This is a genomic window from Pseudomonas indica NBRC 103045 (assembly GCF_002091635.1).
In the GTDB taxonomy this organism is placed as follows: Bacteria; Pseudomonadota; Gammaproteobacteria; order Pseudomonadales; family Pseudomonadaceae; genus Pseudomonas_M; species Pseudomonas_M indica.
Genome location: NZ_BDAC01000001.1, coordinates 1 through 115343 on the forward strand (window position 1 = coordinate 1; position 115343 = coordinate 115343).

Here is a 115343-nt window from a genome sequence, read left to right on the forward strand (position 1 = left end):
GCCGCGAGAGCCGTGATTGGCCAGGGATAGTCCTTCGCGGGGGCAGCCGAGGTCGGGCCCCCGGAGCGGCGATGGAGCGAGGGAACCCCGGCGAAGCCGGGGCAAGCCCTCTTGGTTACCTTCTGGGGCGACTGCCAGAAGTAACTCGCCGGGGGGCGAAACAAGAAGTCTCTACTGAACTCAGTAATCGGTTTGGCTCAGGACCTTCCAGCAACACCTACTGCAGACAGACCAACTTATTCACCCAATTCGGCATCGTCGGGCGAATGAATTCGTCCCTACAGAACACAACACTGCTGACAGTAAGCTGTCAGCAGCCCCCCATTAAGGTGCTCCCCGTAACGGCGCTCGCCGAGCGCCGCCCCACCGAGATCAAGGAGAGCATCATGCACGCCATTCACTGGTTCGATCTGTACGTCAACGACTTCCAACGCGCCCGCCGCTTCTATGAAACCGCCCTCGATGTGTCCCTGGAGGTGATCGACGGCATGGGCGGACGCATGGGCCTGTTTCCCGCCGATCATGAGAACGGCGTCGGCGGCAGTATCGTAGAATCGCCGGACCATCAGGCCGGCGCCGGCGGTACGCGCGTCTACCTGAACGCCGAAGGCAAGCTGGACGCGGTCCTCGACCGGGTGCCCAGTGCCGGCGGCGAAGTCCTGCAACCCAGGACCTCCATCGCCCCGCACGGCTTCATCGCCGTGATCAAGGACAGCGAAGGCAACCCGGTCGGCCTGCACAGCATGAGCTGACCGCCAGGATTCCCGGCATAGAGGCCGGATCAGGAGAGACGATGAGGCGCGCCGACCGACTGTTCCAGATCGTGCAGTTCCTGCGCAGCCGCCGGCTGACCACCGCGCAGTGGCTGGCCGAGCGGCTGGAAGTGTCGGTGCGCACCATTTACCGCGACATCCAGGACTTGTCCCTGTCCGGCGTGCCCATCGAGGGCGAGGCCGGCGTGGGTTACGTGCTGCGCCACACCATGGACTTGCCGCCGCTGATGTTCGACCGCGACGAGATCGAAGCCATGGTGATCGGCGCGCGCATGGTCCAGGCCTGGGCCGATCCCGCCTTGCAGCGGGCGGCGCAGTCGGCGCTGGCGAAAATCCACGGCGTGCTGCCGGCCAGCCTGCGCGACGAACTCAACGGCAACCGCCTGTTCGCCCCCAGTGGGCGCCCCTTCGCCAACCACTGGATCGGCACCTTCCGCCAGGCCATCCGCGAACGACGCAAGCTCTGGCTGACCTACCGCAGCGAGAGCGAAGCCATCACCCAGCGCTGCATCTGGCCGCTCGGCCTGTTCTTCTGGGGACAGGTCTGGACCTTGTCCACCTGGTGCGAGCTACGCGGTGACTTCCGCAACTTCCGCATCGACCGGGTGATCGACCTCAACCCGCAGGACGAGCACTACCCGCTGGAACCGGGCAAGCGCCTGGAGGACTTCCTCGCCCAGTACGTCGACCCGGCGACCTTCGCGCCAGCATTCAAATCCTGAAAGGCCTAAGTTGAATGGTGCAACGGCGAAGCGCACAGTATGGCGCTTCGCGGCCCCCAGAAAGGATTTCGACATGCGCAGTCTCCGCTTCGGCCTGATCGGCGATCACGATCCCGATGTCACCGCCCACCGGGCGATTCCCCTGGCGTTCGATCTCGCGGCGACCACGCTGGACCTCCCCCTCGAAGCCGAATGGCTGCCCACCGAGCGCATCGACAGCACCGGATGCCTGGCCGATTTCGATGGTCTCTGGTGCGTCCCCGCCAGCCCCTATCGCAACACCGACGGCGCCCTCCTCGCCATTCGCCATGCCCGCGAAACCGGTGCGCCATTCCTCGGCACCTGCGGCGGCTTCCAACATGCTCTGCTGGAATATGCCCGGAGCGTGCTCGGCTGGAGCGACGCCGCTCATGCGGAACTCGACCCGGAAGGCACCCGGCTGGTGATCCAGCCACTGGCCTGCGCCCTGGTGGAAGCCGTCGGCCCGGTGCGTTTCGTCGCCGACAGCCGCCTGGCCCGCGCCTACGGCGCCCTGGAGGCGGAGGAAGGCTACCGCTGCCGTTTCGGCCTCAACCCGGCGTTCCGCGAGGCGCTGACTGATGGCCCGCTGCGTATCACAGCCACCGATGACCAGGGCGATGCCCGGGGCATCGAGCTGGAGGACCATCCGTTCTTCGTCGCCACCCTGTTCCAGCCGGAGCGCGCCGCCCTGGCCGGCCGACTGCCCCCGGTGGTGCGGGCGTTCGTCGAGGCGGCGGCCGAACGGCGAGGGTGACCGCTCTCACGCTCCGGATGTAAGCGGCTGGCAGGGTATCGAGCCGCGTGCTACATAGGCGGCATCTCCGCACGGATGCCATCCTTATGCCTCTACTCGCTCTGCTAGTCATCGCCTGCCAGGTCGCCTGCGGCCTGCACGTGGTCCGCACCGGCCAGGAACGCTACTGGCTGTTCCTGATCATCAGCCTTCCCGGCCTCGGCTGCCTCATCTACTTTCTCGGCATCATGCTGCCGGACATCCTCGGCAGCCGCACCGGCCGCCGCGCGGTGAACCGCCTGCACGACCACATCGACCCGGAACGCCACCTGCGGGCGCTGCGCGACGAGCTGAGCCTGCGTGATACCCACGAAAGCCGCGTGCAATTGGCCGACGAACTGGCCCGGCTGGAGCGCTTCGCCGAAGCCGGCGAACACTATCAGGCAGCGCTGCGTGGCATGCATGAACAGGACCCGTCGATTCTCCTCGGACTGGCCCGCGCCCAGTTCGGCCAGGGCGATGCCCTGGGTTGCCGGCTCAGCCTGGAGCGCCTGATCCAGCACAACCCGCAGTACCGGTCGGCGGACGGCCATTTGCTGTACGCCCGCGCCCTCGACCAGCTCGGCGAAACCGCCAAGGCTGAAGAGGAATACGGCGCCCTGGCCAGCTACTACGCCGGGCCGGAAGCACGTTATCACTATGCCCAGATGCTCATCCGCCTGGACCGTACCGGCGAAGCGCGCACCCTGCTGGAGCAGATCGAAGCCTACGCCCGCCGCGCCCCACGCCATTACCGCAACCTGCATCAGCACTGGCTGAACCTGACCCGCCAGACGCTGAAAGCGCTGGATACGCCGGAGCGGAAACAGGCCTGAGTCAGACGTTGCACTGTTTCTGTAAGAGCCAGCTCTGCTGGCGATTCGTGCGTTCGACGATACTCCGCTTCGCGAGCAGAGTTCGCTCCTACAAGGCAAGGCGCTGCTGCACATAACGCCGTAGCCCGAATAAGCGCCAGCGCAATCCGGGCTACAGGTGTAGGGGCGAATTCATCCGCCCGACGGGGCCTTATGAGCAGATAAATCCCCCACACCGCCCCGCTTCCGTAGGAGCCAGCTCTGCTGGCGAAGCGTTTAACCTGCCACTCGCCTAACCCCGCTAACGCTCCGCTTCGTCGACAGGCAACACTGTCACCCGCACCTCCGGGTCATGGCTGCCGCCGCCGAGGATCACCCCGCGCAGCGGTGAGACATCGGAGAAGTCGCGTCCCCAGGCCAGGGTGATGTGTTCCAGATTCGGCAGCACGGCATTGGTCGGGTCGAAGTCCACCCAACCGAAACGCGGGCAATACACCGACACCCAGGCATGCGAGGCGTCGGCGCCGATCAGGCGGGGCTGGCCAGGGGGTGGCTGGGTCAGCAGGTAGCCACTGACGTAGCGGGCCGCCAACCCACGGGAGCGCAGACAGGCGAGCATCAGATGGGCGAAGTCCTGACAGACGCCACGGCGCTTTTCCAACACTTCCAACAACGGCGTCGCCACCTGGGTGGCGGCCGGGTCGAAGGTGAAGTCGGTGAATATCTTACGCATCAACGCGTCTACCGCCTGCAACAACGGCCGGCCGGGCGTGAAGCAGTCGTCGGCGAACAGCACGAAGGCATGCTTTATCCGCACCGCCGGCGATTCGAAGCGGAAGCGGCTGGCTTCCAGGCGCTCGGTATTCAGGGGCTGGCCGCTGTAGCCGAGGCTGTCACGCGCGCTTTCCCAGGACGGCGAGGTGGCGAGATCAATGGCCGGCCGGGCCAGCACTTCCACCTCCAGACGCGCGCCGACTTCGAGTTCGCCGTGAGGACGCTCGAAGGCCAGGCGGGTCAGCGGATTGCCGAACACGTCCTGCTCGTCTCGCCGCCGAGTCGGTTCCGGACTGATCGTCAGTTGCCGACTCAGACAGTGCTGCCAGGAGCTTTCGCGTGGCCACAGGTGCGCCAGTTGCTGCGCCAGGGAGACCGGCGCGGCGTAGCGGTAGTGGGTATCGTGCATGACCCGATAGCGGGCGCTGGCCACAGCATCGGAGCGTTTATCGGAAGAAGTCATAGCGAAACCGTCTGCTGGCTGGCATCGACGTGGGCGAAATAGCGCAGGGTGAGACGATCGGAAAGCTGTCCGGCCGCCTCGGCGATTTCCCGCAGCAGGTCGCCCAGCCCGTCGAGCACGGCGCGCATTCCGGCTTCACCGAACAGCGGGCTGTCGAGGGTGCCCAGGTCCACGGCGCGCAGGCGTTCGCCGAGCAGATCGAGGCCCACTTCCGGCGGACCGCCGAAGTCGTCACTGAGCTGCTGCAGCGCGCGTTTCAGCTCGCTTAACTGGAACGACACGGCATGCGGGTTCTGCTCGTCGAGCAGCAGCAGGTCGAGCACCGGGATCAACTGCGGCGCGGCCTGGTAGCGCGAGCGGTAGGTGATGGTGCTGTTACCCAGCTCCAGCAGCCATTCGAGGCCGGCCTGGTCCTGCGCGGCGCGTCCGAGGAGGAACCCGGCGATGGCTTCGGCGAGGAACTGCAGGCGCTCGATGCGCCGGCCGATCATCAGGAAACGCCAGCCGTCGTCGCGGGTCATGTCATCCAGGGCGAAACCGGACAGCGCCGAGAGCGACATCAGCAAACGGTTGAGGAAATCCAGCAGCTCGCCGAGATCGCCTTCGTCGCGTTCGAGCAAGTGGGTCTCGCGCTGGATTTCCACCAGCGCATGCCAGTTCTCCCGCGACAACCGCCCACGTACCTGGGCTGCCGAGCCGTTCAGGCGCTGCAGGTTGGCGCGCAGGCTGAACGGCCAGTCCTCGCCGATCAAGGCCTGGAACAACCGCGTTTCCAGCTCGCCTTCGCCGGGCAAGAGGTCGAGCTGCGCCGCCAGATCAACGGCAGCCTCCAGCGCCAGCGGCTCGTCGTCGTCATCCACGTAGCGAACAAGGATCACTCGCAGCAGGCGGCTGATGTCATCGCAGCGCTCGGCGTAACGACCGAACCAGAACAGGTTTTCCACTACCCGCGACGGCAGGTAAGGGTCGCGCCGCACGATGTCCTGCACGCCCAGCGGGCGCGGACGCAGCGGCTCGCCGAGGGCTTCGCGGCCGGCCAGCACCCAGGTGTCCTTGCTGCCGCCGCCGCTCTGCATGGCCACCACGTCGGCACCGGCCTCGGCGGCGACGCGGGTTAGCCCGCCGGGAAGCACGCGGTAGCCATCGGCGCTGGCCACCGCATAGACGCGCATGCCGATGGCGCGCGATTGCAGGCAGTCGTCCTGCCAGACCGGCGCCTGGGACAGTTGCGCCACTTCCTGAGCCACATAGGCATAGGGCCGCGCCCGCAGGCGCGCAGCCAGCTTGGCCAGCCCGGCTTCGTCGAGGCTGTTGGCGAACACCGGGGCGAAACTCTGCGAGGGAAAGGCCGGCAGCACCAGCAGATCGGCGAGTTTGTCCAGCGCCTGCTCCAGCACCGGCGGCTCGCCGCACCACCAGGTCGCAATGGAGGGCAGCAACAGTTCATCGCCAAACAGGTGCTGCTGGATCTTCGGCAAAAAGCCGAGCAGACCCGGCGACTCCAGCACCCCGGAGCCCAGCGCGTTGGCCACCAGCACCCTCCCCTGGCGCACCGCTTCGAGCAGGCCGGGCACACCGAGGGCCGAGTCGCTGCGCAACTCCAGCGGATCGCAGAAATCGTCGTCCAGCCGGCGCAGCAGCGCATGCACGCGGCGCAGGCCGCCGAGGGTCTTCAGATAGAGGGTGGCGTCGCGCACCGTCAGGTCGTGGCCCTCCACCAGCGGGAAGCCCAGGTGGCGGGCCAAGTACAGGTGCTCGAAGTAGGTCTCGTTGAAGCGCCCCGGCGTCAGCAGGACGACCAGCGGCGTTTCCCCCGTATCGCAGGGCGCCTGGCTGACCAGGGTCTCGCGCAGGGTGCGGAAGTAGCTCGCCAGGTGCTGCACACGCAGTTCGCGGAACAACTCGGGGAAGGTACGCGAAATGATCTGCCGGTTTTCCAGGGCATAGCCGGCACCGGAAGGGGTCTGGGTGCGGTCGGCGATGACCCACCAGCGACCATCCGGTGCACGGCGCAGGTCCGCCGCATAGACATGCAGGAAGGTCCCGCCCGGTGGCTGGATGCCCTGGCAGGGCCAGAGGAAATTGTTGTGGCCGAACACCAGTTCGGTCGGCAGCAGCCCCTCGCGCAGCAGCCGCTGCGGGCCATAGAGGTCGGCCAGGACCGTATCCAGCAGGCGCGCCCGCTGCGCCACGCCAGTGGCGATGCCGCGCCACTCTTCGGCGTCGATCAGGTTCGGCAGCAGGTCCAACTCCCAAGGCCGGTCGGTGCCCTTGGGGTCGGCGTAGACGTTGTAGGTGATGCCGTTTTCCTGGATCTGCCGCGCCACCAGCGCCTGGCGCTGGCTCAGCTGCGCCGGGTTGCTGTGCATCAGGTGCTGGTGGAACCGACGCCAATGGGGACGGACTTGGCCGCTGGCGTCGAGCAGTTCGTGGTAGGCCCGCGTGTCGTGCGGGAGGGCGGCGAGCAGATCGGGCATCGGTGACTCGGAGGCAGTGTCTCGTGGGTGCGCAGGGCGCAAAGCGTCCGCCGGACTGGAATCAGTCGCCGCTGGGGAACGGCTCGAGACTATAGACCCTGGACGCCATCCAGGCAGCGCAAGAGTTATGCCATCGATCCAGCAGTGCCACGCCGTATTGGCACCGCGTGCGCGCCCCATGACGGAGCACAGCCCTACCATGGCGCACCGCCTCCGCACGAAAACAGGGCGACTACGAGCAGCCGCCCTCCAGGCTGGCGATCCAGCGCCGCACCAGCTCCACGCCTTCCGCGTGCGCGGTGGAACGGCCCAGCTCCGGCATCATCGCGCTGGGGTCGAGGCTTTCCAGGCGGTAGATAAGGATCGAGTCGCCCGGGGCGCCGGGCTGGATATCGACCAGGCGATTGCCGGAACCCTTGCCGGCCGCCACTGGCTGCTTGCAACGGCCGTAGCGGATGCCGAAGGGGGTCGCCGGGTCGAGCAGCAGCCCGGACGTGCGCGCTGGCCCCTGTGGGTTGTGGCAGTGCGAGCAGTTGGCGTCCAGGTAGCTGCGGGCCTGCTGTTCCAGACTCTCGCCGGCGCGCGGCTGGCCGAACAAGGCATTCTGCGGAACGCCGGCCAGCCCAGCCGGCAAACCCTCGAGCAGGCCGCGTTGTTGCCAGTGAACGAGCTGGTTATCCACACCGTCGGCATAGGCGAAGTCTTTGTTCAGGTGCCTCGCCTTCGGCCCCAGCGGCTGAATACCCAAGCCGTGACGTTCTTCGTGACAACCGGCGCACTGGTTGGCATCGGGTACCTGGTAGTCCACCGCCAGCGTCTGCCCCGCATCACTCACCAGCGTCATCGCCTCGCTGGCGCCGGCCCACTCCAGGCGGGCATCGCGCTGATCCGCATCCCAGACATAAGGCAGCGCCACCCAGCCATCCCGCTGATGCAGCAGGATACGCGTCTCCACCAGGCGCACCCGCTTCAGGTCGAGGCCACGTTGCGGGTCGTAGACCGACAGGTTGGTGCGCAACAGGCCGCCCTGCTCGTCCTTCGGGTAGTAGAAGGTCTTGGTCAGCACCGTGCCGACCGGGTAGTCGAAACGCGCCTCGGCATAGACCGCCGCCTCCCCCTTCGGCATCCAGACGGTGCGCATCTTGTGCGCGTAGTCGCTGAACAGCGGCGTGTTGAGGTCGTACGGCAACACCTCGGCATTCTGCTGCAGATGGCCGTCCACCCTGTGCAGCATGCCCCAGGCGGACAGGGTTTCCGGGTAATCCTCGCCCTGCGGCAGGTACAGCGGCGCCGGCGCTTCGCCACAGGCAGCGAGCAACAGGCCGGCGAGCAGCGACAGCAGGCCCTTCATACGCCGGGCTCGCCCAGCGCCAGATGCACCGCCGGCAGCTTGGCCAATTGGCAGCGATGGGGGGTGATGTCGGTGCTGATGTTCTTGAAGTCGTTCGGTGCGTCGACGTTGATCAACCCGGCCTCGCCGTTGTCGACACAGATGGCCAACTCTGGCGGCAGGCGGCCGTCGACCTGTTTCTTCGGATCGAAATAGCCATCCCAGAGGATGTCCGGCAGGCGGCCGTTGAGGCCGAACTGGGTGATCTTCAGCGCCTTCAGGTCGAGGTGGTCGGGGCTGTCTCCGCCCGGCCCGAAACGGTTGCCGTGGATGTAGATGCCTTCCGGGTAGGGATCGAAATCCTCGGTGGTGGAAAGCTCCGTGTAGCCGGTACTGAAGTAGCTGCTGATGATCACGTTGGCGGTCTTGTGCTCGCCGATGTCGTTATCGAAGATTTCCACCTGGTCGTTGGAGTTGATCACCACCCCCGATCCCGCCGGCACGCTGGCCACCGGCGTGCCCTTGTGGCCGAAGTTCTTGTGGTTGTTGCCCTCGACCCGGTTGCGGTAGACCCGCGTGGCATAGCCCGGCTGCGGCAGGTTGGGCATATTGAACACCAGAATGCCGCCGGTGTTGCCGGTGGCGACGTTGTCGTAGACGTCGGCACCGATGGTGTTCTCGATCTCGATGCCGGCGACGTTGCGCTCGGCGCGGCTGTTGCGCACCACCACGTTGCGCGACTGGCCGACATAGATGCCGGCATCCGACGCGCCGATGGCGACGCTGCCGTCGATCAGGGTGTTCTCGGTCTGCACCGGGTAGATGCCGTAGGCGCCATTCTCGGTGGCCGGGCCATTGGTCCATTCGGTACGCACCCGGCGGATGACAATGTTCTTGCCGCCGACCACCTTGAGCGCATCGCCCTTGGTGTCCTCGAGGGCCAGGTCCTCGATGGTGAAGTCCGAGGCATCCACCAGCAGCCCTTCGGCCCCGGATTTCTGCCCCTTGAAGTTAAGGATGGTCTTGTCCATGCCCGCGCCGCGCAGTGTCACGCCGCTGACCTTGAGACTCAGGCTGCGGTCGAGCTGGTAGGTACCGGCAGGAATCTCGATGACGCTACCCGGCTTTGCCTTGATCAGACGAGCCTGCAGGTCTTTCTGGAAATCCAGGTGGGTCTCCGGCGCCTGCTCGCCGCAGGCAACGAGCAGCACGGACAGGGCGACCACGGGCAAGGCGGCGCTACGCATGGCACGACTCCGGTTATGGTTATTTTGATTGGCACTATAGTACCAATTTCAAGGCAGACCAAGTGTGCTGACAAAAGCTGTGGTGTATCCGTCGTCTTCGCAGGGGCCAGCTCTGCTGACGAAGCTTTGCTGCGGGACCCGTTCGCGAGCAGAGCTCGCTCCTACGAGGCTAGGCGGCTTTGCGGCAAATTCATTCGCCAAACCCACCCTCGCCGGGCGAATGAATTCGCCCCTGCAACGAGCGGGCACGGCGGCTTTTCGTAGAAGCCAGCTCTGCTGGCGAAGCTTTGGTGCGGGGCCATTCGCGAGCAGATCTCGCTCATACAAGGACGAGGCGGCTTTGCGGCGAATTCATCCGCCCAAACCCACCCTCGTCGGGCGAATGAATTCGCCCCTACAGAGAGTGGGCCCGGATGGCGAGCGAATCAGCGCGGGGCTTGGGGACGTTTGCCGGGCTTCTTCTTGCCCTTGGCGAAAGCGGCAGCCTTACCCTGCTCGTTCTTGGTCCAGGGCTTGGAGCCGTCGCTGGCGCGGGGCGGCAGGCCAGTGTGCTGGGTCAGAAGGGGTGTGCTGCCCTTCTTGCTGCCCGCAGGGGTGGAGTTTTTCCGCCGGGCGCTCTGGTAACCACCGTCCACCGCCGGCTGGAACGCCGGGATGAGTTGGTGCTTGCCGTTGCCGATCAGGTCAGCGCGGCCCATGTCCTTCAATGCCTCGCGCAGCATCGGCCAGTTGTTCGGGTCGTGGTAACGCAGGAAGGCCTTGTGCAGGCGGCGCTGGCGGTCGCTCTTGACGATATTCACCCCGTCGCTCTTGTAGGTGACCTTGCGCAGCGGGTTCTTGCCCGAATGGTACATGGCAGTCGCGGTGGCCATGGGCGACGGGTAGAACGCCTGCACCTGGTCGGCACGGAAACCGTTGCGCTTGAGCCAGAGGGCGAGGTTCATCATGTCCTCGTCGGTGGTACCCGGGTGCGCGGCGATGAAGTACGGGATCAGATACTGCTCCTTGCCCGCCTCCTTCGAGAATTTCTCGAACATCTGCTTGAAGCGGTCATAGGTGCCGATGCCCGGCTTCATCATCTTGGTCAGCGGCCCTTCCTCGGTGTGCTCCGGGGCAATCTTCAGATAGCCGCCGACGTGGTGGGTCACCAGTTCCCTGACGTATTCCGGCGATTCCACGGCGAGGTCGTAGCGCAAGCCGGAAGCGATGAGAATCTTCTTCACCCCAGGCAGGGCGCGGGCCGAGCGATAGAGCTGGATCAGCGCCGAGTGGTCGGTGTCGAGGTTGTCGCAGATGCCCGGATAGACGCAGGACGGCTTGCGGCACGCCGACTCGATCTCGCGGCTCTTGCAGGCGATGCGGTACATGTTGGCGGTCGGGCCACCCAGGTCGGAAATCACCCCGGTGAAACCCGGCACCTTGTCGCGGATTTCCTCGATCTCGCGAATGATCGAGTCCTCCGAACGGCTCTGGATGATGCGCCCCTCGTGCTCGGTGATGGAGCAGAAGGTACAGCCGCCGAAGCAGCCGCGCATGATGTTCACCGAGAAGCGGATCATCTCGTAGGCCGGGACCTTCGCCTTGCCATAAGCCGGGTGCGGCACGCGGGCGTAGGGCAGGCCGAACACGTAGTCCATCTCTTCGGTGGTCATCGGGATCGGCGGCGGGTTCAGCCAGATGTCCATGTCGCCGTGCTTCTGCACCAGCGCACGGGCGTTGCCCGGGTTGGTCTCCAGGTGCAGCACGCGGTTGGCGTGGGCGTAGAGCACCGCATCGTTGCGCACCTTCTCGAAGGACGGCAGGCGGATCACCGTCTTGTCGCGCTCGAGCTTCGGGTGCGGCAGCAGTTGCACCACCTTGGCCTCGTTCGGGTCGTCCACCGGCCCCGTGCCTTTTTCCTGCTCGATGGCGCAGGCGGCGGTGTCCTGGGTGTTGACGTAGGGGTTGATGATCTTGTCGATCTTGCCTGGCCGGTCGATGCGCGTGGAGTCGATCTCGAACCAGTCCTCGGGTGTATCGCGGCGGATGAAGGCGGTGCCGCGGATATCGGTGATGGTGCCGATGGACTCGCCACGGGACAGCCGCTGGGCGATTTCCACCACAGCGCGCTCGGCGTTGCCATAGAGGAGGATGTCGGCAGTGGCGTCCATCAGGATGGAGCGGCGCACCTTGTCCTGCCAGTAGTCATAGTGGGCGATGCGGCGCAGCGAGGCCTCGATGCCGCCGAGCACCACCGGCACGTGGCTGTAGGCTTCCTTGCAGCGCTGGCTGTAGACCAGGCTGGCGCGGTCCGGGCGCTTGCCGGCTTCGCCGCCGGGGGTGTAGGCATCGTCCGAGCGGATTTTCTTGTCCGCGGTGTAGCGGTTGATCATCGAGTCCATGTTGCCCGCCGCCACGCCGAAGAACAGGTTCGGCTCGCCGAGCTTCATGAAATCGTCTTTCGAGCGCCAGTCCGGCTGGGCGATGATGCCGACGCGGAAGCCCTGGGCCTCCAGCAGGCGGCCGATGATAGCCATGCCGAACGAGGGATGATCGACGTAGGCATCGCCGGTCACGATGATGATGTCGCAGGAGTCCCAGCCCAACTGGTCCATCTCTTCCCGGCTCATCGGCAGGAAAGGTGCAGGCCCGAAGCATTCGGCCCAGTATTTCGGATAGTCGAACAACGGCTTGGCGGCTTGCATGGCGTGACCAGGGAGACTCGAAAAAACGCGGGCGCGGAATATAGCACAAAAATTGAACAAGTCCGACCCCGCCACTCAGGTTTACCGCCGCTCCGCTTGTGGTCTGAACCCCGTCACCAGGCGCTGAGCCACGCAAAAACCGACATCCTCGCTCGGATTTCCATCCGTCGCTTGCCTCCATTGGGACGCGATACTTTTGCGATTCACGTAATAGCCAAAGGCTATACTCGCCTCAAAAACGGCGCCTGACCTGTCAGGCACAAGGAGCCTGGGGTGCGGCGCACGATCACCTTGTTCTTCTGTTGGCTAGGCTTGCTGGCCACCTTCGGTACGGCCCATGCCGCTCCCATCGAACTGACCCGCGACAGCAGCGGTATGGGGTTGAACGACCGTATCGAGCTGCTCGAGGACGTCGATGGCTCCCTGACCATCGATGACATGACCGACCCCGCCGTGCAGGCGCGCTTCCGCCCCGCCGACGGCCGTGCCAGCGTCGGGCAGAGCAGCAACCCCTGGTGGGTGAAGGTGCAATTGCAGCGCGCCGGCGACACACCGCGGGAATGGTGGCTGGAAGTCGGGGCCGTCACCCTGCTGGATCTCCAGGTGTTCTTCCCCGGTGAACAAGGCGGCTGGCGAATGCGCCAGTCCGGCGAGCGCGTCGGCTTCGCCGAAGGGCGCGATCATCCCTATCGACGTGCCGTTTTCCGCCTTCCAGCACTGGCTGGGGAACCGTCGACCTTCTATCTGCGCACTTATGACCCGGCCGGCAATTCCTTCCCGCTGCGGGTCTGGCAACTGGCCGACCTCGACCTGACGGCCACCCGCGAGAACCTGGCGATCGGCCTGGTCTACGGCGTGATCTTCGCACTGCTGCTGTACAACCTGTTCATCCTCTTCAGCCTGCGGGACAGCGCCTATCTCTGGTACGTGCTGGCGACCGCCGGGGCCCTGCTCTTCATCCTCAGCATGACCGGCCACGGTTTCCAGTATCTCTGGCCTGGCTCGGCGGTACCTTTCTGGCTGGACCGCATCACCCTGCCGTCGGTGTGGGGCTTCTGCGCCTGCCGCTTCACCCAGAGTCTCCTGCAGACCCGTGTTCACGTTCGCTGGGCCCACCGCCTGCTGAGCCTGGCCTGCGTTGTCTATGTCGTCGCCATTGCGCTGGATGCTTTCGGCCTGCGCGGCCCGACAGCATGGCTCATCGCCCTGCTGTCGCTTTCCAGCATCCCTGCTGCGCTGGGCGCCGCCCTGATTCGCTGGCGACAGGGGTTCTTTCCGGCGCTGCTGTATCTCTGCGGCTACGGCCTGGTCCTGGGCAGCATCGGCATCCTGCTGCTACGCGCGACGGGTTTGCTGCAACCTTCACCGCTGAACGCGTTCGTCTTTCCGATTTCGGTGGCCGCCGAATCCATCTTGTTCTCCTTCGCCCTGGCCTATCGCATCCAGATTCTCAAACAAGAGAAAGCCGCCGCGCTGGAACAGGCCGACCGCGAGAAAACCGCCCGCCTCGCCCAGATGCAGGCCAGCGCGGACGAACTGCAGGCCGCGGTGGACCGGCGCACCGCCGAGCTGGCGGCAGCCAACCAGCGTCTGTCGGAGCGCGAGGCGGACCTGCGGCACGCCGCCTTCCACGACCCGCTGACCGAGCTGCCGAATCGCCGCTACCTGATCGAAAGGGTCGAAGGCACCTTGGCCGAAGCCAGGCGACGGCAGGAGTCCGTGGCGTTGATGCTGATCGATCTCGATCACTTCAAACCGATCAATGACCGTCACGGCCACGATGCGGGCGACCTGATGCTGCGCAGCATCGCCCAGCGGCTACGCCAGCAGGTTCGCAGCCATGACATGGTGGCGCGCCTGGGCGGGGACGAATTCGCCGTGCTGGTCGGAGGGACGAACGCCGAGGGTCATGCCTGTGAAGTAGCCGAACGCCTGCTCGCCGAGCTGTCGCAGCCAGTGCGCTATGGCGCCGAACGGCTGGCGGTGACCGTCAGCATCGGTGTGGCGCTGTTTCCGCAGCATGGCGGGCATTTTGCCGCGCTCTACAAGGCCGCCGACGAAGCACTCTACCGGGTGAAGACGCAGGGACGCTCGGGTTTCTACCTGTGCGGGGCGGATGGCGGCCTGAGCGACAGCGACTGCCTGCAACTGGATGTGCTGAAAGTGCCGAGCGGCCTGCTGTGAACGCGGTTATGCCGCGCTATAACGCCGCGGTACCCGCGCGGTGACCTTGGTCAGCAGCTCGTAACCGATGGTTCCACAGGCGTGGGCGATCTCGTCCACCGGCAGTTGGGCGCCCCACAGCTCGACACGGTCACCGACCGTGGCGTCCGGTACGTCGGTCAGCTCCACCGCCAGCATGTCCATGGAGACCCGTCCGACCAGAGGCACGCGCATTCCCCGGACAACGACCGGAGTACCGGACGGCGCATGCCGGGGGTAGCCATCACCGTAACCACAGCTGACCGTAGCGATACGGGACGGCCGTTGCGCTACCCAGGTAGCGCCGTAACCCACGCTCTCCCCCGGCGCGATATCGCGCAAGGCGATCACCTGCGCGGCCAGGGTCATCGCCGGCTTCAGCCCCAGCTCGGCAGCGGATAGTTCGGCGAATGGCGAAGCGCCGTAGAGCATGATGCCCGGTCGCAGCCAGTCCATATGCGCGGCCGGAATCGTCAGCACGGCGGCGGAGTTCGCCAGGCTGCGATGGGTGAAATCCAAGTCCAACTGAGCGAGGAAGCACTCCAGTTGCTGTTCGGTAAGAGGGTGGCCGCGCTCATCGGCACAGGCGAAATGGCTCAGCAGGTTCAGCTCGGCGACCTGCTGCGCTTCCTGCAGGCGCCCGTACCAATCGCGCAACGCTTCTGGAGCGAAGCCCAAGCGGTGCATGCCGCTGTCGAGCTTGAGCCAGACATTCAGCGGTCGAGGCACGCTTGCCGCCAACAGGGCGGTCGCCTGTTCGACGCCCTGCACGGCGACATCCAGGCCCAGCCGGGCCGCCATCTGGTATTCCGCCGGCTCGAAACAACCCTCCAGCAGCAGAATACGTGCTTCGCCGTGCATACCACGCACCTCGGCGGCCTCTTCCAGGCAGGCCACGGCGAAACCGTCGGCCTCATCGTGCAGTGCCGTAACCACCTCACGAATGCCATGCCCGTAGGCATTCGCCTTGACCACCGCAAACACCTGCCGTCCCGGCGCACAGCGCCTGGCAACGGCGTGGTTGTGGCGGATGGCGGCGAGATCGACGTGGGCGACAAGAGGGCGCATAGCGGAACTCCGGCGAAAGGAGTCCGAATTCTAATGCAAGCTGCAAGCTGCAAGCTGCAAGCTGCAAGCTGCAAGCTGCAAGCTGCAAGCTGCAAGCTGCAAGCTGCAAGCTGCAAGCTGCAAGCGAATCAGCGTGAGGGTCGAGCTGGCGCTATCGTCAAGCACCTACTGTTTTACTTGTGGCTTGTAGCTGAAGCTTGCCGCTGTCCCGTTATTCATCGTCGAACTGGTACGAACCGGGCGCCAGGTTCTCGAAGCGCGAATACTTGCCGAGGAAGGCCAGGCGAACCGTACCGATGGGGCCGTTACGCTGCTTGCCGATAATGATTTCGGCGACGCCCTTGTACTCGGTCTCCGGGTGGTACACCTCGTCCCGGTAGACGAACATGATGATGTCGGCGTCCTGCTCGATCGCACCGGATTCGCGCAAGTCGGAGTTCACCGGGCGCTTGTTCGGCCGCTGTTCCAGCGAGCGGTTCAGCTGCGACAGCGCGATCACCGGACAGTTGAACTCCTTGGCCAGGGCCTTCAACGAACGGGAGATTTCGGAAATCTCATTGACCCGGCTATCGCCGCTGGAACCGGGAATCTGCATCAGTTGAAGGTAGTCGACCATGATCAGGCCGATCTCGCCGTGCTCGCGGGCCAGCCGGCGCGTACGGGCGCGCATTTCCGAGGGCGAAATGCCGGCGGTATCGTCGATGAACAGCTTGCGGTCATTGAGCAGGTTGACCGCCGAGGTCAGGCGTGGCCAGTCGTCATCGTCGAGGCGACCGGCACGTACCTTGGTCTGGTCGATGCGCCCGAGCGAGGCGAGCATACGAATCACGATGGATTCGGAAGGCATCTCCAGGGAGTACACCAGGATCGCCTTGTCGCTGCGCATCAGCGCGTTTTCCACCAAGTTCATGGCGAAGGTGGTCTTACCCATCGACGGACGACCGGCGACGATTACCAGGTCGGCCGGCTGCAGGCCGCTGGTCTGGTTGTCCAGATCGGTGAAACCGGTGGAAAGACCGGTAATCGCGTCGCCGGCATTGAACAGCGTGTCGATGCGGTCGATGGCCTTGACCAGGATGTCGTTGATCCCGACCGGGCCGCCGGTCTTCGGCCGTGCCTCGGCGATCTGGAAGATCAGCCGCTCGGCTTCGTCGAGGATTTCTTCTCCGGTACGCCCCTGGGGCGCGTAGGCGGCATCTGCGATTTCATTGCTGATGCCGATCAACTGCCGCAGCGTGGCCCGCTCGCGGATGATCTGCGCATAGGCCTTGATGTTAGCCACGGACGGCGTGTTCTTGGCCAGCTCGCCAAGATAGGCGAGCCCGCCGACCTGACTGAGCTGCCCTTCCTTGTCCAGTTGCTCGGACAAGGTCACCACGTCGAACGGCATGTTGCGTTCGGCCAGTTTGAAGATGGCGCGGAAGATCAGGCGATGGTCATGGCGGTAGAAATCGCCATCCGAGACCTGATCGAGTACCCGCTCCCAAGCGTTGTTGTCCAGCATCAGGCCGCCCAGCACGGCCTGCTCGGCCTCGATGGAATGCGGCGGCACCTTGAGGGCAGCGGTTTCCAGATCGTATTGCTCAGGTGTGGTGATGTCGTTCATGACGCTCGATTTCGGGACTTCAGAAAAACAATGGGCACGTTCCGCCGAGACGGAAACGTGCCCGAATTGTTAGCAGGCCAGCACCGGAGTGCAAGCCCGCTGGGCGGCTGATCAGCCAGCGACCACGATCAGCTTGACGGTCGCTTCGACGTCGGTGTGCAGGTGCACGGCCACGTCGTATTCGCCTACCTGACGGATGGTACCGTTGGGCAGACGGACTTCGCTCTTGGCCACTTCCACGCCGGAGGCGGTCAGGGCGTCGGCGATGTCGGCAGTGCCGATGGAGCCGAACAGTTTGCCTTCATCGCCAGCGGTAGCGGTGATGGTGACTTCCAGTTCGGACAGTTGGGCAGCGCGAGCTTCGGCGGAAGCTTTCTTCTCGGCAGCCAGTTTCTCCAGCTCGGCGCGACGAGCTTCGAACGCAGCGACGTTCTCGGCGGTAGCGGCAGTGGCCTTGCCTTGCGGCAGGAGGAAGTTACGGGCGTAACCGCTTTTTACATTCACCTTGTCGCCCAGGTTGCCCAGGTTGGCGATTTTTTCCAGCAGGATGACTTCCATTTGAGTCTTACCTCTTAACTTTTAACCTTCACCGTTCGCAGGTCCGGCGCCGTTCTTGCGCGCTAGGCGACCGCGAAAATCAATCAGACTGTCGACAACGGCCAAAACCACCAGCAACGGATAGATCAGCTGCATGAACAGCAGCAGCGTCACGTACAGCCCTATCAGCCAGAACCTGGCGAGCCCCAACCCATGCAGCAGGGCCAGCCCGGCAAATGCCAGCGGCACGCTACAGATCGGCGTCAGCATGGCCAGTTGAGGTCCCAGGTTGGGACCGACCAGCATGCCCGCCAGCAGCAGGACCGCCAGTGCCAGCGGCAGTCGCAACACGCGGAATTCGCGGCCGAAACCACCTGGGTTGTACAACGCCGCCTGCCAGTAACGCCCCAACATCAGGCTAAGCAGACTGAGGATCTGCAACAGTGCCGCCAACAGACCGGTGAGTACCGGGGCCAACAAGGCCTCCAGGCGTGCCCGCTCGTCTACCGACAACTGTTGGTAGACCCCTTCGAGCGCTTGCGGCATGAGCTTCTGCAACTCCGCCGCCATCGCCGCGATGGGTTCGCCGAACACGGCCCCGAGCGCCAGTCCATAGACCAGACCCACGACGACGCTGCCGAGCAGCACACGCATCCAGGACATGCTGGCGCGCAGGATCAGCGCCAGCCCCAGCGATCCCAGCAACACCAACAGGGTGAGCGGTTCGCCGAAGTACCACCAGGCCAGAGCCGGCAGTATCGCCCAGACGAGAATGCCCAAGGCATCGTTCAGGCCCCGCCGCAGCAGCACCAGGCTGCCCGCGGCGGCACTCAACCAGAACAGCAGCGGCAAGGCTGCCGAACCGACCACCACCAGGGTGGCCTGCATGCGGCCGCGCATGATGAACTCAGCCAGGGCACGCATGCGATCTATCCCTTACTTCTTGTCGACCGTCCGGTCTCAACGGCCGTGGCTGTCGGTGTAGGGCAGCAGGGCCAGGAAGCGGGCGCGCTTGATAGCGGTAGCCAGCTGACGCTGATACTTGGCCTTGGTACCGGTGATACGGCTAGGAACGATCTTGCCGGTTTCAGAAATGTAGGCCTTCAGGGTGTTCAGATCTTTGTAATCGATCTCTTTCACGCCTTCAGCGGTGAAACGGCAGAACTTACGACGACGGAAAAAACGTGCCATGACAGTGGCTCCTCAATAGATCCGGGAATTACTCGTCAGCGTTGTCGCTGCTGTCACTGTCGTCGCCTTCGGCGCCGTCAGTAGCTTCAACGCGATCACGACGCTCGCGGCGCTCGCTGCGGTTTTCCTCGGCCTTGAGCATCTCGGACTGGCCGGTGACGGCTTCGTCGCGACGGATGACCAGGTTACGGATAACGGCGTCGTTGTAGCGGAAGTTGTCTTCCAGCTCGGACAGGGCTTTGCCGCTGCACTCGACGTTCATCATCACGTAGTGAGCCTTGTGCACGTTGTTGATGGCATAAGCCAGCTGACGACGGCCCCAGTCTTCCAGGCGGTGAATCTTGCCGCCGTCTTCTTCGATCAGCTTGGTGTAACGCTCGACCATGCCGCCGACTTGCTCGCTCTGGTCCGGGTGAACCAGAAAGATGATTTCGTAATGACGCATAAATGCTCCTTACGGGTTGCAGCCTGCCGACAAAGCGGTCAGGCAAGGAGTGAGTTCTCGTTTTGTCTTGCCGGATGACAGGCGCATGAGCACCGCCCGCCGGGCAAGGGGCGCAATTCTAGAGAAGGGGCGACGGGGAAGCAAGGCGAACTGGTGAAAAATTAAGCAACTCCAAGCTCCAAGCTCCAAGCTCCAAGCTCCAAGCTCCAAGCTCCAAGCTCCAAGCTCCAAGCTCGCCAGGATGGTAGGTGGCCCCTCCCCAGCGTCAAGCCGCCCTTGCTCTCACTTGCCGCTTAAAGCTTGTGGCTGCCCCTCTGCCGAACCGCCTCGAACAGGCAGACGCCCGTAGCGACCGACACATTGAGGCTGCTGACGCTACCGGCCATCGGCAGCTTCACCAGGTAATCGCAATGTTCGCGGGTCAGGCGGCGCATGCCCTTGCCTTCGGCCCCCATGATCAGCACCGTGGGGCCGGTGAGGTCCTGCTGGTACAGTTCCTGTTCGGCCTCGCCGGCCGTACCGACCGTCCACAGCCCGCGCTGCTGAAGCTTTTCCAGGGTCCGTGCGAGGTTGGTCACCGCCACCAGCGGCACCACTTCGGCCGCCCCGCAGGCGACCTTGCGCACCGTGGCGTTCAGGGTAGCCGACTTGTCCTTGGGGATGATTACCGCCAGCACACCCGCCGCATCGGCGGTACGCAGGCAGGCACCGAGGTTGTGCGGATCGGTCACGCCATCCAGTACCAACAACAGGGGCGGCCCCTCGGCACGATCGAGCAGTTCCTCGAGCATGGCCTCGCCCCAGACCTGGCTGGGGCTTACTTCGGCAACCACGCCCTGGTGGGCGCCGTCCTCGGCCCATTCGTCCAGCTCACGGCGATCGCGCTGACCGACAGTGACCCTGGCCTCCTGAGCAAGCTGGATCAGTGCCTGCACGCGCGGATCGTGCCGACCTTCCGCCAACCAGAGCTGCTTGACCCGCTTGGGATGATGACGCAGCAACGCTTCCACGGCATGCACGCCGTAGATTTTTTCCAACTGACTCATGACTTCGCCTTACGTTTACGCGGGGTCGCTCCCGGCTTGGCGGCCGAGGAGGACTTGGACGGCCCCTTGCGGTGTTTCCTGGGGCCGCCGCTCTTCTCCGAGTCGCTCTTCGCGGCGCTGCCCGACGACGCCTTGGGCGGGCTCTTCTTGCCCGGCTTGCCGCTCTTCGCCTCTGCGAGCAAGGCCTGCTTCACAGCCCGGCTTTTCTTCACGTCGGTGTTGCCGAGCATGGCGTCGGCCTGGGCCAACAGCTCCGGCGCAACCGGGGCCGTGGATTTTCCAGCCTTGCCCTTGCCGCGCGGCGCATCGCCCGCCTTTTCCTTCCGGCCTTTCTTGGCCGGGCGCCGATCGCTGGACGACTCAGGCTCCGGCGAACGCTTCTTCCGCCCAACCGGCCGTTCCAACTGCGCCTCAGCCAGTTCGAAATCGATCTTGCGCTCGTCCAGATCGACCCGCATGACCCGAACCGCGACGCTGTCGCCAAGGCGGAAGCTGCGGCCGCTGCGCTCGCCGGACAGGCGATGATGGACCGGATCGAAGTGGTAATAGTCCGCCGGCAGCGCGGTGACGTGCACCAGGCCCTCGACATAGATGTCCTTCAGCTCGACGAAGATGCCGAAACCGGTCACCGCCGTGATCACCCCGTCGAAGCTCTCACCGACGCGATCCTGCATGAACTCGCACTTGAGCCAATTGACCACGTCGCGGGTCGCCTCGTCGGCGCGCCGCTCGGTCATCGAGCACTGTTCGCCGAGCTGCTCCAAGGCCGGTTCGTCGTAGGGATAGATACGCGCCTTGGGCATGCTCGCCGCCCCGGCGCGGCGGACATGCGGCGTCTCGCGCTTGGAGCGGATCACACTGCGGATCGCCCGGTGTACCAGGAGGTCCGGGTAGCGGCGAATCGGCGAGGTGAAGTGGGTATAGGCCTCGTAGTTCAGGCCGAAGTGCCCATTGTTGTCGGCGCTGTAGACTGCCTGGCTCAGCGAACGCAGCATCACGGTCTGGATCAGGTGGAAATCCGGGCGCTCCTGAATCGACTCCAGCAGCTTCTGGTAATCCTTCGGAGTCGGACCATCCTTGCTGCGATGCAGGCTCAGCCCCAGCTCGCCGAGGAAGGCCTTGAGCTTTTCCAGACGCTCGGCCGGGGGGCCGTCGTGTACGCGATACAGGGCGGGGATTTCATGCTTCTGCAGGAAGGCAGCGGTGGCCACGTTGGCAGCCAGCATGCACTCTTCGATGAGCTTGTGCGCATCGTTGCGCTGGGTCGGCAGGATCTCAGCGATCTTGCGCCCGGAGCCGAAGACGATCCGCGTTTCCTGGGTTTCGAAATCGATCGCACCACGGGTGTGGCGCGCCTTGAGCAGTATCTTATAGAGCGAGTAGAGCTGCTTGAGGTGCGGCAGGAGCTCGGCGTACTCGCCGCACAGCCGCTTGCCCTCCGGGCTCTTCGGCCGTTCCAGCATGGCGCTGACCTTGTTGTAGGTCAGGCGCGCATGGGAGTGGATCACTGCTTCGTAGAATTGATAGTCGCTGAGTTTGCCGCTGCGGGAGATGGTCATCTCGCAGACCATTGCCAGCCGATCGACGTGCGGATTCAGCGAGCAAAGGCCATTGGACAGCTCTTCCGGCAGCATCGGTACCACCCGCTCGGGGAAATAAACCGAGTTGCCGCGGTTCTTCGCTTCCTCGTCCAGGGCCGAGCCGACCTTCACATAATGGGAGACATCGGCGATAGCGACGAACAATCGGTAGCTACCGGAAAACAGTCCGCCCTTCTCGCAATACACGGCATCGTCGAAATCGCGGGCATCTTCCCCGTCGATGGTGACGAAAGGCAAATGACGAAGATCGACACGCTTGGTCTTGTCCTTCTCTTCGACCTCCGGATTGAGCCTCGCCGCTTCCTTGAGCACCGCGTTCGGCCAGACATGGGGAATGTCGTAGCTGCGCAGGGCCACGTCGATTTCCATGCCCGGCGCCATGTAGTTGCCGATGACTTCGACGATGTCGCCCTGGGGCTGGAAGCGCGAGGTCGGCCAATGGGTGATCTTGATCTCGACGAACTGGCCAATCTTGGCGCCCGCGGTACGCCCGGGCGTCACCAGCACCTCTTGCTGGATCTTCGGATTGTCGGCCTCGACGAAGCCGATGCCACTTTCTTCGTAATAGCGGCCGACGATGGTTTCGTGAGCGCGGGAGATCACCTCGACGATCGAACCCTCGCGGCGGCCGCGCCGGTCGAAGCCCGAGACCCGGGCAAGGACCCGGTCGCCATCGAAGACCAGACGCATCTGTGCCGGGCTGAGAAAGAGATCGTCGCTGCCGTCGTCCGGGATCAGAAAGCCGAATCCGTCGCGATGTCCGCTGATGCGGCCGAGGATCAGATCGAGCTTATCCACCGGGGCATAGGCGCCGCGGCGCGTATAGATCAACTGGCCGTCGCGCTCCATGGCACGCAATCGGCGACGCAAGGCTTCCTGTTGATCGTCGGTATGCAGCCCGAACTCATCGATCAACTGCTCACGGCTCGCCGGGGAACCGCGTTCCGCCAGGTGCTTCAGGATCAGCTCACGGCTGGGGATGGGATTCTCGTATTTTTCCGCTTCGCGAGCGGCCTCGGGATCGAGGGAGTGCCAGTCGGCCATCAGGAGGGGTTCACCTTGTCTATTCTTCGATGTGCTTGCCATGTCCCTATTGAAGCGCGAAACGCTGTTCGGGTCAGCCCGACAAACGGAATAAAATTTTTTCAACAACAGGGGTTTACAACCCAAAAGCTCGTCCGTATAGTGCGCGCCACAACGACGGCAAACGTCGCTGTAGTTGAAAGTAGATGATCACTCATCGAAATCAACGCCCAGGTGGCGGAATTGGTAGACGCACTAGGTTCAGGTCCTAGCGGTGGCAACACCGTGGAAGTTCGAGTCTTCTCCTGGGCACCAAATTCCAGACAAAACCGAGCCAATGGCTCGGTTTTGTTTTTTCTACATCGGAAAAAAACCATCGAAAGGGGCTGACAGTGCGTCAGCCCCTTTTTCGTCAGGCGCGGAATTGCCCCAGGCTGGCTTTGAGCTGACCGGCCAAGTTATCCAATACACGTCCGCTGGCCGCGGTCGCCGCGACGGCTTCCGCCGCCCGCTGCGCCTCCCCGTGAATCACCTCGACCCTCCCCCTCACCGCCAGCGCCCCCTCGGCTTGGCGTGAGGCGGCCAGCGTCGCCGAGTCGATGGCACCATGCACATCCTCCACAGCCACCTGGATCGAACGCTGCAATTCGCTGCTCTCCCGCAACGCCGCCAACCCTTCACTCGCCTGCTGACCGGCTTGTCCAATGGCCGCTACCGCCTCCCGGGCCCCCTGCTGCAAGGCGTTGATGTGTGCCTGGATATCGCCGGTAGACTGCTGCGTCTTGCTGGCCAGCGCCCGGACCTCATCAGCCACCACGGCGAAACCACGCCCGCTCTCCCCGGCTCGGGCCGCTTCGATGGCAGCGTTGAGCGCCAACAGGTTGGTCTGCTCGGCAATACCATGGATCACGCTGAGCACCACTTCGATCTGCTCGCTCTGCCGCGCCAACCGCTCGATTACCGCCGAGCCGGTTTCCACGCGCGCCACCAACTCCTCGATGGAATGCCCGACCCGCCCGGCAATGGCAGCGTTCTCGCCAGCCGCCCTGCGAATTGACTCGACCCGCTGCAACGCTTCCTGCATCGCGCGGCTCTCCGCCTGGGCCTGCTCGGTCATTTCGGCCAGCGCCTGCAGGCTGCCGGAGACTTCATCGCGCTGGCGTCCCGCCGCTGCCTCGGCGGCCGCACTACGCGAACTCAACCCGGCGATTTCGACGCCGGTGCGCTGGGCGACCTCCCCCGCCTCGCGGACGATGGGTTGCAGCTTGGCGACAAAGCGATTGACGGCCGCGGCCATGTCACCCACCTCGTCGCGACTGTGCAATTCGACACGCCGCGTCAGGTCTCCCTCGCCGGCCGCCAGGTCGTTCAGCGCCGCAATCAGCAAACGCAGGCGGCTGACTACCGTGCGCCCAAGCACCAACGCCAGCACCACCAGGACGCCGATCCCGATAATCACCAAGCCGGTGCCAATCCGCCAACGCAACGTCCCGGCAGCCGTCTGGACCGACTCACGGGCCCCGGCCGAAATACCGGCCGCCGCGTCCTGGGCCGCCTGCAATCGCGCACTCAACGCCGCCGAGCTGTCGGCTGCCGCACCCGCCAAGCTGTCGGCCACCAGTTGCCCGCCGCTGGCGATGAGTGTGTTGAAGCGCGTGTCCAGGGCCGCCAGCTCGGTCTCGACGGCGGCCGTCGAGACCCCCATCAGGACTTTGCCGATTTCGACCCCGTTCGGACTGATGGATGCCTCGACGAAATACACCGACTCATCGTGCCGGGCCGCCTCGAGCACCTGATCCAATGCCCGCTCACCCTGACCTTTCGCCAGCAGGGCCTTGATCTCCGGCCTTTGCCGATTGAGATAGCGGGTCAGATGCTGGCCCTCGGCATCGTCGTAGATCACGAACAGCACATTGGGATTGCGTTGCGCCCGCCGGGCGAATTCCGACAGCGTCGGTATGTCGTTGTCCCACATCGCCCTGGGCGCCACAGCTGCCAGAAGCTGCGCCATGTCGTTGGCGGACTCCTTGAGACTTTTCTCCAGCGTCGCCCGCAATTGCTCCTGCTCACCCTGCAATCGCGAGGACAGTCCCGCCGACAACCGCTCGCGTGTACTGGCCGACAGGCTTTCCAGCCCTGCGGACAACTCGCCGCCCGCCTGCTTGAGTTCGACACCCAGTCGCTGCATGTCGCCTTCCAGACGGCTGCCCAGATCGGCCTCCAAGGCCTCGACCGTGCTTCGGGTCAGTGCAACCGCGACGAGGATTTGCACCAGCAAGGCGATTCCCAGCGCAAAAAAGACGGGACGCAGCAGACGACTGCGCAACAGGGACAGGATGGCGGACACGACAGGCTCTCCTCAACGACCGTTACCGGGTTAACGGCGACTTCCGGGATTTATTCAGTGCCAGCAAGCAAAATGCCATAAAAATTTTCACGGCAACGAAAAAGCCGCCCGAAGGCGGCTTTCTCGATGGAGCGAAGCGAGATCAGGCGAACGGATGGCGCAGGATGATGGTTTCGATGCGGTCCGGGCCGGTGGAAATGATATCGATCGGCGCCCCCACCAGCTCTTCCACGCGCTTGATGTAGGCACGCGCATTGGCCGGCAACTCTTCCAGGCTTTTCGCGCCCAGGGTCGATTCTTTCCAGCCGGGCACTTCCTCGTAGACCGGCTGCAGGCCGATGTAGCTGTCGGCATCGGTCGGGGCATCGGTCAGGAGCTGGCCGTGCTGGTCCTTGTAGCCGGTGCAGATGCGGATGGTCTCGAGGCCGTCCAGCACGTCGAGCTTGGTCAGGCAAAGACCGGAGATGCTGTTGATCTCGATGGCGCGACGCAGGATCACCGCATCGAACCAGCCACAGCGGCGCGCGCGACCGGTGGTCGCACCGAACTCGTGACCGCGCTTGGCCAGGAAGGCACCGACGTCGTCGAACAGCTCGGTCGGGAACGGACCGGAACCAACGCGGGTGGTATAGGCCTTGGTGATGCCCAGCACGTAGTCCAGGTACAGCGGGCCGAAGCCGGAACCGGTGGCGGTGCCGCCAGCGGTGGTGTTGGAGCTGGTCACGTAGGGGTAGGTGCCGTGATCGATGTCCAGCAGCGAGCCCTGGGCGCCTTCGAACATGATGTCGGCCCCTGCGCGGCGCAGCTCGTGCAGGCGTGCAGTGACGTCCAGCATCATCGGCTTGAGCTGGTCGGCATAGACCATGGCCTCGTCCAGAGTCTTCTGGAAGTCGATCGCCGGCTCCTTGTAGTAATGCTGGAGCGCAAAGTTGTGGTAATCGAGAATTTCACCCAGCTTGGCGGCGAAACGCTCGCGGTGGAACAAATCGCCGACACGCAGGCCGCGACGCGCCACCTTGTCTTCGTAGGCCGGACCGATGCCACGCCCGGTGGTGCCGATCTTGGCGTCGCCACGCGCCTTCTCACGGGCTAGGTCGAGGGCCACGTGGTAAGGCAGGATCAGCGGGCAGGCCGGGCTGATGCGCAGGCGCTCGCGCACCGGCACGCCTTTCTCTTCCAGCTTGGCGATTTCACGCAGCAGGGCGTCGGGCGCCAGCACCACACCGTTGCCGATCAGGCACTGCACGCCTTCGCGCAGGATGCCGGACGGAATCAGGTGCAGGACGGTCTTCTCGCCCTCGATGACCAGGGTATGGCCGGCATTGTGCCCGCCCTGGTAACGCACCACGGCGGCTGCCTGATCGGTCAGCAGATCGACGATCTTGCCTTTGCCCTCATCGCCCCACTGGGTGCCCAGGACTACGACATTCTTACCCATAACGCTTGTCCTCATTCGCGGAAGCTTGATGCCGGCCGCTGCCGGCGGAAATCTCAGGTCGCCAGCGGCACGACCTGCCATGAACCCTCGCGCAGCGACAGCTGGCGGTCGCAACCCAGCTCGGCGGCATCCGCCTCACCCTGGCCCGGCAAGGCCTGAACGACCCGCTCGCCGGCGCGACGCAGGCGCTGGATGGCCTGCCAGAGGTAAAGATCGTGGCTATCCGGCGCCCAGACACCGCCAGCCGTTTCGGCTAGCGGCATCCGACCCAGGGTGACCAAGGTCTTCAGATCGGTGGAAAAACCAGTGGCCGGACGCGCCCGACCGAAATCGGCGCCGATATCGTCATAGCGCCCACCCTGGGCGATCGACTGACCGACGCCCGGCACGAACGCCGCGAAGACCACCCCGGTGTGGTAGTGGTAGCCGCGCAACTCGCCGAGATCGAAGTACAGCGGCAATTCCGGATAGCGCAAGCCGAGGGCATCGGCGATGGCGATCAACTCATCCAGCGCCGCATGCACGTCGGATGGCGCCTCGACGAGGCACGCCTGCGCCAACTCGAGCACTTCCCGTCCGCCGCAGAGCTCGGCCAGCGAACGCAGCATGGAGGCCAGCGCCTGCGGCAGGCCTTCGGTCAGCTCGGCGACTTCGTCCATCGCCTTGCGCTGCAGGGCATCGAACAGCCGTTGCTCGACCTCGCCGGACAGATCGGCCGCACGAGCCAGGCCACGGTAAATACCGACATGCCCCAGGTCCATGTGCACATCGGGCACTTCAGCCAGTTCGAGCATGTCCAGCATCAGACTGATGACTTCGACGTCGCTGGCGGGGCTCGCATCGCCGTAGAGTTCGGCGCCCAACTGGATCGGGCTGCGCGAGGTGGACAGCGCGCGCGGCTGGGCATGCAGCACGCTGCCGGCGTAGCACAGGCGGCTCGGTCCTTCGCGGCGCAAGGTATGCGCATCGATCCGTGCCACTTGCGGCGTGATGTCGGCGCGGAAGCCCATCAGCCGACCGGAATAAGGGTCCGTCACCTTGAAGGTACGCAGATCCAGATCCTGGCCCGCGCCGGTGAGCAGCGACTCAAGGTATTCGATATGCGGCGTCACGACGAATTCGTAACCCCAGCGATGGAACAGGTCCAGCACCTGACGCCGTGCGGCTTCGATGCGCGCCGCTTCCGGCGGCAGTACTTCTTCGATGCCATCTGGCAGCAGCCAGCGGTCTACCGTTGCCATTTCGCCTTCCTCTCGATCGGGCGGCAAGCCTTCAGTGAAGCAGATACAGGAGGGTGGTCCCCAGCAGCATGCTGGCCAGCCCCATGAGGCGCAGTTGGCGATCAGGCAATTGCAACAACTGCGTGAGAGCCCCGCGCCAGCGTCGCGGATAGAGGAAGGGCAGGATGCCTTCCAGCACCAACATCAAGCAAAAGGCTATGCCGAGTTCCTGCCACATGATTCCCGCAGACGCAAAAAAGCCGGGGTTTTTCCCGGCTGGCTCATCATAACACGTTTTAACCGGCGGTCATCCCGGCGGGCGACTGGCGCCCGCCGGACGGCCTCAGCGCTTGGCCTGTTCCAGGTAATTGAAGAACTCGCTCTTCGGATCCAGCACCAGCACGTCGCCCTTGTTCGAGAAGCTTTCCCGATAGGCTTGCAGGCTGCGATAGAACGAGTAGAACTCCGGATCCTGGTTGTAGGCGCTGGCGTAGATCGCGGCTGCCTGGGCGTCCCCATCACCGCGAGTTTCTTCCGATTCGCGGTAGGCCTCGGCGAGAAGGACTCGGCGCTGACGATCGGCATCGGCGCGAATCCCCTCGGCCAGCTCACGGCCCTTGGCACGGTGCTCACGCGCCTCGCGCTCACGCTCGGTGCTCATCCGCTCGAATACGCTGCGGTTGACCTCTTTGGGCAGGTCGATGGCCTTGACGCGCACGTCGAGCACCTCGATCCCCAGCTCCTTGCGCGCCATCCGGTCCAGCGAACCGGTGATTTCCGCCATCAGTGCATCGCGCTCGCCGGATACCACCTCATGTAGGGTACGCTTACCGAACTGGTCGCGAAGCCCCGACTCCAGGCGGCGCGACAGACGCTCGTCGGCGATCTGTTTGAGGCCCGAGGTCGCGGTATAGAAGCGCTCGGCATCCGCTACACGCCACTTGGCGTAGGCATCCACCATGACCGCTTTCTTCTCCAACGTCAGGAAGCGCGAGGTAGCCGAGTCAAGCGTCAGCAGGCGTGCGTCGAATTTGCGCACCTGGTTCACAATCGGCATTTTCACGTGCAGGCCGGGCTGGACGTCCGCCTCGACCACCTTACCGAAACGCAACAGCACGGCACGCTCGGTCTGCGCCACGATGTAGAAGCTGTTCCAGGCGACCAGCGCCAGGACCACGCCGACAATCAGGGCGATCAGCGACTTGTTGCTCATCAGCGGCTCTCCCTCGAACGCAGGTTACGCTGCTGCAGATCGTCGACGATCCGCGTTCCCATATCGCTGCCCGTCGCCGATTGCCCGGAAGAGCCGGAACCGGAGACGCTGCCGCCACGGTTATCGATCATCTTGTCCAAAGGCAGGTAGAGCAGGTTGTTCTGGCCGCTTTCACCGGTCACCAGAACCTTGCTGGTGTTGCTGTACATCTGCTGCATGGTGTCCAGGTACAGGCGCTGGCGGGTTACCTCGGGCGCCTTGCGGTATTCGGCGAGCAACTTGGTAAAGCGGTCCGCCTCACCCTTGGCACGGGAAACCACTTCGTCGCGGTAGCCGTTGGCATCCTCGAGAATGCGCTGCGCCTGGCCGCGTGCCTCGGGCACCACGCCGTTGGCGTAGGCTTCGGCCTGGTTCTTCTCGCGCTGCTCGTCCTCGCGGGCACGGATCACGTCGTCGAATGCCTCCTGCACTTCACGGGGTGCCTGGGCGCTCTGGACGTTCACCTGGGTCACGGTGATGCCAGTGCGGTAGGTATCGAGGAACCGCTGCAGGCGCTCCTTGATCTCACTGGCCATGGCGACACGGCCCTCGGTCAGCACCTGGTCCATCTCGGTTGAACCGACCACATGGCGCAAGGCGCTTTCGGTAGCGTGCTGCAAGCTGACTTCCGGCTGATCCACGTTCAGCACGAAGTCCTGCAGGTTGCTGATCTTGTACTGAACGGTCAGCGGTACTTCGACGATGTTTTCGTCCATGGTCAACATCTGGCCCTGCTTGCTATAGGCACGCTCGCGGGTGACGTTTTCCTGGAACTTGCGATCGATCGGCGGGAAATAGATGTTCAGGCCCGGACCGACGGTCTCGTAGTACTTGCCGAAGCGCAGCACCACGGCCTGCTCTTGCTCGTCGACCACGTAGATCGCGCTCCACAGCCAGAGCGCCGCGAGAATGACCAGCACGATGCCGACCAGACCGAAGCCGCCACTCCCCCTGCCATCGCCGTCGGCGCCGCGTTTCTTGCCACCAAAGAGACCGTTCAGGCTCTCCTGTAATTTGCGGAAGGCCTCGTCGAGATCCGGCGGCCCCTTGCGGTCGCCACCACGGCGCCCCCCCCAAGGATCCTGATTATTCGAATTGCCACCCGGCTCATTCCAAGCCATAGCGCTCTCCATACTGATAACGAAGACGCACCGAAGGCGCGCCCGCCAATGCTACCGAATGCTCGACTCCGCCGGCAAAGCCGCCGGGTCGCGCTTTATTGCAAAGTATGTTGTTCGAGGAACTCGTTCGGCTGCAGCCCCGCCCGGCTCACCAGCCGGTGCAACTCAACCCTCGGCAAACGCACTTCCAGCAGGCTGCTGCCCGCCTCGTCATGCCCTTCGCTCAGCACCGCCCCCATGGCGAAAAACTGTGAACGCAGCCGCCCCAACTGTTGCGGCAATTGCAAGGTACCGACGAACAGGTCGTCACCCAACAGCTCGGCGATGGCCTGGCGCAACAGATCGAGACCACGACCGTCACGGGCCGACAGCCAGACACGCTGCGGCTTGCCCTCTGCATCGCGCTGAAGCTGCGGCTCCATACCGTCGAGCAGATCGAGCTTGTTGTATACCTCGAGCATCGGCAAGCCTTCCGCGCCGATTTCCCCCAGCACCGCCATGACCTGCTCCATCTGCGCCATGCGCTCGGGCTCATGGGCGTCGATCACATGCAGAAGAAGATCGGCATTGCTCGATTCCTCTAACGTCGCCCGGAAGGCTTCCACCAGCTTGTGCGGAAGATGCCGGATGAAGCCCACCGTATCGGCCAGTACCACCGGCCCCAGGTCATCCAGCTCGAGGCGGCGCAAGGTGGGATCGAGGGTGGCGAACAACTGGTTGGCCGCATACACGTCCGAAGACGTCAGGGCATTGAACAGCGTGGATTTGCCGGCGTTGGTATAGCCGACCAGGGAAACCGAGGGGATATCGGCGCGCTTGCGGCCACGACGAGCCTGCTCGCGCTGCCCTCGCACCTTTTCCAGCTTCTGCTTGATCTGACGAATGCGCACACGCAGCAAGCGGCGGTCGGTTTCCAACTGGGTTTCACCAGGGCCGCGCAGGCCGATACCGCCTTTTTGCCGCTCCAAGTGAGTCCAGCCACGAACCAGACGGGTGCTCATGTGCTCCAGTTGGGCCAGCTCGACCTGCAGCTTGCCTTCATGGGTGCGCGCGCGCTGGGCGAAAATGTCGAGAATCAGACCGGTACGATCCAGCACACGACATTCGAAGGCACGTTCGAGGTTGCGTTCCTGACTGGGCGTGAGCGTGTGATTGAAGATCACCAACTCGGCCTGTTCGGCCTTGACCCGCTGCTGAAGTTCTTCGACCTTGCCGCTGCCGATCAGATACCTGGCGGTCGGCTGGGTACGCGATACGCTGACGAAAGCCACCGTATCGGCTCCAGCCGAAAGTGCCAGTTCCTGGAATTCCTGCGGGTCTTCACGCGCTTCGGGATCTTGGCCATCCAGATGAACCAGGATGGCCCGCTCACCACCACCGGGGCGCTCGAAGAACAAGGCGGGCTCCTATCAGGCGTTACCGGGCTCGGGCTGTTCGGATTCGGTCGCGCTGGGCAGACGCACCGGACGGCTCGGAACCACGGTCGAAATGGCGTGTTTGTAGACCATCTGGCTGACAGTATTTTTCAGCAGAATCACGAACTGGTCGAAGGATTCGATCTGGCCTTGCAGCTTGATGCCATTGACCAGATAGATGGAAACCGGGACGCGTTCCTTACGCAAGGTATTGAGGTAAGGGTCTTGTAGCGAATGCCCTTTTGACATGTGCCGCACTCCTTTAAGGGTTAAATCGTTGTAGTAATCAAAAACCAATGGCTTATGCCGCCCCACCCCCAAGGATAGACGGCAACTGGAAAGATCTCAGGTCAATATGGAGACCGACTCCAGGTATTTCAAGGCACGTGGCAGATTGTCGCGGGCCAGGCTGTCAAGCCAGTGCAGATTGGTCCAGCTGCGCAACCAGGTGAACTGCCGCTTGGCCAGTTGGCGCGTGGCAATGATGCCGCGCTCCTCCATCTCGTCCCGGGTCAGCCTGCCGTCCAGATAATCCCAGACCTGGCGGTAACCCACTGCACGTATAGACGGCAGGCCAGCATGCAAGTCACTTCGTTCGCGCAGAGTTTCGACCTCCCCGACAAAGCCCTGTTCCAGCATCAGCCGAAAACGCTGGGCAATGCGCTCATGCAACACTTGGCGCTGAGCCGGAGCGATGGCCAAGTGCGCGACAGTATAAGGCAAATGCCCAGCGCCGGAGCCGTCTAAAGCGGGTTTTTGCGCGGCCTGACGCTGGCGATGTGCCGTCATCGTCATTCCGCTGACCCGGTAGACTTCCAATGCCCGGGTCAGGCGTTGCGGATCGTTGGGGTGGATGCGCGCCGCCGACTCCGGGTCCACTTCCTGCAGCTCCCGGTGCAATGCGGACCACCCTTCCACCGCCGCGCGCGCCTCCAGCTCGGCACGCACCGCCGGATCAGCGCTGGGCATGTCGGCCAAGCCTTCCAGCAAAGCCTTGTAATACAACATGGTTCCGCCAACGAGCAGCGGAATGCGGCCCGCTGCCGTGATTTCGGCCATGGCCGCCAGGGCATCGTCGCGGAATTCGGCGGCCGAATAGCTTTCGGCAGGGTCGCGGATATCGATCAGACGGTGCGGAAATTCCGCGAGCACGGCCTTCGACGGCTTGGCGGTACCGATGTCCATGCCGCGATAGACCAAGGCCGAATCGACGCTGATCAGTTCGCAGGGCAACACCCGCGCCAGCTCCAGGGCGAGGTCGGTCTTGCCGGCCGCGGTGGGGCCCATGAGGAAGATGGCGGGAGGAAGGGACATGGGGACGGTACGGGCAACAGACTTGACCTAAAGGCTACAGGTTTTGCCGGAAACCTGCAGCCAAAGGACTCAACGTCCGCGAAGAAACAGCTTGTCGAGGTCGTCCATGCCCAGTTGGGTCCAGGTCGGGCGGCCGTGGTTGCACTGACCGCTGCGTTCGGTGTGCTCCATGTCGCGCAGCAAAGCGTTCATCTCCGGAATGGTCAGCCGCCGGTTGGCGCGAACCGCACCATGGCAGGCCATGGTCGCCAACAGCTCGTTGAGATGCGCCTGGATGCGATCACTGGTGCCGTACTCCAGCAGATCGGACAGGACGTCGCGAACCAGTTGGGTCGCCTCGGCCTGTTTGAGCAGTGCAGGAATCTGTCGGATCGCCAGGGTCTCCGGGCCGAGGCGCTGCAATTCGAACCCCAGCCGCTGGAACCAGCCGCCATGCTCCTCCGCGCAATCCGCCTCGCGCTGGCTGACCGCAATGGATTCGGGTACCAGCAACGGCTGGCCACGCAAGCCCTCGCTGGCCATCGCCGTTTTCAGGCGTTCGTAGGTGATCCGCTCATGAGCGGCATGCATGTCCACCAGTACCAGCCCAAGCGTGTTCTCGGCCAGGATGTAAACGCCCTTGAGCTGCGCCAGCGCATAACCCAGCGGCGGGATATCCCCGCCGGTTTCCGGCAAAGGTGTGGAGCGATCGGCATCGGGTAAGGGCGAGAAGAACTCCCGGTAGGCGCCCTGGGCTTCCGCCAGCGAGGGAGGCGTCTCCCGAGGCGTCGGCACGTAACCACCACCGGTTCCGCGCCAGGACGAGGTGGCCGCCGGCTGCTCCAGCACACTGCCCGCCAGGCTCATCTCGCCCTGCGGGCCGAATTCACCAGCCGCCGCGCCAGTAGGTCGAACGACGGCGGCCGTGGCTGCGGGCGGCGCCAACTGGTCCTCGGGGCGCACCTCGCCCAAGGCACGGTGCAAGGTGCCATAGAGGAAGTCGTGGACCATCCGGCTGTCGCGGAAGCGAACTTCGTGTTTGGTCGGATGCACGTTGACGTCGACCACGGCGGGATCGACCTCGAGGAACAGCACGAAGGTGGGGTGACGGCCGTTGTACAGCACGTCGCGATAGGCCTGGCGTACCGCATGAGCCACCAACTTGTCGCGCACCATGCGGCCGTTGACGTAGAAATATTGCAGGTCCGCCTGGCTGCGCGAGAAGGTCGGCAGACCGACCCAGCCCCAGAGATGCAAGCCATTGCGCTCGATCTCGATGGGTAGCGCCTGTTCGAGGAAGGCTGGACCGCAAACGGAGGCCACACGGCGCGCACGGGCGACCTCATCGGGCGCTTCGTGCAACGCCAGGACGCTCTTGCCGTTGTGCCGCAGGTGGAAGGCCACATCGAAACGCGCCAACGCCAACCGCTTGATGACTTCCTGCAGATGATCGAATTCGGTCTTTTCCGCACGCAGGAATTTGCGCCGCGCCGGCGTATTGAAGAACAGGTCGCGCACCTCCACCGAGGTGCCGACCGGATGCGCGGCGGGCTGCACGCGCGGCGCCATGTCCCGCCCTTCGGTTTCCACCTGCCAGGCCTGTTCGGCATCGCGGGTTCGGGAGGTGAGGGTCAGGCGGGCCACGGAGCTGATCGACGCCAGGGCCTCACCCCGAAAGCCCAGGCTCATCACCCGCTCAAGGTCTTCCAGCTCGCGAATCTTGCTGGTGGCGTGGCGCGCCAGGGCCAGCGGCAGATCGTCGGCGGGAATGCCGCCACCGTCGTCACGCACCCGCAGCAGCTTGATGCCGCCCTGCTCGATCTCGATATCGATACGGCGAGCGCCAGCATCCAGGCTGTTCTCCAACAGTTCCTTGATGACCGAAGCCGGTCGTTCGACCACCTCGCCCGCCGCGATCTGGTTGGCGAGCCGCGGACTAAGCAACTGGATGCGCGGCAGCACCGCCGGTTCCTCGAATTGGCTCATGGCTGGGCCGCCAGGGCCGTCGCCGGAATGTTCAGGACCTGCCCGACCTTGATGACATCGGTTTTCAGGCCATTGGCCGTACGCAGCGCCGGCAGGCTGACCTGGTAACGCTGGGCGATCAGCGCCAGGCTCTCGCCGGACGTCACCACGTGCTCGTGCGGCGCCTGGGTGATCTTGCCCTCGTCGCGCAGCCAGGCGATGTAGGTGCCGGGCGGCGGATTGCGCTGGAAGAATTGGCGAATGCCGGTGTGGATCGAGCGCGCCAGCGATTGCTGATGGCTGGCGCTGGCCAGCTTGGCAGCCTCACCGGGATTGGAAATGAAGCCCGTCTCCACCAGGATCGACGGGATGTCCGGCGACTTCAGCACCATGAACCCGGCCTGCTCCACCCGTCGTTTGTGCAGCGGTGTGATGCGCCCCATGCTGCTGAGGACCTTCTGCCCCACGTCGAGGCTGGAGGATAGCGAGGCGGTCATCGACAGATCGAGCAGCACGCCGGCGAGCATGCGGTCCTTGTCGTCCAGGGTCACGCTGCCGGCACCGCCGATCAGGTCGGAGCGGTTTTCGTTGTCAGCCAGCCAGCGGGCGGTTTCCGACGTCGCGCCCCGATCGGAGAGGGCGAATACCGAGGCCCCGAACGCGCTGCTGCGCGGTGCCGCATCGGCATGCACGGAAACGAACAGGTCCGCGCCCTGCTTGCGGGCGATCTCGGTGCGTTTACGCAAAGGAATGAAGTAATCGCCCGTCCGCACCAACTCGGCACGGAAGCCCTTCTCAGCGTTGATCTGCCGCTGCAGCTCCTTGGCGATGGCCAACACCACGTCTTTTTCCCGCGCTCCTTTCGGGCCGATGGCGCCTGGGTCTTCCCCCCCGTGGCCGGCATCGATGGCAATGACGATGTCACGCTTGGCATTGGGCATCGCTGGCAGTTTCACCGCCGGCTGGGTCGGAGTCACCGGAGCCTGCGGAACGGAAGCTGTAGTAGTAGCCGGCACCTTGGGAGCGGTATCGGCGCTCTGGTCGAACAGGTCGACGACCAGGCGATGGCCGTACTGCTGATTCGGCGCCAGGGTGAAACTCTTCGGATCGACCGCCGCGGAAAGGTCGAGCACCACCCGCAGGTCGGTGGGCGTGCGTTGCGCGGAGCGAATGCTCGTGATCGGCGTATTGCTGAGGGAAAGCTGCTCGAGCTGAGTGGCGAGCTGCGCACCGTTGACATCAATGACGATGCGATTGGGCGCGGTCAGGGTGAATACATTGTGCTGCACCGGCCCGGACAGATCGAAGACCAGCCGGGTGTTGTCCGGGGCCCGCCACAGACGTACGCCACGCACCTCGGTGGCCGCCTGGGCATCCGCGGCCACGGCCGCAAGCAGGACCCCCAAACCGGCGAACATCGCGCGCAAGCGCATACCCAACCCCATTATGTTTTTCATGCTCCCATGGCCAATGCGGCACACCAGGCTTCGCCACGCGCACCTTGCGCCTTCAGGCGAAGCGAACGGCCGCTCATTTGCGGACTAATGGTAATGTCCAGGTCAGCCTTTGGCAAAACGCCGGCACCCCGCTGAGGCCATTCCACCAGGCACAGGGCGTCGCCCTCGAAATAGTCGCGAATCCCCAGGAATTCCAATTCTTCCGGATCGGCAAGACGATACAGGTCGAAGTGATAGACCCTCGCTTCGCCGATTTCGTACGGTTCGACCAGCGTGAAAGTCGGGCTCTTGACCGCCCCCGCATGCCCTAACCCGCGCAGGATGCCGCGCGACAGGGTGGTCTTGCCGGCACCGAGATCGCCATGCAGATAGATCACCCCGTGTCCGGCGGTGGCCTCGGCGATGCGTGCCCCGAGTTCGAGCATCGCCCCTTCGTCGGCGGCGAACAACGTCATTTCAGACACGGAGACTGCTCCTCCAGCAGTTGACGAACGGTAGCGATCAGATCACCCGCGGCCAGCCCCCGCCCCAGCGCCCCCACCTGTTCGCCGGCAACGGCGTGCAGCCAGACGGCCAGGCACGCCGCTTCGAAAGCGGGTAGCCCCTGCGCCAGGAGCGCACCGGTCAGGCCGGCCAGGACATCGCCGAGCCCGGCACTGGCCATGGCCGGATGGCCCCGATCACATAATGCCCGCCGCCCGTCCGGCGCCGCCACCAGGCTGCCGGCGCCCTTGAGCACAACGACTGTCTGGTAGCGCGCCGCCAATGCCCTGGCCGCGGCGGGACGGTCCCCTTGGACAACCTGGACGGATTGCCCCAATAAACGGCTGGCCTCCCCCGGATGCGGTGTGATCACGCAACCTTCCGGCAAAGAGACAGCGCCAGCCGCCAGCAGATTCAACGCATCGGCATCCCAGACCTGTGCCAGCCCGACGCCAGCCACCGCCGAAAGCAGGCTGCGCCCCCAGGCCATCTGCCCGAGGCCCGGCCCGACCACCAGCACATCCGCCCGTTCGACGAGGGGAAGCAACTGGTTCGCCGACGCCACGGCGACAGCCATCACTTCCGGGCGACGCGCCAACACAGCCGGCACATGCTCGGCACGGGTCGCCAGGGAGACCATTCCGGCGCCGCTGCGCAAAGCGCTTTCGGCCGTCAGCAGAGCAGCACCGCCCATACCCCGGTCGCCGCCGACCACCAGCACATGACCGTATTGCCCCTTGTGAGCCGTACGTGGGCGCGGCGCCAGCCTAGGTAGACTGGAAGGGGCCAGCCGAATTGCCTGTACCGCCGTCTGGGCGATGATGGTGGCGTCGCCCTGTAGATCGTCGAACACCAGCTCGCCGACCAGGGCCGGCGCCTCGGCGGTGAACAAGCCGAGTTTCAGACCGATGAAGGTCACCGTCAGGTCGGCGCGCACCGCAACACCCAGGACCCGCCCGGTATCCGCGCAAAGCCCGGAGGGAATATCCACCGCCAGCACCGGCGCCTCGCTGGCGTTCATCAGGCGAATCGCCTGGGCATAGGGTTCGCGCACATCACCGCTCAGGCCGGTGCCGAGCAGGGCATCCACCAGCACCCCGCGCAGGGCGGCGCATTCGCTCCACACCTGGATGGGGACGCCAGCGGCAAGCGCCTCGGCATGAGCCTGCGCCGCATCGCCGGACAACTGTGCCGGATCGCCCACGGCCAACACCTGCACCTGCCAGCCGGCACGCCGGGCCAATGCCGCCACCAGGTAGCCGTCGCCCGCATTGTTGCCGCGCCCCGCCAGCACGGTTACGCAGCCGGCATCAGGCCAGCGCCGGCGCAACGCGCGCCAGGTGGCATGGGCTGCCCGCTGCATCAATTCGAAACCGGGCGTACCCGCGGCAATCAGCCGGGCATCCAAGTCACGGACCTGGGCGGCGGTGTGCAATCTCGTAGGGAAATCGTCGTGAGGATGCGGCATAGGTCGGCAGGATTCGGCGGCGGCGGCGAGGTCTGGCAGAATTATACGCACCTCGGTCTCGCGTTTCCCTGCCTCGCATGTCTACCTCCCTCGACGATCTCGCCGCACTTGCACGTTCCATCAAGGAGTGGGGGCGCGAGCTGGGTTTCCAGCAGGTCGGCATTACGGACGTCGGCCTGGCTGAGCATGAAGCCCACCTGCAACGCTGGCTGGACGCCGGCTACCACGGCGAAATGGACTACATGGCGGCTCACGGCACCAAGCGTTCGCGCCCCGCCGAGTTGGTCCCGGGCACCCTGCGGGTGATTTCGCTGCGCATGGACTACCTGCCGGGCGATACCCTCATGGCGCAGCGGTTGGCCGAGCCGGAGAAGGCCTATGTCTCGCGCTACGCCCTTGGACGCGACTACCACAAACTGATCCGCAAGCGCCTGCAGCAACTGGCCGAACGCATCCAGGCGGCCATCGGCCCGCTCGGCTACCGCGCCTTCGTCGACAGCGCCCCGGTGCTGGAAAAGGCCATCGCGGAACAGGCCGGGCTCGGCTGGATCGGCAAGAACACTTTGGTGCTCAACCGCAAGGCCGGCAGTTACTTTTTTCTCGGCGAGTTGTTCGTCGACGTGCCGCTACCCGTCGATGCGCCCCACGGCAGCGAACACTGCGGACGCTGCAGCGCCTGCCTGGACATCTGCCCGACCGCCGCCTTCGTCGGCCCCTATGTGCTGGATGCACGGCGCTGCATTTCCTACCTGACCATCGAACTCAAGGGCAGCATCCCCGAAGCACTGCGTCCGCTGATCGGCAATCGTGTGTTCGGCTGCGACGATTGCCAGATCGTCTGTCCCTGGAACCGCTTCGCCCGCCCCAGCGCGCAGGGCGACTTCCAGCCACGCCACGGCCTGGACAACGTGGAACTGGCTGCGCTGTTTCTGTGGAGCGAAGAGGAATTCCTCAGCCGCACCGAAGGCTCGCCGCTGCGCCGTGCCGGCTACGAGCGCTGGCTACGCAACCTGGCCGTAGGGTTGGGCAACGCCCCGGCGACGATTCCAGTGATCGAAGCGCTGAGAGCCCGGCGCGAGCATCCGTCGGAACTGGTGCGGGAGCATGTGGAATGGGCGCTCGCCCGGCATGGCGAGCGCTAATCGGCGCGATCAGTACTTGATGAAGTGCTCGCGGTAGTGGCGGAGTTCCGCGATCGACTCGCGAATGTCGTCCAATGCCAAGTGCACGCCGCCTTTCTTGAAGCTGTCGCGAACCTGCGGCGCCCAGCGGGCGGCCAACTCCTTGAGGGTAGAGACATCCAGATTGCGGTAGTGGAAATAGGCTTCCAGCCTCGGCATCCGGCGATAGAGGAAGCGGCGATCCTGGCAGATGCTGTTGCCACAGATCGGCGATTTGCCCTTCGGCACCCACTTTTCCAGGAATTCCAGCGTCATCGCCTCGGCCTGCGCGGTATCGATGCAGCTCTCCCGCACGCGCTGGGTCAGCCCGCTCTGTCCGTGGGTCCGGGTGTTCCACTCATCCATGCCCGCGAGAATCTCATCGCTCTGGTGGATGGCGATCACCGGCCCTTCGGCAAGCACGTTCAGGTCGCTGTCGGTAACGATGGTGGCCATTTCGATGATGACGTCACGATCGGGGTCGAGACCGGTCATCTCGAGGTCGATCCAGATCAGGTTCTGCGGGTTCTGCATGGGGGTACTCCTCGGCTAGGTGCGCAGTTTAGCGGTTTTCTTCGAGCCCAGCAGGCACTGCGCCATCCATCCGCCAGACCAACAGGCGCGACTGCCGCCAGTCCTCCAGCGGGATTTCCTCCGAGGGCGCCACTCCGGGAACGGCGAACGAATTGCTGACCAGCAACGCACCCGGCTGCATTTCCGCCTGCGCCTTGCGCCACAGCGCTGCCATCGGCGCCGGAGAGAGGAAGCAATAAACGACGTCGAAGGCCACCAGATCGGTTTTCCACAGGCTCAGATAGCGCACCCGGCAGTTGCCGAGCGGCAGGCTGCGCAACCAGGCCACCAGGAAGACCAGGGGCGCTGTCTCGACCCCGACGAAATGCCCCTTGGGATACCGCTTCGCCAGACGGCACAGGGTCCCGGCCAACCCACAACCGAGGTCGACGAAAGCGAACCCCGGCGGCTGCCCGGCGAGCAACTCGCCCAGTTTCCGCTCGCACTCCTTGCCGCTGAGATACAACGGCACCCGCTCGCCAAAGCTGTTCCAGTTGACCAGCAACAGAAAGAGAAACCCCAAGAGATAGGCCCAGGGCGGCAACGCCGAGGTTATCGCCAGCACCAGCCCCGGCACGAAGACCAGATTGATCGGCAGCCACCAGCGCGACAGCCCCAGCCAAACACCCAGCCCAGCAGCAAGCGCGCCCTGGGCCAGCGCCGCCTGCATCAGCGTGGGGCGCCAGCCGGACATCCCGGAAAGCAGTTGCAGACAGGCGAATACCAGCGCCACGGCGACAAGCTGACAAAGCAACGCCAGCAAGGCCGGAAATCTATTGCGCAGCCGCGCGATCATCCTGGGGCCCTCGAATGGTTCGGCGCCAGTGTAGCCAAGCCGGGACCGCCGCCCGCAATGGCCCATGCTAAACTCGCTGCCGCTTTTTCGTTCACCTCACTCGGACGCCAAATGGCCAAACGCCACCTCAGTCGCCGGCAAAGCTGGCGCATCGAGAAAATCCAGGAAGAACGCGCCGCCCGCGCTGCCAAACGCGAGTCGCGCGCCCTCGAAGAGCTGGAGGGCGGCGATCTCGGCCCCGAGCAGACCGGCCTGGTGATCGCCCATTTCGGCGTGCAGGTGGAAGTCGAGGCGCAAGAAGGCGAGCAGGCCGGCCAGGTGTTCCGCTGCCATCTGCGCGCCAACCTGCCGACCCTGGTGACCGGCGACCGCGTGGTCTGGCGTCCCGGCAACCAAGGCGACGGAGTGATCGTGGCGCAACTGCCGCGCACCTCCGAGCTGTGCCGGCCGGACATGCGTGGCCTGCTCAAGCCGGTGGCGGCCAACGTCGACCAGATCGTGATCGTCTTCGCGCCGCGTCCGGAACCCCACGCCAATCTGATCGATCGTTACCTCATCGCCGCCGAACACGCGGGCATCAGCCCGCTGCTGCTGCTGAACAAGGCCGATTTGGTGGACGAGGAAAACGCCGCATCGCTGGACGCGCTGCTGAATGTCTACCGGCAGCTCGACTATCCCCTGCTGGAGGTGTCCGCGCATCAGGGCGGCGGCATGGCCGATCTGCAGACCAAACTGGACGGGCATGTCAGCGTCTTTGTCGGACAGTCCGGCGTGGGCAAGTCGTCGTTGGTGAACAGTCTGCTGCCAGGCATCGACACCCGTGTCGGCGCGCTCTCGGAAATCACCGGCAAGGGCACCCACACCACCACCACTGCCCGACTGTTCCACTTCCCCGGCGGCGGCGAGCTGATCGACTCCCCCGGCATTCGCGAATTCGGCCTCGGCCATGTCAGCCGCGATGACGTCGAAGCGGGCTTCATCGAATTCCGCGACCTGCTCGGCACCTGCCGCTTCCGCGACTGCAAGCACGACCGCGAACCCGGCTGCGCCCTGCTCAAAGCGGTGGAAGATGGCCGCGTCCAACCGCAGCGCATGTCCAGCTATCGGCACATCATCGCCAGCCTGCCGGAGCCCGAATACTGATCCGAGGCGAGCGCTACTGCCCTTCCACCGACTCGAACTTGAGCACCCCCTCCTCGAAGATATTCAGCTTCTGCCGCAGCTCGCGCGGCTGCATCGGCCCGTCGGGAGAAGTCGGTGCAGGGGATTCCACGCCCGCACCGGCATCGGCCGGCGGCGTCGCCTCCTGGCCCTCCTGACCGCTGTCCTGCTCCCCTTCGATCTCCCGCTGGGCGCGCTTGGTGAGCACGATGATGTCGATGCGCCTGTTGACCGGGTTCAGCGGGTTTTCGCGGTCGAACAACGCCGACGAAGCGTAGCCCACCACCCGCGCCACCTGCTCGTCCGGATAACCTCCAGCGATCAGAGCACGCCGCGCCGCGTTGGCGCGATTGGACGACAGCTCCCAGTTGCCGAAATCGCCCCGTCCGGCGAACGGTTTGGCATCGGTGTGCCCGCTGATGCTGATCTTGTTCGGCACCGCCTTGATGGTCTCGGCCATGGCCAGCAGGATGTCTTCGAAATACGGCTGCAACTGGGCGCTACCGAGGGCGAACATCGGCCGGTTCTCGGCATCCATGATCTGGATGCGCAGCCCGTCCTGGGTGATCTCGAACAGGATCTGATCCTTGAAACGCTGCAGTTCCGGGTTCTGCTCGACCTTGTTCTGCAACTCCTGCAACAGCAGTTCGAGCCGTTCGTGCTCGATCTGCTCGGCCATGGTCTCGACCTGGTCTTCGCTGATCTCGATATCCTTCTGCGCTTCGGAACTGTCCAGCTCGGGGTTGAGCGTCTTGTCCGGCGCAGGCGTCGGCGTGCCGCCCAGGTCGATGACATAGGGGCTGGCGCTTTCGGTGAAACCGATGGGGTCCTTGAAGTAGCCGGAAATCACCTTCTTCTGCTCCGGCGTGGCGGCGGACATCAGCCAGAGGACCAGGAAGAACGCCATCATCGCCGTGGCGAAGTCGGCGAAGGCGATCTTCCAGGCGCCACCGTGGTGGCCGCCTACGGTCTTCTTGACCCGTTTTACGATGATCGGCTGATTGTTATCCATGACTCAACGACCGCGAACCGTCTGCTCCAGCTCGCTGAAACTCGGCCGATGCAGGGAAAACAGCACCTTGCGCCCGAACTCCACCGCCAGCGACGGCGGCATGCCCGACGCCGAAGCCACCAGGGTCGCCTTGATCGCTTCGTACAGGTTGAGTTCTTCCTTGGCGTCGTGGTCCAGCGAGACCGACAGCGGACCGAAAAAGCCGTAGGCGGCAAGAATACCGAGGAAGGTACCGACCAGCGCCGCACCGACGTGGACGCCGAGTTCGGCCTGCGCCACCTCGCCCAGCAAGGCCATGGTCACCACGATCCCCAATACGGCGGCGACGATACCGAAGCCGGGCAGGCCGTCGGCGATACGGTTCACGGCGTGCGCCGGGTGTTCGAGTTCTTCCTTGAGGGTGGCGAGTTCCATGTCGAACAGCCCCTCCAGCTCATGGGGCGCCATGTTGCCGGACGACATGATGCGCAGGTAATCGCAGATGTAGGCGGTCATCCGCTCGTCCTTCAGCACCCCCGGGTACTTGCTGAAAATCGGGCTGGCGTTGGGGTCCTCGATGTCCGCCTCGATGGCCATCATCCCTTCCCGGCGGCTCTTGTTGAGGATTTCGTAGAGCATCCCCAGCACTTCCAGATAGAAGCCGTGGGTGAAGCGGTTGCCGAACATCTTCAGCGACTTCTTGAAGACATGCATGAACATGTAGCCCGGGTTGGCCTGCAGGAAGGCCCCCAGTGCGGCACCGCCGATGATCATGACTTCGAAAGGCTGGATCAGCGCGCCGATCTTGCCGTGGGAAAGCACGTATCCGCCCAGCACGCTGGCGAACACGACGATGATGCCGATGATTTTTGCCATAAGGAGGTTGCTAACAGAGCCAGAAGAAAGGGTTTTAAAAATGACCCTTCTAATTATCGGAACTTATGCGCCAGACTATAGGCTGATCGGACGAAAAGCCAGTTGGCGCCCTCTGCATGACACCTCAGTCCCTACCGCGCAGCCTCGATGCCTGGGTCAAATACCTGGATGCGGTACGCCTGCCGATTTCCGAGGAAAACCATGCGCAAGTGCTCAGGGCGCTTGGCGACAGCCGTCGCTCGCTGCGCGAGATCGCCGATCTGCTGCAGGACACGCCAGCCATGGCGCTGGTCGTTCTGCGCGAAGCCAACAGCCATGGCAGCCAGCTCGGCGAACCCGCGGAAAGTCTCGAAGTCGCCCTCACCCGCCTCGGCCTGAAACGCGCCGAAACCTTGCTGCAACGGCTGCCGGCCCGCCCCCATACGGAAATCCCTAGCGCCCTGCGCCAATTGCAACTGATCAGCCAGCACGCCACGCAACAGGCCAATGGACTGTTCGCAGCACGACTGGCGCGGCTCTGGCAGGAGATTCACTGGGGCAGCCTGCTGTTTCTCGCACCGCTCTGGCCATTGGCGGCCGCCCAGCCACACCTGCTCGAAACCTGGGAGCAGCGTGTCATGGCCAAGGGCGAACCGGCCACCAAGGTGGAGCATGATCTGTTCGGTACGGCATTGCTGCCACTGTGCCTCACACTGGCCGAGCGCTGGCGATTGCCGGACTGGATCATCCAGGGATACCGCCTGCTGGCCAACGATCACCGACTGCTGGTCAAGGCCCTGCACATCGCCCGCGACAACGAACATCCCCTGCAACAGCAGCACCGGCTCGACGACGACCCGCCGCTGCGGCGCTGGTTGACCCAGCCGGCCAATACCATCCTGCTGGCCAACGGCCTCGCACTGTCCGCCCATCAGGCCTGGGACAGTCCGCATCTGCTGCGCTGGCAACGCCTGGCCGGGCTCTATCTGCAATTACCACTGGGTGACGTACAGCAGGCGATCCATCAGCAGGCGGCACAAAGCGCACGGCAGCATGCCGAACTGGGACTCTGGCATCCCGCCGAGGCCCTGCTCTGGCCCTGGAACGCCCGACACCTGAATCCCCAGCCGGCAATGGCCCCCATCCCCACATCCGACGCCCTGGGCGAATGGCGCAAGCAGTGCGCACAATTGCTGCAGGACCCGACGCCCTTCACCAACGTGCCGCAGCTCACCGCCTGCGCCGGCGCCGCACTGGAAGCCTGCGGCCTGAAGCGGATCCTGCTGCTGCTCGCCGACCGCCAGCACAGCCGTCTGCAGGCCCAGTTCATCGCCGGTCTGCCGCGGCAGGCGCTCGGCCTGTCTCTGGACCCGGCACAAAGTCAGGTCCTGCGCCGGCTGCTTGGCGAACCCGGGCAACTGCGCCTGACTCCGACCAATACCGCGCAGTTCTCCGCAATGCTGCCCGGCAACCTCAAGTCGCTGTTTTCCGGCGATCAGATGCTGCTGCGCTCGTTGGCGAACAATGGACGCGTCGTGATGCTGCTGGTCGCCGACCAGAACGGCGCGCCTTTCGCCGAAGTTACCCTGCAGGCTTTCACCAAGACCGCGCAGTGTATCGAACGCGCCCTGGGCGCCTTCGCCCGGCGTAGCCGCTGACAGCCGCGGCTGCATCCGCGGCGCTTTCCGTTACAATCCACCCTCTTTGACTTCCGGAGGCCCGAATGTCCGCCTTCTCATCCTTGCCGCTGGTCATCGAGCCAGCCGATCTGGCTGTGCGCCTCCAGGCGCCGGAGCTGATCCTGGTGGACCTGACCAGCCCGGCCCGCTATGCCGAAGGGCATATCCCCGGAGCCCGTTTCGTCGACCCCAAGCGCACCCAACTGGGCCAACCGCCGGCGCCCGGCCTGCTGCCGCCGCAAGCGCAACTGGAAGCCCTGTTCGGCGAACTGGGCCATCGTCCGGATGCGGTCTACGTGGTCTATGACGACGAAGGCGGCGGCTGGGCGGGGCGTTTCATCTGGTTGCTCGACGTAATCGGCCACGGTCGCTACCACTACCTCAATGGCGGGCTGCACGCCTGGCTCGCCGACGGCCGCGAGCTGTCCCGCGAGGTCCCGGCGCCAGTCGGCGGCCCGCTGCCGCTGACCCTGCATGACGAGCCCACCGCCACCCGCGAATACCTGCAAAGCCGCCTCGGTGCTGCCGACCTGGCGGTCTGGGATGCGCGCGCTCCCGGCGAATACCGGGGCGAGAAGGTTCTCACGGCAAAAGGCGGCCACGTGCCCGGCGCGATCAACTTCGAGTGGACCGCCGGCATGGACCCGAGCCGGTCCCTGCGTATCCGCGAAGACATCGCCGACGTGCTGAACGCCCTGGGCATCACCGCTGACAAAGAAATCATCACCCACTGCCAGACCCACCACCGCTCCGGCTTCACCTACCTGGTGGCCAAGGCGCTCGGTTATCCGCGCGTGAAAGGCTACGCCGGCTCCTGGTCGGAGTGGGGCAACCATCCCGACACCCCGGTCGAGGTCTAAGGAATCGCCATGTCCATCAAAGATCGCCTGTTCATCCTCAGCCAGTACCTGCTGCCGCATCACCTGGTGTCGCGCTTGGCCGGCTGCCTCGCCGAATGCCGCATCCCCTGGATCAAGAACCCCTTCATCAAGTGGTTCGCCCGGCATTTCGACGTCGACATGAGCCAGGCCCTGGTCGAAGACCTCACCGCCTACGAGCACTTCAACGCCTTCTTCACCCGGGCCCTGAAGAGCGACGCGCGTCCGCTCGACTCGACGCCCAACGCCATCCTCTGCCCCACCGACGGCGCCATGAGCCAGCTCGGCCCGATCGAGAGCGGCCGCATCTTCCAGGCCAAGGGCCACAACTTCAGCGTGCTCGAACTGCTGGGCGGCGACGCCGAACGCGCAGCGCCCTTCATGGGAGGCGACTTCGCCACCATCTACCTGTCGCCGCGGGATTACCACCGCGTTCACATGCCACTGGCCGGCACCCTGCGCGAGATGATCTACGTGCCAGGGCGCATCTTCTCGGTGAACACTGTCACCGCGCAGAACGTGCCGGAGCTGTTCGCCCGCAACGAACGGGTGGTCTGCCTGTTCGATACCGAGCGCGGGCCGATGGCGATGGTGCTGGTGGGCGCCATGATCGTCGCCAGCATCGAGACGGTCTGGGCCGGTCTGGTGACGCCGCCCAAGCGCGAACTCAAAACCTTCCGCTACGACGAAGCCGCCCGTGCCCCGATCCAGCTGGAAAAAGGCGCGGAAATGGGCCGCTTCAAACTGGGTTCCACGGTGATCCTGCTGTTCGGCCCCGATCAGGTCCGCTGGACCGAAAGCCTCGCCGCCTTGAGCCCTGTCCGCATGGGCGAATGCCTGGGCCAGACCCGCTCCGTCTGACCGTCGGGCGGCTCCGGCCGCCCGGCGAACGAATCCGCAAGCACTCGACGATGACCGTACTCGCCACCTTCTGGGCGCGCCTGCTGCATGTGTTCGGCTGGCGCGCCAATGCCACCAGTCACCTGGAAAAAACCTTGTCGGCCCTGGGCGCCTTCTGCGGCATCGGGCTGATTTATGCCGTGACCCACTGGCTGTTGCCCAGCGAAGCCGCACTCTGGGTCGTCGCCTCCATGGGCGCCAGTGCCGTCCTGCTGTTCGCCGTGCCCCATGGCGTACTGTCGCAGCCTTGGGCGGTACTCGGCGGTCAATGCCTTTCCGCCGTGATTGGCGTGGCCTGCGCCCGCTGGCTCCCGGACAGCCCGCTGGCACCGGCCCTGGCCGTGGCGCTGTCAATCCTGGCCATGCATTACGCCCGCTGCATCCACCCACCGGGCGGAGCCACTGCCCTGACCGCCGTGGTCGGCGGGCCGGTGATCCATGACCTCGGCTTCAACTTCGTGCTCCTGCCGGTGCTGATGAACGTCAGCGTGATTCTGCTCGCCGCCTTCCTCTTCAACAGCCTGTTTCCCTGGCGCCGCTACCCGGTGGCCCTGGCGCGCCTGCCCGAGCCGCCGAAAGCGCCGTCCGGCATGGCGCCGGAAGACTTCTACCACGCCCTGCGCCAGGTCGACTCCTACATCGATATCCAGTTCGACGACCTCCTGGAAATCATGCAGCTGGCCGAACAGCACGCCCGCGCGCAACGCCTCGAAGCGGACGACATCCTGCTCGGCGCCTGCTACAGCAATGCTCTGGCAGGTGCCGGCTGGGCCGTGCGCCAGGTGATCGACGACGCACCGAAGCAGCGCGGCCGGCGCGACCTGGTGATCTACAAAGTGGTGGCCGGCGCCGGCCAGGGCAATACCGGCGTCTGCCGGCGCCTGGACATGGCCAACTGGGCTGCCCATGCCGTGGCCACGGAAGGCAAGGGCTGGATTCGGGTCACCCCGGAAGAATCCGCCCAACGTGCCGCGCAACGCTGAGGGGCCGGAACGGGAACGCGTCGGGAGGAGTCGAAAAAGCAGGCCGCAGACAGCGGCAAGATGTCACGAGGCCACCATCAAATGGCTGCGAGTCAAGTGTGATGCTGCTAGAGTTTCGGAAATCCTTTTAGACAGCGGTCACACACTGAGGCCGAGGAGCGTCCAAATCTACATGGATAAACAGAGCCCTCACCTGCTGCTACGCGTCCCCACTCCCACCCAGCCGAGCCTGTCTTTCTGCGACGCAACGCCTCGCGACCTGAAGCGCTGGCTGGATGGGCTGCCGAAGGCCAATATCGGGGAAACTGCCCGCCAGCTCTACCAGGGGCTGGTCGAGCTCAATCAGTTGGTGACGCCAAGCACCAACCGGCTGCAGTTGCTGGAACTGTTACGTCCCGAGGTGCACTTCGTCTGCCAGCATCTGGAACGGCACTTTCTCAACCAGGCCATCGTGCTCGACGACCGCCCGCGCAAGGTCGCCAACCTTTGCCAGGCCCTGCAGAACCATTTGGCGCTCGGCTACAAGCTGATCATTTCCCGCACGGCGCAGCGCTTCACCCGCGAGCGCGCCCAACTGCTCACCATCGCCCTGCAACGCGCCAGCCATAGCCTGTGCGGCCCACTGGTGCGCTCCAACCAGTTGTATTGCCCGGTGCCGGAAGGCCTCTGGCTGGAATTGCACCAGATCTACCAGATCGCCCGCAGCCACGATCTGCACCGGCTGGTGGTACGCGATCCGCTGGCTCGCCATACCCAGGGACTGAGCGTCGAACAGACCTATCTCGTCGCCCTGCTGCTGGGCTGCGCCCGCTGCAACCAGATGCGCCAACAGGGCATCGCCCGCCTGGCCGATATGCTGGAAATCTGGTGCAGCCTGGCGCGCCTGCAAAGCCCCGATGCCCCCACCAGCCTGTTCCTCGTCGCGCCCCAGGTGGACGGGCCGCCGCGCTACCGGTCGCTGTTCCAGAACGAACCCCGCGACAACCTGCTCGGCATGAACCCCGAGCCGCTGGTCGACGCCATCAAGGAATACCTGCTGCTCACTCCCGAGGATCGCCCCAAGGCACGGCTTCAGGTGCCGGAAGGGTTCAGCCTGGACCTGCTGCAGCACCTCAGCTCGGCCTGGGGCGACATTTCCGAACGCACCTTCCAGCGCAATCCCGGCCAGGGCACGCTGACGCTGTGCATCGGCATGACCGCCCTGCACTACTTCCTGGCCGGCCGCCGGCCTTTCGCCGACGTGCTCAAGCAGGAAGCCCAGCCGGTGCAATTCAAGCCAGTCACCGGCGGCCCGGACATCTGGAGCAAGGCCTTCGATGCCCAGCCGCAGACCCAATGGGAGGCCGGCCTGCCGCTGGAGGAAATCGAGTACAAGGTGGAAAAACCCGGCACTGCCACCGTGTCGAACGCTGGCCAGGAGGAGAACCATCCCACCTACGAGTTGCCCATCGTCAATCACAGCCCGGGAGGCTATTGCCTGGCATGGCCCAAGGAAGTGCCGGGCCAGTTGCAAGCCGGCGAGCTGCTCGGCGTCCAGGACACCCCGGGCCAGGACTGGAGCGTCGCCGTGGTGCGCTGGATCAGGCAGGTACGCGGCGGCGGCACGCAGATGGGGATCGAGCTGATCGCTCCCCAGGCACAGCCCTGCGGCCTGCAACTGGTACGCAAGACCGAACAGAGCAGCCAATACCTGCGCGCTCTGCTGCTGCCGGAAATCAGCGCGATTTCCCGCCCATCGACGCTGATCACGCCGCGTCTGCCGTTCCAAGAAGGCAGCAAGGTCATGATCAACCTGCACGGCGACGAACGCCGCGCCGTACTCAGCCAACGGCAGACCAGCACCGGCAGCTTCAGCCAGTTCGAATACCGGGAAGTCGACCGCTCACTCACAGAACGAGGGACACCCGTCACAGCCCAAGGAACCCAGGCGAGCAGCGGCGAGGAAGACTTTGACTCACTTTGGAAGTCACTGTAGATTGCCGGCACACCTGATTTTGTCGCTTTTTCGCGCCCGGTTCGGCGCGGTCTGACTTATGGCCATCGAAAAAAAAACCATTCGACTGTTGCTTCTGGAAGACTCGCAGAACGAGGCCGAGCGCCTCGTCAGTCTGTTCCGTAACGCCGGCCACGCGACCCGCGTCCACCGCCTGACCTCCAGCGAGGATCTCAGCGAAGCCCTGCAACAGAGCTGGGATCTGCTGATCGCCGCTCCCAGCGGCGAGAACCTCGACCCCACCGAAGCGATCCACACCATCCGCCGCCTGTCCAAGGACATCCCCTTCATCCAACTGGTGGCGGGCAACGATTCCGACGACATCACCGAAGCGCTCGCCATGGGCGCCCAGGATGCCCTGCCGCAAGGCGAGGACGAGCGCCTGGTGATGGTCGCCAACCGCGAGCTGGCCAACCTGGAAGAGCGCCGCGCCCGACGCGCGGCCGAAGTAGCCTTGCGCGAGGCGGAAAAACGCTGCCAGTTGCTGCTGGAAAGCTCCGTGGACGCGATCGCCTACGTCCACGACGGCATGCACATCTACACCAACCGCGCCTACCTAGAGCTGTTCGGCTACGAAGACGCCGACGAGCTGGAAGGCATGCCACTGATCGACCTGATCGCCAGCTGCGACCAGGGCAACTTCAAGGAATTCCTGAAGAACTACCGCAGCGCCGAAGGCAATGCCGAGCTGAACTGCTCCGGCATCCGCTCCGATGGCCAGGACTTCCAGGCGAACATGACGTTCTCGCCGGCCACCTACGACGGCGAACCGTGCATCCAGCTCGTCATCCGCACCGAAAGCGGCAATGCCGAACTGGAAGAAAAGCTGCGCGAAATCAGCAGCCAGGACCTGGTGACCGGCCTGTTCAACCGCAACCACTTCCTCGAACTGATGGATGCCGCCGCCGAGCGCGCGGTGAACGCCGGGCAGCCGGCGAGCCTGGGCTACATCCGGGTCGACCGCTACGCCGCCATATTGGCCGACATCGGTATCGCCGGCATCGACCTGCTGCTGACCGACCTGGCCAACCTGCTGCGCGCCCACTTCGCCGGCGACGCCCAACTGGCCCGCTTCGGCGATGACGTTTTCACTGTGCTGCAACCCGGCATGACGCCCGAACAGGCCGCTCCCGGCCTTTCCAGCCTGTTGAAGAAAGTGGAAGCCCACCTGTTCGACGCCGGCGGTCGAACCATCCAGACCACCCTGACGATCGGTGCCGCCGGGCTCAACGAGAAAACCGCCAAGGCCCAGGAAGTCATCGATCGCGCGCACCGCTGCGCCGACGAACTGGCCGACGGCAACGCCCTGAAGCTGTTCAATCCGGCCGACGAATTGGCCGCCGCCGCCAACCGCGGCAACGTCGTCGCTATGGTCCAGCAGGCATTGGAGAACAACAGCTTCCGCTTGCTGTTCCAGCCGATCATCAGCCTGCGCGGCGACACCCACGAGCACTACGAGGTGCTGCTGCGCCTGCTCAATCCGCAAGGCGAAGAAGTCCCCCCCAACGATTTCCTGAGCGCCGCCAAGGAGTCCGGGCTGGCCGAGAAGATCGACCGCTGGGTCGTGCTCAATTCGGTCAAGCTGCTCGCCGAACACCGCGCCAAAGGCCACAGCACTCGCCTGTTCGTGCATCTCTCTAGTGCCAGCCTGCAGGACCAGACACTCCTGCCGTGGCTCAGTGTGGCGCTCAAGGCTGCCCGCCTGCCCTCGGATGCGCTGGTGCTGCAATTCAGCGAGCCGGACGCCATTGCCTACCTCAAGCAGGCGAAGGCCCTCACCCAAGGGCTTGCCGAACTGCATTGCAAGGTCGCCCTGAGCCAGTTCGGCTGCGCCCTGAACCCGTTCAACACCTTGAAGCACCTGAGCGTCGACTTCGTGAAGATCGACGGCTCCTTCTCCCAGGACCTGTCCAAGCCGGAGAACCAGGAAGCGCTCAAGACCCTGCTGACCAGCCTTCATGCCCAGGCCAAGCTGACCATCGTTCCCTTCGTCGAGAGCGCCAGCGTACTGGCCACCCTCTGGCAGGCGGGGGTCAACTACATCCAGGGCTATTACCTGCAAGGCCCCAGCCAGTCGATGGACTACGACTTCTCGGCTGGGGAGGAATAAAAAGAGCAGCTGCAAGCTGCAAGCGAATCAGGGTAAGGGCGGCTGCTCTTTCTTGTGGCTTATCGCTTGAAGCTGATCGCTGCCCTTATTCTGTTTCGCGATCGCGGAAGCCCAGCAGGTACAGAATGCCATCCAGCCCCAGGGTGGAAATCGCCTGCTTGGCCGACTGCTTCACCAGCGGCTTGGCGCGGAAGGCGACGCCGAGGCCGGCCAGCCCCAACATCGGCAGGTCGTTGGCGCCATCGCCGACGGCAATAGTCTGTTCCAGACGCAACCCTTCCTTTTCCGCCAACTGGGTCAGCAGATCCGCCTTGCGCTGGGCATCGACGATGGGCTCCACGGCCACGCCGGTCACCTTGCCGTCGACAATCTCCAGTTCATTGGCATAGACGTAGTCGATTCCCAGCCTGGCCTGAAGCTGGCGAGCGAAATAGGTGAAGCCGCCAGACAGGATCGCCGTCTTGTAGCCCAAGCGTTTGAGTTCGACGAACAGCGTTTCGGCGCCCTCGGTCAGACGCAGGGTTACACCGACCTCCGCCAGCACGCTTTCCGGAAGCCCTTTGAGCAATGCCAGACGCTCCTTGAAGCTGGCGCGGAAATCCAGCTCGCCGCGCATCGCCCGCTCGGTGATTTCCGCTACCTTCTCACCGACCCCAGCAGCCTTGGCCAGTTCGTCGATCACCTCGGCCTCGATCAACGTGGAATCCATATCGAAGACCGCCAGACGGCGGTTGCGGCGGAACACGCTATCGCGCTGGAAAGCGATGTCCACGTCCAGCTCCTGGGCCACGCTGAGGAACTCGGCGCGTAACGCTCCCGGATCGACCGGCTCGCCGCGCACGGAAAACTCGATGCAGCCCTTGCCCTGGTCGGCCGGCATGTCCAGCGGCATGCGCCCCGACAGACGGTCGATGTGATCGATGTTCAAGCCGTACTTGGCGGTGATCGAGCTGACCCTTTGCAATTGCTCGGCCGTGACCTTGCGGGTCAGCAGCGTGACGATGTGGCGGGGCTTGCCCTGGCCACTCACCCATTGCTGGTAGTCGGCTTCGGAAACCGGCGTGAAACGCACCTGCTGGTCCAGCTTGTAGGCGGTGAACAGCACATCCTTGAGCACCGTGGACGCCTGCTCGGTATGCGGAATCTCGATGAGGATGCCGAACGACAAGGTGTCGTGGATCACCGCCTGGCCGATGTCGAGGATGTTCACGCCACCCTGTGCGAGCACGCCGGTGATGGCGGCCGTCAGACCGGGACGGTCGCCACCGGTGATATTGATCAGGACGATTTCGCGCAAGAGGACCTCCCAAGGCGGCGGAGCGACAAAAAAGGCGCCTATTCTAGCCAGTTTTACGGCCGTGGAACCTGCCGGTCGCTCGCAGAGCCAACGGGCTGTGCATTTCATGCGCCGATCATGTCCAATGCGGCCAGCCCGACGCTTTGCCCACTGGAGGGCGGTGGTTATACTGCGCGGCAAATCCCTTCGAGAAGAGCCGAGCTCTGTGAACCGGCCCGCGCCCGTCAAGCCCGACAATTTTTTCCTGTTGATCTTCCACGCCCTGCGCCAGCGCCGTGTGCCTATCGCCCTGCGCATCGCCAGCCACAGCCTGCTGCTCGTCGCCCTGGCCCTGCTCATCTACGCCTGGGTCATGGGCATGCAGTTCAAGCAAGCCATGCAGCAGCAGGCGGATGCCCTGGGCCAGAGCCTGATCACCCAGACCGCCAGTTCCGCCACCGAACTGCTGGTGTCCAACGACATCCTCAGTCTCAACGTGCTACTCAACAATCTGGTGAAGAACCCGCTGGTGGCCCACGCGGCAATCTACAGCGTGGACAACCGCATCCTCGCCGAAGCCGGTGCGCGTCCCAGCAAAGGGTTGCTGGGCGAGGCCGAAGGGCTCTATTCGACCCCTATCACGTTTCAGGAAGTGATCGCCGGGCACCTGCGCATCAGCCTGGACATGCAGCAATTCCAGCAGCCGATGACCATCAGCCTGCAAAGCATGGGGCTGCTCAGCCTCATCCTGCTGGCCCTTACCCTCTCGCTCAGCCTGCGCCTCGGCCGGCACATCTCCACCCCGCTGCTGCAACTGCGTCTGTGGCTGCGCGACCCCGACGATCCTGCCCCGGGCGCCGGACGCCAGGATGAAATCGGCGACCTCGCCCGTCAGTTGCAGGCGCGCCTGGTACCGGAAAAACCGGAGCCAGTCGAGGAAGACGACTACGTCGAAGAAGACGAACACCTCTTCGAAGAAGACGGCGAGTCGTTGTTCGACGAACACGACGACCACCCCATGGACTTGGCCGACGACGAGCCGCTCCCCGCGCAAGACCGCCTGGAAGCCGAGGACAGCGACGAAGACCCCTTCGCCGACCTGCGCCCGCAGGACGAAGCGCCCGCGCCGATTCACGACGAACCGGTGAAAAGCGCGGTGCTGGCCATCCAGCTGGGTGCCCAGGAGCAATTGCGCCGCCTGCCACGGGCTCGCCTGGTGGACCTGCTGGAACGCTACCGTGGCTGCCTCGACCAGGCTGCGTCGCTTTACCAGGGCGAGCTGCACACCCTGAACGACGGCAGCAGCCTGATGCTGTTCCACAGCCTGGATAGCGGCGAAGACTACCTGACCCACGCGCTCTGCTGCGGGGAGCTGATGCGCGCCCTCGGCCATGCCCTGCAGATCGAAGTCGCCGACAGCGGCATCACCCTGCAACTGCAACTGGGCCTGACCCAGGGCGAGGATCTGGTCGATCTCAGCCAGGGCGATCTGTTGCTCAGCGAAACCGCCCAGAATGCCCTGGCGCTGTCCCAGCACAGCCGCAACCTGCTGCTGGTCGAACGCAGCGTCAGCGAAGACCTGCTCGTCCGCGAGCGGGCACGCATCCGCGCCATCGCCAGCCCGGAAGGCGCCAGTTGCGTCGAGCGCCTGCTGGAGCCCTATCCTTCGCTGCTGGAACGGCAACTCGCGCTGATGCACGAAAACCACACCCCCTGATCTCTACGCCAAGGACCGGCCGCATGACCACGCTGATCACCCATCCGATCCCCATCCTGGCCCTCGGTGCCGCGCTCGGCAGCCGGGTCGTTTCTCCGCGACTGGTGCTGGCCGGTATGCTTTTCGCCTGCCTGCCGGATGCCGATGTCCTGGCCTTCAAGTTCGGCATCGCTTATGCCGACGCCTTTGGTCATCGTGGTTTCAGCCATTCACTGCTGTTCGCGATTTTTTGCGGCATTTTCGCGGCACTCTGCTGCCGCTGGCTCGATAGCGGAGCGCTCAAGGCGGGGCTGTGGATAACCCTGGCCACCGCCTCCCACGGCCTGCTCGATGCTCTGACCAACGGAGGGCTTGGCGTGGCCTGGCTATGGCCCTGGAGTGAGCAACGCTATTTCCTGCCCTGGCGCCCCATCGAGGTATCGCCGTTCCTCTCCGGCTTCTTCAGCCCGCGCGGGCTTTCCGTCCTGCTCTCGGAGGCGCGCTGGGTCTGGCTACCTTCATTGGCGATTGCAACGACTGGCCTGGCGATGCGCCTGGCCTGGCGACGACGCGCCATGGAGGCGGCAGGCTGACCACTTTTACCGCGGAAAACAAAAAAGCCCGCTTGGTCGAAGCGGGCTTTTTCATGATCAGAAGCGGTAGATTTCCACGTCCGTCCGGACCGGCGACGGAATGGGAATCTGCGGCTTTGTCGGCTCGACCTTCTTCGGCGTGCGGGTCGCCGCATTCTTGCGCGCCTCTTCGGCCGCGGCCGCCTCGGCCTCGGCTGCCGCCAGCGGTTGAATGGCGGAGGCAAGCTGCTCGGCAAGACGCTGCAGTACCAGACTCTGGGCCTTCACCTGATCCGCAGGCGCTCCCTGGTGCGGTTCCTCCAGGCGAACCAGACGGGTGTCGCGCAGTTGCCCACGCTTGTCCAGCAGACGCCACTGCGCTTCCAGCACGGCAGGCTGTTTCGGACCGGAGTCCAGCCGGGTAATGGAAAGCTGCACCTGCACTTCGGGCGTGAAGCCCGGCGCGGCGGGTGCCAGGGCCAGACGCTGGCTGTCCAGACGGCCGGCAAGCTGGCGCAGCAGCAGTTGATCGATATCGTTCGGCAGATTGCCGGCCCAGCGCGCACGTCTGGCTGCAGTCAGACTGCCATCGGCCTGGCGTTGCAGCAGCAGGTCGCAGTTCAGATAGTCGGCAATCTCTACCGGCCCCAGCAGCACGGCCGGGCCGCTTTTCTGCTCGGGAACGTGGGGGTTGCCGCTGTCCAGTTGATAAAGCGGTACCGGTTGAAAAGCGGTACAGCCGGTCAGGCCAATCAGTCCGGCCAGCAATACACCATGAGCAAAACGCACCACACTCATCCTCTCAGCCGTAGGCTGCCGGAGGGCAGCCCAGTAGAAATCCAGCTCCCCGCCGGGGCACGACCGTCGTCGGTCCACCCCGTGCGGGCGCGTATCATCCCCTAAACCGCCCGACGACTCCAGCCTGAAACGCCGGCCGGAGGCCATGCCAGACGTTCGGCAGGGTTCAACCCACGGTTTCCACCTGCAGCCCATCGACCCGCTGGAAGCCACGCGGCAACTTGTTGCCACGGCGTCCGCGCTCACCTTTGTAATGCTCCAGATCATCCGATTTGAGCGACAACGTGCGTTTGCCCGCTTGCAGCACCAGGGTAGCGCCAGCCGGCAACACTGCCAGATCGGTCAGATACTCCTCGCGACTCGCCACCCGATCACCCGGAATCCCGATGATCTTGTTGCCCTTGCCCTTGGCCAGCTGCGGCAGGTCGGAGACCTTGAACAATAGCAGACGGCCCTCAGTGGTCACGGCCGCCAGCCAATCTTCCTCGATATTCCCGACCGGCTGCGGCGGGACCACCTTGGCCCCCGTCGGCAGACTGAGCAGGGTCTTCCCGGCCTTGTTCTTGGCCTGCAAGTCCTCGCCCTTGACGACGAAGCCGTAGCCGGCATCCGAGGCGATCACGTACAGCGCTTCGTCCTCAGGCAACAAAACGCATTCAAAACTCGCGCCAGGCGGAGGTGCCAACCGTCCGGTCAGCGGCTCGCCCTGCCCCCGCGCCGATGGCAGCGAATGGGCGGCGAGCGAATAGCTGCGCCCGGACGAATCGATGAATACCGCGAATTGATTGGAGCGACCCGGTGCGGCCGCCTTGAAGCCATCGCCGGCCTTGTAGGAAAGGCCGGTCGCATCGATGTCGTGGCCCTTGGCGCAACGCACCCAACCCTTCTCCGACAGCACCACGGTGACCGGCTCGGTGGGCATCAGCTCGGTTTCCGACAGGGCACGTGCCTCCATACGCTCGACCAGCGGCGAACGGCGGGCGTCGCCGTAGGTCTCGGCGTCTTCGATCAACTCCTTGCGCACCAGCTTGCGCAGCTTGGTCTCGCTGCCGAGCAGCGCCAGAAGATTGTCGCGCTCCTTGGCCAGTTCGTCCTGTTCGCCGCGGATCTTCATTTCTTCCAGCCGGGCCAGTTGGCGCAGGCGGGTGTCGAGGATGTAGTCGGCCTGCACGTCGGTGAGGCCAAAACGCTCCATCAGCACCGGCTTGGGCTGGTCCTCGGTGCGGATGATGCGAATTACTTCGTCGATGTTGAGGAACGCGATCAGCAAACCTTCCAACAGGTGCAGACGCTTCTCCACCTTGTCCAGGCGGAATTGCAGGCGCCGGCGCACCGTCCCGATGCGGAAGGTCAGCCACTCGCCCAGCAGCATGCGCAGGTTCTTCACCTGCGGTTTGCCATCGAGGCCGATGATGTTGATGTTGACCCGGTAGCTGGACTCCAGGTCGGTGGTGGCGAAGAGGTGCTGCATCAGCTCCTCGGCATTGACCCGGTTGGAGCGTGGGATGATCACGATGCGCGTCGGGTTCTCGTGGTCCGATTCGTCGCGCAGGTCGGCGACCATCGGCAGCTTCTTCGCCTGCATCTGCCCGGCGATTTGCTCCAGCACCTTGGCGCCGGAAATCTGGTGCGGCAATGCGGTGATGACGATATCGCCGTCCTCGACGCGGTACACCGCGCGCATGCGTACCGAGCCGCGGCCGGTCTCGTAGAGTTTCAGCAGTTCGGCGCGCGGCGTAACGATCTCCGCCTCGGTGGGGAAATCCGGGCCGGGCATGTGCTCACAGAGCTGCTCCACGCTGGCGTTCGGCTCGTCGAGCAGGCGGACACAAGCGGCAGCCACTTCCCGCAGGTTGTGCGGCGGCACGTCGGTGGCCATACCCACGGCGATCCCGGTGGTGCCGTTGAGCAGCAGGTTGGGCAGGCGCGCCGGCAGCACCGCCGGCTCGTTCAGGGTGCCGTCGAAGTTGGGAATCCAGTCCGCCGTGCCCTGCCCCAGTTCGCTGAGCAGCACTTCGGAATAGCGCGACAGGCGGGCTTCGGTATAACGCATGGCGGCGAAGGACTTGGGATCGTCCGGCGCACCCCAGTTGCCCTGGCCGTCGACCAGCGGATAGCGGTAGCTGAACGGCTGGGCCATCAGCACCATCGCTTCGTAGCAGGCGCTGTCGCCATGCGGATGGAATTTGCCGAGCACGTCGCCGACGGTACGCGCCGATTTCTTGTGCTTGGCGTCGGCATCCAATCCCAGCTCGCTCATGGCGTAGACAATGCGCCGCTGTACCGGTTTCAGGCCGTCACCGATATGCGGCAGGGCGCGGTCCATGATCACGTACATGGAGTAGTTGAGATAGGCCTGCTCGGTGAAATCGGCGAGGGAGCGGCGCTCCACGCCTTCCAGGCTCAGGTCGAGGGATTCGCTCATCTGCGTCCTCTAGTTTTCCGTGTAATGGCGCAGCACCAGGGTGCCGTCGCGCTGGGTGAATTCGAGTTGTTTCAGGGCGCTCATGCCGAGCAGCACCTGTTCGCCGTCCATACCGGGAACGATCAGGGCACGTACGTCGTGAAGACGGATGTCGCCCAATTGCAGTTCTGCCAGGCGGGTTCGGAAACCGGTCCCGCGGCCGTTGGCGGTCAGCACCGTGATCGGCGCGCCGCGCGCGAGGCCGAGTCGTTTCGCCAGCTCGCCCGGAACCGCCACGTCAGTGGCGCCGGTATCGAGCATGAACTCCACGGGCCGGCCATCGATCTCGCCGCTGGCGACGAAATGCCCCCGGCCATCGCTGGCCAGTCGCACCTCGATGAAGCCGTCGCCATGCCGGGACTCCGGCGCCTGGTTGGGATTGCGCTTGGCATCCTCCCACTCGCCGAAGAAACGGGTGGCCAGCAGCAGCGCAGCGCCCCAGGCGAGCACCAGCATGACCCGCCCGGCACGACGTCCCGGCGCCTGCTCGCTCAACGAGCGTTCCCCCAACCGCCCTTGGGCGCGGCGAAACGCCAGACGATCGGCCGGCTTTCGCCGTCGCCGCGGGCATGACCGCCGTTGTCGACGCCGATCCAGGCGCCTTCTTCGTCGATCCACAGGGCTTCCGCCATGCCATAGGGCTGGTCGTAGCGCCGCTCCGGGGTCAACGCCTCGTCGGCGAACGACCAGCAGCGTTCCACTTCGCCGTTGCTCGGCTTGCGCCGGCAGATACGGTGGGCCAGACGTTCCAGGGTGAAGAGTTTTTCGTTGAAGAAGGCCAACCCGGAGAAATCCCGTGGCAACGGCTCGTTGCTTTCCAGCGGTGCCGGCGGCAGCTCCATACCACCTTCGCTGAGCAGCACGCAGCCACCGGTACACTTCCACAGACTGCGCTGCCGGTGCATGACCACCAACCCACGGCGTTCCCGTTCGGCCGCCAGCCACAGGCGTTCGCCGGCCGGGTCCACTGCGATGCCCTCGAACAGCGCATTGAAGTGCAACAGCATGCCGCTGGCACGTGCCTGTCGCACCAGACTCTCCGGCAGGCCAAGCCACTGCAGCTCGCCTGCCGGCGGGATCTGCAGTACGCCGGCATGGGCCTCGCTGACCAGGTAGCGGTTACCCATCGCGTCGCAGGACAACCCTTCGAAATCCATGTCGCCGCCACGCACCTTGCCCATCACCCAACTGCGCATGCGCAATCCCCAGGGCAGGCCACTGTCGGGCCGCTCGGGGGCAACGAACGTCTCGGCCTCGGCGTGAAGCTCGCCCTGGGCCGGAGTCAGCCGGTAGAGCCGATCGTCATCGCGGTCGGAAACCGCCCAAAGCCCATCGCCACACCAGGCCAGGCCGGACAGGTTGCCGCCGCGCATGCCTTCCACCGGATGCTCGGTGAGCAGCTTGAGCGGCTCCACGGGCGGTTCGGCGGCGGCGCTGGCGCTGAGAAAGACGCAGGCGAACAGCAGGCGCCGCATCAAATCAGCACCTCGGCCAGGTTGCCCTTCGATTCCAACCAGGCCTTGCGGTCGCTGGCACGCTTCTTCGCCAGCAGCATGTCCATGATCTCGCTGGTCACTTCGAAATCGTCCAGGGTCAACTGCACCAGGCGCCGCGTGTTCGGGTCCATGGTGGTCTCGCGCAGTTGCAACGGATTCATTTCGCCAAGCCCCTTGAAGCGGGTCACCTGCGGCTTGCCGCGCTTCTTCTCGGCGGTCAGGCGCTCAAGAATGCCGTCACGCTCCGCTTCGTCCAGCGCGTAGTAAATATCCTTGCCGAGGTCGATGCGGTACAGCGGCGGCATGGCGACGTACACATGCCCGGCGTCCACCAACGGGCGGAAATGACGGACGAACAGCGCGCACAGCAAGGTGGCGATGTGCAGGCCGTCGGAGTCGGCGTCGGCGAGGATGCAGATCTTGCCGTAGCGCAGTTGGCTCAGGTCGGACGATCCCGGATCGATGCCGATGGCCACGGCGATGTCATGCACTTCCTGGCTGGCGAGCACTTCGCCGCCGTCCACTTCCCAGGTGTTCAGGATTTTTCCACGCAGCGGCATGATCGCCTGGAACTCCTTGTCCCGTGCCTGCTTGGCCGAGCCGCCGGCCGAATCGCCCTCGACCAGGAACAGCTCGGAGCGCATCGGGTCCTGGCCGGCGCAATCCGCCAGCTTGCCGGGCAACGCCGGGCCCTGGGTGATTTTCTTGCGCTCCACCTTCTTGCCCGCCTTGAGGCGTCGGCCGGCGTTGCTGATGGCCAGCTCCGCCAGTTGCAGGCCGAGTTCCGGGTGCGCATTGAGCCAGAGACTGAAGGCATCCTTCACCACGCCGGAGACGAACGCCGCCGCTTCGCGGGAAGACAAACGCTCCTTGGTCTGCCCGGAGAATTGCGGCTCCTGCATCTTCATCGAGAGCACGAAGGCGATCCGCTCCCAGACGTCTTCCGGCGCCAGCTTCACGCCGCGCGGCAACAGGTTGCGGAATTCGCAGAACTCTCGCATCGCATCGAGCAGACCCTGGCGCAGACCATTGACGTGGGTGCCGCCCTGGGCGGTGGGAATCAGGTTGACGTAGCTTTCCTGCACGCTCTCGCCACCTTCCGGTAGCCAAAGGAGGGCCCAGTCCACTGCTTCCTTGCTGCCGGCCAGACTGCCGCAGAACGGCTCGTCGGGCAGACGCGGATACTCGCTCACCGCGTCGACGAGGTAGGAGCGCAGGCCATCCTCGTAGTGCCACTCGACCTTCTCGCCGCTGGCCTTGTCCTCGAAGCTGACGGCGAGGCCGGGACACAGCACTGCCTTGGCCTTGAGCACGTGCTTGAGCCGGCTGATGGAAAACTTGTGCGAATCGAAATACTTGGCGTCCGGCCAGAAGTGCACGCTGGTCCCGGTGTTGCGCTTGCCCACGGTGCCGATCACTTCCAGCTCGCTGGCCTTGAAACCGTCGGCGAAGGTCATACGGTATTCGTTGCCGTCACGCTTGACGCGAACCTCGACGCGGGTCGAAAGGGCGTTGACCACCGAGATACCGACACCGTGCAGACCACCGGAGAACTGGTAGTTCTTGTTGGAGAACTTGCCGCCGGCATGCAGCTTGGTGAGGATCAGCTCGACCCCCGGCACACCCTCTTCCGGGTGGATATCGACCGGCATGCCGCGCCCGTCGTCGATCACTTCCAGGGAATTGTCTTCGTGAAGAATCACCTGCACCGACTTTGCGTGGCCGGCCAGGGCCTCGTCGACGCTGTTGTCGATGACTTCCTGGGCCAGGTGGTTGGGGCGCGTGGTGTCGGTGTACATGCCCGGGCGCTTGCGCACCGGGTCGAGGCCGGAAAGGACTTCGATGGCGTCTGCGTTGTAACTGGCCATGGGGTCTCGTTCAGTTCAGAGTGGAAAAGTCGAAATCGTTCCAGAGCCGGGGAGCGAAGCCGGCAAACGCCAGGAGTGCCGGCAGGCGCTCGGCGAACCCCTGGAAACCGTGGTCGCCACCGGCCTGGATACGCAGGGCGCATCCCCTGTAGAAGGCTTCCGCCTGACGGTAATCCAGCGTTTCGTCGGCCGTCTGCAGCCATACCTGGTAGCGCGTCGGATCGTTCGGCGGCGCCACTTCCAGCTCGGCGAGGGCGTCCACGTGATCCTTCGTCAGCTCCCAGGTCTCGCCGCTGTAATAGTTCGTCTGCGGCCCGAGATGGCTGTCGAACAAGCGGTGCGGGTTCACCGCCGGGTTGATCAGCAACGCCTTCAAGCCATGGCGTTCGGCCAGGTGGGTGGCATAGTAGCCGCCCAGGGAACTGCCGACCAGCACCGGTCGGCCCAGCTCGCCGATCAGCTCCTCGAGCAGGGCGATGGCCTGGCGAGGGTGGTGCGGCAACGCCGGCACCCGCAGGTGCTCGGCCAGACCGAGGATCTGCATGGCGCGCAGCAACTGGCTGGCCTTGAGCGAGGCCGGCGAGCTGTTGAGGCCGTGGAGATAGAGAATCGAAGGCGTGACGTCGGACATGTGCGGGTTGGAACTCGAACCTGGACTGAAACAGGAACGGTACCAGCTTTCGACCGCCCGCCTCCAGCGAGAGCCCCGGGTCAATATCCCTTGATGCTGTAGTCGATCTCGAAATCGATGCCGGTGACACGGGAAACACCGGTCTCCAGGCGCCCGTCGCCGAACAGCCGCAACCAGCGGTATCCCGGCGGCTCCTTGTCGACCCGGAACTCTTCGCTACCGGGAGCGAACTGGACGCAGGTGGACGGCGATGCCAGCAGCCGCACGCCCTTGCGTACCTGATCGTATTCCTGGTGGACATGTCCCCAGAGCACCGCCCGCACCTGCGGGTGACGGTCGAGCACAGCGAACAGCGCACCCGGATTGCACACGCCGATCGGGTCCAACCAGCGGCAACCGACCGGTACCGGATGATGATGGAAGCACACAAGGTGATGACGCTCGGGCGCCTCGCTCAGAGCCCGCTCGAGCAGCGCTAGTTGTTCATCGCCCAAGTGCCCCGGCACCGCGCCGGGAATGGAGGAGTCGAGGAGAATGATGCGCCAGGCGCCGAGATCGACGACCGGCTCCAGCAGCTCGCTGCCGGCACAGGCCTCGCGCATGCTCGGCAGTTCATCGTGATTGCCGGGGAACCAGCGCGCCGGGGCCGGAATCTGCGCTGTCAGCTCACGGAAATGTTCGTAGGACTCCAGCGAGCCGTCCTGCGACAGATCCCCGCTGGCCAGCACCAGGTCGATCTGCGGCTGTTCGCTGAGAACACGTTCTATCACCCGCTGCAGGCTGTCCTGGGTATCCATGCCCAGGAGCTTGCCATCGGCCGTGGCGAATAAATGACTGTCGGATAGCTGCACCAGCAGTACCGACGAATCAGCAGCGAAAGTGGACGCGCTCGGCAAGGCCATCTCCTTGAGCGGAATTAGCAGGAATTATGGTGGTTCTCGTCGAAAAGGGTATACCCGAGAAATAGAAGCAGATCACAGTTAGCAGTGAATCGGCGCGGCTCCCGATTACTGAAGGGTATCGCGGAACTTTCGCTGGCCCAGGAACGGATACTCGCCGGTCACGATGCAGCGCACACCTGGATTGTGCGGCCCGCAACAATTCGCTCAGAGCACAGGAACCAGTTCATGGCCACAGGCGAGGCAGTGGCTGAGCCATTCGCCCAGGAACAGGTTGAGCTGCGACTTCTCGTCCGGCTGGTGCATCGCGGCGTTGGGGTAGGCGTAGATGCTGCGGAAGCGCCGCGCGTTTTCCGCACTGATCACTTCGGCCATGCGCGCATCGTGATAGACCCGCACCTCCATCCGCGGCACCGGCAGCCAGGGCAGGCTGTGTTCCTGGCGAACCTGCAGCGTGGTGGTGTAAGGGCAGGTTTCCACCACGTCCAGCGCCAGCACGCCGAGCAGATACTCGCCCTGACTCAGCGCCACGCGCCGCGATCCCGGCCCGTCGCGCATTTCCGGCAGCAGGCGCATCAGCCGGGCATAGTTGGCTTCGCAGGCGGCCTGGAGTTCGACCAGATCGACCCGGTAGCGCTCGCGTAACAGATTCACGACCACAGCCCTCGCACTTCGGCGCGGTTCAGCGCCAGCCACTGCAAGGCGATGATGCTGGCGGCATTGCTGATCCGCCCATCCTTCACCGCCTGCAAGGCGTCCTCCAGCGGCCAGACATGGACCTTGATGTCCTCGCCCTCCTCCGGCAACCCATGGATACCACCGGCACCCCCGCTGTCGCAGCGTCCGAGGTATAGGAATACGCGTTCGTCGCTGCCGCCCGGCGATGGGAAATAGGTAGTGATCGGCCACAGCGAGCTGAGCGTCAGCCCCGCCTCTTCGGCAGCTTCGCGGTGAGCCACCTCTTCCGGCTCTTCAGCCTTGTCGATCAGACCGGCGACCAGTTCGAGCAACCAGGGATTACTGCACTTCTGCATGGCGCCGACCCGGAATTGTTCGATCAGCACGACGCAATCGCGCTGCGGATCGTAGGGCAGCACGCAGACCGCATCGTGCCGCACGAACAGCTCGCGACTGAGCACCGGTCCCATACCCCCGGCGAACTGGCGATGGCGCAAATGCAGGCGATCGAGCCTGTAGAAGCCCTGGAAACAGGACTCGCGCTGGATGATCTCGACATCCGGATGTTCCATCCGCTCCGCCATTCGATTCCCCCTACCTCATACAAAGAACGGGCCCCGTAAGGCCACGTGAACACCGCATCGGCCACAGCCCGCGCATCCGGGAGCGCTTCCGCTCCCGCATCGCTTCGACTGTTCGCCACTCCGGCGCGGGCCGATCGGCAAGATCGGCACCGCCGTTCACACAGCCTGCGTGGGCCCGTCCCGGTCAGTCAACCACTCCTCACACCTTGTGATAGAGCTGCGCTCCCTGCGCCTTGAATTCCTCGGCTTTGCTCTTGAGCCCCTCCTCGACATTCAGATCGACCGTGTCGATACGCTGTTCTTTAGCATAGTCGCGCACTTCCTGGGTGATCTTCATCGAGCAGAACTTGGGACCGCACATGGAGCAGAAATGCGCCACCTTGGCCGAATCCTTCGGCAGCGTCTCGTCGTGGAAAGCGCGCGCGGTATCCGGGTCCAGGCCCAGGTTGAACTGGTCTTCCCAGCGGAACTCGAAGCGCGCCTTGGACAGCGCGTTATCGCGAATCTGCGCGCCCGGATGGCCTTTTGCAAGGTCGGCGGCGTGGGCGGCGATCTTGTAGGTGATGATGCCGGTCTTCACGTCGTCCTTGTTCGGCAGGCCGAGGTGCTCCTTGGGCGTAACGTAGCAGAGCATGGCGCAACCGAACCAACCGATCATCGCCGCGCCGATGCCCGAGGTGATGTGGTCGTAGCCGGGAGCGATGTCGGTGGTCAGCGGGCCGAGGGTGTAGAACGGCGCCTCGTCGCAGCACTCGAGCTGCTTGTCCATGTTTTCCTTGATCAGTTGCATCGGCACGTGGCCGGGGCCTTCGATCATGGTCTGCACGTCATGCTTCCAGGCGATCTTGGTCAGCTCGCCGAGGGTTTCCAGCTCGCCGAACTGAGCGGCGTCGTTGGCGTCGGCGATCGAGCCGGGACGCAGGCCATCGCCCAGCGAGAAGCTGACGTCGTAGGCCTTCATGATTTCGCAGATATCTTCGAAATAGGTGTAGAGGAAGTTTTCCTTGTGATGCGCCAGGCACCACTTGGCCATGATCGAGCCGCCGCGCGAGACGATGCCGGTGACCCGCTTGGCGGTCAGCGGTACATAGCGCAGCAGCACGCCGGCGTGGATGGTGAAGTAGTCCACGCCCTGCTCGGCCTGCTCGATGAGAGTGTCGCGAAACAGCTCCCAGGTCAGGTCCTCGGCGATGCCGCCGACCTTTTCCAGTGCCTGGTAGATCGGCACGGTGCCGATCGGCACCGGCGAGTTGCGGATGATCCACTCGCGGGTTTCATGGATGTGCTTGCCGGTGGACAGGTCCATCACGGTGTCCGAGCCCCAGCGGATGCCCCAGGTCAGCTTGGCCACTTCTTCCTCGATCGAGGAGCCCAGGGCGCTGTTGCCGATATTGCCGTTGATCTTCACCAGGAAGTTGCGGCCGATGATCATCGGCTCCAGCTCCACGTGGTTGATGTTGGCCGGAATGATCGCGCGACCGCGGGCCACTTCCTGACGAACGAATTCGGGAGTGATTTCTTTGGGGATGGCGGCGCCGAAGCTATGACCGGCGTGCTGTTCGTCGAGCAGGCCGGCTTCGCGCGCCTCGGCCAGTTTCATGTTTTCGCGGATGGCGACGAATTCCATCTCGGGGGTGATGATGCCCTTCTTGGCATAGTGCATCTGGCTGACGTTGTGCCCGGCCTTGGCCCTGCGCGGGTTGCGTACGTGGGCGAAACGCATGGCGGTCAGCTCGGCGTCGTTCAGGCGGCGCTGGCCGAATTCCGAGGACAGCCCCGGCAGCTTCTCGGTGTCGCCGCGATCCTCGATCCAGGCGCTGCGCACATCGGCCAGGCCCTTGCGCACATCGATCTGCACGCTGGGGTCGGTATAGGGGCCGGAGGTGTCGTAAACGGTGACCGGCGCGTTGATCTCGCCACCGAAGTCGGTGGGGGTGACGTCCAGGCTGATCTCGCGCATCGGCACGCGGATATCCGGGCGCGAGCCCTGGACGTAGATTTTCTGCGAACGCGGGAAGGGTTGGACGGACTGCTGGTCGACCTGGGCGCTTTCGCTCAGATTCTTTTGTTGTTGTGCACTCATCGGCGGGCTCCTGGGTTGGATGTCGGAGCGAACCTGGGGCGGGGGTCGAGGCGGAGGGCACCGGAACACGGTGCAGAGGGACTCGCGAAGCGAGGACATCTTGTTCCCTACGCAGGCCTTAACCTGATCAGGTTCAACGGGATCCGGAACTGTCCGATCTCAGCCTTCGATTCAAGGCACCCCGACAAGAACCTGCGCAGTCTAATCAAGCCGGGAAGAGAAAACCAACCCGAGGGTCAAAAAGCCTTGACCGTTTCGTCGGAAAGCGACCGAAGGGCCGACCGGCGCCGTATTGTTCCCGCCAGGCAACATAGCTTGTTGCAAACTACACTCATGGGCTGGCCGGCACACCTTGACCCGCTTGGGTGGCGCCCGTAGCCTTGCTCGACTCTCCGGAATCTAGGATTGATCATGCTGCGCAGACTCTCCCTGGCTATCGCCATAGCCGCCGCCTCTGCCGGACCGGCCTGGGCAGAAGAAGCCCCCTTGTCAGCCAAGACCGACTTGGTCACTGTCTACCAGGAAGCGGTCGCCAACAACGCCGACCTCGCCGCTGCCCGTGCCAACTACGAGGCCAGCCGCGAAGTCGTGCCGCAGGCACGCGCCGGCCTGCTGCCGAACCTGTCCGCGGGCGCTTCGATGAACGACACCCGCACCGAGCTGGACTCGCCGTCGGCCTCGTTCTCGCGCAGCGGAACCGTCTACCAGGCCAACCTGACCCAGCCGATCTTCCGCGCCGACCGCTGGTTCCAGTTGCAGGCCGCCGAAGCCACCAGCGAGCAGGCCGCCCTGGAATTCTCCGCGACCCAGCAGAACCTGATCCTGCAGAGCGCCGAAGCCTACTTCGCCGTACTCCGCGCCCAGGACAACCTGGCTGCCACCAAGGCCGAGGAAGCCGCGTTCAAACGCCAGCTCGACCAGGCCAACGAACGTTTCGATGTCGGCCTCTCGGACAAGACCGACGTGCTCGAGGCCCAGGCCGGCTACGACAGCGCCCGCGCCAACCGCCTGATCGCCCAGCGCCAGGTGGAGGATGCCTTCCAGGCGCTGGTCACCCTGACCAACCGCGACCACGGCTCGCTCGAAGGTATCGTACACACCCTGCCGGTGCTGGCGCCGACCCCGAACGACGCCACCGCCTGGGTGGACACCGCCGCCAAGCAGAACCTCAACCTGCTGGCCAGCAACTACGCGGTCGACGCGGCCGAAGAAACCCTGCGCCAGCGCAAGGCCGGTCACGCACCGACCCTGGACGCAGTGGCCAGCTACCAGAAAGGCGACAACGACGCCATGGGCTTCACCAACAGCCTGGGCAGCAGCACCCGCATCAGCGGCGACGTCGAGCAGCGCACCATCGGCCTGCAGCTCAACATCCCGATCTACAGCGGCGGCCTGACCAGCTCCCAGGTGCGCGAGTCCTACCAGCGCCTGACCCAGTCCGAACAGCAGCGCGAAAGCCTGCGCCGCCAGGTGGTGCAGAACACCCGCGACCTGCACCGCGCGGTGAACACCGACGTCGAGCAGGTTCAGGCGCGCCGGCAGACCATCATTTCCAGCCAGAGCGCGCTGGAAGCCACCGAGATCGGCTATCAGGTCGGCACCCGCAACATCGTCGACGTGCTGGACGCCCAGCGTCAGCTCTACAGCTCGGTACGCGACTACAACAACGCGCGCTACGACTACATCCTCAACAACTTGCGCCTGAAGCAGGCCGCCGGCACCCTGAGCCCGGCCGACCTGGAAGACCTGGCCCGTTTCCTCAAGTCGGATTACGACCCGGACAAGGACTTCCTGCCGCCGGACCTGGCCAAGGCCGCCGAGGCCAGCCTGCGTAACAGCCAAGACTATTGATCGGCTCCCGGCATGGATACGTGCAAGGCGTATCCATGCCGGAACCCCGAATCTCCCCCTCCCGCTCTCCGCCTCCTTGACCCTTACGGGTACCCGACCAGATACGCCACCGGGAAGTGATCGCTTCGCAATACCTTCCCCAGATAGATCCGTTGCACCGTGGCATAGACCTTGTTCGAGTTTATTTGGCCGACGGAATCGAAGCTCTTTGTCTTATCGCTCCAGGTCCTGACCGATATCGACGCGTGGCAGATCGATTTCCACTGACAGCTTTCGTGGATATAGGCGTAGTCCAGCAGTGACGGAACCGCGATGTCGCCGGCCTCGACATCCGTCCCCATCGTGGCGTTCACGTACTGGCTCTCGCTCAGTTGCATCGGCCCCAGCGAATTCTTCTTCTCCTGCTGATACAACTGTTTGGCCAGCGCCACGGAGCTGCGGATGGAGATATGGGTGAAACCTGCATTGCCGGGCTCGCAGCGATACATCTTGTCATGCCCCGGCAAGGTGATGCTTTCCGGCGCATCGCTGGCATGGGTGTTCAGATCGCCGCCGAAGAATACCAATCGCTTGATGCCCTCGCCCTGGAAGCCGCCCAGCAACTTGATATCGTCCTGGACCTGCTCCAATGCTGCCTTCGAAGCATTCGCGTGACAGAAGGCGAAGACGTTGCCGCTCTTATCGCTCAGCAGCAGTGTGGCGCGTATGGCCTTCTCACCCAAGGGCAATTCGAACGGTTCGAAGTAGTCAGCCGCGATGTCGCTGCGGACGAACACCATCGACCCCAGCGTCGTGCCCTTGCGCAGACCGCCCTCCAGGCTCAGCGACACCTTCATTTCGTAAGCGCCCTTGAGGTCGTCGACCAATCGCAGATTGGGATTGCCGGTGGTACCCACTTCGAAGAGCGCGACGATCTCGGGCTTCAGGGTTGCCAGCGTGGTCGACAACGCATCCAGCTTTTCCTCGTACGCCTCGCTCATCGGCTTACGTTCGTTCTGGTGATTGAGGTGCTGAGTGTTCCACATGAGGATCTTGACGGTAGGCACTGCGGCTCCTCCCTGATGGCCCGCGACTGCATGGCCGCCCGCGACGATTACGGGCGACGCCTCAAAGGTAGCAGGCGCGAGGCAAAGTGCGAGCCGCTCAGTGGTTCTTGGCGAACAGCCGGTCCAGGCCGTCCAGCAGCCGCTGCAGGGCGCCCTGGTTGCTTTGGAGAACCGCCAGGCCGGCGGCGCGCATCCGCTCGGCACGGGCGGGCTCGTCCCAGAGCTGCAGCAGCGTTTCGGCCAATGCCGTGGCGTCGCCCGTCTCGCGCAGCGCGCCGGCGTCCCGGAGCTGCGCGGCGATATCGAGGAAGTTGAACAGGTGCGGACCGCTCAATACCGGCTTGCCCAGGGCGGCCGGCTCCAGCAGGTTGTGTCCGCCATTCGGCACCAGGCTGCCGCCGACGAAAGCCTGATCGGCCAGCGCATAGAGGAACAGCAGCTCGCCCATGGTGTCGCCGACCAGCACCTGGGTCTGCCCGGTTATCGCCACGCCGGCCGAGCGCCGCTCGCTGGCGAAACCTTCGCGGCGACACAGCTCGAACACGCCGTTGAAGCGCTCCGGGTGGCGCGGCACCAGGATCAACAACGCCTCGGGATGGCACTGCAGGACCTGCCGATGGGCCGCCAGGACGATTTCATCCTCGCCGGCATGGGTGCTCGCTGCGATCCACACCGGCCTGCCGTTCAGTCCCCACTGCTCGCGCAAAAGCGCGGCACGCTCCAGCAGTGCGGGGTCGATGGTCAGGTCGAATTTGATCGAACCGGTCACACTGACCGCTTCCGGACGCGCGCCCAGGTGGCGGAAGCGCTCGGCCTCGGCCTCGGTCTGCACCGCCAGCCAGCTCATTTCCGCCAGCATCGGCGCGGTCAGCTTGGCGAAGCGCGCATAGCCACGGGCAGAGCGTTCGGACAGCCGCGCATTCGCCAGGGCAACCGGAATGCCGCGCCGGGAGCAGGCATGGATATGGTTGGGCCACAGTTCGGTTTCCATGATCACCGCCAGACGCGGCTGTACCCGATCCAGGAAGCGCGCGGCTGCCCAGGGCAGGTCATAGGGCAAGTAGCAATGCCGGACGCTGTCGCCGAACAGCGCGCGAATGCGCTCCGAGCCGGTCGGGGTCATGCAGGTGACGGTGATCGGCAACCCCGGATGGCGCGCCTGCAAGGAACGGATCATCGGCGCGGCGGCGATGCTCTCCCCCACTGATACCGCATGCACCCAGATGCCGCCAGCCGACACCGCTGGCAAGCCAAAGCCAAACCGCTCACCTATACGTCGCGCATAGGCCGGCGCGCGCCAGGCCCGCCAGGCCAGGCGAAGGGCAATCAGAGGCAAACCGAGGTGAAACAGCAAGGTATAGAGGAGACGATTCATGGCGGCGGAGCTTAGCGCTTCAGGGGGTGAAGGGTAAGAGGGATAGGGGAGACGGCCCCGCACTCACCCTTCACTTCCCAAATGCCGCGCCAGCGCATCGCCCAGCCAGCGCGCCGCCGGCCCCAGCGCCTCATCGCGACGACAGACCAGTTCCACCACCAGCGGCGGTGGCGTCCAGTCGCTACGCAATTCCAGCAAGTGGCCTTGGTAGGTGGGGTACGAGGCGACGTGACGCGGCAACCAGGCCCAACCCAAATCGCGCATCACCAGCTCGGCCATGGCGTAGAAACTGTCGGCACGCCAGACCAACGGGCTGATCTGTTCGCCGCCGGAATAGTGGCTGTCCTGCGGCGTCATCAACAGTTGCCGATGCTGCGCGAGGGTTCGGCGGTCGGCATAGGGCACCCTCGCCAGGGGATGGCCAGCGCCGCAGACGGTCACCATCTCGATGGTGCCCAGGCGCTGCCGCTCCAGGGCTTCCGGCATCTGCTCGTGGTGGAACAGCAGGCCGAGGTCGGCGCGTCGCTCCACCAGCTTGCGCGCCACATCGCCCTGGGCACCGCTGGCCAGTTGCACTTCCAACAGCGGAAAGGCATGGACCAGTGCCTCCAGACTGGCGAGTACCGGCTGATAAGGCATGGCTTCGTCCTGGGCCAGGCGCAGGCGTGCTTCCTCGCCGCGCTGCAGCCCGTTGGCACGTCCTTGCAGGCGCTGGCATTGCTGCAACACCGCACGTGCTTCCTCGTGCAAGGCCTTGCCCGCCTCGGTGAGCTGCGGCATTCGACCGCCGCTGCGCTCGAACAGCCGCACGCCGAGGTCCTCTTCCAGCAAGGCCACCGCCTGGCTCACCGCCGATTGCGCGCGGTGCAAATCGCGCGCCGCCGCGGAGAAGGAGCCGTGTTCGCATACGGCGACGAAAGCGCTGAGCTGATCCAGATTCCACTGCACAACCTATCTCCAAACCAGATAGCTATTAGTTTGATCCCATCATTCAAGCTTCTAGAATGGCGGCCGTCAAAACCTCTCGTTCAGGAGTCGCCACCATGCCGGGCTATCTGTATCTGGGCATTGCCATCGCCGCCGAAGTGATCGCCACCACCTCGCTGAAAGCCGTGGAAGGTGTGGCCAGGCCGATTCCTCTGGCCCTGGTGGTGCTGGGCTACGGGTTGTCGTTCTGGATGCTGACGCTGGTGGTGAAAAGCATTCCGATCGGCATCGCCTATGCCATCTGGGCCGGGCTCGGGATCGTGCTGGTGAGTGTCGCGGCCGTATTCCTCTACCAGCAGAAACTCGACCTGCCGGCCATGCTCGGCATGGCTCTGATCGTTTGCGGGGTAGTGGTGATCCAACTGTTCTCCCGGTCCGTTGCACACTAAAAAGCAGCGACAAGCGATAAGCCCCAAGCTGCAAGCTGCAAGCTGCAAGCTGCAAGCGAGGAGCTTGCGGCGGGGCTGGTGGCTTGTCGTCGATGGCTTGCAGTTATACTGGCGGCAGTTTTTTCGACCAAGGCAGCCCCATGTCCCAACACCTTTCCACCGACGTGCTCATCGTCGGCGGCGGTATCGCCGGTCTCTGGCTCAACGCACGCCTGCGCCGCCAGGGTTTTTCCACCGTGCTGGTGGAGAACGCCAGCCTCGGCGGCGGACAGAGCCTGAAATCCCAAGGCATCATCCATGGCGGCACCAAATACGCCCTGCACGGAGCCCTGACCGGTGCCTCCGAGGCCATCGCCGACATGCCGCGCCGTTGGCGCGAAGCGCTGGCCGGCACGGGCGAGTTGGACCTGCGCGGCGTACGCCTGCTCTCCGATGCCCACTACCTCTGGTCGCCCGGCACCCTGGCCGGCAACCTGACCAGCTTCTTCGCCAGCAAGGCCGTGCGTTCCCGGGTCGATCAGGTGAAGGGCGACGCCCTGCCGCCGGCCCTGCAGCATCCCCGCTTCAAGGGCAAGGTCTACCGTCTCACCGAACTGGTGCTCGACGTACCCAGCCTGATCGCCCGCCTGGCCGAGCTGGCCAGCGGCAGCCTGCTCGCCGCCGACGAGATCGCCCCGTTGCGCGACAACGGCGAGCTGGCCGGCCTTGTCGTCGATGGTCGTGAAATCCGTGCCCAGCGCATCGTGCTCAGCGCCGGCGCCGGCAATGCCGCCCTGCTCAGCGCGCTCGGCCTGTCCGAGCCGGCCATGCAGCGCCGGCCGCTGCACATGGTGCTGGTCAAGGCCCCGACGCTGAAACCGCTCTATGCCCACTGCCTCGGCGGCGGGCCCAAGCCGCGCGTCACCGTGACCACCCATCCGGCCGCCGACGGCCAGTGGGTCTGGTACCTCGGCGGAGACCTCGCCGAAGCCGATGGCGTGGCCCGCGACGAGTCCGCGCAGATCGCCGCCGCCCGCAAGGAGTTGAGCGACTTGCTGCCCTGGATAGACCTGTCCCAGGCCCGTTTCGCTTGCCTGCGGGTGGACCGCGCCGAGCCGGCCCAGTCCGGGCTGGTCCGCCCGGACAACGCCTTCCTCGCCGAACAGAACCGCCTGCTCGTCGGCTGGCCGACCAAGCTGGCACTGGCCCCGGACTTCGCCGATCGCGTGCTGGCCAGCCTCGACCGCGACGGTATCCAACCCGGCGAACACGGCGGGCGGCCTGTCCTGCCCAGGCCGCCCGTCGGCCAGCCGGTGTGGGAGGAGCTGCTGCCATGAAGACCCTGCACGGCCTCGAACGACCCTTCGGCGACACCGGCCTCATGGTCTCCCCGCTCGGCCTCGGCACGGTCAAGCTCGGGCGCGACCAGGGCGTGAAATACCCCAGCGGCTTCACCATTCCCGATGACCGGGAAGCGCGCCAGCTACTGGATCTGGCCCGCGAACTCGGCATCAACCTGATCGACACGGCACCTGCCTACGGCCGCAGCGAAGAACGGCTCGGCCCGCTGCTGCGCGGCCAGCGCGATGCGTGGGTGATCGTCAGCAAGGTGGGCGAAGAGTTCGAGGGCGGCCAGTCGCACTTCGACTTCTCCCCGGCGCACACCCGCCTCTCCCTGGAACGCAGCCTGAAGCGCCTGGAAACGGACATCATCGATCTGGTGCTGGTGCATTCCGACGGCAACGACGTCGCCATCCTGCGCGACAGCGGCGTCTACGAGACCCTCGCCGAGCTGAAGCGCGAGGGCAAGGTCCGCGCCTTCGGCCTGTCCGGCAAGACGGTGGAAGGCGGCCTGCTGGCCCTGGAGCGCGGCGACTGCGCCATGGTCACCTACAACCTCAACGAGCAGGGCGAGCGGCCGGTGTTGGACTACGCCGCCGAGCACAGCAAGGGCATCCTGATCAAGAAGGCCCTGGCCAGCGGCCACGCCTGCCTGGGTGCCGGCGTGGACCCGGTGCGCGCCAGTTTCGAACTGCTGTTCGGCCATCCCGGAGTGGCCAGCGCGATCATCGGCACCATCAACCCGCTACATCTGTCCCATAATGTCGCGACGGCCGCCGCCGTGATTCGTGGCAGCCACTGAAGCTGTCATCAAGCCGCCGCCTGAGCGCGGCATACTCGAACAGGCCATGCGCCGCTTCCGCGGCTCCCTGACGCCAGCAAGAAGGAGACGACATGTCGCGTACCCTTGCCCGCAAGGACCCCAGTGCCTTCAAGACCCTGCCGCTTTTCGTCGAGGCCAGCCCGGACGGGCTCAGCTACCAGAGCCTCGGCCGACCGCTGAATTTCGCCCAGATGCTGGAAAAGCGCCGGCCGATCGAGGTGAACGACCCTGACCGCTTCGCGGTGGAACTGGCCAACCTCGGCGTCTCGGTGCGCCTGACGCTGTCCTGGCAGGGCCGCGAATACTGGCTGCTGGTGCGCCAGCGCCGCCTCGACCGGGGCGACGTGGTACTCAAGCTGATCTCCGGCTACGTCCCGGCCCACGAACTCAACCTGCCGTTGCTGACCGCCATCCAGGAGGTCGCCGAGGAGTGCCTGCTGGAAACCCCGGAAGGCTGGCTCGCCGGCCGCTTCGGCGACACTTGGCTGCCAACGCCCTACCAGGGCGCCCTGCGCTATCGCGAGGCCACGCACTTCCGCCTCAGCCCGCTGTCCGGTGCGGCACGCCCGATACGCTGCGGCAACCTGACGCTGATGGAGCGCCCGCGCGCCTACGTGCACCAGCCCACCGCCTCGCTGCAGCTGGTCTACGACCTGCGCCTGGAGCTGCCGAAGGAAGCGCGTCAGCTCAGCCTGTTCCATGTCGACGAACGCTTGGAAGACGGCCAGCTCATCGCCCGCCTCGAACGCAGCCGTCCGGACCTGTACCTGATTCCCCTCGACCAGGGCCGCCCCACCGGCGAATTGCTCACCCTCAAGCGCGGCATGCTGGCGCCGGCAGCGACCCGCGGCCTGTGGCTGGCAGAAAGCTTCGCCCCGCAGGACGGCTGGCTGGTGCGCGACGAACGCATCCGCTGGAAGGACTGGCTGGTCCAGCAGAACCTGGCCCCGACGAAAAAAGCAGCGGCTGGCAGACGATAATCGTAGGGGCGAGGAGTGACAGGAGGGCCTTTACTCCTTACTCCTCCCCCATCCACCTCACTCATTTCAACTCACTGGAACTCTTGCCCAACTGCCGGCGAGCGACGATCAGCAACTGGATCTGTTGGGTGCCTTCGAAGATGTCGAGGATCTTCGAGTCGCGGGCCCATTTCTCCAACAGTTCGTCTTCGCCATAGCCCAGGGCACCGGCCAGCTCCACGCACTTGAGAGTGACTTCATTGGCCACCCGTCCGGCCTTGGCTTTGGCGATGGAGGCCTCCTTGGAGTTGGGCAGCTTGTTGTCCGCCATCCAGGCCGCTTTGAGGGTAAGCAGCCGCGCCGCCTCCCACTCGGCTTCCAGGCGGTACAGGGTCGCCTCGGCATGGCTGACCGCCAGCAGCGGGCGGGCATAATCGAAACGGCAGGCCTTCTTCAGCAGCTCGCGGGTACGGTCCAGCGCCGCCTTGGCTACGCCCACCGCCATGCCGGCCACCAGCGGACGGGTGTTGTCGAAGGTTTCCATGACCCCGGCGAAGCCCTTCTGCGCGTCGATTTCCGGGTTGCCCAGCAGATTGGCGGCCGACACGCGGCAATCGTTGAAGCTGATGGAGGCAGTGTCCGAGGCCTTGATCCCGAGCTTTTTCTCCAGCCGGGTGACGGTCATCCCCGGCGTGCCCTTCTCTACCACGAAGGACTTGATCGCCGCCCGCCCCAGGCTGCGGTCCAGTGATGCCCAGACCACTACGGCATCGGCGCGTTCGCCGGAGGTGACGAAGATTTTCTCGCCGTTGAGCACGTAATGATCGCCATCCTTTACCGCCGTGGCGCGGATCGCCGCTGAGTCGGAGCCGCAACCCGGTTCGGTGATCGCCATGGCCGCCCAGGTGGAACCGAAGCGCTGTAATTGTTCTTCGTTGGCCACCGCGGCAATGGCCGCATTGCCCAGGCCCTGGCGCGGCATGGCCAAGAGCAGGCCGACATCACCCCAGCACAGCTCCATCACGCCCAGACAGGCGGACAGGTTGCCACCGTTGCGCACGCCCTCCTCCTGGGCAGCGCTCTTGCGCTTGCTCGCCGAGGTGGCGCCGACCGCTTCCGGCGAGCCGGCGTTCATGCCATCGAGCAGCGCCGCCAGCAGGTCCAGCTCCTTCGGATAAGCGTGCTCGGCCTTATCGTACTTGCGCGAGATCGGCCGGAAATAATTGGCCGCCACCTGATGCGCCTGGGTCACCAGGCTACGGAATTTCTTCGGGGTTTCCAGATTCATGGTGTGTGCCGCCTTAGAGATGCAGACCGCCGGCCATTACGGCCAGGGCTCGGAGATCGCGGTACCAGCGCTCGACTGGGTGCTCCTTGGTGAAGCCATGGCCGCCGAGCAGTTGCACCGCATCGGTACCGATCTTCATCGCTTTCTCGGTGCAGAGCAGGCGCGCCAGATAGGTTTCGCGCTGGAAATCCAGCCCCTGCTCGGCCCGTGCACAGGCGCGCCAGACCATCAGGCGCATGGCATCCAGTTCGATGGCGATGTCCGCCACCATGAACGCCACGCCCTGCCGGTGACTGATCGGCTCACCGAAGGCCGTACGTTCGTTGCAGTAGGTGGTCACGTAATCCAGCGCCGCCTGCCCGGTGCCCACGGCCAGCGCACACCAGGCCAGCGCACTGTGGTCGACGAAGCAGCGGTAATCGAAATGCTCGGCCGCCAGGCGGTTCTCCGCCGGCACCTTCACGCTTTTCAGACGAATGCGTGCCAGCCCACCGGCCTTCAGCCCCATGGCCGGGTCGGCGCGCCGCTCGATGCCCTTGGCGGAAGCATCGACAATGAACAAGGCGGGCCCCTGCTCGGCTTCGGCAGCAACGATCAGGTGGCTGGCCTCCAGGCCGCGCAGCACCAGGCACTTCTCACCGGACAGAAGATAGCTGCCACCCTTACGCCGGGCCTTGGTGGCCAGTTGCTGCGGATCGAACATCAGCACCGGCTCCCCCACCGCCAAGGCCATCAGCGGCGCCGTTTCCTCGCCGACGAAAGCCGGCAACCAACGCTCCTGCTGCTCCGGACTCCCCCAACGACGAATGCAGTTGGCCGCGGACAGCGGCACCAGCAGCGCCGCGCCGAGGGACAGGTCGCCCTTGCCCAGGCACTCGGCGATCAAGGCGTTGGTCACGGTGGTGCGCTCACCGGCCATGCCGCCATGCACTTCGCCAACGCCGTAGTAGGCCAGCCCCAGTTCCTGAACCTGATTGAGCAATTCGGCGGGAATCGATGCCGTCTCGTCGGCATCATGGGCAGCAGGGCGCAGCACCTCGGTGGCGAAACCGTCGAGCATATCCACCAGCATCCGCTGCTCGTCGGACAGCGACAGATCGAACAGCGCATCCGGGTCGGACTTTCGCGGAACCTTGCCTTGCTTGGCCGTACGCTCGGCGGCCAGACGGAAGCTGGCGCGGCTGCCGCTGTAGATGAGTTTCTCGAAGGGTTTACGCAGTTTGAGGCGGTCCGGCCAGTCGGCCTGGGCCACACGGTTGAGCATGGCCAGGGCGCGGCCTTGTACGTCGGTCATGGGCATCTTCCGTAGGAGGCAGATGCCCAGATGATGCGTCGCTGACCGGGGAGCGCCTATGACCGCTCCGCCACTCGCCTCTGGCAACCGGGCCAGTCGAGCGCCCGGTACAGGCTCTTACTGCTGACGAATCTTCTCGACAATCGCGGTGGTCGAGCTGTTCTCCACCAGGCCGAGCACCTTCACCGTACCGCCGTAGGCTTTGACGATCTCGGCCCCCACCACTTGGTCGATACCGTAGTCGCCGCCCTTGACCAGCACGTCCGGCTTGACCTCGGCGAGCAGGCGCTCGGGAGTGTCCTCGCTGAAGCTCACCACCCAGTCCACCGCCCCGAGGCCGGCCAGCACAGCCATGCGCCGGTCGACGGAGTTGATCGGTCGGCCAGGCCCCTTCAGGCGGCTGACCGAACCGTCGTCGTTGACCGCGACGATCAGCCGGTCGCCCTGGGCGCGGGCCTGTTCCAGGTAGGTCACATGACCGGCATGGAGGATGTCGAAGCAGCCGTTGGTGAAGACGATCTTCTCGCCGTGGGCGCGAGCATCTTCGATGGTGGTAAGCAGTTGTTCGAGGCTCAGCACGCCACGCTCGGAGCCCTGCTCGCGCTGCACTGCGCGGCGCAGTTCCGGGGCGCTGATGGCCGCGGTCCCCAGCTTGCCGACGACGATGCCGGCCGCCAGATTGGCCAGGGCCACGGCCTGGGGCAGCTCTTCACCGGCAGCGATGGCGGCGGCCAGGGTGGAAATCACCGTGTCGCCGGCACCGGTGACGTCGAACACTTCGCGGGCACGGGCCGGCAGGTGCAGCGCCGGATGGCCGGGACGCAGCAGGGTCATGCCGTGCTCGCCACGGGTGACCAGCAGCGCGCCGAGTTCCAACTCGCGCATCAGCGCCGCGCCCTTGGCCACCAGCTCGGCCTCGTCGGCACAACGGCCGACGATGGTCTCGAACTCGCTGAGGTTGGGGGTGATCAGACTGGCGCCGCGATAAATGGAAAAATCCTTGCCCTTGGGATCGGCCAGCACCGGAATGCCACGACGACGCGCCGCCTCGATCAGCGCCTGATGGTTCTTCAGCGCGCCTTTGCCGTAGTCGGACAGCACCAGCACCTTGACCCCGGCGAGCAGCCCGTCCACTTCGGAGGCCAGGGCGGCAGCGTCGGTGTCGAAGGCTTCCTCGAAGTCCAGGCGCAGCAGTTGCTGGTGGCGGCTCATGACGCGCAGCTTGACGATGGTCGGCTGGTCGTCGATGCGCTGGAAGCGCGCCTTGACCCCGGCGGCGGCCAGGCTGTTGCTCAGGCTCTCGGCCGCCTCGTCCTCACCGGTGACCCCGACCAACACGGCCGGCGCCCCCAGTGCGGCGATGTTCAACGCGACGTTGGCCGCACCGCCCGGACGGTCCTCGATCTGCTCGACCTTGACTACCGGCACCGGCGCCTCCGGGGAAATCCGCGAGGTACCGCCATGCCAGTAACGGTCGAGCATGACATCGCCCACCACCAGGACGGGGGCTTGGTCGAAACGGGGCATGGACAGCTTCATGAGTACTCCGGGCGGCGAAAACGCCGCGGATCATAGCACAGGCGGTTTCGGGGCCGGCGCGGGCGGCGTCAGCCCTCCCGCGCCACCTCGGTGGTGGTGTCCATGTCCTCGAATTGCTTGGCGTGCAGACGGGCATAGTAGCCGTTGAGCGCCAACAGTTCGGCATGGGTGCCGCGCTCGACGATCTGCCCCTGATCCATCACCAGGATCAGATCGGCCTTCTCGATAGTGCTGAGGCGATGGGCGATGACCAGGGTCGTACGTCCCTTCATGACGCGATCCAGTGCCCCCTGGATGTGCCGCTCAGACTCGGTGTCGAGTGCCGACGTGGCCTCGTCGAGAATCAGCACCGGCGCGTTCTTCAGTAGCGCGCGGGCAATCGCCAGGCGCTGCCGCTGGCCACCGGAGAGCAGCACGCCGTTCTCGCCGACCAGCGTTTCGTAGCCGTCCGGCATGCGCTCGATGAATTCGGCGGCGTAAGCGGCCTCGGCAGCTTCGCGGACGTCCTCCATCGGCGCGCCAGCCAGGTCGCCATAGGCGATGTTGTTGGTGACGCTATCGTTGAACAACGTGACCTGCTGAGTGACCAGCGCGACGTGCCGACGCAGGTTGCGCAGTCGGTAGTCCTCGACATCCACGCCATCGAGCAGAATCTGCCCGGATTCGTGGTGATAGAAGCGCGGAATCAGGCTCGCCAGGGTCGACTTGCCGCTGCCGGAGCGGCCGACCAGGGCCACCATCTGCCCCGGCTCGGCCGTGAAGCTGATGTTGTTCAGCACCTGCTTGTCGGTGTTCGGGTACTGGAAACTCAGGTCGCGCACCTCGAGACGCCCGCTGACCCGCTCGCGCTCCATGCTGCCAAGGTCCACTTCCGGCTCCTGATCGAGCTGTTCGAAGATACTTTCGGCGCCGGCCAAGCCCTTCTGGATGGTCGCGCTGACCTCGGAGAGCTGGCGGATCGGCTTGGGCAGAAGACCGGCCGCGGTGATATAGGCGATCAGCTCGCCGGGCGAGGCGTCGCCGCGAAGATAGAGCACCAGATACATCAGCAACGCCATGCCGATGTAGATGACCAGTTGCAGCAACGGTGTATAGATCGACTGGGTACGGGTCATGCCCAGACTCTTGTTCATGTTGTCGGCGCTAGCCTTGTGGAAGCGCTTCTGCTCGTACTCCTCGCCGCCGAAGCTGCGCACCACCCGGTAGCCCTGGATGGTTTCCGACGCCACGTGGGTGACGTCGCCCATGGCCACCTGGATCTTCTTGCTCTGCTTGCGGAACTTCTTGCTGGCGCTGGTCACCAGCAGGGCGATGATCGGCAGGATCGCCAGCAGGACGAGGGTCAGCCGCCAGTTGCTGTACAGGAGGTAGCCGAACAGGAACACCACGGTCAGGCCTTCGCGGATCACCACCTTGATCGCATCGGTGGCGGCGCCGGTCACCATGGTCACGTTGTAGGTGATCCGGGAGATCAGGTGACCCGAGTTGTGGTTGTCGAAATAGCGGTTGGGCAGGGTCAGCAGGTTGTCGAACAGTGCGCAGCGCAGATCATGCACCACGCCACGCGCGACCTTGGCCAGGAAATAGTTGCCCAGGTACGAACCTATGCCTTGGTAGAGTGCAATGAGTACAATCAGCATCGGCACGCCGTATACCAGCGGCACGCCGAGCAACATGGCGTTGTCGGGTGACTGCAGGCCGTCCAGGAAGTATTTCAGCATGTCCGCCAGCATCGGCTGGCTGGACGCGAACAGCAGGAAACCCAGGATACTGATCGCAAAGGCTCCCCAATAAGGGAGAACGTATTTCAGCAAACGCAGATAGAGTTTGAGACTGGATTGCTGGGCAGAGTCGGCCATTCGGCAAGCCTCGTACGACTGGCTAGAGAGACAAGATGCGGATTGTAACAGCGAACGAATTGCAAGGATGGCTCGATCAGGGAGAGGTACTGGAAAAGGACAGTCGAGGCCCCAAGGTCATCAAGCTCGCCGATGGTGATCTGCTGAAGATTTTCCGCAGCCGCCGCACCCTCATGGGCCGCTTGCGCCCGGATGCGCAACGCTTCGAAAAACATGCCCAGCACCTGCGCAAACTCGGTATCCGTACCCCGGAAATCAATGCCTGTTACTGGATCGACCCCAGCCAGCGGATCAGCGCCTGTCTTTACCGGCCTCTGGAAGGTACTCCACTGGACAAGCTGTTCCACCGGTCGCGCGAAGAGTTCGACAGGCTGCTGCCCGAACTGGCGTCCTATATCCGCAAGCTGCACCGGAGCGGCATCTACTTCCGCTCCCTGCACCTGGGCAACATTCTGCGTACGCCCGAAAACGATTTCGGCCTGATCGATTTCCTCGATATCCGTTTCAAGGGCCGCCCGCTCGGTCGGCTGCTGATCCGCCGGAACTTCCAGCATTTGCAAAGCTACCTGCAACGCCGCAAGGTGCCGGATTTTCCCTGGGAACGACTTATGCGCTGCTATGAGGAGAGTTCAGCATCGCATCCAACTGATCGAGGCTGATCTTCGGTACCACGCTGGACGGCAGACGGCTGTCCAGCGACAGGTTGAAGACCTGGAAATCGGGATTGATCACCCGCTCGGCCAACAGTTGGAAGCTGGGCAGGATGTAATCCTCATAGTCTCCATCCAGGCGACTGGGTACGGCCTGTTCATCCTTCTCGTAAGACCGCCCTTTCTTTGAATCCAGGTCCACGCCCACCAGGAAGACCCGGCTGAAACCCAGGTGGTAAGCGAGCTGGATACCCGCGTAGGGAATGGTGCGGCTATTGAAATAGCCCTTATCCAGATTGCGGCTGAAACCGATGCGGTTGGGCTTCTGCCGGAACCAGGAAAACCGGCATTCGAAGTCGGGATCGTGGCGGGCACGCCGGGCGAACTCGCGGTCGGACAATTCGCGGCCAGCCCTGTTCATGCGGCCAGCCCGCTCCAGACGATGGATCGACCGGGTCCCCGGGCTATCGCTCGAAAGCCTCGCCAGTTCCGCAACGACGCGTTCGGAGAAAGCGACTTCATGGCTCCGACGCATTCCCTCCAGCAGGAGCGGCAACCGATTGCGCACGAAACTGCTGTCATCGCACAGATAGAACAGCGGGGTCAGCCCGGCTTCGGCGAACAGGTGAATCGACCCATTCATCGCGAACATCGGGAAGTCCGCATAGCGCGTCAGGGGAAAATCCCGGGCGGATGGCCCCGAAGCAATGATGAACACCGCCCCGGTGCGGCTATTCCGACATTCGGCAAAGGATTTCCAACGTACATTGTCGAACGAACGGTGGGCCCGTTCTCGTGCCGCGTCTGCATGACTTGGCATTCCAACCTCCTTGTCAGTCAGTTGTTACATAAAACCTGTATTACTCCAGCCTCGCTGGCCGGGTCTCGCAGAATCCTCTGCAGGCCCACCCGCAAGAACCAGGCTCAAACCCAGCGGCAGCCAGGTCAACAGCCAGTCAGCGCTAGGCTTCAGCCAAGGGCCGAAGCCATCGGTCAGAAAAGCCACCCCGGAGAAGACCCAGAGCGCAATCAGTGCCCGCCCCATTTCATCCCGGTAATGCCGCAGCGCCCGCCAGCCTATCGCCGCCCACAGCGCCAACCACAGCAGCAGCCCGACCACTCCCAGGCGCATGGCGACATTGAGGAACAAATTGTGCGGATGCTTGAAGGTGCGTCGTAATTCCTCAACAGGAATATGGAATTCATTGAAGCCCATCCCGAACAGCCAGTGCTCCTCCATCAGACGAACGCCACCCGACCATAACGTGGGGCGATAGGACAGGCTGCGCTCCAGCAGTACGTCTGGCCAGACGAGCCAGACACCGGCCATGCCGAGCGCCATCACGACCACCCCCGCCAGGATCAGACGACTCCGACTCAGCGCAGCCGTTACCAGCAAGCTGGCCGCCAGCGCCACCCAGACGCCACGGGTCTGGCCGAACCCCAGAAACAGCAGATAGCCGATGGCCGCAACCAGCATCGCCGCCATCGCCGACCCGCTCGATCGCACAGGCGCCAGGCACAACCCCAGCAGCGCCAATGCGCCGGCCGCGTGGGCAGCCATGATCGGTGTATCCCAGACACCGAGAGCGATTACCCGGTCCGACCAGGCGTGCTCCTGGACGCCATAGAACACTGCCCAGGACAACGCTGCGCCCCAGCCGCCCGCCACGCTGCTCCAGAACAGCAGCGACGTCAGATGCCCCCGCCCCGCTTGTGCGATGAATGTGATCGCGAGCAGGGTCAAGCCCACGTAGAACGGTAGTTTGGCCTTTCCGAGGTCCCCACCAGCCACAGCGATGACCAGCAGCGTCCAGGCCGAGAACAGCAGAAAGATCACCATGTCCGGGCTCTTCAAGCCCGTCGGCAGCTCTCGGCGGCACACCACAAACAGCACGGCCGGCAACCACAGCAAAACGCTGATCATCTGGTGATAGAGCTTGTTGCTGGAAAGAATCCAGGGCGCGCAAAGCAGCAGGACCAGCCCTGCCGACGCCCAGGTCGCCAAGCGCCGCTGACAGATCAAAGGCATCTACTCATGACAACGCAAGCATGCGCTGCGCAACCTTGCGCAGGTGCGTCTGGTCCGCATTGCGCCAACTGCCGGGAATGCAGTACTCCTCCGCCATGTACTGGAAGAAGTGCTGGCGCACCCGTTCGTCCAGCGACCAGTTCGGGAAGTCTTTCGCCAGTTGCAGTACCTCTTCCAAGGAGTCGGCGTGCGCCACCAGGCCTTCGATGTTGAAAAAGGCCTGCCCCAGCGTCATGACCGGCTTGCCGAGCAGCAGACTCTCCAGGCCGACCGTGGAGTTGAGCGTCACCACATACTGACTGGCCTCGATCAGCGCCTGGGTGCTGTTGCCGTTGGCGAACAGCACGCCCTTGCCCGCCCGCTCATGCAGGTCGGGATAGCTTTCGCGACTCGACGGATGCTCCTTGAACACCACGGGAATGCCGGAAGCCTGCGCCAATCGCTCACCGACTGCGAACAGCTCGCGCATGCTCTTGATCCAGGGAGAGAACAGGCGGACCTGGGTGTCGCGATCGTCCTGGAAGGGGATGAAGATAAAGCGTTCGGGCAGCTCGATTTCCGGCAGCCCCGTCTGTCTCGGCTTGCGCGGCACCAGTTGCACGGCCTGCACGTCACCCGGCTGACCGCTGGGCGAGCGGTAGTTCAGGAAGAACTCGGCATCCCGCGGAACCGAGTTGAAATAATTCACCCCGCGCGGATCGAGGGTAGTGGTATCAGGCAGCAGGCCGTTCTCGAAGAAGAAGGTCCGGGTACCGGCCGGCAGCACGGCGCGCAGTACCTGGCAGTAGCGGTGCGAACCGTTCCACATCACCACCGCATCTGGCTTTTCCCGGTCCAGCAGGGCCACCGCGCGCAAGGCCATCACGCCCAGTTCCAGACGCACCAGCAGGCGATAGAGGCGGCCGGCGTACTTCCGCTTGACCAGGCGCTCCTGGCACTTTTCCGCGATCACCGCCGGCCAGTCGATTCGGCCGGCCACTCGCGACCATTGCCAGGGTCTCGGCAAGGGCCATTGCAGCGGCCCCACTACTTTGCCACGCAGATCGGTCTCATTGAGCAGACGGCGGAAGTAGATCGTCTGGTGCTTGGCCAAGGAAAAGAAAAGAAAAGTCGTCATCGTTCGTCCCAAGCGGATCGCTGTTCCCTATCGGCAGTTTCCCGGCAGCTCACGGACGTCTGCCGCCGACGCATCCAGCGCGCCCGTCCGAAGGAGCGTTTCCAGGATCCGCACACTGTTCTCGAGCCCTTTGGAGCCATGCGCCAGATGGAATTCGACGAACTCGCGGGCGTGCCGCACGTAGTCGTCATAATGCTGTTCGATATCCTGCAGACGCGCTTCCAGTTCGTCGGCGGTGGTCACGGTTTCGCCGAAAAAACGCGGCTGGGAAAAGATGTCCCGGTCATCGCTGAGGTTGACCGGCACCACCGGGCGCCCTGCCAACGCCGCCTCGATCACCGCATTGGACATCAGATTTGCGACCACCGAGGCTTGCGCCAGGGCGTCGGACAGCGAACAGTCCGATGGCAAAACCTGCAAGTTCGGCAAACTCTCGCTCAGTTGCTGCCAGAACGGTACCTGGCTGCGCGGATGGCGCTTCACCAGAATCCGGTACTCGGGATGGCGCCGGGCCCATTCGCCGAGCAGCGCATAGGTGCGCTGATAACCGGCTTCCTTTTCCTTGTCCGGACCGACGCCGAGCACCAGCAAGGCACGCCACTGAGGGGTTGCCGGCGGCAGGTCGTAGGCATCGTCGATCATGTGCGAGCCGGCCAGGACGACCTTGCAGCTACCGAAACGCAGGGCGCGCCCGGCCAGGGCATCGAAGGAGCTCTGGCCGAAAATCAGATAATAGTCGTAGTCGTTCATGCCCAGCTTGCGCGAGCCTTCCACGGTGGTCGCATGGGCCAAGTGCACCAGCCGGCTCCCCCGCGCATTCAGCGCCAGCCGCAGGAACGGCGAATGCAGGCTGCCGTTGCGGTCGTTCAGCAGGATACGCGGCTGATAGCGCTCCACCAACCACTGGGCATGCGCGGCATAACCGAGGTAACGGAGCGGCACCTTCTCCGGTGGCCGGGCCAGCAAGGCTTGGCGCAGGACTTCGCGCGGCGCTTCGATCGCTACTTCCTCAAGCCGATGGCCACGCTGGCGCAGCGTCTCGATCAGCAGTTTCTTGCGTCGAAGAGCGATGACCTTGGGCGAGGCTTGCAACAGTAGAAAATCGCAGGGAGTAGCGGAGGGGGATGCAGCCGGCATACGCAACCGGGCCCGCATGCCGAAAATCAGGTCGACCAGCGCGTCGCGCCCGTAACGCAGTGCTGCACCGAGCAGCGTGTGGCGTTCGCGCAGGAGCCTCCAGCGATAGCGGTCCAATGCCCTTGCCTTGTCCTTCCAGGTTCCTTCCGTCGACGTCATCCCTGCGCTTCCGTCCGCTGCGGTCCCGTGCGTGCTACCCATCACTTCGCGTCGTTGAACGACGAAGGGAGGGCCAGTTTCCAGAATTGGCGACGCACCGCCTCATCGGAGAAATGCTCTTGCAGGCGCGCATCCATCGCTGCGACGCAGGCCCGACGCTGCCTGGCATCCAGGGCACTGAGGTGGCCCAGGCCCTCCGCCAGCGCCATGTCGTCGCCCAGCGGGAAGAGGATGCCCAGCCCTTCCACCACTTCCCGGGCGCCGCCACAGGCCGTGGCGATCAGTGGTACGCCGGCCGCCATGGCTTCCAGCAGGACCATACCGAAGGGTTCGTGGTCGGAACTCAGGGCAAAAATATCGAACGCCTTGAAATAGCGCCGTGCCTCCGGCACCTGGCCGAGGAACAGCACCTGCTGGGCGATGCCCAGTTCGCGCGCCAGGTCCTTCAGCTCGTCTTCCAGGCGGCCGCTGCCGAGAATCGCCAGCCTGGCGTTCTCCGGCAACTTAGGCAATGCCGCGGCGAAACCGCGAAGCAGCGTAGCCTGGTCCTTGTCCGGATGCAGGCGGCCGACATTACCGACGATCCAGGCATCTTCCGGCAGGCGCAATTGCTGGCGCGCCGCCAAACGGTCGACCTGCTGCGCACGCAGTGCCGCGACATCGATGCGGTTGTACAGCGTTTCGATACGCTCGGCCGGCCAGTCGGGCAGGCATTGGCGAATGTCGTCGCGCACGGCATTGGACACGCCGAGCAGTGTCAGGCGCTTGCGAAACAGTTTGGCGAACAGGCGGCGGGGCAAGCGCTTGTACACACCGAAGGCATGGTGCACGCCAATGATCGGCAGGCGGGTAGCCAGCGCAGCGATGTACAGCGGCTTGAAGCGGTGCGCGATGCAGAAGCGGAAGTCCCGCGAGCGGGCGATCTCGCGCAGGTCGCGGATAGCGCCGAGCTTGAGGCCGCGCACTTCCTTCGAGCTGTAGTCGAGAAACAGCACCTCGTCGGATGCGCAGCCGGCAGCCACGTCCGGGTCGGGCGCCCCGGTGAGGAACACCGTGGTCACCCGGTAGCCGCTACCTTCGAACAGGCTGGCATATTGCCGGGCACAGTCGAGGAACGGCCCGTCATAGCCATGACAGAACTGCAGAACGCGGGGTTCAGCTGACCGAGTCATACCAGTCCATCCCCTCTTTGACGACCAAGATGTCTTCCATGATCAGGTAGCGAAGGTCGGAACCGTAGAACATGTTCAGGGCGTCGGTGGGGGAGCAGATCATCGGCTCGCCACGGCGGTTCAGCGAGGTGTTCAGCGACACGCCGTTGCCCGTGAGGTTCTCCAGCTCCTTCATCATGTCGTAGTAACGCGGGTTGTATTCGCGCTTGAGCACCTGGGCACGTGAGGTGCCGTCCTCATGCACGACTTCCGGCACGCGGGTCTTCCACTCTTCATGCACTTCGAAGGTGAAGGTCATGAACGGCGACGGGTGATCGACCTTGAGCATCTGCGGGCCGACGGTGTCCAGCATCGACGGGCAGAAGGGTCTCCAGCGCTCGCGGAACTTGATCTGCTCGTTAATCCGGTCGGCCACCCCGGGCACGCTCGGGCAACCGATGATGGAGCGGCCGCCGAGGGCGCGCGGGCCGAACTCCATGCGTCCCTGGAACCAGGCTACCGGGTTGCCATCGACCATGATCCGCGCGATGCGCTGCGGCATGTTGTCGATCTTCTTCCACACCGGTTTGTTCGGATGGCGGGCGCAGGCGGCAATGACGTCCTCGTTGCTGTAGGACGGGCCGAGGTAGACGTGCTCCATTTTCTCCACCGGCACACCGCGCTGATGCGAGACATACGCCGCCGCGCCGACCGAAGTGCCGGCGTCGCCGGAGGCGGGCTGGACGAACAGTTCCTTCACTTCCGGGCGGGCGATGATCTTCTGGTTCAACTTGACGTTGAGCGCACAGCCGCCGGCGAAGGCGATGCGGCCGGTTTCCCGGATGATGTCGCCCAGGTAGTAGTCCATCATCTCCAGCGCCAGCTTTTCGAACAGCGCCTGCATGCTGGCGGCGTAGTGGATGTAGGGGTCATCGGCGATGTCGCCTTCGCGCTTGGGCCCCAGCCACTCGATCAGCTTGGGCGAGAAATAGTAGCCCTTGCCCTTTTCCTTGTAGCGGCGGAAGCCGATGACGTTGGCGTAATCGGTGTTGATGATCAGCTCGCCGTTCTCGAATGTCGCCAGGCGGGAAAAATCGTACTTGGCCGCGTCGCCGTAGGGCGCCATGCCCATCACCTTGAATTCGCCGTCGAGCATCTCAAAGCCGAGGTACTCGGTGATCGCGCCGTACAGGCCGCCGAGGGAGTCCGGGTCGTAGAATTCCTTGATCTTGTGAATCCTGCCGTTCTCGCCCCAGCCGAAGAAGGTGGTGGCGTACTCGCCCTTGCCGTCGATGCCCATGATCGCGGTCTTTTCGGTGAAGCCGGAGCAATGATAGGCGCTGGAAGCGTGGGCCAGGTGGTGCTCGACCGGCTGGATCTTGATCTTCTTCAGATCGAAACCAAGCTGCTGCAGGCACCACTGGATGCGTTTCTTGTAGCGGTAATAGCGGCGGTTGCCCATGAGGATCGCGTCGAGGGCGCGGTCCGGGGCATACCAGTAGCGCTTGGCGTAATGCCAGCGCGCTTTCTCGAAGATGCTGATGGGTGCGAAGGGAATCGCCACCACGTCGACATCGGACGGCTTGATACCGGCCTGCTCAAGGCAGAACTTGGCCGATTCGTAGGGCATGCGGTTCTTCGCGTGCTTGTCGCGCACGAAGCGCTCTTCTTCGGCGGCGGCGATCAGCTTGCCGTCGATGTACAGGGCGGCGGAAGGATCATGGCTCAGCGCGCCGGAAAGGCCGAGAATCGTCAATGCCACAGGTAAAGCCTCTTAGTCTTCGGTGCGGGCGTCGGGCGCCTGCGGTAAACGTTGGTCCAGCAACCGGTACAGCGCCGAGTCGGCCGGCCAGTTGCGCAGAAAACGGGCGCGGTCCCTGGCATAGGCACGGGCGAAACGTGCCGGACTGCGATGCTGCCGCACGGCGTCGAGATCGATCAGCAGCCAGCGACCGTTGTCCCAGAACAGGTTGTGCCCCTTCAAATCGCCGTGGCTGATGCGTTCGCGCAGCAAGGCGGTGAACAGGCGATCCAGCGCCAACAGCTCTTCTTCCGGCGGCGAACCGGCCAGGTACGGCTGAAAACGCGCGATTATATCTTGCCCGGCGGCATATTCGGTAATCAGCCAGGCGCGGCCGCGCAACCAGCACCAGCGATTCTCGATCACCGCCAAGGGTTTCGGCGTGGAAATGCCGAGAAAATCCAGGCGGTTGCCCTCAACCCAACTGTGCCAGGCACGGCTCGGACGCCAGAAGCGCTTCAGCCAATGGCCGAATCCCTTGATGTTGTAGCGCTTGATGACCAGCTTCCGGCCATCCCGTTCCGCACCGGCCACCGTGGCGGTGCCGCCGTTCTTGTAGAGAGACCCCTGGGCGATCGCCGCATCGGGGTCATCCAGCAGGGGGGCCAGCGTCGCCGCGGCGTCGCGCCGGATCACACGCAGGCCGAACGCACCGATCCTGGCACTGAACAGGCTGCAATCGCGGGCGATCTTGCCCAGATAATCGCGCAGGCGCCAACGCCGCACCTTGGCCACTTCCTTGAGCAACGCCTCCAGCGGCAGGGCATGTTCGCCATTGGCGAGCAGGTAGTAGACCAGCAGCTCCTCGGTGAAGGGCTCCAGGCCGGCCGGCAACTGGGCGAAGAACACACCCAGGTTTTCCAGCACTCGTGCCCGCGACAACGGCTGGCCGGGGGTTTCCGCCTGCACCGCGCCACCATCGATCAGATACAGCTGGCCGTCGTGACGCAGCAGGTTGTCCAGATGCAAATCAGCCTGCCAGAGCCCCTTGGCATGCAGACCGGCGATGGCCGCCAGGGCTTCGCCGAGTACCACTGTCTGGGCCTCGGACAACGGCGGCTCACCCTCTACCGCGCGCCAGGCATCCCACAGGCTTTCGGCGCCTTCGAGGTAATCGAACAACAGCCAGCCGCCCTCGCCTTCGGTCAGGCCGTCGACCAGCAGCAGCGGCGTGGTCAGTTGCTGCTCGGCCAGCAGGCGCGCGCCGTTCAGCTCGCGCTGAAAGTGGCGCGCTGCCCGGTCACCGACCAGCAGCTTGGCCAGCACCGTTCTCCCGCGCCACTCCCCGACACCGACATAGCGCTGGCCCGGCAGGACCCGCAGCAATCGCTCCATGCTCAAGGTCGCCGTCCCGGCGGCATCGGCAAGTTCGACGGCGAACGGTAGTGCCGGTGCCCGCCCGGCGCGGGACAGTTCGTGCAGTTTCATCGACGCGCCTCCTTCTGCCGCTGTCGCTTCGACAAACGCTGGCTCCAGCCCTCAACGGCCTGCCGATCCGGCAGATAGGCCGTCAGGAACTCCCGCACATCCGCTTCGCTCCAGGCATTCGAACGGCGCACCAGCGGCTCCAGATCCTTGACCCGGTCACGCTGGCCGAACAGGACCGGCCGGGTCTTTTCCAGGTCGATCAGGCAGGCATCGAAAGCGCCGTCATGCTCGCGCAGGAAAATATGCTTGGGGTAGAAACAGCCGTGCATCTGCCCGGCTTCGTGCAAGCGCTTGGCCAGACCTCCGCAGGCATGCAGGATCGCCACGCGCCGTTCCGCGTCAAGGGTAGGCCAGGTGGAGAGCCAGCTATCCAGATCACGCCAGTCGTCGAGCGCACGGGTCAGAAGGATCGCCCGCTGCTCGCCGGGCATCCGGCGCATGCCGAAGAATGCGGCCTGCAAGGCGGGGATGCCCAGCTCCCGGTACCGCCGGATATTGCGGAACTCGCGGGCGAAGGTCGGCTCGCCGAAGGGATGCGCCAGGCTTCGGGTGAGATGGTTGCTCTGCCGCTTGAGGTAGTATGCGGCACCGTCGAGTTCCAGGCGGAACACGCTGCTCCAGCCGCCGCGCTCGGTATTCGGCGTATCCACCGCCTCCAGCCGCAACTGCCAGAGGGCATCGAAATCGTCCAGACCATTGGCTCGCAGCCGCGCGCGATCTTCCTCGGCGATGAAATCCTCGTTCTTCATTCCCGCCCCTCGAAAAAAGCCAGGATGCGCGCGATGCGGCGCTTGTCGCAGATGCCCAGGCGCTCGCGGCCACGGTATTGCAAGTAGAAACGCAGGCGCTGGGTCCGCGATAGCTGGTACTTGGCGACTTTATCCAGGCAGGCGAGGTCCTTGATGACCCGGTGGCGCAGCAGCGGCCCCCGCCAGAAGGCTCCGGTCGGGCAGTCAATGAGAAACAGCTCTCCCTCTCCGTTGACCAGCAGGTTGCGCCACTTCAGATCGTTGTGGGCGAAATGGTGGTCATGCAACGTCCGGGTGGCCCGCGCCAGTTGCCGACTGATGCCATCGACCCAGCGGGGGTCGTCCAGACGCGGATCGCGCCGCTTGGCGAGCAGTGCGAGGTCTTCGGTACCGCTTAGCTCGCGGGTGATCAGCGCCCCTCGCACGAAAGCACCCAGCTTCCGCTCCAAGCCCCAGGCAACGATCGGGGCGGTAGGCACGCCCCATTTGCGGAAATACTGCAGGTTCTGCCACTCGGCTTTCACCCGCGGACGGCCGAGATAGCGGCGCAACCCCTTGCCGGCGCCCCAGTAACGCTTGACGTAATAGCGCACACCATCACGCTCGATGCGGATCACTTCCGAGAGGGGGTCCTTGGTCAGCCGCTCCCCCGTTAGGGCGAACACCGCGTCGAGACTGCCGAAATCCTTGGCCAGCCCGGCATAGGCCGGGTCGAGTTTCCAACCCGCCATCAAAGCGCATCCCCGTAGCGTTGCTTGCGTGCATACAGCTTGGCGGCCTTGCGCTCCAGCCGTGCCAGCAAGGGAGATTCTTCGGCGAGAATCTGCCGCAGCGGGCGCTGGAAGTAGCCGGCCAGGAAACGCAGCTTGTCGCGGCGGGTCAGGCCGATCTCCAGCGCCGAGTAGTACAGCGCGGCCAGGTCCTTGTCGCGCCAGCGACGCGGCGTGGCGATACGGGTCTGGGCGCGGTGCAGGTCGATCACGGAAATCCGGAAGTCATCGGCACGCACCGGTTTGTCGGTGTGCAGCAGGAAATGGCAGATATAGCAGTCGCGATGGTTCACTCCGGCGCGGTGCATGGTGCCGACCATCCGCGCCATCTCGGCGATCAGCGCCCACTTCAGACGCGGCTCCGGCGGACGGCTCGGCCAGTCGCGGCAGTAATCTTCCAGGCTGATGGTCGGCGCCAGCTCTTCGGTGACGATGAACGAATGCTGCGCGGCGGGGTTGCTACCGCGCTCGCCATAAGCCACCGCCGTCATGGTCGGCACACCGATCTGCTCCAGCCGCCGGATCGCCGCCCACTCCTGGCCGGCCCCGAGCACGGGCAGCTTGGCGCTGAGCAGGTTCTTGGCGATCTCGCCCCAGCCGATACCACGGTGAATCTTGACGAAATAGCCGCGCCCGGCGACTTCGGTGCGCAGGGTCCGGCGGCCTTCCAGCTCGCGATAAACCTGCCCCTCGAGGCGTTCCACTTCGACGAAGGGGTCGCACCCGGCCCAGAGGCTCTTGAACGGCTCGTCCAGCATCAACTTCATGGGCGTTCCGCCAGAATCACGTCGGCCGCTCGCTGCGGCATGCTGTAGAGGTCGGCCTCGTCGGCATAGGCTAGGCCGTTGCGGTGCCAGAATGCCCGCTGGCGCTCGTCGGCCAGCATGTCGGCGAGCATGCGGTTGAGGCGCTCCTGCTCGAACGGGCTTGGCACCACCCGGCCGCAATCGGCCTCGGCAATGTAGTGCGCATAACCGCAGACATCGGTGACCAGCACCGGCAGGCCGGCGACCAGCGCCTCCAGCAGCACGGTGCCGGTGTTCTCGTTGTAGGCCGGATGAATCAGCAGATCGGCGCCGAGTAGGAAGCGTGGGATATCGCTGCGTCCCTTGAGGATGCGCACCAGCTCGGAAATCCCCAGCGCCTTGACCTGCAGCTGGAAGGGCTTGGGATCGTCCTGGCCGATGACGATCAGGCGGGTACGCTTCTTCAACTCGCGCGGCAGGGAAGCGACTGCTTTCAGCGTGCGATCCAGGCCCTTGGTCTTGAAGCCGGAACCGATCTGCACCAGCAGGAGCTGGTCGTCGCCCAGTTCGAACTCACGGCGGAACTCGGCACGGATTTCCGCCGCATTCGGCGGCGCCCGGCGATCCTGGGCAATGCCCGGCGGCAGCAGGTGAAAGCGCTGCCGGGGCGTGTGGTAGTGCTTGACGAACAGCGGCTGCTGCACCTCGGAGATCATCAGGATTTCGGTCCCGGCCTCCGGCGCGAACACGGCCCGCTCGTAGTCGGCGAAATGCTTGTAGCGCCCCCACTTGCGATACAGCGGATTGCGCAGGGTCTGCGCCTTTTCCTCAAAACAGGGGTCGGCGGCGTAGTAGACGTCCAGCCCCGGCATCTTGTTGAAGCCGATCACCCGATCCACCGGCCGCTCCGCCAGGTCGGCCTGCACCCAGGCGGTAAATTTCTCGTTGCGCCGGTGGTTGAACAGCGCCTTTACCGGCGCCACCAGCACCTCGAAACCGTCCGGAATGTCGCCTTCCCAGATCATGGTGTAGACGCGGATGGCGTGGCCGCGCCGCTGGCACTCCAGCGCGATGCGCATGAAATCGCGCTGCAGGCCACCGAACGGAAAGTACTTATAAAGGATGAAAGCTAATTGCATGAGATCGCCCCGCTGCGCAGGTCCGTCGATTGGCGTCGCGCACGCCGCTGCCCATTCAAGGACATTTCAGCGAGCAACCTAGCAGCACTTGATAGCCCCTGCACCCTCACGGCGCCTCGCTCAGCAGCAAGGCTTCCAGCTCGGTGGCGACACGTTCCGCCGGCAGGTCATCGAAGCAGGGCTTGTGGCGATCGCCGCTACCGGCGTTCGGGCCACTGGCGCACAGATGAACCTGGGAACGGCCGTAGGCGCCCACCCGCTCGGGTCGGGTCGGGCCGTAGAGCGACAGCGTCGGTACGTCCAGCGCCGCTGCCAGATGACCGAGACCGGTATCCACCGCCACGCAGGCCCGCGCCCCAGCGATGACCTTGGCCACCCCGGCGAGGTTGAGGCGGGGCAACACGGCGGCCTTGTCCAGCCCGGCGACGATGCGCTCGGCGCGCGCCTTCTCGGTGTCGTTGCCCCAGGGCAGGCGGATCGCCCAGCCGAGTTCGCTCATGCGCTCGGCCAACTGACGCCAGTTGGCCTCCGGCCAGTGTTTGCTCGGCCAGGTGGTGCCATGCAGGAACAGCAAATATGGCTGCGCCGACGGATCGGCCAGTTGCGTCCGGTCCAGGCCGTAATCGCCGATACCGTCCGGCAGCGGGTAGTCCAGCGCCTGGGCGAACAACTGACGCACCCGCTCCAGGGCATGCTGTTCGCGCGGCACGGGATAAGCTCGGTCATAGAAGCGGCAGGCCAGCGGCTCGCGGGCGGACTCGCGGTCGAGCCCGGCCACCGGGGCCTTGACGTAACGGGTCAGCCAGGCGCTTTTCAGCAGGCCCTGGGCATCGATCACCAGATCGTATTTCGCCTCGCGCAGGCGCTGCTTGAAGCGCCGCCACTCGCCGTTGCGCAGGGTTTGCCAGAGATTCTTGCGCCAGCGGCGGATCGCCACCGGAATCACCCGCGCCACGGCCGGGTGCCAAGCGGGAATCTCGGCGAAGCCCTCCTCCACCACCCAGTCGAACTGGATGCCGGGGATCACTCGTGCAGCATCGGTCAGCGCCGGCAAGGTATGAATGACATCGCCCAGGGAGGACGTCTTGATCAGCAATACCCGCACTTACTCGACCTCGATGGGTTCGGCAGGGTCGCCCACCAGGCGGTCCAGCGCATCGATCACCGCCCGCGGCTTCAGCTCGCGCAGGCAGTTGTAGTGACCGAAGCGGCAGGTGCGATCGAAACAGGGGCTGCAATCCAGGCCCAGGCGGACGACTTCCACCTGCTCGGCCAGCGGCGGCGTGAACTGCGGCGACGTGGAGCCGTAGACAGCTACCAGCGGGCGGTTCAGCGCGGCGGCCACGTGCATCAGGCCGGAATCGTTGGACACCACTGCCGAAGCGCAAGACATCAGGTCGATGGCCTCGGCGAGGGTGGTATCGCCGGCGAGGTTGCATGCCTCTTCGCGCAGACCGGGAATCAGCCGGGCACGGATTTCCTCGCCCACCGCCCGGTCGTTCTTCGAGCCGAACAGCCAGACCTGCCAGCCGGCACGGATCTTCACCTCGGCGACTTTGGCGTAGTGCTCCACTGGCCAGCGCTTCGCCTCGCCGAACTCGGCGCCCGGGCAGAGGGCCAGCACCGGACGGTCCAGGGACTGACCGAACGTGGCCAGCGCCGCGTCGCGGCTGGCCGGATCGATGCGCAGCGCCGGTCGCGGATACGGCTTGGGCAGCTCGGCGCCCGGCTCGTAGGCCAACGCCATGAAGCGCTCGATCATCAGCGGGTAGCGCGCCTTGTCCAGCTTGCGGATGTCGTTGAGCAGGCCGAAACGCATCTCGCCCCGCCAGCCGGTGCGCTTGGGAATGCCGGCGAAGAACGGCACCAGCGCAGACTTAAGCGAATTGGGCAGGAGGATCGCCTGATCGTAGCGGCCGCGCAGCGACTGGCCGAGCGAGCGACGGGTCGCCACGTCGAGCACGCCATGGCCGAGCGGGAAGCTCAGCGCCTCACGCACTTCGGGCATGCGTTCGAGGATCGGCCGGCTCCACTCGGGGGCGAGCACGTCGATCTCACAGTCGGGATGGCGCTGTTTCAGGCAGATGAACAGCGTCTGCGCCATCACCATGTCGCCGACCCAACTGGGACCGATGATTAGTATCTTCATAAAAGGCAGCTTCAAGCGGCAAGCCTCAAGCTACAAGCTGCAAAAGCACCGGAGTACTTGCAGCTTGCGGCCGTGGCTTGCGGCTTACTTGACCAGGGTGCGCCACTCGGCGTGGGCGGAGGTCTGGCCGGTCACCAGGTCGAAGTAGGCCTTCTGCAGCTTCTCGGTCACCGGACCACGGCGGCCGGCACCGATCTGGCGGCCGTCGACTTCACGGATCGGGGTCACTTCGGCGGCGGTACCGGTGAAGAACGCCTCGTCGGCGATGTACACCTCGTCGCGCGTGATGCGCTTCTCGACCAGCTTGATGCCCAGCTCGTCGGCCAGACGCAGCACCGTGTTACGGGTGATGCCGTTCAGGCAAGCGGTGACTTCCGGGGTGTAGACCACACCGTCCTTGACGATGAACACGTTCTCGCCGGAGCCCTCGGCCACATAGCCTTCCGGGTCGAGCAGCAGCGCTTCGTCGGCGCCGGCGGACAGGGCTTCCTGCAGGGCCAGCATGGAGTTGATGTAGTGACCGTTGGCCTTGGCGCGGGTCATGGAGATGTTCACGTGGTGACGGGTGAAGGAGCTGGTGCGCACCTTGATGCCGACCTGCAGGGCTTCGTCGCCCATGTAGGCACCCCAGTTCCAGGCGGCGACGATCACATGGACCTTCAGGCCGGTGGCGCGCAGCCCCATGCCTTCCGATCCGTAGAACACCATCGGGCGCAGGTAGGCGCTTTCCAGGTTGTTCTCGCGGACGGCGGCGCGCTGCGCCTCGTTGATCTGGTCCTTGGTGAAGGGAATCTTCATGCCCATGATGTGGGCGGAATCGAACAGCCGGTCGGTGTGCGCCTGCAGACGGAAGATCGCCGTGCCCTGCGGGGTGTTGTAGGCACGCACGCCCTCGAACACGCCCATGCCATAGTGCAGGGTATGGGTCAGCACATGGGTGGTAGCGTCGCGCCACGGCACCAGTTCGCCGTCATACCAGATCACGCCATCACGATCGGCCATCGACATAGTTGCCAGCTCCTCAAAAAATTCGATTCATGCAGCCTGAATTCTAACCGAGTCCCAGTTCCCGCCAGATGCGCAGCACTTCGCGACGCTCGGCCTGGAACTGGTCCCCGCTCACCACGCCCGGCTGTTTCTGCAGCGCCTGTCGGTGGGCCGCCGAACGGTAGGCCTTGTAGGCCTCCTGCAGGAGCTGCACATCCGCGCCGGGCAACAGGCCGGCTTCGCCGAGGCCGTCGAGGATGCGGATGTTGTCGGTGTAGCGCAGCAGCTCCGGATGCCGGTGCGACCAGGCCAGGGCCGCGTATTGCACCATAAATTCAATATCGACGATACCACCGGCGTCCTGCTTCAGATCGAACGGAGCGGAGGCTTCGAAAGCGTCCGCCGAGGTGCCGCCAGCCGTTTCCCGAGTTCCCAGGTTGTCGCGCATCTTGGCGCGCATCTCGCTGACTTCGGTGCGCAGCGCCTCCAGCTCGCGCGGACGGCCGAGCACAACGGCGCGAACCTGCTCGAACGCAGCCCCGACCCGCCGGCAGCCAACCAGCACCCGGGCGCGCACCAGGGCCTGGTGCTCCCAGGTCCAGGCCTCGTTCTCCTGGTAGCGCTGGAAGGCGCCCAGCGAACTGACCAGCAACCCCGCTGCGCCACTTGGCCGCAGGCGCATGTCGACTTCATAAAGCTGCCCGGACGGAGTCTGCGTCGTCAGCAGGTGGATGATCCGCTGGCCGAGACGGGTGAAGAACTGGGCGCCGTCGATGGGTTTGGGCCCATCGGTCTCGGCCTGCGGATCGCCGTCGTGGATGAACACGAGGTCTAGGTCGGAGCCGTGCCCCAGTTCGATTCCGCCGACCTTGCCGTAGCCGACGATGATGAAATCCGGATCGCACAGGCTGCCGTCCGGTCGGCGCGGCGTGCCGTACTTGGCCACGCTCTGCCGCCAGGCCAGCGCCAGCACCTGCTCGAGAATCGCCTCGGCCAGCCAGGTCAGGTAGTCGCTAACCTTCATCAGCGGCAGGGTCCCGGCGATTTCCGACGCCGCCACCCGCAGCCCGTGGGCCAGCTTGAAGTGCCGCAGCGCCTCCATCTGCTGCTCAAGGTCGTCCTCGGGAATGCGCATCAGCCGCTCGCTCAGCTCGGCGACCAGCTCCGGTGCCTGCGGTGGACTGTAGAGCCGTCCCTCGTTGAGCAATTCATCAAGCAATAAAGGAAAGCGTGTGATTTGCTCGGCGATCCACGGGCTTGCCGCGCACAGCATGAGCAGGCGCTCCAGCGCGCCGGGATTCTCGCTGAGCAGCACCAGATAAGCCGAACGCCGCGCCACCGCCTCGACCAGCGGCAGCACCCGTTCCAGCACCAGATCGGGCTCACCGTGTTCCACCGCCATGGTCAGCAGACGCGGAATGAAGGCATCCAAGCGTTCGCGACCCAGACGCTGCATGGCCCGCACCTGCGGACCGTTGCGCAACCCGGCGAGGCGCTTCCAGGCCGCCGGCGCGTCGGCGAAACCCGCCTCGCTCAACTGGCGGCAGGCGGATTCTTCATCCAGGGCTTCTTCCCACAACGGCAGCCATTCGCTGCCCGGCGAACTTTCACTCGGCGCGCCGTCCTCTTCATCGGGGTCGGCGATCACTTGGCGGAAGTGCCAATCGACCCGGCCCCGCCAGAACGCCAAACGCTCGAAAAAACTCATCCAGTCCGGGAAACCGAGGATGCAGGCGACCCGCGCGCGGTCGAGGTCGCTGTCCGGCAGCATCTGCGTCTGCCGGTCGGCGATGGCCTGCAAGGCGTGCTCGGTATAGCGGAGGAATTCGTAGCCGTCGCGCAGTTCGGCGACCACCGCCGGCGGTAGGTAACCCTGTCCCTCCAGGGTCGCCAGCACCTTGAGCAGGGGGCGTTGCTGCAGGCTGAGGTCACGCCCGCCATGGATCAGTTGGAACGCCTGGGCAATGAACTCCACCTCGCGAATGCCACCGGAGCCCAGCTTGATGTTCTCCGCCATGCCCTTGCGCCGCACTTCCTGCTGGATCAGCTGCTTCATGTTGCGCAGCGCCTCGATGGCGGAGAAATCCAGGTAGCGCCGATAGACGAACGGACGCAGCAGCTCCAGCAACTGCTTGCCGGCCACCTGGTCGCCGCCCACCACCCGCGCCTTGATCATGGCGTAGCGTTCCCAGTCGCGACCCTGGTCCTGGTAGTACTGCTCCAGGGCGCTGAAGCTGAGCACCAGGGCACCGGACGAACCGTAAGGACGCAGACGCATATCGACGCGGAAGACGAAGCCATCCAGGGTAATGGCGTCCAGCGCCTTTATCAGCCGCTGTCCGAGCCGGGTGAAGAACTCCTGATTGTCCAACGCGCGCTTGGCACCGACCGTCTCGCCCCCTTCGGGATAAGCGAAGATCAGATCAATGTCCGACGACAGATTCAGCTCCACCGCCCCCAGCTTGCCCATGCCGAGGATGACCATGTGCTGCGGCGTGCCGGAGCGGGCGCCGGTCGGCACTCCCGACTGCGCACTGAGTTGCTCGTAAAGCCAGCGATAAGCCAGGTCGATACCGGCATCGGCGAGATCGCTGAGGTCGCGGCAGGTCTCCTTGAGATCGGCCCGACGGGTGATGTCGCGCCAGATGATGCGCACCTGCTGGCGGGTCCGATAGCGACGCAGGCGGCGCGCCAGCTCATTTTCATCGACGCAGCCATCGAGGGTCTCGACCAGTTGCTGGCGCAGCTCGCCGGGGTTCAGCGAACGCTCCAGCTCCCCCGCCTCGGCCAATGCCAGCAGCATTTCCGGATCGCGCAGGGCCTGTTCGGCAACGAATTCGCTGTTCGCGCAGACGCGGCGAAAATCCTGTCGCCGCGCCTCCGGCCAGGCGGAAAAATACCCGGCGACTTCAGCGCCGAGCGCCTCGACGGCAGCCTGGAAGGAACGCTCGGCACGGTCGGCGAGGGGCAGCAGGGAGGCCGGCAGATCGACCGGCGAAGGCAGGCTCATGGTCTATCCTTTCGGGGCGCAAAACGGTGGGCCAGCCACATTTTTTCGCGGCTTCTGCCGCCCCGATTGTAGTTTTACTACTGATGAATGTGTCCGGACTGCTGAAACGGCCGTCAATTTGTAGTAAAACTACACGCGGCCGGTCCTACCCCCGGTTAATCCAAGAATTAGCCGCTGCACCCAAAAGGTGCCAGCGAACACTGGCTACCGATTCTGGAAGCCTTTCCGCCCTGGAGCAAGCCATGCAAGACCTCGATCCAATCGAAACCCAGGAATGGCTGGACGCCCTGGAGTCCGTTCTCGACCGCGAAGGTGAATCCCGCGCCCATTATCTGATGACCCGGATGGGTGAACTGGCCACGCGCAGCGGCACCCAGCTGCCCTACGCGATCACCACGCCTTACCGCAACACCATCCCGGTAACCCACGAAGCGCGCATGCCGGGCGACCTGTTCATGGAGCGCCGCATCCGCTCGCTGGTGCGCTGGAACGCACTGGCCATGGTGATGCGCGCCAACCTGCAGGACCCGGACCTGGGTGGACACATCTCCACCTTCGCCTCCAGCGCGACCCTGTATGACATCGGCTTCAACTACTTCTTCCAGGCCCCGACCGACGAACACGGCGGCGACCTGATCTACTTCCAGGGCCACGCTTCCCCCGGCGTCTATGCCCGCGCCTTCCTCGAAGGCCGCATCAGCGAAGACCAACTGAACAACTTCCGCCAGGAAGTGGACGGCAAGGGCCTCTCGTCCTACCCGCACCCCTGGCTGATGCCGGACTTCTGGCAGTTCCCCACCGTTTCCATGGGCCTCGGCCCGATCCAGGCGATCTACCAGGCACGCTTCATGAAGTACCTGGAAGACCGCGGCTTCATCCCCGCCGGCAAGCAGAAGGTCTGGTGTTTCCTCGGCGACGGCGAGACCGACGAGCCGGAATCCCTGGGCGCCATCGCCCTGGCCGGCCGCGAGAAGCTGGACAACCTGATCTTCGTGATCAACTGCAACCTGCAGCGCCTGGACGGCCCCGTGCGCGGCAACGGCAAGATCATCCAGGAACTCGAAGGCGTGTTCCGCGGCGCCAACTGGAACGTCAACAAAGTCATCTGGGGCCGTTTCTGGGACCCGCTGTTCGCCAAGGACGAAGCCGGCCTGCTGCAGGCCCGCATGGACGAAGTGGTCGACGGTGAATACCAGAACTACAAGGCGAAGGATGGCGCCTTCGTGCGTCAGCACTTCTTCGGCGCGCGTCCGGAGCTGCTGGAGATGGTCAAGGACCTCTCCGACGAGGAAATCTTCAAGCTCAACCGTGGCGGCCATGACCCCTACAAGGTCTATGCGGCCTACCACCAAGCGGTCAACCACAAGGGTCAGCCGACCGTCATCCTGGCCAAGACCATCAAGGGCTATGGCACCGGCGCCGGCGAAGCGAAGAACACCGCGCACAACACCAAGAAGGTCGACGTCGACAGCCTGAAGAAATTCCGCGATCGCTTCGACATCCCGATCAAGGACGAAGACCTGGAAAAACTGCCGTTCTTCAAGCCGGAAGAAGGCAGCCCCGAAGCCAAGTACCTGCGCGAGCGCCGCGCCGCCCTCGGCGGTTTCGTGCCGCAGCGCCGGACCAAGAGCGTCAGCATCCCGACCCCGCCGCTGGATACCCTCAAGGCCATCCTCGACGGTTCCGGCGACCGCGAAATCTCCACCACCATGGCCTTCGTGCGCGTTCTCTCGCAACTGGTCAAGGACAAGGAACTGGGCAGCCGCATCGTCCCGATCATCCCGGACGAAGCACGTACCTTCGGCATGGAAGGCATGTTCCGCCAGCTCGGCATCTACTCCTCGGTCGGCCAGCTCTATGAGCCGGTGGACAAGGACCAGGTGATGTTCTACCGCGAGGACAAGAAGGGCCAGATCCTCGAGGAAGGCATCAACGAAGCCGGCGCCATGTCCAGCTGGATCGCCGCGGCGACCGCCTATAGCAACCACAACCAGCCGATGCTGCCGTTCTACATCTTCTATTCGATGTTCGGCTTCCAGCGTATCGGCGACCTGGCCTGGGCCGCCGGCGACAGCCAGGCACGCGGCTTCCTGGTCGGCGGCACCGCCGGCCGCACCACGCTGAATGGCGAAGGCCTGCAGCATGAGGACGGCCACAGCCACCTGATGGCGGCGACCATCCCGAACTGCCGCAGCTACGACCCGACCTACGGCTACGAGCTGGCGGTGATCATCCGCGAAGGCATCCGTCAGATGACGGAAGAGCAGCAGAACGTCTTCTACTACATCACCGTGATGAACGAGGCCTACACCCAGCCGGCCCTGCCGCAGGGCGCCGAGGAAGGCATCATCAAGGGCATGTACCTGCTCGAGGAAGACAAGCGCGAAGCCGCCCACCACGTGCAACTGCTGGGCTCCGGCACCATCCTGCGCGAAGTGCGCGAAGCGGCGAAGATCCTCCGCGAGCAGTTCAACGTCGGCGCCGACGTGTGGAGCGTCACCAGCTTCAACGAACTGCGCCGCGATGGCCTGGCCATCGAGCGCTGGAACCGCCTGCACCCCGGCCAGAAGCCGCGCAAGACCTATGTCGAGCAGTGCCTGAACGGTCGCAAGGGTCCGGTCGTGGCTTCCACCGACTACATGAAGCTGTTCGCCGACCAGATCCGCCAGTGGGTTCCGAGCAAGGAATACAAGGTGCTCGGCACCGACGGCTTCGGCCGCAGCGACACCCGCAAGAAGCTGCGTCACTTCTTCGAGGTGGATCGTCACTGGGTCGTGCTGGCTGCCCTCGAGGCCCTGGCCGACCGTGGCGACATCGAACCGAAAGTGGTGGCCGAGGCCATCGCCAAGTTCGGCATCGACCCCGAAAAACGCAATCCCCTGGACTGCTGAGGAGACGCATCGTGAGTGAGATTATCCGCGTACCCGATATCGGCAGTGGCGAAGGCGAGGTCATCGAGATCCTGGTGAAGGTCGGCGATCGCATCGAGGCCGACCAGAGCCTGCTGACCCTGGAATCGGACAAGGCCAGCATGGAAATCCCGGCGCCCAAGGGCGGCGTGATCAAGGCCCTGAAAGTGAAGCTGGGCGACCGCCTGAAGGAAGGCGACGAACTGCTCGAACTGGAAAGCGAAGGCGGCGCTGCCGCGGCCGAAGCATCGGCACCCGCTGCCGAAGCGCCGAAGCCGGCCCAGGCCGTCGACGAGGCCGAGGCGCCGACCCCGGCCGCAGCCTCCGACACCGGTGCAGGAGCCGAGAGCAGTCAGGAAATCCGCGTGCCGGACATCGGTTCGGCAGGCAAGGCCAAGGTCATCGAAGTGCTGGTCAAGGTGGGCGACAGCGTCGCCGCCGACCAATCGCTGATCACCCTGGAATCGGACAAGGCGAGCATGGAAATCCCCTGCCCGCAGGCCGGCGTGGTAGAGAGCCTGTCGGTCAAGCTGGACGACGAAGTCGGCACCGGCGACCCGATCCTGACCCTGCGTGTAGCCGGTGCCGCCCCGGCGGCCAAGGCCGAATCCAAGCCTGCCGCCGCTCCGGCCCAGGCTGCGGAAGCCGCCAAGCCGTCCGCTGCGCCGGCAGCCGCGCCGTCCGCCAAGGCCGAAGCACCGCAACCGGTCGGCGCGCCCAGCCGTGACGGCGCCAAGGTTCACGCCGGCCCTGCCGTGCGCATGACCGCCCGCGAGTTCGGCGTCAACCTGGCCGAAGTCACCGGCACCGGTCCGAAGGGCCGCATCCTCAAGGAGGACGTGCAGGCCTACGTGAAGGCGATGATGCAGAAGGCCAAGGAAGCGCCGGCCGGCGCGACCGGTGGCGCCGGCATCCCGCCGATCCCGGAAGTCGACTTCAGCAAGTTCGGTGAAGTGGAAGAAGTGGCGATGACCCGCCTGATGCAGGTCGGTGCCGCCAACCTGCACCGCAGCTGGCTCAACGTACCGCACGTGACCCAGTTCGACTCGGCCGACATCACCGAACTGGAAGCGTTCCGCGTCGCCCAAAAGGCCGCGGCGGAAAAGGCCGGCGTAAAGCTGACCGTCCTGCCGCTGCTGCTCAAGGCCTGCGCGCACCTGCTCAAGGAGCTGCCGGACTTCAACAGCTCCCTGGCCCCCAGCGGCAAGGCCGTGATCCGCAAGAAGTACGTGCACATCGGCTTCGCCGTGGACACCCCGGACGGTCTGCTGGTCCCGGTGATCCGCGACGTCGACCAGAAGAGCCTGCTGCAACTGGCCGGCGAGGCCGCGGAGCTGGCCGAGAAGGCCCGCACCAAGAAGCTCTCCGCCGACGCCATGCAGGGCGCCTGCTTCACCATTTCCAGCCTCGGCCATATTGGCGGCACCGGCTTCACGCCGATCGTCAACGCGCCGGAAGTGGCGATCCTCGGTGTGTCCAAGGCGACGATGCAGCCGGTATGGGACGGCAAGGCCTTCCAGCCGCGCCTGATGCTGCCGCTGTCGCTGTCCTATGACCACCGCGTGATCAACGGCGCCGCCGCGGCGCGCTTCACCAAGCGCCTGAGCGAACTGCTGGCGGATATCCGCACGCTGCTGCTGTAACGCACCGGGCAACCCAAGGGTTGCCCGGCATCGAATTCGAGCACGCCACGCTCGTTCCTCGGCCCCGCCACTTGGCGGGGCTTTTTTTACCCAGCAGTAAATACGTGCGAGGGCGTCAACCCTTCTGCACGTTGCGGATCAGGAACGACAGCGCCTTGGCCAGTTCGGCAGCGCCATTGTGATCGCGAAGGATGGTCAGCCAGGGGCTGCCGTCGGCGGGGTTGAGCAGCACGCAGGACACGCCGTTGTGCGGACAGTCGTAGCGAATGAAGGGATCGACGCCGAATACCGACAGCCGCGAATTGCGCACCGCCACCTGCCCCCCCTCCGCCGCCCGGGATTCCTCGCGCACCACCAGCTCGCCGGGCGCGCCGAGGCTGAGGCGGTACAGCAGGTCCTGGCGACCGGGCTGGCCGACTTGGTAGCCCGCCCGCAAGGCGTAGGTTTGCAGCAAGTCGTTGCAGTGCGCGAGGAGCGCCTTGCGCTCGTCTTCGGTCAGGTAGAGCCTTTTGATTTCCGCCAGGTAACGCGCAGGTTCATCCCCGCTGAGCGCCGCCCCCGTTTCGGCGGAATGGACCGGAATAGAGCCGAATAGAGCCGTAATGAGGAATAGTCCACCGAGTCGCCTTGTCAGTCTCCGCCGCATGATGCACCCTTGCCGAACGCGATAGTGAAGAGGGCCGAGGCCCGAACTCGGTCAGCATACTGGAAGCGAGTCGCCCGATGAAAAGCCATCCCGATGCCGCCAGCCGTTCGGCGGCCGAGGTTGTGACGCAGTTGCCAGTCCCTTCGAGACTGGGCCTGCTGCGCTTCGAGCGACTGAACGAAGCCAGCTGGACGCTGCTCTACCTGGACCCCGCCTGCGAACGTCAACTGGGCCTGCCCGCCGGCGATCTCTGCTCGCTGATCGGTACCCCCTACGCCAGCCTGATGGAACCTGCCGAACGCTACCGGCTGCACGATGCCATCCAGCAGCAGCTCAGCGCCGGTCCGCATTACCTGGTGCAATACCGGCTGCACACGCCCCACGGCTCGCTCAACCTGCTGGAGCTGGGCGAACCCTTCCAGCAACACGGCCGCCAGTTGCTGCGCGGCTATCTGCTGGTGGCGGACGAGTCCCTGACCTCCGAGGAGCTGCAGCGGCAGATCGAACGGCAAGACGAGACCAGCCGAATCGAAGCCACCCTGGAACTCTACCAACTGTCCCAGGAAGACCACCTGAAGCACTTGGCCCGCTCCCGCGCACAGCAAAACCTCATCCTGCGCCTGGCGCGCCACCGCTACCAATCCGACGACCCGCTGCGCGAAGCCGCCGAGCTGATCACCCAGGCCGCCAGCGAGGCCTACGACGTGGCCCGCGCCGGCATCTGGCGCCTCCAGGGCGAGCACATGGAGCCGGTGGCGCTCTATCGCCAGGACCTCGCCCGTCACGAGCCCGGCGAAACCATGGACGTCGGCCGCTACCCGCTCTATCTGGAAGCGCTGCACAGCGGCCGCGCCATCGACGCCCACAACGCCGCCCGCGACCCGCGTACCAGCGAGCTGAGCGCGGACTACCTGCAACCCATGGGCATCACCGCCATGCTCGATGCCAGCATCCGCATCGGTGGCGAGGTGGTCGGCGTGCTATGCCTGGAACACGTGGGCACGCCGCGCATCTGGCAGACCGACGAAGTCGCCTTCGCCGGTGAACTGGCCGATCAATACGCCCAGGTGCTGGTCAACCAGCAACGCCTACATGCCACCGGCACGCTGCATCTGTTCCAACGCGCCGTCGAGCAGAGCGCCAGCGCTTTCCTACTGGTCAACCGCGAAGGCGTGGTCGAATACGTCAACCCCAGCTTCACCGCGATCACCCAGTACAGCGCCGAGGAAGTGCTCGGCCGCCGCCTGGCCGAACTGCCGGCGGTGGAGAACCTCAGCGAACTGCTGTTCGATGCCCGCTCCAGCCTGGCCCACGCCAACAGTTGGCAGGGCGAGTTCCGCAGCCGGCGCAAGGACTTCGAACCCTACTGGGGACAGTTGTCGATCTCCAAGGTCTTCGGCGAGCACGGCGAGCTGACCCACTACATCGGCATCTACGAAGACATCACCGAAAGCAAGCTGGCCCAGCAACGCATCGAACGACTGGCCTACACCGACAACCTGACCAGCCTGGACAATCGCCCCGCCTTCATCCGCCGCCTGGAAGAGCGCTTCGCGGAGCACCGCGACACCCCGGTCAGCCTGCTGCTGGTGGACATCGATAATTTCAAGCGGATCAACGACAGCCTGGGCCACCAGATCGGCGACAAATTGCTGATCGCGCTAGCCCGGCGCCTACGCAATAGCCTCAGCCCGAGCGGCAACCTGGCACGCTTCGCCAGCAACGAGTTCGCCGTGTTGCTCGAAGATACCGACCTCGAGGCCGGGCAGGTGGTCGCCAGCCAGGTGCTGAACACCATCGGCAAGCCCCTGTTCGTCGAGAACCAGTTGATCAGCGTCACCGGCTCGGTCGGGCTGGCCAGCGCACCGCTGCACGGCCAGGACCCGCAGACCCTGATGAAGCACGCCGGCCTGGCGCTGCACAAGGCCAAGGCCAACGGCAAGCATCAGGTGCAGGTGTTCACCGAGGCCTTGAACGCCGAAGCGAGCTACAAGCTGTTCGTCGAGAACAACCTGCGCCGCGCCCTGACCCAGAACGAACTGGAAGTCTTCTATCAGCCCAAGCTGTGCCTGAAGAACGGCCAGTTGATCGGCATGGAGGCGCTGCTGCGCTGGAACCATCCGGAAAAGGGCATGATCCGCCCCGACCAATTTATCGCCGTGGCCGAGGAAACCGGCCTGATCATCCCCATCGGCAAGTGGGTCCTGCGCCAGGCCTGCCGGATGAGCAAGCAGCTCTCGGCAGTCGGCCTCGGCGAATTGCAGGTGGCGATCAACCTGTCGCCCAAGCAGTTCTCCGACCCGGATCTGGTGGGCTCCATCGCCGCCATCCTCCACGAGGAACAACTGCCACCGGCGCTGCTGGAACTCGAACTCACCGAGGGGCTGCTGCTGGAAGCCTCCGACGACACCCGCCAGCAGCTCAACCGCCTGAAGAGCCTGGGCCTGTCCCTGGCGATGGACGATTTCGGGACCGGCTATTCGTCGCTGAGCTACCTGAAGAAATTTCCCATCGACGTGATCAAGATCGACCGCAGCTTCATCAAGGACATTCCCGACAGCCAGGACGACAAGGAAATCACCTCGGCGGTGATCGCCATGGCGCACAACCTGCGCCTGAAGGTTGTCGCCGAAGGCATCGAGAGCGCCGCCCAGCTCAATTTCCTGCGCCGGCAGCAATGCGATGTCGGCCAGGGCTACCTGTTCGACCGCCCGATCTCCGGCCGCGACCTGATCGACAGCCTGCGCCGCTATCCCTGCCGGAGCTGAGCTACGCAGGTCTTCATTCGTCCAACCTCACCCTCGCCGGGCGAATAAATTCGCCCCTACAGCTGTTGGCCGCCCTTCGTAGGAGCCAGCTCTGCTGGCGATGCATTGGCGGGGTCCGGTTCGCGAGCAGAGCTCACTCCTACAAAAGCGCACACGAAACACCCGTAGGGGCGAAGACGGGCACACTGCGCTCAAACGGTTGCCCGTCCAGGCGCTTGCTTGTAGCGTGGAACCCCACGCTTGACGCTACGCTGGCCGGAGGCCCCATGGTTCTACGTTCGCAAATTCTCGCCCACAAACTGGAGCTGCCCACCGCCGAACAAGCCCTGCCCGGCCGTGATACGCCCATGCCGGTGCCGGAAGCGCACTACGTCAACGGCAATCCGTTGCAACCGCCCTTCCCCGCCGGCCTGCAACAGGCGGTGTTCGGCCTCGGCTGTTTCTGGGGGGCCGAGCGGCGCTTCTGGCAACAGCCCGGCGTCTGGACCACCGCGGTCGGCTATGCTGGCGGTGTCACGCCGAACCCGACCTACGATGAAGTCTGCTCCGGCCTGACCGGGCACACCGAAGTGGTACTGGTGGTGTTCGATCCGCAGGTGACCAGCTACGAGGCCCTGCTCAAGGTGTTCTGGGAAGCGCACAACCCGACCCAGGGCATGCGCCAGGGCAACGACGTCGGCACCCAGTACCGTTCCGCTATCTATACCTTCGATGCTGCCCAACGCGCCGCCGCCGAAAGTACCCGCGAACGCTTCCAGGCCGAACTGACCAAGGCCGGCCTGGGCGAGATCACCACCGAAATCGCCGACGCCCCGCCGTTCTATTACGCCGAGGCCTACCACCAGCAGTATCTGGCAAAGAACCCCAACGGCTACTGCGGCCTGGGCGGCACGGGCGTATGCCTCGGTTAGAGCAGCGGCAAGCTATAAGCTGCAAGCGACAAGCTAAAGGCAGCCTGCGGAGCGGCTCATTCTTGCTGCTTACGGCTTGCAGCTTGCCGCTGCTTTTTAGGCTTCATCGATTATCCAATCGAGCCGCCAGTCGCCCCGGGTCTGTGCCAGGGCCTCGGCCAGCCAGGGCAGCAGTTGGCGCAGTTCGTCTTCCAGGCCCCACGGCGGGTTGGCGATGGCCAGGCCGGAGCCGTTGAGGCCGAGGGTGTTGTCGGGGGCATGGACCATCAGTTCGGCGCGCAGCAGCTTGGGGGCGCCGGTTTTTTCCAGGTCCTGATAGAAACGCTTGAGCTGGCGCTGGTCCTTGATCGGGTACCAGATCACCACGATTGCCTGGCGCATGCGGCCGATGGCCTCGTTCATCGCCTGGGCACAGCGTTCCAGCTCGTCGACCTTCTCGAAGGGCGGGTCGATCAGCAGCAGGACGCGCTTTTCCCGGGTCGGCAACAATGCGCGCGGCACATGCCAGCCTTCGCCCAGGTGCACCGCGACACGCCGGTCGCCGGCCATGTTTTCCTTCAACAGCCGACCATCCTCGGGATGCTTCTCGTTGAGGTGCAGGCGATCCTGCTCGCGGCTCAGTTGGCGCGCCAGTTCGGGCGAGCCGGGATAGAAGCGCAGCGAGCCGTCGGTGTTCAGGGCCCGGATCACGCCCAGGTAATCGGCCAGAACCTCCGGCAGATCCGGGCGCTCCCACAACCGCCCGATGCCTTCCTGCCATTCGCCGGTACGGCTGGCCTGGTCGCCTTGCAGGTCATACAAACCGACACCCGCATGGCTGTCCAGGTAGGCGAACGGCGCCTCCTTCTTCTTCAGCAGCGCGATGATCCGGGCCAGGGTCTGGTGTTTCAGGACGTCGGCATGGTTGCCGGCATGGAAGGCGTGACGGTAGTTCATGGCAGGGCTCCTCGAAGGGCGGAGTGTACCGGCTTGCCCGACCCCGGCACAGCGCTTGCTTTCCCCATCCGGGAGACATCCAGGCGAGCGGGATTCGGGAATTTGCTACACGCACGGCGTAACCCGGGTGTAGACCGGTTGCACCCGGACAGGTCACCGAGGCCTCGACCAGCGCAACCATGCCCACGAAAAGTTGCACCTCAGCGTTTCGCCAACCCATCCGCCCCGTTTTGCAGCGCAACACAAAGGGGCCGTTGCCTGGATGCACAACAAGCATGCAGCCGCACGACCGTTCAGCGGAAACCCTCCGAAACACCCCTGGGCTCCGCGAAAAATGCGGGTTGCACCTAGTTGCACCCAGAAACGGACATCGCTACTCTTCGCGCTGGCTGACGCCGTGACCAAGCGGTTTTATTGAGGATAAGAAACATGGCAACCACCACGACCCTCGGGGTCAAACTCGACGAAGCGACCCGGGAGCGGCTGAAGGAAGCGGCACGCAAGATTGATCGCACGCCCCATTGGCTGATCAAGCAGGCCATCTACAGCTACCTGGCAACCCTCGAGAGCGGTGTCAGCATGCCCGAACTGGAAGCCATCGCCACGCGCCTGGCCGAAGGCGACAACGAAGCCGTCGAGGCACTGGTGGACCCGGGCTTCCAGCCCTTCCTCGAATTCGCCGAAAGCATCCTGCCGCAATCCGTGCTGCGCGCCGCCATCACCGGCGCCTACCGTCGCCCCGAGCAGGAAGTGGTGCCCATGCTGCTGGAGCAGGCGCGCCTGCCGGCCGACCAGGCCGAAGCCTCGCAGAAGCTCGCCCAGCGTATCGCCGAAAAACTGCGCAACCAGAAGAGCGCCAGCGGCCGCGCCGGCATCGTCCAGGGCCTGTTGCAGGAATTCTCCCTCTCCTCCCAGGAAGGCGTGGCCCTGATGTGCCTGGCCGAAGCCCTGCTGCGCATCCCGGACAAAGGCACCCGCGACGCCCTGATCCGCGACAAGATCAGCACCGGCAACTGGAGCCAGCACCTCGGCCAGAGCCCGTCGATGTTCGTCAACGCGGCCTCCTGGGGCCTGCTGATCACCGGCAAGCTGGTGTCCACCCACACCGAGGCCGGCCTGTCCAACTCGCTCAACCGCATCATCGGCAAGAGCGGCGAACCGCTGATCCGCAAGGGCGTGGACATGGCCATGCGCCTGATGGGCGAGCAGTTCGTCACCGGCGAAACCATCGCCGAAGCCCTGGCCAACGCCAGCCGCTACGAAGCCAAAGGCTTCCGCTACTCCTACGACATGCTCGGCGAGGCCGCGCTGACCGAGGAAGACGCCCAGCGCTACCTGGCCTCCTACGAGCAGGCCATCCACGCCATCGGCAAGGCGTCCCACGGCCGCGGCATCTATGAAGGCCCCGGCATCTCCATCAAGCTGTCCGCCCTGCACCCGCGCTACAGCCGCGCCCAGTACGAGCGGATGATGGACGAGCTGTATCTGCGCCTGCTCGGCCTGACCGTCCTGGCCAAGCAGTACGACATCGGCCTCAACATCGACGCCGAAGAAGCCGACCGCCTGGAAATCTCCCTCGACATGCTCGAGCGCCTCTGCTTCGAGCCGCAACTGGCCGGCTGGAACGGCATCGGCTTCGTCATCCAGGCCTACCAGAAGCGCTGCCCGTACGTCATCGACTATGTCATCGACCTGGCCCGCCGCAGCCGCCATCGCCTGATGATCCGCCTGGTGAAAGGCGCCTACTGGGACAGCGAAATCAAGCGCGCCCAGGTGGATGGCCTGGAGGGCTACCCGGTCTACACCCGCAAGGTCTATACCGACGTCTCTTACATCGCCTGCGCCCGCAAGCTGCTGGCCGTGCCGGAAGTCATCTTCCCGCAGTTCGCCACCCACAACGCCCACACCCTGTCGGCCATCTACCAGATCGCCGGGCAGAACTACTACCCGGGCCAGTACGAGTTCCAGTGCCTGCACGGCATGGGCGAGCCGCTTTACGAGCAGGTGGTCGGCCCGGTTTCCGAAGGCAAGCTGAACCGTCCGTGCCGTATCTATGCCCCGGTCGGCACCCACGAGACGCTGCTTGCCTACCTGGTACGCCGCCTGCTGGAAAACGGCGCCAACACCTCGTTCGTCAATCGCATCGCCGACCAGTCCATCTCCATCAAGGAGCTGGTCGCCGACCCGGTGCCGACCATCGAGCAGATGGCCGTGCAGGAAGGCCAGCTCGGCCTGCCGCACCCGCGCATCCCGCTGCCGCGCGACCTGTACGGCAAGGCGCGGATCAACTCCAGCGGCATCGACCTGGCCAACGAACACCGCCTCGGCTCGCTCTCCAGCGCCCTGCTGACCACCGCCCACGCCGACTGGAAGGCCGCGCCGATGCTTGGCTGCGACAGCAGCAGCGGCGTCGCCGTGCCGATACTCAACCCGGCGGACCACCGTGACCTGGTCGGCCACGTGCAGGAAGCCAGCGTCGAGGACGTCAACAACGCCCTGCTCGCCGCCCTCGCCGCCGCGCCGATCTGGCAGGCCACTCCGCCGGCCGAGCGCGCCGCCACCCTGGACCGCGCAGCCGACCTGATGGAAGGCCAGATGCAGACCCTGATGGGCCTGCTGGTGCGCGAAGCCGGCAAGACCTTCGCCAACGCCATCGCCGAAGTCCGCGAGGCCGTGGACTTCCTGCGCTACTACGCCGCCCAGGTCCGCGCCGACTTCGCCAACGACACCCACCGTCCGCTGGGCCCGGTGGTCTGCATCAGCCCGTGGAACTTCCCGCTGGCGATCTTCAGCGGTCAGGTCGCCGCGGCCCTCGCCGCCGGCAACACCGTGCTGGCCAAGCCCGCCGAGCAGACCCCGCTGATCGCCGCCCAGGCCGTGCGCATCCTCCTCGAAGCCGGCATTCCGGCCGGCGTGCTGCAACTGCTGCCGGGCCGCGGCGAGACCGTCGGCGCCGCCCTGGTGGGCGACGAGCGCGTCAAGGGCGTGATGTTCACCGGTTCCACCGAAGTCGCCGGCATCCTCTCGCGCAACGTCGCCGGACGCCTCGATGCCCAGGGCCGGCCGATCCCGCTGATCGCCGAGACCGGCGGCCAGAACGCCATGATCGTCGACTCCTCCGCCCTGGTGGAGCAGGTGGTCACCGACGTGGTCGCCTCCGCCTTCGACAGCGCCGGCCAGCGCTGCTCCGCGCTGCGCGTGCTGTGCGTGCAGGAAGACGTGGCCGAACGCCTGATCGCCATGCTCAAGGGCGCCATGGCCGAGTGCCGCCTGGGCAACCCGGACCACCTGGGCACCGACATCGGCCCGGTGATCGACGGCGAAGCCAAGGCCGGCATCGAGCGCCACATCCAGGCCATGCGCGAAAAAGGCCGCAGCGTCTACCAGAACGCCCGCCTGGAAGGCGACGCGATCCGTCGCGGCACCTACGTGACGCCGACCCTGATCGAGCTGGAAAGTCTGTCCGAGCTGGAACGCGAAATCTTCGGCCCGGTGCTGCACGTGGTGCGCTACAAGCGCAAGGACCTCGGCGCCCTGATCGAGCAGATCAACGCCACCGGCTACGGCCTGACCCTCGGCGTGCATACCCGCATCGACGAGACCATCGCCCAAGTCGTGAGCAAGGCCCACGCCGGCAACCTCTACGTCAACCGCAACATGGTCGGCGCGGTGGTCGGGGTGCAGCCGTTCGGCGGCGAAGGTCTCTCCGGCACCGGTCCGAAGGCCGGCGGCCCGCTGTACATGTACCGCCTGCTGTCGACCCGTCCGGCCGACGCCATTGCCCACGGCTTCGCCCGCAGCGATGCCGAGACACCGGCGGACGCCCAACTGCGTGCGGCCCTGCAACTGGACAAGCCCCTGGCAGCGCTCAAGTCCTGGGCGCAGAACAACGACCAGCAGGCGCTGGCGGCCATCGCCGAGGAATTCGGCGCCGCCTCGCAAAGCGGCCTGACCCGCTTGCTGCCCGGCCCGACCGGCGAGCGCAACACCTACAGCCTGCTGCCGCGCGAGCGCGTGCTGTGCCTGGCCGAGATCGAGCAGGACCTGCTGACCCAACTGGCCGCCTGCCTGGCGGTCGGCAGCAAGGCCCTCTGGGCCGAAGGCGAGCTGACCCGCGGTCTGGTCAAGCGTCTGCCGGATGAGGTCAAGGCGCGCATCGAGCTGGTGGCCGACTGGCAGAAGGACGAGGTGCGTTTCGACGCGGTGCTGCACCACGGCGACTCCGACCAGTTGCGCGCGGTCTGCCAGCAGGTGGCCAAGCGTTCCGGCCCGATCGTCGGCGTGCAGGGCCTGTCCCAGGGCGAAACGGCGATCCCGCTGGAACGCCTGCTGATCGAACGCGCTCTTAGCGTCAACACCGCCGCTGCCGGCGGCAACGCCAGCCTGATGACCATC

Annotated in this window: 91 protein-coding genes, 1 tRNA gene, 1 pseudogene and 1 riboswitch (1 of these 94 running past the window's edge); of the genes and pseudogenes, 27 read left to right on the forward strand and 66 right to left on the reverse strand. The window is 64.8% G+C overall.

Annotated features, from left to right (window positions below; all coding sequences use genetic code 11):
• Positions 1–386: 386 nt before the first annotated feature.
• From PIN01S_RS00005 to PIN01S_RS00020, 4 genes are all read left to right on the forward strand, one after another.
• Positions 387–752 (forward strand): VOC family protein, encoded by a 366-nt coding sequence (locus tag PIN01S_RS00005; RefSeq protein WP_084332783.1) that lies wholly within the window; start codon positions 387–389, stop codon positions 750–752.
• 41 nt (positions 753–793) lie between these two features.
• Positions 794–1495, forward strand: a complete 702-nt coding sequence (locus PIN01S_RS00010) for a helix-turn-helix transcriptional regulator (RefSeq protein WP_084332784.1) — start codon at positions 794–796, stop codon at positions 1493–1495.
• Between the two features lie 73 nt (positions 1496–1568).
• Positions 1569–2270, forward strand: a complete 702-nt coding sequence (locus tag PIN01S_RS00015; RefSeq protein WP_084332785.1) for a CTP synthase C-terminal region-related (seleno)protein — start codon at positions 1569–1571, stop codon at positions 2268–2270.
• Between the two features lie 86 nt (positions 2271–2356).
• Complete coding sequence (locus PIN01S_RS00020; protein ID WP_084332786.1) at positions 2357–3124, forward strand: hypothetical protein; 768 nt, start codon at positions 2357–2359, stop codon at positions 3122–3124.
• 280 nt (positions 3125–3404) lie between these two features.
• Here PIN01S_RS00020 and PIN01S_RS00025 read toward each other — a convergent pair whose 3' ends face one another.
• The 5 genes from PIN01S_RS00025 to PIN01S_RS00045 form a co-directional block, all read right to left on the reverse strand.
• On the reverse strand, positions 3405–4340 hold the full coding sequence (locus PIN01S_RS00025; protein WP_084332787.1) for a transglutaminase family protein: 936 nt from the start codon (positions 4338–4340) through the stop codon (positions 3405–3407).
• Positions 4337–6817: a circularly permuted type 2 ATP-grasp protein gene (locus PIN01S_RS00030; protein WP_084332788.1), complete on the reverse strand. Its 2481-nt coding sequence runs from the start codon at positions 6815–6817 to the stop codon at positions 4337–4339. Before PIN01S_RS00030 ends, PIN01S_RS00025 begins: the two co-directional genes overlap by 4 nt.
• Positions 6818–7049: 232 nt before the next feature.
• Entirely contained in the window at positions 7050–8168 is a 1119-nt protein-coding gene (locus tag PIN01S_RS00035; RefSeq protein WP_084332789.1) for an SO2930 family diheme c-type cytochrome, read from the reverse strand.
• Positions 8165–9394, reverse strand: coding sequence for a parallel beta-helix domain-containing protein (locus PIN01S_RS00040; RefSeq protein WP_084332790.1), 1230 nt, complete (start codon positions 9392–9394; stop codon positions 8165–8167). Before PIN01S_RS00040 ends, PIN01S_RS00035 begins: the two co-directional genes overlap by 4 nt.
• 425 nt (positions 9395–9819) lie before the next feature.
• A complete protein-coding gene (locus PIN01S_RS00045; RefSeq protein ID WP_084332791.1) occupies positions 9820–12078 on the reverse strand; it encodes a YgiQ family radical SAM protein in 2259 nt (752 codons plus the stop codon).
• Positions 12079–12351: 273 nt separating this feature from the next.
• Between PIN01S_RS00045 and PIN01S_RS00050 the strand changes: the two genes are divergently transcribed.
• Positions 12352–14262 (forward strand): diguanylate cyclase, encoded by a 1911-nt coding sequence (locus PIN01S_RS00050; RefSeq protein WP_423814525.1) that lies wholly within the window; start codon positions 12352–12354, stop codon positions 14260–14262.
• A gap of 6 nt (positions 14263–14268) precedes the next feature.
• Here the strand turns inward: PIN01S_RS00050 and alr are convergent, their stop codons facing one another.
• The 8 genes from alr to rnr form a co-directional block, all read right to left on the reverse strand.
• On the reverse strand, positions 14269–15348 hold the full coding sequence (alr, locus tag PIN01S_RS00055) for an alanine racemase (RefSeq protein WP_084332792.1): 1080 nt from the start codon (positions 15346–15348) through the stop codon (positions 14269–14271).
• A 211-nt stretch (positions 15349–15559) separates the two neighbouring features.
• Positions 15560–16954 carry a replicative DNA helicase gene (gene dnaB / locus PIN01S_RS00060; RefSeq protein ID WP_084332793.1) on the reverse strand — a complete coding sequence of 465 codons (1395 nt, stop codon included), beginning with the start codon at positions 16952–16954 and terminating at the stop codon, positions 15560–15562.
• Positions 16955–17065: 111 nt separating this feature from the next.
• Positions 17066–17512 carry a 50S ribosomal protein L9 gene (gene rplI / locus PIN01S_RS00065; RefSeq protein WP_084332794.1) on the reverse strand — a complete coding sequence of 149 codons (447 nt, stop codon included), beginning with the start codon at positions 17510–17512 and terminating at the stop codon, positions 17066–17068.
• A 21-nt stretch (positions 17513–17533) separates the two neighbouring features.
• Positions 17534–18415: a hypothetical protein gene (locus tag PIN01S_RS00070; protein WP_084332795.1), complete on the reverse strand. Its 882-nt coding sequence runs from the start codon at positions 18413–18415 to the stop codon at positions 17534–17536.
• A gap of 36 nt (positions 18416–18451) precedes the next feature.
• Positions 18452–18682 carry a 30S ribosomal protein S18 gene (rpsR, locus tag PIN01S_RS00075; RefSeq protein ID WP_084332796.1) on the reverse strand — a complete coding sequence of 77 codons (231 nt, stop codon included), beginning with the start codon at positions 18680–18682 and terminating at the stop codon, positions 18452–18454.
• A 28-nt stretch (positions 18683–18710) separates the two neighbouring features.
• Complete coding sequence (gene rpsF, locus PIN01S_RS00080) at positions 18711–19127, reverse strand: 30S ribosomal protein S6 (RefSeq protein ID WP_084332797.1); 417 nt, start codon at positions 19125–19127, stop codon at positions 18711–18713.
• Between the two features lie 293 nt (positions 19128–19420).
• The gene (gene rlmB / locus PIN01S_RS00085; protein ID WP_084332798.1) at positions 19421–20173 is read right to left on the reverse strand and encodes a 23S rRNA (guanosine(2251)-2'-O)-methyltransferase RlmB; all 753 of its coding nucleotides are present in this window, start codon (positions 20171–20173) and stop codon (positions 19421–19423) included.
• Positions 20170–22818 carry a ribonuclease R gene (gene rnr, locus PIN01S_RS00090; protein WP_084332799.1) on the reverse strand — a complete coding sequence of 883 codons (2649 nt, stop codon included), beginning with the start codon at positions 22816–22818 and terminating at the stop codon, positions 20170–20172. Before rnr ends, rlmB begins: the two co-directional genes overlap by 4 nt.
• A gap of 207 nt (positions 22819–23025) precedes the next feature.
• Here rnr and PIN01S_RS00095 point away from each other — a divergent pair.
• Positions 23026–23112, forward strand: a tRNA-Leu gene (locus tag PIN01S_RS00095).
• 97 nt (positions 23113–23209) lie between these two features.
• On the opposite strand, the gene PIN01S_RS27495 is transcribed toward PIN01S_RS00095, so the two are convergent.
• The 14 genes and pseudogenes from PIN01S_RS27495 to PIN01S_RS00160 all read right to left on the reverse strand — a co-directional run bounded on the left by PIN01S_RS27495 (position 23210) and on the right by PIN01S_RS00160 (position 38256).
• Positions 23210–24094, reverse strand: a complete 885-nt coding sequence (locus PIN01S_RS27495) for a methyl-accepting chemotaxis protein (protein WP_423814529.1) — start codon at positions 24092–24094, stop codon at positions 23210–23212.
• Positions 24068–24985: pseudogene (locus PIN01S_RS27500) on the reverse strand (HAMP domain-containing protein); the annotation flags it as partial. The gene PIN01S_RS27495 and the pseudogene PIN01S_RS27500, both read right to left, overlap by 27 nt.
• Before the next feature lie 301 nt (positions 24986–25286).
• Complete coding sequence (locus tag PIN01S_RS00105) at positions 25287–26582, reverse strand: adenylosuccinate synthase (protein WP_084332801.1); 1296 nt, start codon at positions 26580–26582, stop codon at positions 25287–25289.
• A gap of 53 nt (positions 26583–26635) precedes the next feature.
• Entirely contained in the window at positions 26636–27823 is a 1188-nt protein-coding gene (locus PIN01S_RS00110) for an ATP phosphoribosyltransferase regulatory subunit (protein WP_084332802.1), read from the reverse strand.
• A 31-nt stretch (positions 27824–27854) separates the two neighbouring features.
• Positions 27855–28040, reverse strand: a complete 186-nt coding sequence (locus PIN01S_RS00115) for a DUF2065 domain-containing protein (RefSeq protein ID WP_084332803.1) — start codon at positions 28038–28040, stop codon at positions 27855–27857.
• Between the two features lie 105 nt (positions 28041–28145).
• The gene (gene hflC, locus PIN01S_RS00120) at positions 28146–29015 is read right to left on the reverse strand and encodes a protease modulator HflC (RefSeq protein ID WP_084332804.1); all 870 of its coding nucleotides are present in this window, start codon (positions 29013–29015) and stop codon (positions 28146–28148) included.
• On the reverse strand, positions 29015–30175 hold the full coding sequence (hflK, locus tag PIN01S_RS00125; protein ID WP_084332805.1) for an FtsH protease activity modulator HflK: 1161 nt from the start codon (positions 30173–30175) through the stop codon (positions 29015–29017). Before hflK ends, hflC begins: the two co-directional genes overlap by 1 nt.
• A 95-nt stretch (positions 30176–30270) precedes the next feature.
• Positions 30271–31572 carry a ribosome rescue GTPase HflX gene (hflX, locus tag PIN01S_RS00130; protein WP_084332806.1) on the reverse strand — a complete coding sequence of 434 codons (1302 nt, stop codon included), beginning with the start codon at positions 31570–31572 and terminating at the stop codon, positions 30271–30273.
• Between the two features lie 12 nt (positions 31573–31584).
• Entirely contained in the window at positions 31585–31839 is a 255-nt protein-coding gene (gene hfq, locus PIN01S_RS00135; RefSeq protein ID WP_084332807.1) for an RNA chaperone Hfq, read from the reverse strand.
• A 96-nt stretch (positions 31840–31935) separates the two neighbouring features.
• Entirely contained in the window at positions 31936–32904 is a 969-nt protein-coding gene (miaA, locus tag PIN01S_RS00140; RefSeq protein ID WP_084332808.1) for a tRNA (adenosine(37)-N6)-dimethylallyltransferase MiaA, read from the reverse strand.
• A 69-nt stretch (positions 32905–32973) separates the two neighbouring features.
• On the reverse strand, positions 32974–34869 hold the full coding sequence (mutL, locus tag PIN01S_RS00145; protein ID WP_084332809.1) for a DNA mismatch repair endonuclease MutL: 1896 nt from the start codon (positions 34867–34869) through the stop codon (positions 32974–32976).
• Positions 34866–36281, reverse strand: coding sequence for an N-acetylmuramoyl-L-alanine amidase (locus tag PIN01S_RS00150; RefSeq protein ID WP_084333568.1), 1416 nt, complete (start codon positions 36279–36281; stop codon positions 34866–34868). The genes mutL and PIN01S_RS00150 overlap by 4 nt, the downstream gene beginning before the upstream one ends.
• A 20-nt stretch (positions 36282–36301) precedes the next feature.
• On the reverse strand, positions 36302–36760 hold the full coding sequence (gene tsaE / locus PIN01S_RS00155) for a tRNA (adenosine(37)-N6)-threonylcarbamoyltransferase complex ATPase subunit type 1 TsaE (protein ID WP_425287668.1): 459 nt from the start codon (positions 36758–36760) through the stop codon (positions 36302–36304).
• Complete coding sequence (locus tag PIN01S_RS00160) at positions 36757–38256, reverse strand: NAD(P)H-hydrate dehydratase (protein ID WP_084332811.1); 1500 nt, start codon at positions 38254–38256, stop codon at positions 36757–36759. Before PIN01S_RS00160 ends, tsaE begins: the two co-directional genes overlap by 4 nt.
• Before the next feature lie 77 nt (positions 38257–38333).
• Between PIN01S_RS00160 and queG the strand changes: the two genes are divergently transcribed.
• The gene (gene queG, locus PIN01S_RS00165; RefSeq protein WP_084332812.1) at positions 38334–39398 is read left to right on the forward strand and encodes a tRNA epoxyqueuosine(34) reductase QueG; all 1065 of its coding nucleotides are present in this window, start codon (positions 38334–38336) and stop codon (positions 39396–39398) included.
• 9 nt (positions 39399–39407) lie between these two features.
• Here queG and orn read toward each other — a convergent pair whose 3' ends face one another.
• Complete coding sequence (orn, locus tag PIN01S_RS00170; RefSeq protein WP_084332813.1) at positions 39408–39950, reverse strand: oligoribonuclease; 543 nt, start codon at positions 39948–39950, stop codon at positions 39408–39410.
• Between the two features lie 28 nt (positions 39951–39978).
• Positions 39979–40785, reverse strand: coding sequence for a class I SAM-dependent methyltransferase (locus PIN01S_RS00175; protein WP_084332814.1), 807 nt, complete (start codon positions 40783–40785; stop codon positions 39979–39981).
• A 111-nt stretch (positions 40786–40896) separates the two neighbouring features.
• Here PIN01S_RS00175 and rsgA point away from each other — a divergent pair, with 111 nt between their 5' ends.
• Positions 40897–41928 carry a small ribosomal subunit biogenesis GTPase RsgA gene (gene rsgA, locus PIN01S_RS00180; RefSeq protein ID WP_084332815.1) on the forward strand — a complete coding sequence of 344 codons (1032 nt, stop codon included), beginning with the start codon at positions 40897–40899 and terminating at the stop codon, positions 41926–41928.
• Positions 41929–41941: 13 nt separating this feature from the next.
• On the opposite strand, the gene motB is transcribed toward rsgA, so the two are convergent.
• Together motB and motA are read right to left on the reverse strand one after the other, a co-directional pair.
• Entirely contained in the window at positions 41942–42958 is a 1017-nt protein-coding gene (gene motB / locus PIN01S_RS00185; protein WP_084332816.1) for a flagellar motor protein MotB, read from the reverse strand.
• 3 nt (positions 42959–42961) lie between these two features.
• Positions 42962–43813 (reverse strand): flagellar motor stator protein MotA, encoded by an 852-nt coding sequence (motA, locus tag PIN01S_RS00190; RefSeq protein WP_084332817.1) that lies wholly within the window; start codon positions 43811–43813, stop codon positions 42962–42964.
• A 116-nt stretch (positions 43814–43929) separates the two neighbouring features.
• Here motA and PIN01S_RS00195 point away from each other — a divergent pair, with 116 nt between their 5' ends.
• The 6 genes from PIN01S_RS00195 (at position 43930) to PIN01S_RS00220 (ending at position 52335) form a co-directional block, all read left to right on the forward strand.
• Complete coding sequence (locus tag PIN01S_RS00195) at positions 43930–45450, forward strand: HDOD domain-containing protein (protein WP_084332818.1); 1521 nt, start codon at positions 43930–43932, stop codon at positions 45448–45450.
• Between the two features lie 65 nt (positions 45451–45515).
• Entirely contained in the window at positions 45516–46331 is an 816-nt protein-coding gene (gene rhdA, locus PIN01S_RS00200; RefSeq protein WP_084332819.1) for a thiosulfate sulfurtransferase, read from the forward strand.
• 9 nt (positions 46332–46340) lie between these two features.
• Entirely contained in the window at positions 46341–47210 is an 870-nt protein-coding gene (gene asd / locus PIN01S_RS00205; protein WP_169715770.1) for an archaetidylserine decarboxylase, read from the forward strand.
• A 50-nt stretch (positions 47211–47260) separates the two neighbouring features.
• Positions 47261–48232: an HPP family protein gene (locus PIN01S_RS00210; protein WP_084332820.1), complete on the forward strand. Its 972-nt coding sequence runs from the start codon at positions 47261–47263 to the stop codon at positions 48230–48232.
• 172 nt (positions 48233–48404) lie between these two features.
• Positions 48405–50207 carry a cyclic-di-GMP receptor FimW-related protein gene (locus PIN01S_RS00215; RefSeq protein ID WP_084332821.1) on the forward strand — a complete coding sequence of 601 codons (1803 nt, stop codon included), beginning with the start codon at positions 48405–48407 and terminating at the stop codon, positions 50205–50207.
• A 58-nt stretch (positions 50208–50265) separates the two neighbouring features.
• Positions 50266–52335, forward strand: coding sequence for a GGDEF/EAL domain-containing response regulator (locus PIN01S_RS00220; RefSeq protein ID WP_084332822.1), 2070 nt, complete (start codon positions 50266–50268; stop codon positions 52333–52335).
• A gap of 85 nt (positions 52336–52420) precedes the next feature.
• On the opposite strand, the gene serB is transcribed toward PIN01S_RS00220, so the two are convergent.
• Positions 52421–53632, reverse strand: coding sequence for a phosphoserine phosphatase SerB (gene serB / locus PIN01S_RS00225; RefSeq protein ID WP_084332823.1), 1212 nt, complete (start codon positions 53630–53632; stop codon positions 52421–52423).
• A 205-nt stretch (positions 53633–53837) separates the two neighbouring features.
• Between serB and PIN01S_RS00230 the strand changes: the two genes are divergently transcribed.
• Both PIN01S_RS00230 and PIN01S_RS00235 read left to right on the forward strand, forming a co-directional pair.
• Positions 53838–55328, forward strand: coding sequence for an AhpA/YtjB family protein (locus PIN01S_RS00230; protein ID WP_084332824.1), 1491 nt, complete (start codon positions 53838–53840; stop codon positions 55326–55328).
• Between the two features lie 23 nt (positions 55329–55351).
• Positions 55352–55900 carry a metal-dependent hydrolase gene (locus PIN01S_RS00235; RefSeq protein ID WP_084332825.1) on the forward strand — a complete coding sequence of 183 codons (549 nt, stop codon included), beginning with the start codon at positions 55352–55354 and terminating at the stop codon, positions 55898–55900.
• Between the two features lie 57 nt (positions 55901–55957).
• On the opposite strand, the gene PIN01S_RS00240 is transcribed toward PIN01S_RS00235, so the two are convergent.
• The 10 genes from PIN01S_RS00240 to thiC form a co-directional block, all read right to left on the reverse strand.
• Entirely contained in the window at positions 55958–56677 is a 720-nt protein-coding gene (locus PIN01S_RS00240; RefSeq protein WP_084332826.1) for a PqiC family protein, read from the reverse strand.
• A 166-nt stretch (positions 56678–56843) separates the two neighbouring features.
• The gene (gene parC, locus PIN01S_RS00245) at positions 56844–59102 is read right to left on the reverse strand and encodes a DNA topoisomerase IV subunit A (protein WP_084332827.1); all 2259 of its coding nucleotides are present in this window, start codon (positions 59100–59102) and stop codon (positions 56844–56846) included.
• A gap of 9 nt (positions 59103–59111) precedes the next feature.
• Positions 59112–59636, reverse strand: a complete 525-nt coding sequence (locus tag PIN01S_RS00250; RefSeq protein ID WP_084332828.1) for a retropepsin-like aspartic protease family protein — start codon at positions 59634–59636, stop codon at positions 59112–59114.
• Positions 59633–60619, reverse strand: a complete 987-nt coding sequence (locus PIN01S_RS00255; protein ID WP_425287666.1) for an esterase-like activity of phytase family protein — start codon at positions 60617–60619, stop codon at positions 59633–59635. The genes PIN01S_RS00250 and PIN01S_RS00255 overlap by 4 nt, the downstream gene beginning before the upstream one ends.
• On the reverse strand, positions 60616–62505 hold the full coding sequence (gene parE / locus PIN01S_RS00260; RefSeq protein ID WP_084332830.1) for a DNA topoisomerase IV subunit B: 1890 nt from the start codon (positions 62503–62505) through the stop codon (positions 60616–60618). The genes PIN01S_RS00255 and parE overlap by 4 nt, the downstream gene beginning before the upstream one ends.
• Before the next feature lie 10 nt (positions 62506–62515).
• Positions 62516–63136: a YqiA/YcfP family alpha/beta fold hydrolase gene (locus tag PIN01S_RS00265; protein WP_084332831.1), complete on the reverse strand. Its 621-nt coding sequence runs from the start codon at positions 63134–63136 to the stop codon at positions 62516–62518.
• An 80-nt stretch (positions 63137–63216) separates the two neighbouring features.
• Positions 63217–64038, reverse strand: coding sequence for a 3',5'-cyclic-AMP phosphodiesterase (gene cpdA, locus PIN01S_RS00270; RefSeq protein ID WP_425287667.1), 822 nt, complete (start codon positions 64036–64038; stop codon positions 63217–63219).
• A gap of 204 nt (positions 64039–64242) precedes the next feature.
• Entirely contained in the window at positions 64243–64695 is a 453-nt protein-coding gene (locus PIN01S_RS00275; protein ID WP_084332832.1) for a DUF1249 domain-containing protein, read from the reverse strand.
• Positions 64686–65285: an NUDIX domain-containing protein gene (locus PIN01S_RS00280; protein WP_169715771.1), complete on the reverse strand. Its 600-nt coding sequence runs from the start codon at positions 65283–65285 to the stop codon at positions 64686–64688. Before PIN01S_RS00280 ends, PIN01S_RS00275 begins: the two co-directional genes overlap by 10 nt.
• A 211-nt stretch (positions 65286–65496) precedes the next feature.
• Positions 65497–67380: a phosphomethylpyrimidine synthase ThiC gene (gene thiC, locus PIN01S_RS00285; RefSeq protein ID WP_084332834.1), complete on the reverse strand. Its 1884-nt coding sequence runs from the start codon at positions 67378–67380 to the stop codon at positions 65497–65499.
• An 87-nt stretch (positions 67381–67467) separates the two neighbouring features.
• Positions 67468–67574, reverse strand: a riboswitch (TPP riboswitch).
• Positions 67575–67791: 217 nt separating this feature from the next.
• Between thiC and PIN01S_RS00290 the strand changes: the two genes are divergently transcribed.
• Positions 67792–69231 (forward strand): TolC family outer membrane protein, encoded by a 1440-nt coding sequence (locus tag PIN01S_RS00290; protein WP_084332835.1) that lies wholly within the window; start codon positions 67792–67794, stop codon positions 69229–69231.
• A gap of 83 nt (positions 69232–69314) precedes the next feature.
• On the opposite strand, the gene PIN01S_RS00295 is transcribed toward PIN01S_RS00290, so the two are convergent.
• From PIN01S_RS00295 to PIN01S_RS00305, 3 genes are all read right to left on the reverse strand, one after another.
• Positions 69315–70277 carry an endonuclease/exonuclease/phosphatase family protein gene (locus PIN01S_RS00295; protein WP_139198522.1) on the reverse strand — a complete coding sequence of 321 codons (963 nt, stop codon included), beginning with the start codon at positions 70275–70277 and terminating at the stop codon, positions 69315–69317.
• A gap of 97 nt (positions 70278–70374) precedes the next feature.
• Positions 70375–71652 (reverse strand): lipid IV(A) 3-deoxy-D-manno-octulosonic acid transferase, encoded by a 1278-nt coding sequence (gene waaA / locus PIN01S_RS00300; RefSeq protein WP_084332837.1) that lies wholly within the window; start codon positions 71650–71652, stop codon positions 70375–70377.
• A gap of 63 nt (positions 71653–71715) precedes the next feature.
• On the reverse strand, positions 71716–72600 hold the full coding sequence (locus tag PIN01S_RS00305; protein WP_084332838.1) for a LysR family transcriptional regulator: 885 nt from the start codon (positions 72598–72600) through the stop codon (positions 71716–71718).
• A 95-nt stretch (positions 72601–72695) separates the two neighbouring features.
• On the opposite strand from PIN01S_RS00305, the gene PIN01S_RS00310 reads away from it, so the two are divergent.
• From PIN01S_RS00310 to PIN01S_RS00325, 4 genes are all read left to right on the forward strand, one after another.
• Positions 72696–73028 carry a DMT family transporter gene (locus tag PIN01S_RS00310; RefSeq protein WP_084332839.1) on the forward strand — a complete coding sequence of 111 codons (333 nt, stop codon included), beginning with the start codon at positions 72696–72698 and terminating at the stop codon, positions 73026–73028.
• Positions 73029–73168: 140 nt separating this feature from the next.
• Complete coding sequence (locus tag PIN01S_RS00315) at positions 73169–74344, forward strand: NAD(P)/FAD-dependent oxidoreductase (RefSeq protein WP_084332840.1); 1176 nt, start codon at positions 73169–73171, stop codon at positions 74342–74344.
• Positions 74341–75150 carry an aldo/keto reductase gene (locus tag PIN01S_RS00320; RefSeq protein WP_084332841.1) on the forward strand — a complete coding sequence of 270 codons (810 nt, stop codon included), beginning with the start codon at positions 74341–74343 and terminating at the stop codon, positions 75148–75150. The genes PIN01S_RS00315 and PIN01S_RS00320 overlap by 4 nt, the downstream gene beginning before the upstream one ends.
• Before the next feature lie 92 nt (positions 75151–75242).
• A complete protein-coding gene (locus tag PIN01S_RS00325; RefSeq protein ID WP_084332842.1) occupies positions 75243–76151 on the forward strand; it encodes a metal ABC transporter ATPase in 909 nt (302 codons plus the stop codon).
• Between the two features lie 61 nt (positions 76152–76212).
• Here the strand turns inward: PIN01S_RS00325 and PIN01S_RS00330 are convergent, their stop codons facing one another.
• The 4 genes from PIN01S_RS00330 to msbA all read right to left on the reverse strand — a co-directional run bounded on the left by PIN01S_RS00330 (position 76213) and on the right by msbA (position 82110).
• Positions 76213–77418, reverse strand: a complete 1206-nt coding sequence (locus tag PIN01S_RS00330) for an acyl-CoA dehydrogenase family protein (protein WP_084332843.1) — start codon at positions 77416–77418, stop codon at positions 76213–76215.
• Between the two features lie 13 nt (positions 77419–77431).
• A complete protein-coding gene (locus PIN01S_RS00335; protein WP_090257057.1) occupies positions 77432–78718 on the reverse strand; it encodes an acyl-CoA dehydrogenase family protein in 1287 nt (428 codons plus the stop codon).
• Positions 78719–78829: 111 nt separating this feature from the next.
• Positions 78830–80251 carry a bifunctional D-glycero-beta-D-manno-heptose-7-phosphate kinase/D-glycero-beta-D-manno-heptose 1-phosphate adenylyltransferase HldE gene (gene hldE, locus PIN01S_RS00340; protein WP_084332845.1) on the reverse strand — a complete coding sequence of 474 codons (1422 nt, stop codon included), beginning with the start codon at positions 80249–80251 and terminating at the stop codon, positions 78830–78832.
• A 68-nt stretch (positions 80252–80319) separates the two neighbouring features.
• Positions 80320–82110 (reverse strand): lipid A export permease/ATP-binding protein MsbA, encoded by a 1791-nt coding sequence (msbA, locus tag PIN01S_RS00345; RefSeq protein ID WP_084332846.1) that lies wholly within the window; start codon positions 82108–82110, stop codon positions 80320–80322.
• Between the two features lie 35 nt (positions 82111–82145).
• Between msbA and PIN01S_RS00350 the strand changes: the two genes are divergently transcribed.
• Entirely contained in the window at positions 82146–82769 is a 624-nt protein-coding gene (locus tag PIN01S_RS00350) for a lipopolysaccharide kinase InaA family protein (RefSeq protein ID WP_084332847.1), read from the forward strand.
• On the opposite strand, the gene PIN01S_RS00355 is transcribed toward PIN01S_RS00350, so the two are convergent.
• The 15 genes from PIN01S_RS00355 to glnE all read right to left on the reverse strand — a co-directional run bounded on the left by PIN01S_RS00355 (position 82717) and on the right by glnE (position 101135).
• Positions 82717–83580: a WaaZ-like lipopolysaccharide core biosynthesis protein gene (locus tag PIN01S_RS00355; protein ID WP_501193786.1), complete on the reverse strand. Its 864-nt coding sequence runs from the start codon at positions 83578–83580 to the stop codon at positions 82717–82719. The two genes, PIN01S_RS00350 and PIN01S_RS00355, sit on opposite strands and share 53 nt — an antisense overlap.
• 24 nt (positions 83581–83604) lie before the next feature.
• Positions 83605–84792: an O-antigen ligase family protein gene (locus tag PIN01S_RS00360; protein WP_084332849.1), complete on the reverse strand. Its 1188-nt coding sequence runs from the start codon at positions 84790–84792 to the stop codon at positions 83605–83607.
• 4 nt (positions 84793–84796) lie between these two features.
• Positions 84797–85909 (reverse strand): capsular polysaccharide export protein, LipB/KpsS family, encoded by a 1113-nt coding sequence (locus PIN01S_RS00365; RefSeq protein ID WP_084332850.1) that lies wholly within the window; start codon positions 85907–85909, stop codon positions 84797–84799.
• 27 nt (positions 85910–85936) lie between these two features.
• Positions 85937–87205 (reverse strand): CDP-glycerol glycerophosphotransferase family protein, encoded by a 1269-nt coding sequence (locus PIN01S_RS00370; protein ID WP_084332851.1) that lies wholly within the window; start codon positions 87203–87205, stop codon positions 85937–85939.
• Positions 87206–87246: 41 nt separating this feature from the next.
• Entirely contained in the window at positions 87247–88377 is a 1131-nt protein-coding gene (locus PIN01S_RS00375) for a glycosyltransferase (RefSeq protein WP_084332852.1), read from the reverse strand.
• Positions 88361–90118, reverse strand: a complete 1758-nt coding sequence (locus tag PIN01S_RS00380) for a carbamoyltransferase family protein (RefSeq protein WP_084332853.1) — start codon at positions 90116–90118, stop codon at positions 88361–88363. Before PIN01S_RS00380 ends, PIN01S_RS00375 begins: the two co-directional genes overlap by 17 nt.
• A 12-nt stretch (positions 90119–90130) precedes the next feature.
• Entirely contained in the window at positions 90131–91585 is a 1455-nt protein-coding gene (locus tag PIN01S_RS00385) for a lipopolysaccharide kinase InaA family protein (RefSeq protein WP_084332854.1), read from the reverse strand.
• Positions 91582–92334 (reverse strand): lipopolysaccharide kinase InaA family protein, encoded by a 753-nt coding sequence (locus PIN01S_RS00390; protein WP_084332855.1) that lies wholly within the window; start codon positions 92332–92334, stop codon positions 91582–91584. Before PIN01S_RS00390 ends, PIN01S_RS00385 begins: the two co-directional genes overlap by 4 nt.
• Complete coding sequence (locus PIN01S_RS00395) at positions 92331–93065, reverse strand: lipopolysaccharide kinase InaA family protein (protein WP_084332856.1); 735 nt, start codon at positions 93063–93065, stop codon at positions 92331–92333. Before PIN01S_RS00395 ends, PIN01S_RS00390 begins: the two co-directional genes overlap by 4 nt.
• Entirely contained in the window at positions 93065–93871 is an 807-nt protein-coding gene (gene rfaP / locus PIN01S_RS00400; RefSeq protein ID WP_084332857.1) for a lipopolysaccharide core heptose(I) kinase RfaP, read from the reverse strand. Before rfaP ends, PIN01S_RS00395 begins: the two co-directional genes overlap by 1 nt.
• Complete coding sequence (locus PIN01S_RS00405) at positions 93868–94989, reverse strand: glycosyltransferase family 4 protein (RefSeq protein WP_084332858.1); 1122 nt, start codon at positions 94987–94989, stop codon at positions 93868–93870. The genes rfaP and PIN01S_RS00405 overlap by 4 nt, the downstream gene beginning before the upstream one ends.
• 106 nt (positions 94990–95095) lie before the next feature.
• Positions 95096–96094: a lipopolysaccharide heptosyltransferase I gene (gene waaC, locus PIN01S_RS00410; RefSeq protein ID WP_084332859.1), complete on the reverse strand. Its 999-nt coding sequence runs from the start codon at positions 96092–96094 to the stop codon at positions 95096–95098.
• Complete coding sequence (waaF, locus tag PIN01S_RS00415) at positions 96095–97138, reverse strand: lipopolysaccharide heptosyltransferase II (RefSeq protein WP_084332860.1); 1044 nt, start codon at positions 97136–97138, stop codon at positions 96095–96097.
• 84 nt (positions 97139–97222) lie between these two features.
• Complete coding sequence (locus tag PIN01S_RS00420) at positions 97223–98146, reverse strand: branched-chain amino acid transaminase (RefSeq protein ID WP_084332861.1); 924 nt, start codon at positions 98144–98146, stop codon at positions 97223–97225.
• A 43-nt stretch (positions 98147–98189) separates the two neighbouring features.
• The gene (gene glnE / locus PIN01S_RS00425; protein ID WP_084332862.1) at positions 98190–101135 is read right to left on the reverse strand and encodes a bifunctional [glutamate--ammonia ligase]-adenylyl-L-tyrosine phosphorylase/[glutamate--ammonia-ligase] adenylyltransferase; all 2946 of its coding nucleotides are present in this window, start codon (positions 101133–101135) and stop codon (positions 98190–98192) included.
• Between the two features lie 242 nt (positions 101136–101377).
• Here glnE and aceE point away from each other — a divergent pair, with 242 nt between their 5' ends.
• Entirely contained in the window at positions 101378–104026 is a 2649-nt protein-coding gene (gene aceE / locus PIN01S_RS00430; protein ID WP_084332863.1) for a pyruvate dehydrogenase (acetyl-transferring), homodimeric type, read from the forward strand.
• Between the two features lie 11 nt (positions 104027–104037).
• Positions 104038–105687, forward strand: a complete 1650-nt coding sequence (gene aceF / locus PIN01S_RS00435) for a dihydrolipoyllysine-residue acetyltransferase (protein WP_084332864.1) — start codon at positions 104038–104040, stop codon at positions 105685–105687.
• A 115-nt stretch (positions 105688–105802) separates the two neighbouring features.
• On the opposite strand, the gene PIN01S_RS00440 is transcribed toward aceF, so the two are convergent.
• A complete protein-coding gene (locus tag PIN01S_RS00440; protein ID WP_084332865.1) occupies positions 105803–106333 on the reverse strand; it encodes a hypothetical protein in 531 nt (176 codons plus the stop codon).
• A 77-nt stretch (positions 106334–106410) separates the two neighbouring features.
• Here PIN01S_RS00440 and PIN01S_RS00445 point away from each other — a divergent pair, with 77 nt between their 5' ends.
• On the forward strand, positions 106411–109101 hold the full coding sequence (locus tag PIN01S_RS00445; protein WP_084332866.1) for a bifunctional diguanylate cyclase/phosphodiesterase: 2691 nt from the start codon (positions 106411–106413) through the stop codon (positions 109099–109101).
• A 266-nt stretch (positions 109102–109367) separates the two neighbouring features.
• Positions 109368–110012 (forward strand): peptide-methionine (S)-S-oxide reductase MsrA, encoded by a 645-nt coding sequence (gene msrA, locus PIN01S_RS00450; RefSeq protein WP_084332867.1) that lies wholly within the window; start codon positions 109368–109370, stop codon positions 110010–110012.
• A 96-nt stretch (positions 110013–110108) separates the two neighbouring features.
• Here msrA and PIN01S_RS00455 read toward each other — a convergent pair whose 3' ends face one another.
• On the reverse strand, positions 110109–110948 hold the full coding sequence (locus PIN01S_RS00455; protein WP_084332868.1) for a 23S rRNA (adenine(2030)-N(6))-methyltransferase RlmJ: 840 nt from the start codon (positions 110946–110948) through the stop codon (positions 110109–110111).
• Between the two features lie 429 nt (positions 110949–111377).
• On the opposite strand from PIN01S_RS00455, the gene putA reads away from it, so the two are divergent.
• Positions 111378–115343, forward strand: partial view of a trifunctional transcriptional regulator/proline dehydrogenase/L-glutamate gamma-semialdehyde dehydrogenase gene (gene putA, locus PIN01S_RS00460; RefSeq protein ID WP_084332869.1) — the 5' portion only. It continues 6 nt past the right edge of the window; the window shows 3966 of its 3972 coding nt (coding positions 1–3966); its start codon is at positions 111378–111380; its stop codon lies beyond the right edge, outside the window.

Excerpts from the sequence above, each read along its gene's own strand:
- PIN01S_RS00005 (WP_084332783.1), top strand. The coding sequence starts at position 387 with ATGCACGCCATTCACTGGTTCGATCTGTACGTCAACGACTTCCAACGC.
- PIN01S_RS00010 (WP_084332784.1), top strand. The coding sequence starts at position 794 with ATGAGGCGCGCCGACCGACTGTTCCAGATCGTGCAGTTCCTGCGCAGC.
- PIN01S_RS00015 (WP_084332785.1), top strand. The coding sequence starts at position 1,569 with ATGCGCAGTCTCCGCTTCGGCCTGATCGGCGATCACGATCCCGATGTC.
- PIN01S_RS00020 (WP_084332786.1), top strand. The coding sequence starts at position 2,357 with ATGCCTCTACTCGCTCTGCTAGTCATCGCCTGCCAGGTCGCCTGCGGC.
- PIN01S_RS00025 (WP_084332787.1), bottom strand. The coding sequence starts at position 4,340 with ATGACTTCTTCCGATAAACGCTCCGATGCTGTGGCCAGCGCCCGCTAT.
- PIN01S_RS00030 (WP_084332788.1), bottom strand. The coding sequence starts at position 6,817 with ATGCCCGATCTGCTCGCCGCCCTCCCGCACGACACGCGGGCCTACCAC.
- PIN01S_RS00035 (WP_084332789.1), bottom strand. The coding sequence starts at position 8,168 with ATGAAGGGCCTGCTGTCGCTGCTCGCCGGCCTGTTGCTCGCTGCCTGT.
- PIN01S_RS00040 (WP_084332790.1), bottom strand. The coding sequence starts at position 9,394 with ATGCGTAGCGCCGCCTTGCCCGTGGTCGCCCTGTCCGTGCTGCTCGTT.
- PIN01S_RS00045 (WP_084332791.1), bottom strand. The coding sequence starts at position 12,078 with ATGCAAGCCGCCAAGCCGTTGTTCGACTATCCGAAATACTGGGCCGAA.
- alr (WP_084332792.1), bottom strand. The coding sequence starts at position 15,348 with ATGCGCCCTCTTGTCGCCCACGTCGATCTCGCCGCCATCCGCCACAAC.
- dnaB (WP_084332793.1), bottom strand. The coding sequence starts at position 16,954 with ATGAACGACATCACCACACCTGAGCAATACGATCTGGAAACCGCTGCC.
- rplI (WP_084332794.1), bottom strand. The coding sequence starts at position 17,512 with ATGGAAGTCATCCTGCTGGAAAAAATCGCCAACCTGGGCAACCTGGGC.
- PIN01S_RS00070 (WP_084332795.1), bottom strand. The coding sequence starts at position 18,415 with ATGCGTGCCCTGGCTGAGTTCATCATGCGCGGCCGCATGCAGGCCACC.
- rpsR (WP_084332796.1), bottom strand. The coding sequence starts at position 18,682 with ATGGCACGTTTTTTCCGTCGTCGTAAGTTCTGCCGTTTCACCGCTGAA.
- rpsF (WP_084332797.1), bottom strand. The coding sequence starts at position 19,127 with ATGCGTCATTACGAAATCATCTTTCTGGTTCACCCGGACCAGAGCGAG.
- rlmB (WP_084332798.1), bottom strand. The coding sequence starts at position 20,173 with ATGAGTCAGTTGGAAAAAATCTACGGCGTGCATGCCGTGGAAGCGTTG.
- rnr (WP_084332799.1), bottom strand. The coding sequence starts at position 22,818 with ATGGCCGACTGGCACTCCCTCGATCCCGAGGCCGCTCGCGAAGCGGAA.
- PIN01S_RS27495 (WP_423814529.1), bottom strand. The coding sequence starts at position 24,094 with ATGGCCGCGGCCGTCAATCGCTTTGTCGCCAAGCTGCAACCCATCGTC.
- PIN01S_RS00105 (WP_084332801.1), bottom strand. The coding sequence starts at position 26,582 with ATGGGTAAGAATGTCGTAGTCCTGGGCACCCAGTGGGGCGATGAGGGC.
- PIN01S_RS00110 (WP_084332802.1), bottom strand. The coding sequence starts at position 27,823 with ATGGCAACGGTAGACCGCTGGCTGCTGCCAGATGGCATCGAAGAAGTA.
- PIN01S_RS00115 (WP_084332803.1), bottom strand. The coding sequence starts at position 28,040 with ATGTGGCAGGAACTCGGCATAGCCTTTTGCTTGATGTTGGTGCTGGAA.
- hflC (WP_084332804.1), bottom strand. The coding sequence starts at position 29,015 with ATGAGCAACAAGTCGCTGATCGCCCTGATTGTCGGCGTGGTCCTGGCG.
- hflK (WP_084332805.1), bottom strand. The coding sequence starts at position 30,175 with ATGGCTTGGAATGAGCCGGGTGGCAATTCGAATAATCAGGATCCTTGG.
- hfq (WP_084332807.1), bottom strand. The coding sequence starts at position 31,839 with ATGTCAAAAGGGCATTCGCTACAAGACCCTTACCTCAATACCTTGCGT.
- miaA (WP_084332808.1), bottom strand. The coding sequence starts at position 32,904 with ATGTCCCTTCCTCCCGCCATCTTCCTCATGGGCCCCACCGCGGCCGGC.
- mutL (WP_084332809.1), bottom strand. The coding sequence starts at position 34,869 with ATGAGCCAATTCGAGGAACCGGCGGTGCTGCCGCGCATCCAGTTGCTT.
- PIN01S_RS00150 (WP_084333568.1), bottom strand. The coding sequence starts at position 36,281 with ATGCGCTTGCGCGCGATGTTCGCCGGTTTGGGGGTCCTGCTTGCGGCC.
- tsaE (WP_425287668.1), bottom strand. The coding sequence starts at position 36,760 with ATGACGTTGTTCGCCGCCGACGAAGGGGCGATGCTCGAACTCGGGGCA.
- PIN01S_RS00160 (WP_084332811.1), bottom strand. The coding sequence starts at position 38,256 with ATGCCGCATCCTCACGACGATTTCCCTACGAGATTGCACACCGCCGCC.
- queG (WP_084332812.1), top strand. The coding sequence starts at position 38,334 with ATGTCTACCTCCCTCGACGATCTCGCCGCACTTGCACGTTCCATCAAG.
- orn (WP_084332813.1), bottom strand. The coding sequence starts at position 39,950 with ATGCAGAACCCGCAGAACCTGATCTGGATCGACCTCGAGATGACCGGT.
- PIN01S_RS00175 (WP_084332814.1), bottom strand. The coding sequence starts at position 40,785 with ATGATCGCGCGGCTGCGCAATAGATTTCCGGCCTTGCTGGCGTTGCTT.
- rsgA (WP_084332815.1), top strand. The coding sequence starts at position 40,897 with ATGGCCAAACGCCACCTCAGTCGCCGGCAAAGCTGGCGCATCGAGAAA.
- motB (WP_084332816.1), bottom strand. The coding sequence starts at position 42,958 with ATGGATAACAATCAGCCGATCATCGTAAAACGGGTCAAGAAGACCGTA.
- motA (WP_084332817.1), bottom strand. The coding sequence starts at position 43,813 with ATGGCAAAAATCATCGGCATCATCGTCGTGTTCGCCAGCGTGCTGGGC.
- PIN01S_RS00195 (WP_084332818.1), top strand. The coding sequence starts at position 43,930 with ATGACACCTCAGTCCCTACCGCGCAGCCTCGATGCCTGGGTCAAATAC.
- rhdA (WP_084332819.1), top strand. The coding sequence starts at position 45,516 with ATGTCCGCCTTCTCATCCTTGCCGCTGGTCATCGAGCCAGCCGATCTG.
- asd (WP_169715770.1), top strand. The coding sequence starts at position 46,341 with ATGTCCATCAAAGATCGCCTGTTCATCCTCAGCCAGTACCTGCTGCCG.
- PIN01S_RS00210 (WP_084332820.1), top strand. The coding sequence starts at position 47,261 with ATGACCGTACTCGCCACCTTCTGGGCGCGCCTGCTGCATGTGTTCGGC.
- PIN01S_RS00215 (WP_084332821.1), top strand. The coding sequence starts at position 48,405 with ATGGATAAACAGAGCCCTCACCTGCTGCTACGCGTCCCCACTCCCACC.
- PIN01S_RS00220 (WP_084332822.1), top strand. The coding sequence starts at position 50,266 with ATGGCCATCGAAAAAAAAACCATTCGACTGTTGCTTCTGGAAGACTCG.
- PIN01S_RS00235 (WP_084332825.1), top strand. The coding sequence starts at position 55,352 with ATGACCACGCTGATCACCCATCCGATCCCCATCCTGGCCCTCGGTGCC.
- PIN01S_RS00240 (WP_084332826.1), bottom strand. The coding sequence starts at position 56,677 with ATGAGTGTGGTGCGTTTTGCTCATGGTGTATTGCTGGCCGGACTGATT.
- parC (WP_084332827.1), bottom strand. The coding sequence starts at position 59,102 with ATGAGCGAATCCCTCGACCTGAGCCTGGAAGGCGTGGAGCGCCGCTCC.
- parE (WP_084332830.1), bottom strand. The coding sequence starts at position 62,505 with ATGGCCAGTTACAACGCAGACGCCATCGAAGTCCTTTCCGGCCTCGAC.
- PIN01S_RS00265 (WP_084332831.1), bottom strand. The coding sequence starts at position 63,136 with ATGTCCGACGTCACGCCTTCGATTCTCTATCTCCACGGCCTCAACAGC.
- cpdA (WP_425287667.1), bottom strand. The coding sequence starts at position 64,038 with ATGGCCTTGCCGAGCGCGTCCACTTTCGCTGCTGATTCGTCGGTACTG.
- PIN01S_RS00280 (WP_169715771.1), bottom strand. The coding sequence starts at position 65,285 with ATGGAACATCCGGATGTCGAGATCATCCAGCGCGAGTCCTGTTTCCAG.
- thiC (WP_084332834.1), bottom strand. The coding sequence starts at position 67,380 with ATGAGTGCACAACAACAAAAGAATCTGAGCGAAAGCGCCCAGGTCGAC.
- PIN01S_RS00290 (WP_084332835.1), top strand. The coding sequence starts at position 67,792 with ATGCTGCGCAGACTCTCCCTGGCTATCGCCATAGCCGCCGCCTCTGCC.
- waaA (WP_084332837.1), bottom strand. The coding sequence starts at position 71,652 with ATGAATCGTCTCCTCTATACCTTGCTGTTTCACCTCGGTTTGCCTCTG.
- PIN01S_RS00310 (WP_084332839.1), top strand. The coding sequence starts at position 72,696 with ATGCCGGGCTATCTGTATCTGGGCATTGCCATCGCCGCCGAAGTGATC.
- PIN01S_RS00315 (WP_084332840.1), top strand. The coding sequence starts at position 73,169 with ATGTCCCAACACCTTTCCACCGACGTGCTCATCGTCGGCGGCGGTATC.
- PIN01S_RS00320 (WP_084332841.1), top strand. The coding sequence starts at position 74,341 with ATGAAGACCCTGCACGGCCTCGAACGACCCTTCGGCGACACCGGCCTC.
- PIN01S_RS00325 (WP_084332842.1), top strand. The coding sequence starts at position 75,243 with ATGTCGCGTACCCTTGCCCGCAAGGACCCCAGTGCCTTCAAGACCCTG.
- PIN01S_RS00330 (WP_084332843.1), bottom strand. The coding sequence starts at position 77,418 with ATGAATCTGGAAACCCCGAAGAAATTCCGTAGCCTGGTGACCCAGGCG.
- PIN01S_RS00335 (WP_090257057.1), bottom strand. The coding sequence starts at position 78,718 with ATGCCCATGACCGACGTACAAGGCCGCGCCCTGGCCATGCTCAACCGT.
- hldE (WP_084332845.1), bottom strand. The coding sequence starts at position 80,251 with ATGAAGCTGTCCATGCCCCGTTTCGACCAAGCCCCCGTCCTGGTGGTG.
- msbA (WP_084332846.1), bottom strand. The coding sequence starts at position 82,110 with ATGGCCGACTCTGCCCAGCAATCCAGTCTCAAACTCTATCTGCGTTTG.
- PIN01S_RS00350 (WP_084332847.1), top strand. The coding sequence starts at position 82,146 with ATGCGGATTGTAACAGCGAACGAATTGCAAGGATGGCTCGATCAGGGA.
- PIN01S_RS00355 (WP_501193786.1), bottom strand. The coding sequence starts at position 83,580 with ATGCCAAGTCATGCAGACGCGGCACGAGAACGGGCCCACCGTTCGTTC.
- PIN01S_RS00360 (WP_084332849.1), bottom strand. The coding sequence starts at position 84,792 with ATGCCTTTGATCTGTCAGCGGCGCTTGGCGACCTGGGCGTCGGCAGGG.
- PIN01S_RS00365 (WP_084332850.1), bottom strand. The coding sequence starts at position 85,909 with ATGACGACTTTTCTTTTCTTTTCCTTGGCCAAGCACCAGACGATCTAC.
- PIN01S_RS00370 (WP_084332851.1), bottom strand. The coding sequence starts at position 87,205 with ATGACGTCGACGGAAGGAACCTGGAAGGACAAGGCAAGGGCATTGGAC.
- PIN01S_RS00375 (WP_084332852.1), bottom strand. The coding sequence starts at position 88,377 with ATGACTCGGTCAGCTGAACCCCGCGTTCTGCAGTTCTGTCATGGCTAT.
- PIN01S_RS00385 (WP_084332854.1), bottom strand. The coding sequence starts at position 91,585 with ATGAAACTGCACGAACTGTCCCGCGCCGGGCGGGCACCGGCACTACCG.
- PIN01S_RS00390 (WP_084332855.1), bottom strand. The coding sequence starts at position 92,334 with ATGAAGAACGAGGATTTCATCGCCGAGGAAGATCGCGCGCGGCTGCGA.
- PIN01S_RS00395 (WP_084332856.1), bottom strand. The coding sequence starts at position 93,065 with ATGGCGGGTTGGAAACTCGACCCGGCCTATGCCGGGCTGGCCAAGGAT.
- rfaP (WP_084332857.1), bottom strand. The coding sequence starts at position 93,871 with ATGAAGTTGATGCTGGACGAGCCGTTCAAGAGCCTCTGGGCCGGGTGC.
- PIN01S_RS00405 (WP_084332858.1), bottom strand. The coding sequence starts at position 94,989 with ATGCAATTAGCTTTCATCCTTTATAAGTACTTTCCGTTCGGTGGCCTG.
- waaF (WP_084332860.1), bottom strand. The coding sequence starts at position 97,138 with ATGAAGATACTAATCATCGGTCCCAGTTGGGTCGGCGACATGGTGATG.
- PIN01S_RS00420 (WP_084332861.1), bottom strand. The coding sequence starts at position 98,146 with ATGTCGATGGCCGATCGTGATGGCGTGATCTGGTATGACGGCGAACTG.
- glnE (WP_084332862.1), bottom strand. The coding sequence starts at position 101,135 with ATGAGCCTGCCTTCGCCGGTCGATCTGCCGGCCTCCCTGCTGCCCCTC.
- aceE (WP_084332863.1), top strand. The coding sequence starts at position 101,378 with ATGCAAGACCTCGATCCAATCGAAACCCAGGAATGGCTGGACGCCCTG.
- PIN01S_RS00440 (WP_084332865.1), bottom strand. The coding sequence starts at position 106,333 with ATGCGGCGGAGACTGACAAGGCGACTCGGTGGACTATTCCTCATTACG.
- PIN01S_RS00445 (WP_084332866.1), top strand. The coding sequence starts at position 106,411 with ATGAAAAGCCATCCCGATGCCGCCAGCCGTTCGGCGGCCGAGGTTGTG.
- msrA (WP_084332867.1), top strand. The coding sequence starts at position 109,368 with ATGGTTCTACGTTCGCAAATTCTCGCCCACAAACTGGAGCTGCCCACC.
- PIN01S_RS00455 (WP_084332868.1), bottom strand. The coding sequence starts at position 110,948 with ATGAACTACCGTCACGCCTTCCATGCCGGCAACCATGCCGACGTCCTG.